At 40.7% G+C, this 115,343-nt stretch carries 110 protein-coding genes (2 of these 110 cut by a window edge); 50 read left to right on the forward strand and 60 right to left on the reverse strand.

Annotated features, from left to right (window positions below; translation table 11 throughout):
* The 3 genes in view from meaB to WAA86_RS11725 are tightly spaced (at most 35 nt apart) and all read left to right on the forward strand, a layout consistent with a single transcriptional unit that may run on beyond the window.
* A protein-coding gene (meaB, locus tag WAA86_RS11715; RefSeq protein ID WP_443217588.1) for a methylmalonyl Co-A mutase-associated GTPase MeaB crosses the window boundary here: on the forward strand, positions 1 to 295 show its 3' portion. The gene continues 794 nt to the left of window position 1, outside the view; 295 of the gene's 1,089 nt are visible here — the last part of the coding sequence; its start codon lies off the left edge, out of view; the stop codon is at positions 293 to 295.
* A 35-nt stretch (positions 296 to 330) separates the two neighbouring features.
* Positions 331 to 1,287 carry a glycosyltransferase family 2 protein gene (locus WAA86_RS11720; protein WP_337301198.1) on the forward strand — a complete coding sequence of 319 codons (957 nt, stop codon included), beginning with the start codon at positions 331 to 333 and terminating at the stop codon, positions 1,285 to 1,287.
* Positions 1,271 to 2,143 (forward strand): lysylphosphatidylglycerol synthase transmembrane domain-containing protein, encoded by an 873-nt coding sequence (locus WAA86_RS11725; RefSeq protein ID WP_337301199.1) that lies wholly within the window; start codon positions 1,271 to 1,273, stop codon positions 2,141 to 2,143. The genes WAA86_RS11720 and WAA86_RS11725 overlap by 17 nt, the downstream gene beginning before the upstream one ends.
* Here WAA86_RS11725 and WAA86_RS11730 read toward each other — a convergent pair.
* From WAA86_RS11730 to WAA86_RS11745, 4 genes are read right to left on the reverse strand one after another with little or no spacing between them, the layout of a single operon-like run.
* Positions 2,140 to 3,798, reverse strand: coding sequence for an ArnT family glycosyltransferase (locus tag WAA86_RS11730; RefSeq protein ID WP_337301200.1), 1,659 nt, complete (start codon positions 3,796 to 3,798; stop codon positions 2,140 to 2,142). The genes WAA86_RS11725 and WAA86_RS11730 overlap by 4 nt on opposite strands.
* Positions 3,788 to 4,363, reverse strand: a complete 576-nt coding sequence (locus WAA86_RS11735; RefSeq protein WP_337301201.1) for a phosphatase PAP2 family protein — start codon at positions 4,361 to 4,363, stop codon at positions 3,788 to 3,790. The genes WAA86_RS11730 and WAA86_RS11735 overlap by 11 nt, the downstream gene beginning before the upstream one ends.
* Before the next feature lie 2 nt (positions 4,364 to 4,365).
* Positions 4,366 to 4,593 (reverse strand): hypothetical protein, encoded by a 228-nt coding sequence (locus WAA86_RS11740; protein ID WP_337301202.1) that lies wholly within the window; start codon positions 4,591 to 4,593, stop codon positions 4,366 to 4,368.
* Positions 4,594 to 4,623: 30 nt separating this feature from the next.
* Positions 4,624 to 5,994 carry an MATE family efflux transporter gene (locus tag WAA86_RS11745; protein ID WP_337301203.1) on the reverse strand — a complete coding sequence of 457 codons (1,371 nt, stop codon included), beginning with the start codon at positions 5,992 to 5,994 and terminating at the stop codon, positions 4,624 to 4,626.
* A gap of 219 nt (positions 5,995 to 6,213) precedes the next feature.
* Between WAA86_RS11745 and WAA86_RS11750 the strand changes: the two genes are divergently transcribed.
* Entirely contained in the window at positions 6,214 to 8,709 is a 2,496-nt protein-coding gene (locus WAA86_RS11750; protein WP_337301204.1) for a cation-translocating P-type ATPase, read from the forward strand.
* 73 nt (positions 8,710 to 8,782) lie between these two features.
* Here the strand turns inward: WAA86_RS11750 and mazG are convergent, their stop codons facing one another.
* Positions 8,783 to 9,556, reverse strand: a complete 774-nt coding sequence (gene mazG / locus WAA86_RS11755) for a nucleoside triphosphate pyrophosphohydrolase (RefSeq protein WP_337301205.1) — start codon at positions 9,554 to 9,556, stop codon at positions 8,783 to 8,785.
* A gap of 121 nt (positions 9,557 to 9,677) precedes the next feature.
* Here mazG and WAA86_RS11760 point away from each other — a divergent pair, with 121 nt between their 5' ends.
* Positions 9,678 to 10,019, forward strand: a complete 342-nt coding sequence (locus WAA86_RS11760) for a hypothetical protein (protein WP_337301206.1) — start codon at positions 9,678 to 9,680, stop codon at positions 10,017 to 10,019.
* Between the two features lie 68 nt (positions 10,020 to 10,087).
* Here WAA86_RS11760 and WAA86_RS11765 read toward each other — a convergent pair whose 3' ends face one another.
* Positions 10,088 to 10,735: an SDR family oxidoreductase gene (locus tag WAA86_RS11765; protein WP_337301207.1), complete on the reverse strand. Its 648-nt coding sequence runs from the start codon at positions 10,733 to 10,735 to the stop codon at positions 10,088 to 10,090.
* A gap of 189 nt (positions 10,736 to 10,924) precedes the next feature.
* Here WAA86_RS11765 and WAA86_RS11770 point away from each other — a divergent pair, with 189 nt between their 5' ends.
* From WAA86_RS11770 to WAA86_RS11785, 4 genes are all read left to right on the forward strand, one after another.
* The gene (locus tag WAA86_RS11770) at positions 10,925 to 11,755 is read left to right on the forward strand and encodes a sulfurtransferase (RefSeq protein WP_337301208.1); all 831 of its coding nucleotides are present in this window, start codon (positions 10,925 to 10,927) and stop codon (positions 11,753 to 11,755) included.
* Between the two features lie 45 nt (positions 11,756 to 11,800).
* Complete coding sequence (locus WAA86_RS11775) at positions 11,801 to 12,673, forward strand: alpha/beta hydrolase (RefSeq protein WP_337301209.1); 873 nt, start codon at positions 11,801 to 11,803, stop codon at positions 12,671 to 12,673.
* A gap of 141 nt (positions 12,674 to 12,814) precedes the next feature.
* Positions 12,815 to 13,459 carry a GDSL-type esterase/lipase family protein gene (locus WAA86_RS11780; protein WP_337301210.1) on the forward strand — a complete coding sequence of 215 codons (645 nt, stop codon included), beginning with the start codon at positions 12,815 to 12,817 and terminating at the stop codon, positions 13,457 to 13,459.
* 25 nt (positions 13,460 to 13,484) lie between these two features.
* Positions 13,485 to 15,101: a family 20 glycosylhydrolase gene (locus tag WAA86_RS11785; RefSeq protein ID WP_337301336.1), complete on the forward strand. Its 1,617-nt coding sequence runs from the start codon at positions 13,485 to 13,487 to the stop codon at positions 15,099 to 15,101.
* Between the two features lie 71 nt (positions 15,102 to 15,172).
* Here the strand turns inward: WAA86_RS11785 and WAA86_RS11790 are convergent, their stop codons facing one another.
* The 5 genes from WAA86_RS11790 to ruvX all read right to left on the reverse strand — a co-directional run bounded on the left by WAA86_RS11790 (position 15,173) and on the right by ruvX (position 20,894).
* A complete protein-coding gene (locus WAA86_RS11790) occupies positions 15,173 to 18,589 on the reverse strand; it encodes an amidohydrolase family protein (protein WP_337301211.1) in 3,417 nt (1,138 codons plus the stop codon).
* Positions 18,590 to 18,708: 119 nt separating this feature from the next.
* The gene (locus tag WAA86_RS11795) at positions 18,709 to 19,137 is read right to left on the reverse strand and encodes a DUF5606 family protein (protein ID WP_337301212.1); all 429 of its coding nucleotides are present in this window, start codon (positions 19,135 to 19,137) and stop codon (positions 18,709 to 18,711) included.
* A 60-nt stretch (positions 19,138 to 19,197) separates the two neighbouring features.
* Positions 19,198 to 19,788: a peptide deformylase gene (gene def / locus WAA86_RS11800; RefSeq protein WP_337301213.1), complete on the reverse strand. Its 591-nt coding sequence runs from the start codon at positions 19,786 to 19,788 to the stop codon at positions 19,198 to 19,200.
* A gap of 6 nt (positions 19,789 to 19,794) precedes the next feature.
* On the reverse strand, positions 19,795 to 20,478 hold the full coding sequence (locus tag WAA86_RS11805; protein WP_337301214.1) for a DUF1919 domain-containing protein: 684 nt from the start codon (positions 20,476 to 20,478) through the stop codon (positions 19,795 to 19,797).
* Complete coding sequence (gene ruvX / locus WAA86_RS11810; RefSeq protein ID WP_337301337.1) at positions 20,478 to 20,894, reverse strand: Holliday junction resolvase RuvX; 417 nt, start codon at positions 20,892 to 20,894, stop codon at positions 20,478 to 20,480. The genes WAA86_RS11805 and ruvX overlap by 1 nt, the downstream gene beginning before the upstream one ends.
* Positions 20,895 to 20,995: 101 nt before the next feature.
* On the opposite strand from ruvX, the gene WAA86_RS11815 reads away from it, so the two are divergent.
* Both WAA86_RS11815 and WAA86_RS11820 read left to right on the forward strand, forming a co-directional pair.
* Positions 20,996 to 21,811, forward strand: coding sequence for a 2,3,4,5-tetrahydropyridine-2,6-dicarboxylate N-succinyltransferase (locus WAA86_RS11815; RefSeq protein WP_337301215.1), 816 nt, complete (start codon positions 20,996 to 20,998; stop codon positions 21,809 to 21,811).
* A gap of 98 nt (positions 21,812 to 21,909) precedes the next feature.
* Positions 21,910 to 22,704, forward strand: a complete 795-nt coding sequence (locus WAA86_RS11820) for a glycosyltransferase family 2 protein (RefSeq protein WP_337301216.1) — start codon at positions 21,910 to 21,912, stop codon at positions 22,702 to 22,704.
* On the opposite strand, the gene WAA86_RS11825 is transcribed toward WAA86_RS11820, so the two are convergent.
* Positions 22,683 to 23,504 carry a glycosyltransferase family 2 protein gene (locus tag WAA86_RS11825; protein WP_337301217.1) on the reverse strand — a complete coding sequence of 274 codons (822 nt, stop codon included), beginning with the start codon at positions 23,502 to 23,504 and terminating at the stop codon, positions 22,683 to 22,685. The genes WAA86_RS11820 and WAA86_RS11825 overlap by 22 nt on opposite strands.
* 117 nt (positions 23,505 to 23,621) lie before the next feature.
* Between WAA86_RS11825 and WAA86_RS11830 the strand changes: the two genes are divergently transcribed.
* The 6 genes from WAA86_RS11830 (at position 23,622) to WAA86_RS11855 (ending at position 29,316) form a co-directional block, all read left to right on the forward strand.
* Entirely contained in the window at positions 23,622 to 24,443 is an 822-nt protein-coding gene (locus WAA86_RS11830) for a glycosyltransferase (protein ID WP_337301218.1), read from the forward strand.
* Between the two features lie 56 nt (positions 24,444 to 24,499).
* A complete protein-coding gene (locus WAA86_RS11835) occupies positions 24,500 to 25,060 on the forward strand; it encodes an L-threonylcarbamoyladenylate synthase (RefSeq protein ID WP_337301338.1) in 561 nt (186 codons plus the stop codon).
* Between the two features lies 1 nt (position 25,061).
* The gene (locus WAA86_RS11840; protein WP_337301219.1) at positions 25,062 to 26,489 is read left to right on the forward strand and encodes a CCA tRNA nucleotidyltransferase; all 1,428 of its coding nucleotides are present in this window, start codon (positions 25,062 to 25,064) and stop codon (positions 26,487 to 26,489) included.
* A 118-nt stretch (positions 26,490 to 26,607) separates the two neighbouring features.
* Positions 26,608 to 27,642 (forward strand): COX15/CtaA family protein, encoded by a 1,035-nt coding sequence (locus WAA86_RS11845; protein ID WP_337301220.1) that lies wholly within the window; start codon positions 26,608 to 26,610, stop codon positions 27,640 to 27,642.
* Positions 27,643 to 27,670: 28 nt separating this feature from the next.
* Positions 27,671 to 28,165, forward strand: a complete 495-nt coding sequence (locus WAA86_RS11850) for an IS1096 element passenger TnpR family protein (RefSeq protein ID WP_337301221.1) — start codon at positions 27,671 to 27,673, stop codon at positions 28,163 to 28,165.
* Between the two features lie 92 nt (positions 28,166 to 28,257).
* Positions 28,258 to 29,316, forward strand: coding sequence for a nucleoid-associated protein (locus tag WAA86_RS11855; RefSeq protein WP_337301222.1), 1,059 nt, complete (start codon positions 28,258 to 28,260; stop codon positions 29,314 to 29,316).
* Between the two features lie 95 nt (positions 29,317 to 29,411).
* On the opposite strand, the gene WAA86_RS11860 is transcribed toward WAA86_RS11855, so the two are convergent.
* Entirely contained in the window at positions 29,412 to 30,491 is a 1,080-nt protein-coding gene (locus WAA86_RS11860) for a hypothetical protein (RefSeq protein ID WP_337301223.1), read from the reverse strand.
* Positions 30,492 to 30,584: 93 nt separating this feature from the next.
* On the opposite strand from WAA86_RS11860, the gene WAA86_RS11865 reads away from it, so the two are divergent.
* The 4 genes from WAA86_RS11865 (at position 30,585) to WAA86_RS11880 (ending at position 36,060) form a co-directional block, all read left to right on the forward strand.
* The gene (locus tag WAA86_RS11865; protein WP_337301224.1) at positions 30,585 to 31,502 is read left to right on the forward strand and encodes an ABC transporter ATP-binding protein; all 918 of its coding nucleotides are present in this window, start codon (positions 30,585 to 30,587) and stop codon (positions 31,500 to 31,502) included.
* 42 nt (positions 31,503 to 31,544) lie between these two features.
* Positions 31,545 to 32,378, forward strand: a complete 834-nt coding sequence (locus WAA86_RS11870) for an ABC transporter permease (protein WP_337301225.1) — start codon at positions 31,545 to 31,547, stop codon at positions 32,376 to 32,378.
* 145 nt (positions 32,379 to 32,523) lie between these two features.
* Positions 32,524 to 34,512 carry an excinuclease ABC subunit UvrB gene (uvrB, locus tag WAA86_RS11875; protein ID WP_337301226.1) on the forward strand — a complete coding sequence of 663 codons (1,989 nt, stop codon included), beginning with the start codon at positions 32,524 to 32,526 and terminating at the stop codon, positions 34,510 to 34,512.
* A 9-nt stretch (positions 34,513 to 34,521) separates the two neighbouring features.
* Complete coding sequence (locus WAA86_RS11880; protein ID WP_337301227.1) at positions 34,522 to 36,060, forward strand: M20/M25/M40 family metallo-hydrolase; 1,539 nt, start codon at positions 34,522 to 34,524, stop codon at positions 36,058 to 36,060.
* Positions 36,061 to 36,123: 63 nt separating this feature from the next.
* Here the strand turns inward: WAA86_RS11880 and WAA86_RS11885 are convergent, their stop codons facing one another.
* On the reverse strand, positions 36,124 to 36,549 hold the full coding sequence (locus WAA86_RS11885; protein WP_337301228.1) for an Hsp20/alpha crystallin family protein: 426 nt from the start codon (positions 36,547 to 36,549) through the stop codon (positions 36,124 to 36,126).
* 126 nt (positions 36,550 to 36,675) lie between these two features.
* On the reverse strand, positions 36,676 to 37,077 hold the full coding sequence (locus tag WAA86_RS11890) for a TerB family tellurite resistance protein (protein ID WP_337301229.1): 402 nt from the start codon (positions 37,075 to 37,077) through the stop codon (positions 36,676 to 36,678).
* A 146-nt stretch (positions 37,078 to 37,223) separates the two neighbouring features.
* Here WAA86_RS11890 and WAA86_RS11895 point away from each other — a divergent pair, with 146 nt between their 5' ends.
* Entirely contained in the window at positions 37,224 to 37,607 is a 384-nt protein-coding gene (locus WAA86_RS11895; RefSeq protein WP_337301230.1) for a DUF1456 family protein, read from the forward strand.
* A 29-nt stretch (positions 37,608 to 37,636) separates the two neighbouring features.
* Here WAA86_RS11895 and WAA86_RS11900 read toward each other — a convergent pair whose 3' ends face one another.
* From WAA86_RS11900 to WAA86_RS11910, 3 genes are all read right to left on the reverse strand, one after another.
* Positions 37,637 to 37,987, reverse strand: coding sequence for a hypothetical protein (locus WAA86_RS11900; RefSeq protein ID WP_337301231.1), 351 nt, complete (start codon positions 37,985 to 37,987; stop codon positions 37,637 to 37,639).
* A gap of 261 nt (positions 37,988 to 38,248) precedes the next feature.
* Positions 38,249 to 39,442 carry an ADP-forming succinate--CoA ligase subunit beta gene (sucC, locus tag WAA86_RS11905; RefSeq protein WP_337301232.1) on the reverse strand — a complete coding sequence of 398 codons (1,194 nt, stop codon included), beginning with the start codon at positions 39,440 to 39,442 and terminating at the stop codon, positions 38,249 to 38,251.
* An 82-nt stretch (positions 39,443 to 39,524) separates the two neighbouring features.
* A complete protein-coding gene (locus WAA86_RS11910; RefSeq protein WP_337301233.1) occupies positions 39,525 to 40,163 on the reverse strand; it encodes an LON peptidase substrate-binding domain-containing protein in 639 nt (212 codons plus the stop codon).
* Positions 40,164 to 40,327: 164 nt separating this feature from the next.
* On the opposite strand from WAA86_RS11910, the gene lysA reads away from it, so the two are divergent.
* Positions 40,328 to 41,569 (forward strand): diaminopimelate decarboxylase, encoded by a 1,242-nt coding sequence (gene lysA / locus WAA86_RS11915; RefSeq protein WP_337301234.1) that lies wholly within the window; start codon positions 40,328 to 40,330, stop codon positions 41,567 to 41,569.
* 62 nt (positions 41,570 to 41,631) lie between these two features.
* Positions 41,632 to 42,165, forward strand: a complete 534-nt coding sequence (locus WAA86_RS11920; RefSeq protein WP_443217589.1) for a thioredoxin family protein — start codon at positions 41,632 to 41,634, stop codon at positions 42,163 to 42,165.
* Positions 42,166 to 42,235: 70 nt separating this feature from the next.
* On the opposite strand, the gene guaB is transcribed toward WAA86_RS11920, so the two are convergent.
* The 8 genes from guaB to WAA86_RS11960 form a co-directional block, all read right to left on the reverse strand.
* A complete protein-coding gene (gene guaB / locus WAA86_RS11925; protein WP_337301235.1) occupies positions 42,236 to 43,708 on the reverse strand; it encodes an IMP dehydrogenase in 1,473 nt (490 codons plus the stop codon).
* Positions 43,709 to 43,759: 51 nt separating this feature from the next.
* The gene (locus tag WAA86_RS11930; protein ID WP_337301236.1) at positions 43,760 to 44,227 is read right to left on the reverse strand and encodes a heme-binding domain-containing protein; all 468 of its coding nucleotides are present in this window, start codon (positions 44,225 to 44,227) and stop codon (positions 43,760 to 43,762) included.
* 9 nt (positions 44,228 to 44,236) lie between these two features.
* Entirely contained in the window at positions 44,237 to 46,708 is a 2,472-nt protein-coding gene (locus tag WAA86_RS11935; RefSeq protein ID WP_337301237.1) for a TonB-dependent receptor, read from the reverse strand.
* The gene (locus WAA86_RS11940; RefSeq protein ID WP_337301238.1) at positions 46,689 to 48,056 is read right to left on the reverse strand and encodes an HTTM domain-containing protein; all 1,368 of its coding nucleotides are present in this window, start codon (positions 48,054 to 48,056) and stop codon (positions 46,689 to 46,691) included. Before WAA86_RS11940 ends, WAA86_RS11935 begins: the two co-directional genes overlap by 20 nt.
* 3 nt (positions 48,057 to 48,059) lie before the next feature.
* On the reverse strand, positions 48,060 to 49,184 hold the full coding sequence (locus WAA86_RS11945) for an imelysin family protein (RefSeq protein WP_337301239.1): 1,125 nt from the start codon (positions 49,182 to 49,184) through the stop codon (positions 48,060 to 48,062).
* Positions 49,185 to 49,269: 85 nt separating this feature from the next.
* On the reverse strand, positions 49,270 to 50,490 hold the full coding sequence (locus WAA86_RS11950) for a DUF4856 domain-containing protein (RefSeq protein WP_337301240.1): 1,221 nt from the start codon (positions 50,488 to 50,490) through the stop codon (positions 49,270 to 49,272).
* A gap of 120 nt (positions 50,491 to 50,610) precedes the next feature.
* Positions 50,611 to 51,477, reverse strand: coding sequence for a hydroxymethylglutaryl-CoA lyase (locus WAA86_RS11955; RefSeq protein ID WP_337301241.1), 867 nt, complete (start codon positions 51,475 to 51,477; stop codon positions 50,611 to 50,613).
* A gap of 31 nt (positions 51,478 to 51,508) precedes the next feature.
* Positions 51,509 to 52,135 carry a LysE family translocator gene (locus WAA86_RS11960; RefSeq protein ID WP_337301242.1) on the reverse strand — a complete coding sequence of 209 codons (627 nt, stop codon included), beginning with the start codon at positions 52,133 to 52,135 and terminating at the stop codon, positions 51,509 to 51,511.
* Positions 52,136 to 52,208: 73 nt separating this feature from the next.
* Here WAA86_RS11960 and WAA86_RS11965 point away from each other — a divergent pair, with 73 nt between their 5' ends.
* The gene (locus WAA86_RS11965) at positions 52,209 to 52,625 is read left to right on the forward strand and encodes a Dabb family protein (RefSeq protein ID WP_337301243.1); all 417 of its coding nucleotides are present in this window, start codon (positions 52,209 to 52,211) and stop codon (positions 52,623 to 52,625) included.
* 19 nt (positions 52,626 to 52,644) lie between these two features.
* On the opposite strand, the gene WAA86_RS11970 is transcribed toward WAA86_RS11965, so the two are convergent.
* The 3 genes from WAA86_RS11970 to WAA86_RS11980 form a co-directional block, all read right to left on the reverse strand.
* Positions 52,645 to 53,679, reverse strand: a complete 1,035-nt coding sequence (locus WAA86_RS11970; RefSeq protein ID WP_337301244.1) for a quinone-dependent dihydroorotate dehydrogenase — start codon at positions 53,677 to 53,679, stop codon at positions 52,645 to 52,647.
* An 89-nt stretch (positions 53,680 to 53,768) separates the two neighbouring features.
* Positions 53,769 to 54,188 (reverse strand): hypothetical protein, encoded by a 420-nt coding sequence (locus WAA86_RS11975; protein WP_337301245.1) that lies wholly within the window; start codon positions 54,186 to 54,188, stop codon positions 53,769 to 53,771.
* Between the two features lie 148 nt (positions 54,189 to 54,336).
* Entirely contained in the window at positions 54,337 to 57,195 is a 2,859-nt protein-coding gene (locus WAA86_RS11980) for a TonB-dependent receptor (RefSeq protein ID WP_337301246.1), read from the reverse strand.
* Between the two features lie 149 nt (positions 57,196 to 57,344).
* Here WAA86_RS11980 and pepT point away from each other — a divergent pair, with 149 nt between their 5' ends.
* Together pepT and WAA86_RS11990 are read left to right on the forward strand one after the other, a co-directional pair.
* Complete coding sequence (gene pepT / locus WAA86_RS11985; protein WP_337301247.1) at positions 57,345 to 58,577, forward strand: peptidase T; 1,233 nt, start codon at positions 57,345 to 57,347, stop codon at positions 58,575 to 58,577.
* A complete protein-coding gene (locus tag WAA86_RS11990; RefSeq protein ID WP_337301248.1) occupies positions 58,574 to 59,170 on the forward strand; it encodes a YdeI/OmpD-associated family protein in 597 nt (198 codons plus the stop codon). Before pepT ends, WAA86_RS11990 begins: the two co-directional genes overlap by 4 nt.
* Positions 59,171 to 59,236: 66 nt before the next feature.
* Here the strand turns inward: WAA86_RS11990 and yajC are convergent, their stop codons facing one another.
* From yajC to nusB, 3 genes are read right to left on the reverse strand one after another with little or no spacing between them, the layout of a single operon-like run.
* A complete protein-coding gene (gene yajC / locus WAA86_RS11995; RefSeq protein WP_337301249.1) occupies positions 59,237 to 59,530 on the reverse strand; it encodes a preprotein translocase subunit YajC in 294 nt (97 codons plus the stop codon).
* An 8-nt stretch (positions 59,531 to 59,538) separates the two neighbouring features.
* Positions 59,539 to 60,018, reverse strand: coding sequence for a DUF1573 domain-containing protein (locus WAA86_RS12000; RefSeq protein WP_337301340.1), 480 nt, complete (start codon positions 60,016 to 60,018; stop codon positions 59,539 to 59,541).
* Positions 60,019 to 60,071: 53 nt separating this feature from the next.
* Positions 60,072 to 61,019, reverse strand: a complete 948-nt coding sequence (gene nusB, locus WAA86_RS12005) for a transcription antitermination factor NusB (protein WP_337301250.1) — start codon at positions 61,017 to 61,019, stop codon at positions 60,072 to 60,074.
* A gap of 179 nt (positions 61,020 to 61,198) precedes the next feature.
* Between nusB and WAA86_RS12010 the strand changes: the two genes are divergently transcribed.
* From WAA86_RS12010 to WAA86_RS12020, 3 genes are all read left to right on the forward strand, one after another.
* Complete coding sequence (locus tag WAA86_RS12010) at positions 61,199 to 62,956, forward strand: ABC transporter ATP-binding protein (RefSeq protein ID WP_337301251.1); 1,758 nt, start codon at positions 61,199 to 61,201, stop codon at positions 62,954 to 62,956.
* A gap of 78 nt (positions 62,957 to 63,034) precedes the next feature.
* Positions 63,035 to 63,406 carry a PUR family DNA/RNA-binding protein gene (locus WAA86_RS12015; protein ID WP_337301252.1) on the forward strand — a complete coding sequence of 124 codons (372 nt, stop codon included), beginning with the start codon at positions 63,035 to 63,037 and terminating at the stop codon, positions 63,404 to 63,406.
* 88 nt (positions 63,407 to 63,494) lie between these two features.
* Positions 63,495 to 66,014, forward strand: a complete 2,520-nt coding sequence (locus tag WAA86_RS12020) for a M14 family metallopeptidase (RefSeq protein WP_337301253.1) — start codon at positions 63,495 to 63,497, stop codon at positions 66,012 to 66,014.
* 65 nt (positions 66,015 to 66,079) lie between these two features.
* On the opposite strand, the gene WAA86_RS12025 is transcribed toward WAA86_RS12020, so the two are convergent.
* Complete coding sequence (locus tag WAA86_RS12025) at positions 66,080 to 66,418, reverse strand: tRNA-binding protein (protein ID WP_337301254.1); 339 nt, start codon at positions 66,416 to 66,418, stop codon at positions 66,080 to 66,082.
* Positions 66,419 to 66,760: 342 nt separating this feature from the next.
* On the opposite strand from WAA86_RS12025, the gene WAA86_RS12030 reads away from it, so the two are divergent.
* Entirely contained in the window at positions 66,761 to 67,318 is a 558-nt protein-coding gene (locus WAA86_RS12030) for a thioredoxin family protein (protein ID WP_337301255.1), read from the forward strand.
* A 32-nt stretch (positions 67,319 to 67,350) separates the two neighbouring features.
* Here the strand turns inward: WAA86_RS12030 and WAA86_RS12035 are convergent, their stop codons facing one another.
* Positions 67,351 to 67,896, reverse strand: coding sequence for a YfiT family bacillithiol transferase (locus tag WAA86_RS12035; protein WP_337301256.1), 546 nt, complete (start codon positions 67,894 to 67,896; stop codon positions 67,351 to 67,353).
* A gap of 149 nt (positions 67,897 to 68,045) precedes the next feature.
* On the opposite strand from WAA86_RS12035, the gene WAA86_RS12040 reads away from it, so the two are divergent.
* The 4 genes from WAA86_RS12040 (at position 68,046) to WAA86_RS12055 (ending at position 71,279) form a co-directional block, all read left to right on the forward strand.
* Positions 68,046 to 68,684: a peroxiredoxin gene (locus tag WAA86_RS12040; protein ID WP_337301257.1), complete on the forward strand. Its 639-nt coding sequence runs from the start codon at positions 68,046 to 68,048 to the stop codon at positions 68,682 to 68,684.
* Positions 68,685 to 69,588: 904 nt separating this feature from the next.
* Positions 69,589 to 70,554, forward strand: coding sequence for a tRNA-dihydrouridine synthase family protein (locus WAA86_RS12045; protein ID WP_337301258.1), 966 nt, complete (start codon positions 69,589 to 69,591; stop codon positions 70,552 to 70,554).
* 96 nt (positions 70,555 to 70,650) lie between these two features.
* Positions 70,651 to 70,905, forward strand: coding sequence for a VF530 family protein (locus tag WAA86_RS12050; protein ID WP_337301259.1), 255 nt, complete (start codon positions 70,651 to 70,653; stop codon positions 70,903 to 70,905).
* Positions 70,906 to 71,087: 182 nt separating this feature from the next.
* Entirely contained in the window at positions 71,088 to 71,279 is a 192-nt protein-coding gene (locus WAA86_RS12055) for a cold-shock protein (protein WP_337301260.1), read from the forward strand.
* A gap of 666 nt (positions 71,280 to 71,945) precedes the next feature.
* Here the strand turns inward: WAA86_RS12055 and WAA86_RS12060 are convergent.
* From WAA86_RS12060 to WAA86_RS12070, 3 genes are all read right to left on the reverse strand, one after another.
* Entirely contained in the window at positions 71,946 to 72,878 is a 933-nt protein-coding gene (locus tag WAA86_RS12060) for a peptidylprolyl isomerase (protein ID WP_337301261.1), read from the reverse strand.
* Positions 72,879 to 73,025: 147 nt separating this feature from the next.
* Positions 73,026 to 74,405, reverse strand: coding sequence for a M28 family peptidase (locus tag WAA86_RS12065; protein ID WP_337301262.1), 1,380 nt, complete (start codon positions 74,403 to 74,405; stop codon positions 73,026 to 73,028).
* A complete protein-coding gene (locus WAA86_RS12070; protein ID WP_337301263.1) occupies positions 74,402 to 75,286 on the reverse strand; it encodes a PPK2 family polyphosphate kinase in 885 nt (294 codons plus the stop codon). The genes WAA86_RS12065 and WAA86_RS12070 overlap by 4 nt, the downstream gene beginning before the upstream one ends.
* Before the next feature lie 199 nt (positions 75,287 to 75,485).
* Between WAA86_RS12070 and WAA86_RS12075 the strand changes: the two genes are divergently transcribed.
* Positions 75,486 to 76,184, forward strand: a complete 699-nt coding sequence (locus WAA86_RS12075) for a hypothetical protein (RefSeq protein WP_337301264.1) — start codon at positions 75,486 to 75,488, stop codon at positions 76,182 to 76,184.
* Between the two features lie 43 nt (positions 76,185 to 76,227).
* On the opposite strand, the gene WAA86_RS12080 is transcribed toward WAA86_RS12075, so the two are convergent.
* The 9 genes from WAA86_RS12080 to WAA86_RS12120 all read right to left on the reverse strand — a co-directional run bounded on the left by WAA86_RS12080 (position 76,228) and on the right by WAA86_RS12120 (position 84,951).
* Positions 76,228 to 77,391 (reverse strand): sigma-54-dependent transcriptional regulator, encoded by a 1,164-nt coding sequence (locus WAA86_RS12080; protein ID WP_337301265.1) that lies wholly within the window; start codon positions 77,389 to 77,391, stop codon positions 76,228 to 76,230.
* A gap of 137 nt (positions 77,392 to 77,528) precedes the next feature.
* Positions 77,529 to 78,371 carry a mechanosensitive ion channel family protein gene (locus WAA86_RS12085; protein WP_337301266.1) on the reverse strand — a complete coding sequence of 281 codons (843 nt, stop codon included), beginning with the start codon at positions 78,369 to 78,371 and terminating at the stop codon, positions 77,529 to 77,531.
* Between the two features lies 1 nt (position 78,372).
* Entirely contained in the window at positions 78,373 to 79,707 is a 1,335-nt protein-coding gene (locus WAA86_RS12090; RefSeq protein WP_337301267.1) for an ABC transporter permease, read from the reverse strand.
* Positions 79,700 to 80,635 carry an ABC transporter ATP-binding protein gene (locus tag WAA86_RS12095; protein WP_337301268.1) on the reverse strand — a complete coding sequence of 312 codons (936 nt, stop codon included), beginning with the start codon at positions 80,633 to 80,635 and terminating at the stop codon, positions 79,700 to 79,702. The genes WAA86_RS12090 and WAA86_RS12095 overlap by 8 nt, the downstream gene beginning before the upstream one ends.
* A gap of 193 nt (positions 80,636 to 80,828) precedes the next feature.
* Complete coding sequence (gene dnaJ, locus WAA86_RS12100; protein WP_337301269.1) at positions 80,829 to 81,953, reverse strand: molecular chaperone DnaJ; 1,125 nt, start codon at positions 81,951 to 81,953, stop codon at positions 80,829 to 80,831.
* Positions 81,954 to 81,962: 9 nt separating this feature from the next.
* Positions 81,963 to 82,535 (reverse strand): nucleotide exchange factor GrpE, encoded by a 573-nt coding sequence (locus WAA86_RS12105; RefSeq protein ID WP_337301270.1) that lies wholly within the window; start codon positions 82,533 to 82,535, stop codon positions 81,963 to 81,965.
* A gap of 150 nt (positions 82,536 to 82,685) precedes the next feature.
* Complete coding sequence (locus tag WAA86_RS12110; protein ID WP_337301271.1) at positions 82,686 to 83,648, reverse strand: TIGR01777 family oxidoreductase; 963 nt, start codon at positions 83,646 to 83,648, stop codon at positions 82,686 to 82,688.
* A 114-nt stretch (positions 83,649 to 83,762) separates the two neighbouring features.
* Entirely contained in the window at positions 83,763 to 84,446 is a 684-nt protein-coding gene (gene mnmD / locus WAA86_RS12115; RefSeq protein ID WP_337301272.1) for a tRNA (5-methylaminomethyl-2-thiouridine)(34)-methyltransferase MnmD, read from the reverse strand.
* Position 84,447: 1 nt separating this feature from the next.
* Complete coding sequence (locus WAA86_RS12120) at positions 84,448 to 84,951, reverse strand: DUF4920 domain-containing protein (protein ID WP_337301273.1); 504 nt, start codon at positions 84,949 to 84,951, stop codon at positions 84,448 to 84,450.
* Positions 84,952 to 85,057: 106 nt separating this feature from the next.
* Between WAA86_RS12120 and WAA86_RS12125 the strand changes: the two genes are divergently transcribed.
* Positions 85,058 to 86,122, forward strand: a complete 1,065-nt coding sequence (locus tag WAA86_RS12125; protein ID WP_337301274.1) for a branched-chain amino acid aminotransferase — start codon at positions 85,058 to 85,060, stop codon at positions 86,120 to 86,122.
* Positions 86,123 to 86,170: 48 nt separating this feature from the next.
* Here WAA86_RS12125 and WAA86_RS12130 read toward each other — a convergent pair whose 3' ends face one another.
* Entirely contained in the window at positions 86,171 to 86,560 is a 390-nt protein-coding gene (locus tag WAA86_RS12130; RefSeq protein ID WP_337301275.1) for a nucleoside triphosphate pyrophosphohydrolase family protein, read from the reverse strand.
* Between the two features lie 543 nt (positions 86,561 to 87,103).
* Here WAA86_RS12130 and crcB point away from each other — a divergent pair.
* The 4 genes from crcB (at position 87,104) to WAA86_RS12150 (ending at position 90,553) form a co-directional block, all read left to right on the forward strand.
* On the forward strand, positions 87,104 to 87,475 hold the full coding sequence (crcB, locus tag WAA86_RS12135; RefSeq protein ID WP_337301276.1) for a fluoride efflux transporter CrcB: 372 nt from the start codon (positions 87,104 to 87,106) through the stop codon (positions 87,473 to 87,475).
* A 289-nt stretch (positions 87,476 to 87,764) separates the two neighbouring features.
* Complete coding sequence (locus tag WAA86_RS12140; protein WP_337301277.1) at positions 87,765 to 88,103, forward strand: P-II family nitrogen regulator; 339 nt, start codon at positions 87,765 to 87,767, stop codon at positions 88,101 to 88,103.
* A gap of 31 nt (positions 88,104 to 88,134) precedes the next feature.
* Complete coding sequence (locus WAA86_RS12145; RefSeq protein ID WP_337301278.1) at positions 88,135 to 89,379, forward strand: ammonium transporter; 1,245 nt, start codon at positions 88,135 to 88,137, stop codon at positions 89,377 to 89,379.
* 127 nt (positions 89,380 to 89,506) lie between these two features.
* Positions 89,507 to 90,553, forward strand: coding sequence for a porin (locus WAA86_RS12150; protein ID WP_337301279.1), 1,047 nt, complete (start codon positions 89,507 to 89,509; stop codon positions 90,551 to 90,553).
* A gap of 64 nt (positions 90,554 to 90,617) precedes the next feature.
* On the opposite strand, the gene WAA86_RS12155 is transcribed toward WAA86_RS12150, so the two are convergent.
* Positions 90,618 to 91,265 carry a DUF1684 domain-containing protein gene (locus WAA86_RS12155; protein ID WP_337301280.1) on the reverse strand — a complete coding sequence of 216 codons (648 nt, stop codon included), beginning with the start codon at positions 91,263 to 91,265 and terminating at the stop codon, positions 90,618 to 90,620.
* Between the two features lie 190 nt (positions 91,266 to 91,455).
* Between WAA86_RS12155 and WAA86_RS12160 the strand changes: the two genes are divergently transcribed.
* A complete protein-coding gene (locus WAA86_RS12160) occupies positions 91,456 to 92,676 on the forward strand; it encodes an MDR family MFS transporter (RefSeq protein ID WP_337301281.1) in 1,221 nt (406 codons plus the stop codon).
* On the forward strand, positions 92,660 to 93,403 hold the full coding sequence (locus WAA86_RS12165; protein WP_443217590.1) for a DJ-1/PfpI family protein: 744 nt from the start codon (positions 92,660 to 92,662) through the stop codon (positions 93,401 to 93,403). The genes WAA86_RS12160 and WAA86_RS12165 overlap by 17 nt, the downstream gene beginning before the upstream one ends.
* On the opposite strand, the gene WAA86_RS12170 is transcribed toward WAA86_RS12165, so the two are convergent.
* Entirely contained in the window at positions 93,390 to 94,802 is a 1,413-nt protein-coding gene (locus tag WAA86_RS12170) for an alpha/beta hydrolase (protein ID WP_337301282.1), read from the reverse strand. The two genes, WAA86_RS12165 and WAA86_RS12170, sit on opposite strands and share 14 nt — an antisense overlap.
* 138 nt (positions 94,803 to 94,940) lie before the next feature.
* Positions 94,941 to 95,396 (reverse strand): Lrp/AsnC family transcriptional regulator, encoded by a 456-nt coding sequence (locus tag WAA86_RS12175; RefSeq protein ID WP_337301283.1) that lies wholly within the window; start codon positions 95,394 to 95,396, stop codon positions 94,941 to 94,943.
* A gap of 119 nt (positions 95,397 to 95,515) precedes the next feature.
* Here WAA86_RS12175 and WAA86_RS12180 point away from each other — a divergent pair, with 119 nt between their 5' ends.
* Positions 95,516 to 95,953 (forward strand): hypothetical protein, encoded by a 438-nt coding sequence (locus WAA86_RS12180; RefSeq protein WP_337301284.1) that lies wholly within the window; start codon positions 95,516 to 95,518, stop codon positions 95,951 to 95,953.
* Positions 95,954 to 96,014: 61 nt separating this feature from the next.
* Here WAA86_RS12180 and WAA86_RS12185 read toward each other — a convergent pair whose 3' ends face one another.
* On the reverse strand, positions 96,015 to 99,449 hold the full coding sequence (locus WAA86_RS12185) for a methylmalonyl-CoA mutase family protein (protein ID WP_337301285.1): 3,435 nt from the start codon (positions 99,447 to 99,449) through the stop codon (positions 96,015 to 96,017).
* A 143-nt stretch (positions 99,450 to 99,592) separates the two neighbouring features.
* Here WAA86_RS12185 and purU point away from each other — a divergent pair, with 143 nt between their 5' ends.
* The 5 genes from purU (at position 99,593) to WAA86_RS12210 (ending at position 108,138) form a co-directional block, all read left to right on the forward strand.
* Positions 99,593 to 100,444, forward strand: a complete 852-nt coding sequence (gene purU / locus WAA86_RS12190; protein WP_337301286.1) for a formyltetrahydrofolate deformylase — start codon at positions 99,593 to 99,595, stop codon at positions 100,442 to 100,444.
* A gap of 75 nt (positions 100,445 to 100,519) precedes the next feature.
* Positions 100,520 to 101,227 carry a DUF4197 domain-containing protein gene (locus WAA86_RS12195; protein WP_337301287.1) on the forward strand — a complete coding sequence of 236 codons (708 nt, stop codon included), beginning with the start codon at positions 100,520 to 100,522 and terminating at the stop codon, positions 101,225 to 101,227.
* Positions 101,228 to 101,648: 421 nt separating this feature from the next.
* On the forward strand, positions 101,649 to 103,160 hold the full coding sequence (locus tag WAA86_RS12200) for a helix-turn-helix domain-containing protein (RefSeq protein WP_337301288.1): 1,512 nt from the start codon (positions 101,649 to 101,651) through the stop codon (positions 103,158 to 103,160).
* A 328-nt stretch (positions 103,161 to 103,488) separates the two neighbouring features.
* On the forward strand, positions 103,489 to 106,698 hold the full coding sequence (locus WAA86_RS12205; protein ID WP_337301289.1) for a SusC/RagA family TonB-linked outer membrane protein: 3,210 nt from the start codon (positions 103,489 to 103,491) through the stop codon (positions 106,696 to 106,698).
* Between the two features lie 12 nt (positions 106,699 to 106,710).
* Complete coding sequence (locus tag WAA86_RS12210; protein ID WP_337301290.1) at positions 106,711 to 108,138, forward strand: SusD/RagB family nutrient-binding outer membrane lipoprotein; 1,428 nt, start codon at positions 106,711 to 106,713, stop codon at positions 108,136 to 108,138.
* A gap of 88 nt (positions 108,139 to 108,226) precedes the next feature.
* Here the strand turns inward: WAA86_RS12210 and WAA86_RS12215 are convergent, their stop codons facing one another.
* Positions 108,227 to 109,006 carry an alpha/beta fold hydrolase gene (locus WAA86_RS12215; RefSeq protein WP_337301291.1) on the reverse strand — a complete coding sequence of 260 codons (780 nt, stop codon included), beginning with the start codon at positions 109,004 to 109,006 and terminating at the stop codon, positions 108,227 to 108,229.
* Between the two features lie 232 nt (positions 109,007 to 109,238).
* Between WAA86_RS12215 and WAA86_RS12220 the strand changes: the two genes are divergently transcribed.
* A complete protein-coding gene (locus tag WAA86_RS12220; RefSeq protein ID WP_337301292.1) occupies positions 109,239 to 109,433 on the forward strand; it encodes a hypothetical protein in 195 nt (64 codons plus the stop codon).
* Positions 109,434 to 109,439: 6 nt separating this feature from the next.
* On the opposite strand, the gene pyrF is transcribed toward WAA86_RS12220, so the two are convergent.
* The 8 genes from pyrF to WAA86_RS12260 all read right to left on the reverse strand — a co-directional run.
* Entirely contained in the window at positions 109,440 to 110,261 is an 822-nt protein-coding gene (gene pyrF / locus WAA86_RS12225) for an orotidine-5'-phosphate decarboxylase (protein WP_337301293.1), read from the reverse strand.
* 54 nt (positions 110,262 to 110,315) lie between these two features.
* On the reverse strand, positions 110,316 to 111,392 hold the full coding sequence (prfA, locus tag WAA86_RS12230; protein ID WP_337301294.1) for a peptide chain release factor 1: 1,077 nt from the start codon (positions 111,390 to 111,392) through the stop codon (positions 110,316 to 110,318).
* Positions 111,393 to 111,545: 153 nt separating this feature from the next.
* Positions 111,546 to 112,829, reverse strand: coding sequence for a DUF3570 domain-containing protein (locus WAA86_RS12235; protein WP_337301295.1), 1,284 nt, complete (start codon positions 112,827 to 112,829; stop codon positions 111,546 to 111,548).
* A 6-nt stretch (positions 112,830 to 112,835) separates the two neighbouring features.
* Entirely contained in the window at positions 112,836 to 113,045 is a 210-nt protein-coding gene (locus WAA86_RS12240; protein ID WP_337301296.1) for a DUF4266 domain-containing protein, read from the reverse strand.
* A 36-nt stretch (positions 113,046 to 113,081) separates the two neighbouring features.
* Positions 113,082 to 114,077: an FAD:protein FMN transferase gene (locus WAA86_RS12245; RefSeq protein ID WP_443217591.1), complete on the reverse strand. Its 996-nt coding sequence runs from the start codon at positions 114,075 to 114,077 to the stop codon at positions 113,082 to 113,084.
* A complete protein-coding gene (locus WAA86_RS12250) occupies positions 114,074 to 114,508 on the reverse strand; it encodes a thioredoxin family protein (protein ID WP_337301297.1) in 435 nt (144 codons plus the stop codon). The genes WAA86_RS12245 and WAA86_RS12250 overlap by 4 nt, the downstream gene beginning before the upstream one ends.
* A 28-nt stretch (positions 114,509 to 114,536) precedes the next feature.
* A complete protein-coding gene (locus WAA86_RS12255) occupies positions 114,537 to 114,974 on the reverse strand; it encodes a QcrA and Rieske domain-containing protein (protein ID WP_337301298.1) in 438 nt (145 codons plus the stop codon).
* A 51-nt stretch (positions 114,975 to 115,025) separates the two neighbouring features.
* On the reverse strand, positions 115,026 to 115,343 hold the 3' portion of the coding sequence (locus tag WAA86_RS12260) for an AIR synthase related protein (RefSeq protein WP_337301343.1). Its footprint extends 861 nt past the window's final position; only the last 318 of its 1,179 coding nucleotides appear in the window; its start codon lies off the right edge, out of view; the stop codon is at positions 115,026 to 115,028.

Here is a 115,343-nt window from a genome sequence, read left to right on the forward strand (position 1 = left end):
CAAAGTACTCACCTGCTCCGCATTGAAAAACACAGGGATTCAAAAAATATGGGAGCTGGTAGATGGCTATTTGAATGATAATAAACAACAAGGTGGTTTTCTACAAAAAAGAAGGGAGCAAAATAAATATTGGCTGATGCAAACTGTGGAGGACCAGCTCAAACAAAGGTTCTACCAGAATAAAGCCGTAAAAATCCTTTTGGACCGTTTGCTACTTGAAGTAATGGATAGTAAAATTTCCCCTTTTAAAGCCGCAGAAAAGCTATTGGCGCTTCACCAAAAAGAACTTAAATAAAAAGCCTAAATTTGCCCCAGAAATAATACCTGTCCATGAATATTATTACAGATTCCCTATTGTCCATTGTAGTTCCCTTATATAATGAGGAAGACAATGCCGCATTGCTAACCAAGAAAATTCACGAAAGTCTGGAAGGATACCATTATCAGATCATATATATCGATGATTTTTCTACAGATCGTACAAGGAAGGTTGTCAAAGATCTTAAGGATGAAAAAGTACACCTCATAGAACTTAAAAAAAATTATGGGCAAAGCTTGGCTTTGGCTGCGGGGATAGATTATGCCCAAGGGGAATATATCATTACCATGGATGGTGATCTCCAGAACGACCCCAGCGATATTCCCCAAATGTTGGCTTACGCCGTTAGCGGTGAATATGACGTGGTAACCGGGATACGCCAAAAGAGGAAGGACTCCTTGGTAAAAAAAATACCCTCTAAGATTGCCAATTTCATGGTTAGGAGGGTCACCAAGCTGGATATCAAGGACAACGGTTGCGCCTTAAAGGTTTTTACCCGGGACATTGCCAAAGATCTGAACCTCTATGGTGAAATGCACAGGTTTATCACCTTGTTGGCTCATTTGGAAGGTGCCCAGATCAAGCAGGTGCCCGTAAAACACCACGCAAGACATGCCGGAGTTTCCAAATATGGTCTAGAGCGTGTATTTAAGGTGGTGGCCGATATGATGCTCCTATTGTTCATACGCAAATACTTCCAGAGACCTATACACCTTTTTGGTATTTTCGGGGTACTCTTGATCATTTTAGGTTTTTTCATCAACATCTACCTACTTATAGTAAAATTGATGGGGGAAGATATCGGGACACGACCTTTATTGATTTTTGGAATGATGTTCATCCTGGCCGGCATACAATTATTTACCATTGGGATTGTCATGGAACTTCTGATACGTACCTATTACGAATCACAAAGCAAGAGGCCTTACCGAATTAAAAAAGTATTCGTAGGTGATCAAGCAGCGTAAACACCTTATAACCGCATTAAAAATTTGTATTAGTGCGGTACTGATTTACTTTATATTTTCCAAAATAAGTTTTGGGGAAGTGGTACAGACCATGAAGCGTACCCAGCCCCTATACCTATTAATGGCGGTATTGGCGTTTATCCTATCGAAAGTAATTTCTTCCTATAGGCTAAATTTATATTTTCATGAACTACAAATATTTCTTACCCAAAAAAGCAATTTGAAGCTATACCTTTTGGGCATGTTCTACAACCTATTCCTTCCCGGTGGTATTGGAGGGGATGCCTATAAGGGATATCTGATCAAGAAAAAATTTGAGGTTGAAACAAAAAAAGTGGTTTCCGTTCTGGTATTGGATAGATTGAGCGGAATGCTGTTATTATTTATATATGCCTGTGCCTTGGCCCTATTTTTAAACCAAGAGGACATCCCATATCTTGGTATTGTGGCCGTCATTGGATCAATATTGAGCGTGGTTGTATTCTGGTTGCTGAACAAAAGGTTCTTCCCGTTTGTGCTGCCTGTATTTTGGCGGTCCTTCGGTTACTCTTCATTGGTACAACTGTTTCAATTGATCAGCGCCTTCTTAATATTGAAAGCCCTCCATTTGGAAAATGATACCATATCCTACCTGTTCATTTTTCTTATTTCCTCCATCGTTTCTGTCCTACCATTAACCATTGGTGGAATTGGCAGTAGAGAGGTAACCTTTTTCTATGGTGCCGCATGGTTGGCATTGGATCAAAATGCATCGATTGGTATCAGTATGGTTTTCTTTTTGATAACTGCATTTATATCCCTGATGGGCATATTATATCATTTTAAAAAACCGGAATTGGAGACCTATAAGGCCTAGTTGATATGTACAAGGTACATTTTGTCCACTATATTTTTTCGTTTCGCAGGATCCATAAATTTAGCCTGCAACCTGGTGATCCTAAATTGGTCCACTACATGTCTTTTATCCCATGTTAAACCTTCCTCTTGTAGTTTTAGAAGTTCATCATTGGTAACATAGACCCATATATCCGATTTCTCCTTTAGCTCCTGGACACTGACGACAGCAACTGGTTTTTTGTTGTAAAAATCGAGCGCCCAAGTATACATTGTTGATACCTTGTAGATATCATCAACAGGGATGTTTTCTTCTGCCACGATCTTGGCCATATTGGATCCTCCCTGATATTTCAATAAAGACGGATAAAAATGAAGATTGAGTGTGGCATTCAATAAAAGCGATGTACAAACACCAATTGTAAAGATCCTTAGGGTATAGTTCTCTTTTTTCAAGCATATGAAGATTATAACCATCAACAATGCCCCCAACAGTACCAAGGATAAGGTAGTCTGCAATTTAAAAACGAAGAAGCACAACAACAGAACGGCTATATATACCATGGCCAGAATGAAATACTGCACCCCTAAAAATATCTTCTTGGTACTCATATTGCCCTTTTCGAACATCTTGAAAAGATAGGAGGCTGTCAAAATAGAAAACAGCGGCATGGTAATATTCAAATAATGCGGAAGTTTAAATTGGGCAAAACTGATGATGATGAAGATAAGGGTAATCCCTCCAACAGTTAAAAATTCGGTATCGGCATCATACCTGAATTTTTGTTGGAACAAGTTTTTCAGACGGGTCCAATAAGCGGCTATTCCAAGTATGGTCCAGGGTAAGAACACCCATAGAAATGTATGGAAGAAAAAGAAGTAATCACTACTGTTTTTACCAACTCCTTCCCCACTCAAACGCTCAAAACTTTGTTCCCAGAAAATAAAGAAAATTCCACTGCGATGGTCCTTCCCTCGAATTACCTTCTCCGGATGTAGATCGAATTGGTGATAGTACGCATACAACATGGGGGTAATGGTAATTGCAAAAATCCCTAAGGCCACCAACACGCGCCAATTGATCAATGAAAGCCATTTTCTTGTGTAGGCCAGATGGCACAATATAGGAAAACCAATGACCAGGATGGCAATCTGCCCTTTGGTGGAAAAAGCAATACCCGCTCCAAAAGCACCCAATATAATGGATTGTATCTTTCGATGTTCAATGTAGGCAACAAGGTGCCAAATGGCAAAAATGGTAAATCCTGTTAGAACGGCATCTGTGCGGACATCAATGGCGGAAAGCATAATGGTCTGTGCCGTCATAAACATCAAGGCAGCTAATTTTCCCGTAGCCCTGTTATACAACAACCTCCCTAGACCATAGCAACTATAGGCACCAAAAAGGGTGGAAAGGATACCTGGAATACGGTAGGCCCATTCATTGATGCCAAATATTTTAAAGGATAAAGCCGCTAGCCAATAATGCATATGGGGCTTATCCAAATATTCTTCAGGTCCTTTAAAAAGACTCAGAAAATCGTTCTCTTGGACCATGCGCATGGCCATTACGGCAAACTGTGCGGAATCGTTTTCCAAAAGCGTGACGAACATTCCGGCCACATAGACCAAAACAACAAGAATCAATAAAAACCAATATCGTGAATTAGAAATCATAGAAGAATTTCTGGAGAGCAAATATATATAACTTTGTAAATAACCAGCTTAAAAACAAGCCTATTCCCATTCCTGTCAGGATATCCAAAGGAAAATGGACCCCAACATAAATCCTGCTATAAGCCACCAAAGAAGCCCATAAAAGCAGGAACCATCCAATATATCGAAATTTAAAAGCCAATAACTTGGTAAAGAAAAAGGCCAGGGCGAATGAATTTGCCGCGTGCGCGGAGAAATAACCAAATTTACCGCCACAATTGCTTTTGACCAAACGCAACATCCCTTCCAGATCAGTATCGTGGCATGGCCTTAAGCGCTGAACTCCATACTTAAAAAAGTTCGCCAATTGGTCTGTTACCGTAATCAGCAAGGCCACAGTTACCAAGATCACCAGGGTTTTTTTTGCCCCAAAGTTTCTATAGGACGCAACAAGTAAAAAAAGATATAGGGGTATGGAACTGAATTTATCGGTCATGAACAACCAAAATCCGTCCCAAGTAGTGCTTCCCAGGTTATTGAGAAACAGAAAAAGATCCTTATCGAGCTGTACCAGTTGGTCCATCATAATTAATCCACGTATCTGGATATTTCCCTATCATAAAACGCGGTAGCCGCTTCAATCAATGTTTCCGCTTCGGATTCCAGATCCTCTTCATCCTCTTTGGTGAAATCTTCCAACCACTCTACCTCATCATCTTCCAAATTGATAATGAATCTGGGATACTCCGTATGGATTACAAATATGGCTGTTGGGTAGTCTGTATTGTCACCCAGTAAAAATTTAGGAAATTCCATAATCTTCTTTAGTTTACTTTTTTATATTTTTTATGTATTGACCATTAACTTTTTGGTCTGATAATTAAATCGAATATACAACATAATTGCAGAGGCAGTTAAGCCTGCCAGTAGTCCGATCCAAATCCCTGTACTTCTCAAGGGGGTATAAAGCCCGAGGTAAAAGCTTACTGGGAAACCAATTAACCAATAGGCTATAAACGTAATAAAAGTGGGGATCTTTACATCTTGCAACCCCCTAAGCGCTCCCAGAACCACAACTTGTAGTCCGTCTGAAATCTGAAAAAATGCAGCGACCAATAAAAGCTCTGCGGCCATAATGATCACCTCGGTATTATCCGCACTATTGGCAAGGTCGTTGACATCCAAATAAATGGTTGGCAACCAATCTTTGAACAAAAGGAAGAGTGCGGCAAATACTATTTCCAACAAAAATGTCAAAAAGAAAATGGAGACGGCTATACGTCTTAGATCTTGAAAATTCTTTAGCCCCTTTTGGTTCCCGACACGAATCATGGCCGCGACTCCCAATCCCATGCCCACCATAAATGTCATACTCGATAAATTCAACGCTATCTGATTGGCAGCCTGTGAATTTTTACCCAAGACCCCGCTCAGCCAGATAGCAGCCGTAAAAATGGCCACTTCAAAAAACATCTGTAGGGCCGAAGGAAATCCAAGGTCCATAATTTTTTTCATGACCGTTTTTTCCAGGTTGCGGAAATCGAACCCAGTAACATAATCATGGAATTTCTTCTTACTCTTTAGCAGGGCCCAAATAAAAATGACCATGACGATCCTAGAAATCAAGGTCCCCAAAGCGGCACCTACTATACCCATTTTCGGAAAACCCAAAGAACCGAAGATCAACAAATAGTTCAGTATGATGTTGACAATATTGGCGATCACCGTGGCATACATGGGATATTTGGTCTGGGAAAGACCCTCTGAAAATTGCTTGAACGCTTGAAAAATAATCAATGGCACCAAAGAAAATGCCACTAAATCCAAATAAGGCATCGCCAATTCAACAACCTCTGGCGGTTGTTTCATTAAATACATCAACGGTTTGGACAACATGATCAACCCAAATAGGGACAGCCCCAGAACAGTACAAAGCAAAAGTCCGTGTTTTAAGGCACTTTTGCCATCCTCTTTGTTTCCTGCACCATCGGCCTCGGCAACAAGCGGAGTAATAGCCGTGGAAAATCCTATACCAAGTGACATGGCAATGAACACAAAGCTATTTCCCAAAGAAACGGCCGCCAGTTCAGCGGTACCCAACTGGCCCACCATAATATTATCCGCAAAGGCCACAAACGTATGGCCGAGCATTCCTAATATAACAGGAAAGGACAATTGCAAATTATAGCGGAATTCTTTGGTGTACTGCTTGAACAAGGTCTCAATTTTTGAAGTGCAAATATAGAAGTTACCATGGTTTTATATGTAAGATTTCAAGTATATAATTCGGTTTCACAGCGTCCAAGGCCACCTCTCCAGCGATACAATTGGATTTCTTCCCAAAAACGTCCAGGTCCCGTTTCTATAAATATTACCATTTGCTCTATTTTGATTATTTTAGGGATAACTAACGGCAAAAGCGCTAACCATACCTAAATGTCCATTGAAAATTTTGAGATCAAAGGTTTGACCGATGAACAAGTACTTCAATCAAGAGCTTCGTATGGACAAAACAAATTGATCTTCAAAAAAGAAAATAAAATCCTCCAGGCTATAAAAAGTCTTGGCCAGGAGCCCATGGTAATCCTGTTGCTCGTCGCTTCTGTTATTTATTTTGTGAGTGGGGATTATGGTGATGGAATTTTCTTGGGCATAGCCATTGTGATGGTAGCTTCCATTTCCCTCTATCAAGATTCCAGAAGCCGCCAAGCGCTCAACAAACTCAAAGATTTTACCCAACCCCATTCCAAAGTTTATAGAAACGGGGAGGTGTTGGAGATCAGGAGCGAAGAACTTGTTATAGGCGACTGTTTAATTGTTGAGGAAGGGAGCACTATCCCAGCGGACGGAACCATCATACATTCCAACGACTTTTCTGTCAATGAATCCATCCTCACAGGAGAATCCCTATCCGTTTACAAGGACGTGGACAAGGAGGATAATTCAATTTTCTTGGGTACGACTGTTGCCAGCGGTTTGGCCATTGCCACTATCACTGCCATTGGGAACAATACAGCTCTTGGAAAAATAGGCAAAAGCCTTGAAGATATTCAAGTAGAAAAGACGCCCCTAGAGCATCAAATAGTCAATTTTGTCAAAAAAATGGTGTTTTGGGGAGCCTTGGTCTTTTTGATTGTCTGGGGCATAAACTACTCCAAATCCTTTGATCTACTGGATAGTCTACTAAAGGCACTGACCCTGGCCATGAGTATTTTGCCCGAGGAGATCCCCGTGGCCTTTACGACGTTTATGGCCCTTGGGGCTTGGCGTTTGATGAAATTGGGGGTTGTGGTAAAACAAATGAAGACGGTAGAAACCCTAGGGAGCGCCACAGTTATCTGCACCGATAAGACTGGCACCATTACGCAAAACAAAATGAGTATCGCACGGGTCTTTGTTCTTGATTCCGGAAAATTTTCAGATCCTGGACAAGGATTGTCCGCACAGGAAAAGGAATTGATAAGAATGGCAATGTGGGCCAGTGAACCCATCCCTTTTGATGCCATGGAGCTGGCACTACATGATTCCTATAGCCAACACTATTCAACGGATGAAAGACCGGATTACAAGATGATCCACGAATATCCATTGGGCGGAAAGCCCCCGATGATGACCCATCTTTTTGAAAATGATCAGGGAAGTCGCATCATTGCCGCCAAAGGAGCTCCAGAATCATTCATGGAAATATCCGATCTGACCGAGGCACAGAAAAAAGACATTGGCAATGCCATTGAAGCATTGGCCAAAAATGGGTACCGCATACTGGGAGTTGGGGCATCAGCATTTAAAGGGGATGATTTCCCCAAAAAACAACAGCAATTTACCTTCTCCTTTAAAGGTCTGGTGGCCTTTTATGATCCTCCAAAAGAAAATATAGCTTCTGTGTTCGAACATTTTCACGAGGCCGGGATTACGGTAAAGATTGTAACGGGTGATAATGCGGAGACCACCGAGGCCATTGCCAAACAGGTCCACTTTAGGGGATATGAAAAAAGCATCTCCGGGGATGAATTAATGAGTTTAAAGGATAATGAGTTACAGGAGTGTGTAAGAAAAACACAGATATTTACCCGCATGTTTCCCGATGCCAAAATGCGTATCATCAATGCATTGAAAGCAAATAATGAAGTGGTGGTCATGACCGGGGACGGTGTCAACGATGGTCCTGCACTCAAGGCCGCACACATTGGGGTGGCCATGGGCAAAAAAGGGACCGAAATAGCGAAACAGGCGGCCTCCCTAATTTTGGTAGATGATGACCTGGCCAAGATGGTAGATGCCATAGCCATGGGAAGAAAAATTTATACAAACCTAAAAAAGGCCATTCAATATGTGATTTCCATTCACATCCCCATCATCTTGACCGTTTTTATCCCCTTGGCCCTTGGGTGGATGTATCCCAATATTTTTACCCCTGTACATGTGATCCTGCTGGAGTTGATCATGGGCCCTACCTGTTCCATTATCTATGAGAATGAACCCATGGAAAAAAACACCATGATTCAAAAACCTCGTCCTTTTTCAAATACTTTTTTCAGTTGGAGAGAACTGACCACAAGTATCATACAAGGTTTGGCCATAACGGCAGGAACGTTAACGGCATACCAATTGGCCGTCTCCAACGGATTCAATGAAGATACAACCAGAGCCATGGTCTTCACGACCTTGATTGCTGCCAACATTTTCCTAACCTTGGTCAATAGATCCTTTTATTATTCCGCTCTGACCACCCTGAAATACAAGAACAATTTAGTGGGTATCATCATTGGAATAACAATTGTCCTAACCGCCTTATTGCTCTATATGGAACCCTTTACGACATTTTTTCAATTTGAAAGCCTCTCCCATATGCAATTGTGGACCAGTATTGGATTGGGATTTGCCTCAGTGATCTGGTATGAGCTTGTCAAGGGCATCAAAAGGGGCCGGTAGTTTCGTTAATGCTTTGTTGAAGGTGAACCATTGGGTTGACTCCCTGTTTTCAAGTTGAATTATGTAATAGGGATTACAATTGTTTTGCTTCCTCCCAAAATACATCCATTTCTGTCAGGGTCATATCTTTTAAGGCCTTGCCCTGCTCTTTGGCCTTCCCTTCCAAGTATTGAAACCTTTTGATGAATTTTTTATTGGTCCGTTCCAGGGCATTTTCTGGATTGATGTTCAGGAATCTGGCGTAATTTACCATGGAAAAGAGCACATCGCCAAATTCGGCCTCCATGGCGTCTGTATTTCCAGTCCTTACCTCTTCTTGAAATTCTTCCAATTCTTCTTGGACCTTTTCCCAAACTTGTTCCGGTTTTTCCCAATCGAAGCCAACCCCAGCAACTTTGTCCTGAATGCGGTTGGATTTCACCAATGCCGGAAGACTGTTGGGCACGCCCTCCAAAACACTTTTTTTACCTTCCTTTAGCTTGATGTTCTCCCAATTCTGCTTCACTTCTTCCTCATTGGCAACTTCAACATCCCCATAAATATGGGGGTGCCTGGTAATGAGCTTTTCACAAATATCATTTGCCACATCGGCCATATCAAAGGCATTGGACTCACTTCCTATTTTTGCGTAAAAAACAATATGCAATAGGACGTCCCCCAATTCCTTTTTTACTTCCTCCAGGTCATTGTCCAATATGGCATCGCCTAGTTCATAAGTTTCCTCAATGGTCAGGTGCCTCAAGGTCTGCATGGTCTGCTTTTGGTCCCATGGACATTTTGCCCTTAGTTCATCCATGATGGTCAATAATCTATCGAAGGCCTTTAATTGGGTTGCTCTAGAATTCATGCAAAAAAGTTTTCGTAAAAATACGAATCTACCCCAGAAGCCCACGTACGATTTAATTGTTATTTTAGAGAATAAATCATATCAATTCCATTAACTTTCTTTGAAACAAAAGTCAAAACCGATGAAAGAGGCACATAAACTTTTGGCCATAAAAATAGTACACACCCTGATCTGGCTCTTTTTTGTCGTCATTATATTTTATGTTCTTTATTCGGGGGTGACCGGTAAGGTCAATACGCTTACCTGGGTATCCATTGGTCTGGTGTTCGCGGAGGGAATTGTATTGCTCCTTTTCAAGATGTACTGTCCGTTGACCGTTTTGGCGAGAAATTACTCGGATTCTGAAAAGGATAATTTTGATATTTTTCTTCCAAACTGGCTGGCCAAATACAACAAACTTATTTTCACCACACTTTTTATAATTGGTCTGATATTGGTATTGGTTCGCGAATTCCTTTCGTAGGATGGCAAAAAAAATCCCCCCAAGAACTACCTTAAGAGGGATTTTCCAACTAACTCAAATTTAAATACCTATTTGGCCTCTGCGACCGATACTTTTTTTACGGCCTCCCCTATCAGGGTGTCTCCTTCCAATATTTCGAAAGTTGCCGCATTGGCGGTGGTATCGTGAAGTACCCTTACCAAAGTCTGGGCAACATCCTGCCTACTGATGTCTCCATCTTTATGCTCCAAACTTTTGGCCAGGTCTATCTTTCCGACCGCTTTATCATTTTTTAGTGCCCCTGGGCGAACAATGGTATAATTGAGACCGCTGTGCCTGAGATGCTCATCTGCGTTCTGTTTGGCTTTCAGATAGTCCTGCAACTTATCAGCCTTCTCGGGTTGGTCTGCCCCAATGGAACTCAACATTACAAATTTTTTGATATGTGCCATTTTTGCCACGTCAATGAGTCTTTTTGCTCCTTCTTGGTCAACTTCCACTACTTTTTTTCCTCCGGAACCCGCGGCGAATATCACCTTATCTATATCGTCCATGGTATGGACCAAATCCTTTTCCAAATCTCCCAATATGGTTTTTACCCCCATGGACTCAAATTGTTCCATCTGGTCTTTCTTACGTACCATGGCAATTGGTCTGAAATATTGTGATTCTTTCAAAAGGTTTACTATTATCTTTCCTGTGGTACCATTGGCACCTGCTATTAATACGTTTTCCATATCTTAAAGTTAAAGGATAAGGCGTTAGAACCCAAATTTACAATCCTGTTTAACTCCCTATTAACCCATTCACACACATTTTTAACATTAATTCCAAAAGATGCACCCGTGGATCAAAAGACATTGTTAATAAACCTCCCAAAGCCATTTAGGTTGGGAAAATTCTTATTTTAGTACAAAAAAAACACTATGCTACCATCTTTGGTCTCCACAGCTTGGTTAAAAAACCATCTAAACGATCCAAAACTAATTATTTTGGATGCCAGCATGTCAGAAAACAAGTCGGGCCCAAATTCTGATATAGGCAACGTTCGTATTCCCAAGGCCAGGTTTTTTGATCTAAAAAATTCATTTTCGGACAAGAACAACAGTTTGCCCAATATGTTGCCCGATGAAGCCTCCTTTACTGTTGCGTGCCAAAATTTGGGAATTGATGCGGATAGCCAAATCGTTGTTTATGACAATTTGGGGATCTATTCCAGCCCAAGGGTTTGGTGGATGTTCAAAACCATGGGACATGATAACGTCGCCGTTCTTGATGGGGGTCTTCCCAAATGGATCAAAGAAGATCTGCCCTTAGAACCAGACCAGGATTCGAATTATACTAAAGGTTCTTTTATGGCCAAATTCAGACCACAAAGAGTGAAAAATGCAACCGATATTTTAAGGAATATTGATAAAAAAGAGGCCTTGATCATCGATGCACGTTCCTCCGGACGTTTTCGTGGGACGGAACCAGAACCCAGAGCAGATCTAAAAGGAGGGCATGTCCCAGGGTCATTGAACTTACCCTTTACAGCTGTTCTCAAAGATGGACAATTTCTTCCCAAAGAAGCATTAAGACCCTTATTTGAACCATTCAATATTGGGGAACATCCCTTGGTGTTCACCTGTGGTTCGGGACTAACGGCCTGTATTGTTCTTTTGGCAAGTGAGCTGGTCCAAAAAAATCCAACGGCAGTTTATGACGGCTCTTGGACAGAATGGGGCCAACTGGAAAATGTTCCCATTGCAACCTAAGGTCGGACAATCCTTTCTTTTTCCGAATTAAAACATTCAATTCTTATGAAATACTTTTATCTATTCCTAGGCATCCTAATTCCTACAATGACACTATCTCAGGAAATTGTTAATCTTCCTTCCGATAATAGCCTGGATATACATTGGAAAAAAGCAGAAAAAAGCTATTTCTCGGAAATATGGCAGACCCAAGTGGTAACCAATGTCTCCAAACCCACCATGGAAATATTTAGGCCAGATCCAACTATTGCGAACGGCACTGCTGTTATTATTGCCCCGGGTGGAGGAATGTATGCCCTTAGCATCAATAGTGAAGGAAATGACGTTGCCCGTTGGCTAAACCAAAAAGGCATTACGGCGTTTGTCCTGAAATATAGACTGGTGCCGACTGGGGAGGATGGGGTGGCCGATTTGGACAAGGATGGTGAACAAGTCAATGACAAGGCCTCCAGAGTTCTGAAAATAGCCACCGAGGACGGGCTCCATGCCGTGAGATACGTCAGGGAAAATGCCACAAAGTTGGGGGTAGATCCTGATAAAATTGGATTTATGGGATTTTCCGCAGGGGGTGCGGTAACGATGTCCGTCACCTATATTGCATCGGATGAAAACAGACCAAATTTCATTGTCCCTGTTTATGCTTGGATGGACATTGTCCCCTCCAACGACGTTCCTGTTAACAGTCCCCCTATGCTGGTTATCTGCTCCACGGATGATCCTTTGGGCCTTGCTCCTGCCAGTGTTGACCTCTATACTTCCTGGACAAAAAAAAGTATTGATGCAGAATTGCACATGTACTCCAAAGGGGGACACGGATTTGGGATGAAAACCCAAGGGTTGCCCTCTGATTCTTGGATTGAACGTTTCTTGGATTGGTCCATTGCGCAGAAACTGACCAAACCCCTCTTAAACCACTGATTACTAGATGTATGATTTTAAAAAACATTTTGACAAATAGTCGAAATATTTGATACTTTTACCCCGAAAATGTAACTGATTTGCAAAATATTTTTATTTTAAAAACGTTGCATTAAGTATCCAACCAATACCATTTTTGCTTTGAAATTTATATTGATTTTTTCGTTCTTCTTTCTATTTTTTGGACAGGCGCAACAAAGCGGACCATTTCAGGATGAGGTCATTTCCATTCAAAAAAAGTATGACAGATTTTGGGATTCATCAAAACCCACCATTGTTTTTACGGGCAGTTCCAGTATCCGAATGTGGAACAATATTCAGGAAGCTTTTCCTGAATACCAAGTCATCAACTCGGGCTTTGGAGGATCCACCTCTTCCGATCTATTGCGTTATTCCAATGAATTGATCTTGCAGTACAGACCCCAAAAGGTATTTATTTACGAAGGTGACAATGATATTGCGGCCAAAGTACAAACGGAAGACATCCTGAACAACACCTTGGCGATCATAAACCGAATCAAGGCAAGAGATTCAAAAACAGAAATTGTGCTGATCTCTGCCAAACCAAGTATTGCCAGATGGAGTCAAAGAACCCAATTTAAAAAACTGAATCGCGGCTTTGAACGTTTGTCCAAAAGGGATGACACTATAAGTTATGCCAATGTTTGGGACCCTATGTTGCAAAACAATAGGGTAAGGCGCGATATCTTTTTGAGGGACGGACTTCATATGAACTCCAAGGGATATGAGCTTTGGCTTTCCGTTATTAAAAAACATGTCAAATAATCCTAAATCCACAGTAGTCCTTTCCATGACCAAATCGCACCTGATCAGATCCTTCGCACTATTTGTAACTATCATCAGCATGGTAGCTTGCCAAGAAACGAAAGTAAAAAAACAGATTCAATTTCCATATACAGACCTGGCCACTGAAAATCTAATTCCCAAGCCCTACAAAATTATTGCCACCAACAGTGCATTCGGACTTGATGAACATACCGCTATCCATACCTCACAAAATACGTATGGATTCCCCGAAATAGGTCATTTTCTTTCCCAAAAAATAAATGAAAAAATCAGTCTTACCCTGCCCGTTAATGAATCGGCCTCTGCATCCGTAGAACGCATTATTTACATCAACCAATCGGATAGTTTGGATTTAAAGACCAAAGAATCCTATCAATTATACATCTCCAAAGATTCTGTGATCATAAATTCAAAAACTGCTGAAGGAGCCTTCAGGGGAATTCAGACCCTAAGACAGCTTATCCCCGAAACCAGCAATGATACCCTCACCGATCATAAAATGTGGTTGATACCTACCGGGAAAATTTGGGATCATCCTAATTTTGGCTATAGGGGGGCCATGCTGGACGTGGCACGGCATTTTTTTGAAGTCCAGGACGTGAAAAAGTATTTGGACCTATTGGCCTATTACAAAATGAATGTCCTGCACCTGCACCTCTCGGATGATCAGGGATGGCGGATTGAAATAAAATCATGGCCTGACCTTACCGCTGTGGGCGGCAAAACCGAAGTGGGTGGTGGCGAAGGCGGTTTCTTTACCCAAGAGGATTACAAAGAAATTGTCAGATACGCCTCAGAACGACATATTACCATTATTCCTGAGATCGACATGCCTGGGCACACCAATGCCGCATCGGTCTCCTATCCTTTTTTGAACGGCAATGGAAAGGTGGTAAAACCCTATACCGGCACCAGGGTGGGCTTTAGTACTTTTGATACCAAGAAAGATACGGTCTATGCTTTTTTGGATGATGTCATACGGGAGATAAGCGAAATGACACCAGGGCCTTATTTCCATATTGGAGGGGATGAAAGTCATGTCACCAAGAAAAAGGATTATATCCATTTTGTGGACAATGTGGAAAAAATAGTCCATAAATATGGAAAAAAGATGATCGGATGGGATGAAATTGTACAGGCCGATATAGATTCTACAACCATTGCACAACATTGGAGCAATCCATCCAATGCAATAACTGCCTTGGAAAAGGGTAATAAAATAATCATGTCCCCTGCCAAAAAAGCATATTTGGACATGAAATACGATTCACTTTCGAAATTTGGACTGGATTGGGCCGGACATATCCCAGTGGATTCTGCCTACCAATGGAGTCCCGAAAAATACATTAAAGGAGTGCAAGCCAAAGATATATTGGGGGTTGAAGCCCCATTATGGTCGGAAACCATTGGCACTATGGAAGAGTTGGAATATCTGGCCTTTCCCAGAATAATAGGATACGCTGAATTGGGTTGGAGCACTGAAGGGAATAGGGATTGGGAAAATTTTAAGGTCCGACTGGCCAACCAAGTTCCCTATCTGGAAAGTATGGAGGTGAAGTATTATCCTTCACCAATAATAGATTGGAAAAGAAAAATAAAAACCATTCCCACTGAAAAATAAAGAACCCATTACATTCACATAAAAAAAGCCCTCAGTCATGAGGGCTTTTTTACGCGACAGACTTATATCTTCTATTTTTCCATTCCTGGAATTCCTATAGGTTTTTTCGTTTGCCAATCAAATTTATCAGCCTTTTTGGCTTTGGGCCAAACTTCGTCCAAATTATTGGCATCATATACTTTTCCGTTTTTGATGACCTGTTGCAGGGTATTGGTATTTCTTAAATCCTCCAAGGGGTTCTGGGTCAGTATCAAAATATCCGCCAATTTGCCCGGTTCAAGGGTTCCCAAATCGCCATCCAACCCCAGGGACTTAGCCCCAAGGATAGTGGCTACCCTAAGAGCATCGTGGTTAGACATTCCACCACTTGCCACGGACCACAATTCCCAATGGAATCCGAGACCCTGCAATTGACCATGACTGCCAATACCTGCCAAGCCTCCTGCCTTCACCAGATCTTTCATGAATTCCGCATGTTTTTTAAATACATGCTCTTCCTCCATAAACCATCCCGGTCTTCTTCTTGATTTATTGGCCAACTCCTCGTAAGGCGTAAAATATTGCAATTTTTGATCGCCCCATACATCTTCCGTTGCGTAAAAATAATTTTCTGCCCATGGCCCTCCATAAGAAACCAGTAGTGTTGGTGTTACCGCCATTTTTGCATCTGCTATGGTCTTCACCACATCTTGGTAAATAGGATAGATCGGCAAGGAGTGTTCATGTCCAGGATAACCATCCAAAAGTTGGGTCATGTTCAGTTTAAAATCCAATCCGCCTTCCGTGGTGGGCATAAGCTGAAGCTCTTTGGCCGCCATGATAATCCACTGCCGTTGCTGTCTATTGCCTACCAGGTACATCTTGATACTTTTGGTATTGTAATATTCGCTATACTGTTTTAAAACATCCTTGGCATGATCCAAACTTTCGATCTGGTATGACCAATAGCCTACCCCAGGTCCTGTACTATACACCCGTGGTCCATGAAGCATCCCGGCATCTACCATATCCGAGTAGGTAAGCACATCCGTTGTAGCCGTCTGCGGATCTCTCGTAGTGGTTACGCCATAGGCGAGATTGGCAGAATACATCCAGACCTGGCTCTTGTGAACGTTCCAATTGGGCCACATATGGGCATGGGTATCCACAAATCCTGGAGTTAGCGTTTTTCCAGACATATCTAGAACCTCGGTACCGGTAGGAGAAATAAAACTTCCAGATGGACCAATCTGTTTAATGCGGTTGTTTACAACCAGAATATCCCCATTTTCGATAACCTCATCACCATTCATGGTAATGATGCGCCCCCCTTTCAATAATAAGTTCCCTGTTGGGATGTCCTTTTTATAAACCACCTTTATTTTAAATTCCTCGGCCTTGAATTTTGGATCCTTTTTGGCATCTTCCCCATTGGGTTTACCCTCCTTAATGGAGTCGGTCTTTTTACCAAGATCCTTTAATTCCTTCTCCTTCTTTTTAATGTCCGCTATACTGTCATTGAATTTCTTTCCGGCCTCCAGATCATATTTGAAATGGCTAGCCCCTAAGGACCAATGCACCATTTTACTGTTGGAGGACCAAACGGGAAACTCCCCTCCCATGATGGTAAGTTTCATGACCGGAAAAGCTGCCTCTTGTGGCTTAGCTACCGATACGGAGGGCGTTTTACCATATCTGGGGATGATCACGGAATAAATATCATTATTGATTTTGGCCAAAGCAGTTGAGCCGTCCGGGGATATCAGAATAAGACTGGCCTTCGATCCTTTTTCCTCAGCCCTCCAACCCTCTTCAGAAGAAGGCATCAGCGATGGAAGGTAATGGTCGATGTCGTGATCCTTTCCAAAAACATCAGAAGAACCATAGGTTTCAATGCCTTTTAGCTCCAGGTGCGATTTTTCGTCCGAACCGTCCCAACGAATTGACACCAAACCTTTTTTGCTATCGAAAAGATAGATACGATCATCCACTTTGGTAAAATGTGGGTAGCTTCGGTCTTTTGATTTATCGATATAAGTAATGCTCCCTCCTTCCGAAGCGATCCAAACCAAATCTTCTTGGGCACTATCAGAAAAAGTATCGATGGCATTATCATAGTTTTGTGCCGAACCACTATGGAAAACAATTCTATTTGCACCATAAGACCATGAAGGATTGGTATAGATTCCGGGTTCTTTGGTCAATTGCTCAACTTTGATACGCCCTGTAACATTGGCTTTATAGAGATGGCCACCTCCGGCTTTCCATGTCGTGAACACCAGATATTTTCCATCCGGCGACCATGAGGGATGGGCTTCCGTAAAATTATGGTTGGTAATCCTTTTGGGTGTACCATTGGGCAAATCCATCACATAAAGCCTATTCAGGGCAGTAAAAGCCAACTGCTTGCCATCTGGTGATGGTTTGGCATCCCTAATTTGGGTGACCATGGCCTCTTTGGCATCCTCTATGGGATATTTAAAGTCCAATCTCGGACCAAGATCCAATTGTACATCTACCTCAAAGGGTATTTCATTGGCTGTATTGTTTTCCAAAGAAATAGAAAAGATCTTCCCCCCATAAGAAACTATCAGGTTTCGATTATCAGGTGTAAAGGACATAGCCGGCAACACCCCTAAAGGTGCAATGGATTCCTGCTCATCGCGTTGTACGGGATAGGCCAGCCATTTTTCTGCTCCAGTTTTTAAATTTCTGAGTATCAATCCGGTTTCTTCCTCAAATCTAGTCCCATAAACCATCCATTCCCCATCATTGGACAAAGTAGGGGTAAATGCGGACCCATAGCGCGACGTTATGGTCGCCATATCCCCATCGACCATATCATAAGTGCCAATTTGATATTGTGGCAATTGTGCATTGTAGTTCCACGCACCTTTTCGTTGGGAAAAGTAGATCAATTTCCCATCGGCAGCTATGGCCGGGTCAATGGTCTTTAGATCTTTAGGCTCGCTGAACAATGTATTTCCTTTTCCTCCATCCTTGTGGAAAATATGAAGCTTGGGGGTTCTTCTTCCCTTGGATCCAATGATAAACTGTCCGTCAGAAGTCCATTCGGCAGCAAAAAAATTCTCTTTTTTCTCTTTGCTGAGCTGTTTATCCTTTTTGGTGTCAATTTCCAAGGTCCAAAGATTGTCGGATCCGCTCTTGTCCGAAATGAAAACCAACGATTTTCCATCCGGACTAAACCTAGGATGAACATCATAGGCCAATCCTTTTGTCAATGCAGTGGCCTTCCCTCCTGTTATGGGCATCATATAAATATCTCCCATAAGATCAAATACAATTGATTTGCCATCTGGACTGACATCCAAAGATATCCATGTTCCCTTGTCGGTGGTAAAGGATATGGTACGTTCCGGCTCCAAGGGGAGTTCCTTTGTCGCTTTTTTTATCGAATCGTTATCTGATTTTGTTTGTTGCGCATTCCCAAGAAAGACGCCTAAAAATAGTAGTAATGATGTGAAATGCCAATTGCTCCGGAATGCCATTGAATAAAGGTTTTTTAAAATTAGTCGCCTAAATATAGGGAATAATTCCGTGTGCAAACACCATAAAAAAAGCCTTCGTAACCGAAGGCTTTTATGTTGTTATTACGATTCGACAAGGTTTATTCCTTTTCTTCGGTCTTTACTTCATCTTCCTTTTTTGCAGCAAAATCGGTTATCCCCTGTTCCTGCAATATATTGTACCATTGTACTACTTTTTTAATGTCGCTCATGTACACGCGATCCTCGTCATAATTTGGTAATATTTCAAAGAAATATTCCTCCAATTTCAACTTGTCGTCCTTGTGTCCTACCGAGGTCTTTCCACCATTTTCCTTTTTTTGAATATTTTGGAATACCTCCCTCAATGGCACTTCCTCCTCAAGGGTATAAATGGCAATTTCAGAAAGTACACTGACATTATTCTTAAATCCTACGGTTATTTTCTTGCCATCCAATAAGGATTCGGCAACAAAACCCGAACGGGTTTGTGTCAACAATTTATAAAGTCCTGGTTTTCCTCCTATGGATAAAATTTTATCTAAACTCATTTCCTACTTTTAAATTTGTGGGGGCAAATATTACACTTTTACTCTGATAAATAAATTACTTTAACGTGCTTTTTTCAATTCTGGAAAACGCATTCTGTAATCTACATTGATTTTTCCTTTGGATATATTGGCCAATCTACCCTTTAACAGGCGCTTTTTTAAGGACGACAACTTATCGGTGAACAAAACACCTTCAATGTGATCATATTCGTGCTGGATCACACGGGCCAACATCCCATCGAAAGTTTCCTTGTGGTGCTCGAAATTTTCATCCAGGTAACTAATGGTCACTGTATCCTTTCTGACCACATCTTCCCTAACATCCGGAATACTCAAACACCCTTCGTTAAAGGCCCACTCCTTGCCAGTTTCCTCTAAGATCTCAGCGTTTATGAAAACACGCTTAAAATTCTTTAATTGGTTTTGTTCCGCTTCGGTCAAATCTTCATCATCAGCAAAAGGGGTTGCATCTACCATGAACATTCTAATGGGCAGTCCTATTTGGGGAGCTGCCAAACCTACCCCATGCGCATGATACATGGTTTCCCACATATTGTCTATCAAAGAGGATAGATTAGGGTAATCTTTGTCAATATCAGTCCCGACTTTTCTCAAAACGGGATCGCCATAGGCTACAATTGGTAAAATCATCTATTATTAATCTTTAAATCTTGTTCTATAAATTTTTCCGGTATTCAACCAGGCCACCAAATCCAAATAAAGGAAGGTTAACTTAAAAAGCTTTTTCCCGTTTGGGGCATTGGTACTGCCGTTATTTTTATCCTTGTACAAAGTAATATGTCGGTCCTCATCCCTTTGCAAAATTTCCTTTCCATCAAAAGAGAGCTTATTTTTAAAGGGCAACTTATAAAATTCCCTTAAATCTTCTGTTGTAAGACCCCGCCAGCTGCATATGGAGAAAAAATAATTGTCCATGTCCTTATTTTCGAACATGCGGTCCCTTCTTCTGACCCATTTTTCCCTTGCCTCCTTTTCGTCCTCATAATGTTTGAAATGAATTTCAACATCATCCAGAACACCGATGGGATAATTTGTAGGATACTCCGAATATTTGGATTTTTCTACAAACCCAAGTTCCAAGTTCATGTAGTGATCAAAGTCCTTGAGAATTTTGATATAACATGGGGTATAAATAAACAACCCTACAAAAGGCGTATTATATGGCAATTTTAACCATTGATAAACTTGGCCTCCCCAACAATTTCGACTCACAATTACAAAATTCTTGTTTTTCAGCCTGGCTATATCCCTAGAACTGTAAAAATTCTCAAAATACTGCTGAGCCTTCCTTTTGAGCCATATTTCCAAACCCACCATCATCAAAAAGAAGCTTTTTGGAGGTATGCCTGTAAGATTATTGTTGCGCTTATCTCATCTACCAACGCCTTATTTCTTCTTTGTTTTTTCTTCAAGCCACTGTCTATCATGGTTTGAAATGCCATTTTGGAGGTAAATCTCTCGTCATGGCGCTCAATGGGTATCTCCGGAAAGGCTTCGGCCAATTTGATCAAGAATGGTTTGATCAGGGCTTCAGATTCCGAAGGGGTATTGTCCATTTGTTTCGGCTCCCCAACAACAAATTTTTCTACCTTCTCCTGTTGCACATAATTTTTGAGGAAATCCAGTAAGCCTTTGGTTTCCACCGTCTCCAGTCCGGACGCGATAAGCTGTAGCTCATCCGTGACCGCAATCCCAGTCCTCACCTTTCCAAAATCCAATGCAACAATCCTCGCCACCTCTATTTTTTTGGCAAAAATAAGCATAAAATGTTATAACTATAAATTTGGAAGGTTTATTAGCACCTAGGGTTTATATTTGCTATAAAACTGATTATATAATGACCGAATTAAGACAGATCATAGAAAAAGCTTGGGATGACCGAGAATTATTGAAAGAGGAAAATATCCAAGCAGCCATTCGCAAGATCATTGATTTGATCGATAATGGTGAACTCCGTTGTGCAGAGCCAACAGCAGATGGATGGCAGATCAACGAATGGGTAAAAAAAGCGGTAGTACTATACTTTCCTATCCAAAAGATGGAAACTTTGGAGGCCGGTATTTTCGAGTATCACGATAAAATGCCCCTCAAAAAAGGATATGCTGCAAAAGGTATCCGTGTGGTGCCCAATGCTGTTGCCCGCCATGGAGCTTACATTTCGGCCGGTACCATATTAATGCCCAGTTACGTCAATATCGGAGCCTATGTTGATGAGGGTACCATGGTGGATACTTGGGCCACGGTAGGAAGCTGTGCCCAGATCGGCAAGAACGTGCATTTGAGTGGTGGTGTCGGTATTGGTGGTGTTTTGGAGCCATTGCAAGCTGCTCCCGTGATCATAGAGGACAATGCTTTTATTGGATCGCGATGCATTGTAGTAGAAGGGGTACGTGTAGGTACCGAAGCTGTACTTGGTGCCAATGTGGTATTAACGGCATCTACCAAAATTATAGACGTTACAGGGGATACTCCGGTTGAACGCAAAGGTTTTGTTCCTGCAAGATCTGTTGTAATCCCCGGAAGCTATACCAAAAAATTTCCTGCAGGGGAATATCAAGTGCCTTGTGCCCTGATTATAGGCCAGAGAAAGGAAAGCACCAATAAGAAAACTTCTCTGAACGACGCCCTTAGGGAATATAACGTGGCCGTGTAGAAAATTGTAGGAATTTTATGGCGACATATAATTTTTCCTTCTTTTTTTTGTTATACTTTTGTGAGCGACTTTAAAGAGCACTTACGTTATCGACTTTTATGAGTAGTCCCAAGGAAAAAATCACGGCGTTAATTATAACTTACAATGAGATTGGATACATTGAAAAATGTATCCAATCCATTGAATTTGCTGATGAAATCATCGTTGTGGATTCTTTTAGTACCGATGGCACCTACGAGTATCTGAACAGTCATCCAAGAGTAAAGGTGATCCAAAATCCCTTTGAAAACTTTACGGCTCAAAAGGCATTTGCCCTGAAACAGGCCACCCATGATTGGGTATTGTTTTTGGATGCCGATGAAGTGGTGACCCCAAATTTACAAACAGAAATAACAACTACCGTAAACAGCACCAATGAGCATGTTGCCTATTGGTTCTACAGAAAGTTTATGTTCGAGAACAGGCCATTGCACTTTAGCGGATGGCAGACCGACAAAAACTATAGGTTGTTCCGAAAGAGCAAAACCCAGTTTTCGGACAAAAAAATTGTACATGAAACCTTGGACGTTGACGGTTCCTCGGGAATCTTAAAAGAGCAATTGATCCATTATTGCTACAAGAACTACGACGACTACAAAAGTAAAATGTTGAATTATGGCCGTTTAAAAGCCAAAGAAGCGTTTTACAAAGAAAAAAAGTTCAATTACTTCCTGTTGATCCTTAAACCCGCTTGGAAATTCTTTAACCATTACATTTTGCGTTTGGGTATTTTGGACGGAAAAAAAGGAATTATCATCTGCTACCTGAATGCACTTGGAGATTATGAACGCTACAAAGAGCTGAAGGAGCTGGAAAAAAAAAATGAACTAGCTTACTTCCTAATGATGCCATAAGGCGTCCAGTGACTTTTGGTCCTTTTAACCTCTTTGCGGATAGCCACGTTTTTAGCAATCGACTCTGGAGTTTTATACCCTCTTTTATGATCCAGATGAACGCAAACAGCACTATATCGCAACTGTTTGGACCGAATACCCAGATTGAACAAACGCTCCCCTAGCTCACGGTCCTGTCCCCCATATTGCATCCTTTCATCAAAACCATTGACTTCCAAGATGTCCTCCTTCCAACCAGAGGAATTATGGCCGTTCCAACTCGCATTGGTCGGAGTAAGTTTATTGAACAGTTTTGAAATGAATCCTTTTGCAGTAAGTTTATTGTTCTTAAAAGTTTTGGCAATGCCTTTGGATTTTAACCAGTGTATATTGAAACAGTTCTGTTTTTCGATATCTTCCTTACTGATCATTTTGGAGATGTTCATGGGCAACATATAGTAGCCTCCAGAAATAAAATAACCTTTTGACTTGTTGATATAATGTACTTCCACAAAATCTTCCCGTGGAATGCAATCCCCATCGGTCATGATAATATATTCAGAATTACAGGCAACCACCGCTTTGTTCAGGATCCTCGATTTTTGAAAACCCTCATCTTCCTGCCATACATGCACAATCGGATAAAAAACCTCTTCCTGCATCTGCCCAATCAATTCCTTGGTTTTAGGACCCGATCCATCATCGGCAATCACCACTTCAAAGTCCTTAAATGTCTGACAATTAAATCCCCACAATACCTTCTTGAGCCAATCCTCAGAATTATAGGTGCTTACAATTATAGAAATCTTGGGAGCCGTCATGGTTTATTCAATTAGAGGGTAAAAATATAAAACTCTTATTGTATATCTTTGAATTTCCATCAATAATCATGATATCCCTATAACAAACCTAAGGGGCTACGCTTATAAATTGGACTTATGAAGGTTAAAGAAATTCCCGTTTCCATTTATCACACCCTAAGACTATTATCCAAAATGGAGGGTGACCTGAAAAATAACGATAGGAAGGAAGTTCCGGTAATCGTCTCCTTGACCTCTATTCCCTCACGTCTACAAACACTTCACATTGTCATCAGGAGCCTTTTGGACCAAGAGGTGGTCCCAAAAAAAATATTACTGTGGCTGAATGATAGCCTTAAAGACGACATACCCCAAAAGCTATCTAAATTATTGTCCGACCGATTTGAAATAAGATTTTCAGAACTGACCTGTTCCCACAGAAAATTGATTCATAGCTTGGAACTATACGGCAATGAGATTATTGTGACCTGTGACGATGACCTTATATATCGAAGAAATTGGCTAAAACTACTCTACCAGGAACATTTGGAATATCCGAAGCAGGTAATCGCCAATCAAACAAGATACATCAGAACAAGTTCCGAAGGGGAAATCCTTCCCTACAAACAATGGACATACCCAAATCAAGGAACACGCAATCCCAAGGCCGTTATTCCTATCGGGGCAGGGGGCGTATTGTACCCTCCCAAAGCATTATACTCAGAAGCCACCAACAAGGACCTTTTTTTACAATTGACCCCAAAGGCAGATGATCTTTGGTTCAAAGCCATGTCCACATTACAAGGAACACTTTCAAGAGAGGCCAGTAAGAAGGCAGATTACCCCATTCCAATTTTAGGGTCCCAAAAGGAATCCTTAAAAAGTACCAATATTGACAAGGATAAAAATAGGACTCAGTGGTTGGCGGTTTCAGAACATTTCAAGATCACTTTAGACTGACCGCCCTATAGCATAAACAGCAAAAACATATTAACTTTGGACTTTTAAATGAAATGATGACTGAAGAAATTAAGACCTGTTTGGATGTGCTACAAAATGGAGGTATCATCTTGTATCCTACCGATACCGTTTGGGGCATTGGTTGTGATGCTACCAACGCGGAGGCGGTATCAAAAATATATGAATTAAAAAGAAGGGCCAGTACCAAGACTATGATCTGCTTGGTTGCCAATGACTTTATGCTGGAACAACATGTTCAAAAGGTCCCGGATGTAGCCTATGACATCATAGATATGGCCACCAAGCCAACAACCATTGTTTATGACCATCCCAAAGGGGTGGCCAACAATCTCGTTGCAGAAGACAATACTCTGGCGATTCGTGTGGCATCAGACAAGTTTTGTCAACACCTGATCCAAAGGCTGAAAAAGCCAATGGTCTCGACCTCTGCCAATATTGCGGGGGAACCGACCCCTGCAAGTTTCAAAGAAATAAGCCCTGAGATTTTAAAAGGTGTCGACTATGTAGTAAATTTGGACCGCGATAAAGAGAAAAGCACTCCCTCATCCATAATAAAACTCGGCAATGATGGAACTGTTAAAGTGATCCGAGAATAAAATGACGCATCAGAACCACAAAAAAGCCTTACAAGATCCCATATTTAACGTTATAGCCCAAGCTGCCCATGAAATGGACATAAAATGTTATGTCATTGGCGGGTTTGTCAGGGACTACCTTCTTGAAAGGGGCACCCCAAAAGATATCGATATTGTTGCTGTTGGCAGTGGTATAGACCTTGCAAAAAAGGTGGCTGAAAAACTATCCGGCAAACCAGAAATTTCCGTTTTCAAGAACTTTGGAACGGCAATGATCAAAAACAAAGGGATCGAATTGGAGTTTGTGGGCGCCAGGAAAGAAAGTTACCATCGTGATAGCAGAAAACCTGTGGTTGAAGACGGGACACTTGAAGATGATCAAAAAAGACGGGATTTTACGATAAACGCACTGGCTATTTCTCTCAATGAAGAGAGTTATGGCACCTTATTGGATCCTTTCGAAGGCATTTTGGACTTGGACAGAAAATTGATCCGCACCCCACTGGATCCGGACATTACCTATTCCGACGACCCCCTTCGTATGATGAGGGCCATAAGATTTGCCTCTCAACTAAACTTTACCATCTTTCCAGAATCCTTACATGCCATCTCGGAAAACAAGGACCGCATTCAGATTATCTCCAAAGAACGTATTGTTGATGAACTCAATAAAATTCTATCGAGCACCACTCCATCCCTAGGTCTTGGGCTTTTGTACAAAACAGGTCTGTTGGAATATATCTTACCGGAACTTACGGCGCTTCAGGGAATTGAAGAAATTGAGGGACAAAAACATAAAGATAATTTTTGGCACACTTTGGAGGTGGTGGACAATATTTCCAAAAACACGGACAATCTCTGGTTGCGCTGGGCGGCATTGTTGCACGATATAGGCAAGGCACCAACGAAAAAGTTTGATAAAAAAATAGGCTGGACCTTCCACGGTCATGAATTTGTTGGTTCCAAAATGACCTATAAATTGTTTAAGAGGCTACGTTTGCCCCTGAACGATAAAATGAAGTTTGTCCAAAAGATGGTCCTAATGAGTTCCAGGCCCATTGTGCTTTCTGAGGATTATGTCACCGATTCTGCTGTAAGACGACTTATTTTTGATGCGGGTGACCATGTGGATGATCTCATGACGCTCTGTGAGGCAGATATCACCACAAAAAATCCAAAAAAACAAAAACAGTACAAGAACAACTTTAAAATTGTACGTGAAAAAATAGTAGAGGTAGAAGAGCGTGACCATGTAAGGAATTTTCAGCCACCGGTGAGTGGAGAGGAGATCATGGAAACCTTTGGCCTTAAACCTTCCAAGGAAATAGGTATTATAAAAGATGCTATCAAAGAAGCCATACTAGAAGGAGAGATCCCTAACGAGTATGAGGCTGCAAAACTTTATATGATCGAAAAAGGCAAGAGTATGGGACTGTCCAAAGTGTCATAAGTTCATCCCAATTCGAAAGAAGCCACATCTGTAATCTGAAATTTTTGTTTAATAATAACATTAATATTTTAAACAATACCAAAAACTATAGTAATTTTGTATTTCAATTAGTGTTACCATGCAGCATTCCTTCAGAAAAATAGCAAAAACAGCCCTAATATTGGTTTATCTGGTTATTGTGGCCGGGACAGTGGTCCGTATGACGGGAAGTGGAATGGGTTGCCCAGATTGGCCCAAGTGTTTTGGATACTATATACCTCCAACGGATAGTGCCGATTTACAGTTTCAACCCAATAAGGTTTTCAAAAAAGGTCAAGTAATTATAGTTGACGAATCCCTGAAAGTTGCCAAGGCCGATTTTGAGACTGGTGGGACGTACAAGGAAGAAAACTGGGAGGCTTATACCAAACATGATTATGCCATCTTTAATCCACTGCACACTTGGATTGAATTTATCAACCGACTTTTTGGCGCCTTGGCCGGATTGGCAACCTTGGTTTTGGCCGTGCTGTCTTTCAGCTATTGGAAAAAGAATAAACTAATACCTAATTTGTCCTGGTTGGTCGTTTTTGGAATGGGCTTTCAGGCCTGGCTCGGGGCTACCGTGGTGTATTCGGTTCTGCTCCCCTCCAAGATAACCATGCATATGGTCATGGCACTGGTGATCGTAGCAGCCCTCCTCTACATCATACACATCTCAGAGCACAAGATAAAGGACAATAAACCAGATAAGTCATTGACCACTCTATTGGCATTGGCCTTGGGTGTTACCATGGTGCAGATCATTATGGGTACACAGGTAAGACAGTTTGTGGACGAACAGATAGATGTACATGGAGAATATGCCAAGAGTTTATGGCTTCAGGACCCTACCCTGATATTCTACGTGCACAGATCTTTTTCCATCTTGGTAATTTTACTGAATGTTTTGATTGTCTATCGCATCTCAAAATTGCGACTGGGATATCCCAAAATGGTCTGGGTCATTGCCCTAATTTTTTTGGAAGTCCTATCGGGAATATTAATGGTATACATCGATTTCCCCTTTGGTAGCCAACCTGTTCACTTGATGTTAGCTGCACTTTTATTCGGGGCACAATTCTATTTGGTTTTGGAAGCCGTAAAAGCAGGTAAAACCCTCAAAACTTTGTAACTTTGCATCCTCTTAAAAGTAGTTGACAATGATTTATAAAATACGAGTAATTCTTGATGCGGAAGACGATGTCTTTAGGGATATTGAAATTGAAGGAAATAGATCACTGGAAGAATTTCACAACACCATTACACAATCGTTTGGGTTTTTAGGCAACGAAATGGCCTCCTTTTATACCTGCGATGACGAGTGGAACCAAGAAGAAGAAATTGCACTGTCAGATATGGGAGATGGCGGTTCTGATGTGCGTTACATGCAGGAAACACAAATTGAAGACCTGCTAACAGAAAACACTCCGAAACTCATTTATGTTTATGACTTTTTGAGCATGTGGACCTTCTTTGTAGAATTGGCAGATATCGTAGAAAAGGAAGATGGTAGGGCCTATCCCAACATTTTGTTCAGTTTTGGTGAATTGCCAGATTCCCCACCGGAGAAAAATTTTGAATCGGACCCGATGTTCGATTTTGATGACACCTTGGATAATTACGAGGACTTGGATTTTGATGAAAACTGGAACTGATTTTCAATACCATTCCAAACACATTCAAGAACTTAAAAACTTAACCCATACAATTCCTTGACCAAAGGAACTAATCGCTTTATAGACCACTTATGATCAATTTATACAGTACCCAAATTGAGAGTATCTCCCTACACCGGGTTGGAAACAAAAACAAGGGAGAGGGAGTTTTTCTTTCCTCCGAACCGTTTGCATTAAACGATGAGACCACCGGTCTGCTAAAGGAATACTTCTTTAAGCCATTCAGGGAAAAAGAAGAAAACTATTTCAAGTTCGACAATGAGGTAGATGTGGAATTCAATGAGATTTACAAAATTGTTTCCGATGTCTTCGATGACCCCAGCAGTGCGCATGCCAATTCCAAAAAAATCGCTAATTACCTTTTTGAGCAATCGAACCATCCGCACATCAAAAGTGGGGAAGTGTACATTGCCTACCTCACCGATCTACTGTTGGACAACAAAAAAGTGAATGCCGTTGGTGTCTTTAAAAGTGAGTTGAAACATGACTTTCTCCAATTTGAGGAGAAGGGCAACAATCTCGACATTCTGGTACAACAAGGAATCAACATCAATAAGCTGGACAAAGGATGTCTTATATTCAACACCGAAAAGGAAGATGGCTATAAAATTTTGTCCGTGGACAGCAACAGGTATGACACCAAATATTGGTTGGAGAATTTCTTGGGTGCAGAACCATTGTCCGATGACAATTTCAAGACTAAAAATTATTTAAAGTTCTGTCAGAACTTTGCCAAGGATGTGGTATTGCCAGCGGAGGACAAACAGCAAGAAGTCCTGTTCATGAACAGGGCCGTGAACCACTTCGCCAAAAATGACGCCTTTGAGGAAACCAATTTCCTCAACGAGGTCATGGACAACCCAGAACTCATTCCCGAGTTCAAACATTACAAAGTTGAAAAAGGCCCCAAATACAGTATCGAGGATGTATCCAATTTTGATATAGCCAACAAGGCCGTTTCCGACGCCAGAAAGAAGATTAAAAATGTGATCAATCTGGATACGAACATCCAGATCAAGTTGGATTTTATCAACCCGGAATCTGCGGAGAAATTTGTGGAAAAGGGTTGGGACGAAGAGCGTCAGATGTACTACTATCTGGTCTATTTCAATAAGGAGCAAAAGAGCTAGGCCATTCCATCTGGCATGGTTTTTTCCATATATAAAAAAGGGTGCATACTTCTATGCACCCTTTTTTTATTGATCTTTCGTCGAGTATCCACTATTTACACCTGGATCTTGTTTTCCAGGATTTGTTTCATACTGACATCCTCATAATTCCGCTTGACATAATCCAGGGCATTGCCAAGCACCTGGCCCATGGTTCGACATCTTTTTAATTTGGGATCATAGGTAAGTTCAAATATTTGCTCGCGCAACAATTTCACGTTCTCAATATTTGAAATTTTATCCCCTTTGCAGATGGTTACCAATTTCTTGATCCGCTTACCTGAACTCAAGATCCTTTTCGCAACAATGGATCTTTCTTCTATTTTATACTGGTCTATGGAGTGGTTCTGCAATTTCTTGCGGACCATTTCTACCATCACCAAGTTCTCCTTGAAAAACTGTGGCCTGTAAACCTTCAGTTTTCCCTCAAAACATTGTTGGTCAAAATCTATTGCCCTGATCCTATAGACTACGTGGTCAAAATCATGGGTAGGAACGATCACATAATTGTAGGAGCGCATATCCCCCAACAGCCTGATCATACATCTTTCATTGAATTTCACAAACTCCTTGGCCAATTGGGCCTTTTCTGACTCCGTACATTTGGGCAACATTTCCTTTATAAAAACATCACCGGGTATTCCCGAAATATGTTCTTCTATCAAGGTATCCTTATAGACCAAAAAATTGAGGTTATAAGGAGAAAGCATATGCTCCAGTTCCAGGCCATACACCCGGGAAGCGTCCGTTTTCTTCACATAGAAATACGTAAAATTGTCATTGAGGATATTCCTGATCTTGATCCTAAAAGGTTTGGAATTCCCAAATGTGCAGTAATCCACTGCATCCACATTGAGATATTGGATGATATTCTCACTACCATCAGAATGCAAAATGGAATATACTTTTTTTAGGCTTAGATCTATTTCTTGGCGTTCAAATTCCGAATAGTAGACCCTGATCCACATGGTATCCTCCTCATTGGCATCATAGACCACCACCGATCCGTTAAAACGCAATAGATCTTCGTAAAAAATAGGAATCTCTATTTTTCGGCTATAGTGATGCAAATAAGCATCTAGCTTGGCATTTACAGGAAAAGCTGGCTTCTTCTTGGACATTAATCTTTCCGACATACGCTACTTCAAATTTTTATGGGACGTTTAATTGTAACAAATTAATGATTTCTTCGTCAAGTTACTATAAACATAGCAAAAACCAGTCCTATTTTGGAAACCATCCTATCCGTAAACCATCTGACAAAAAAATTTGGCCATCTTACCGCCGTAAAAAATCTTTCATTTTCCATAGAAAAAGGAAATGTTTACGGCATCCTCGGACCCAACGGCAGTGGCAAATCAACTACCCTTGGCATTGTCCTGAATGTTGTCAACAAAACCGCTGGTTCCTTTGATTGGTTCAACGGGAGTGTCTCTACCCACGATGCCCTTAAAAGGGTAGGTGCCATTATAGAGCGACCCAACTTCTATCCGTATATGACGGCCGTTCAGAATCTTAAACTGGTCTGCAAAATCAAAAATGTGGGCACAGAGAAAATTGAGGAGAAATTGGAACTTGTAGGTCTGTTGGACAGGAAAAACAGTAAGTTCCGCACCTATTCTTTGGGAATGAAGCAACGTTTGGCCATAGCCTCTGCCCTTCTGAACGATCCGGAAATATTGATACTGGATGAACCTACCAATGGCTTGGATCCGCAGGGGATACACCAAATTCGGGTAATCATCAAAGAAATTGCAGCCCAGGGCACTACCATCTTATTGGCCTCCCATCTATTGGATGAAGTTGAAAAAGTATGTAGTCATGTAGTCATTTTAAGAAAGGGAGAAAAGTTATATGCAGGACCTGTTGATGGTATGTTGGGAAGTCACGGTTATTTTGAATTGAAATCAAAAGATTTAAAAACCTTGGTGGAGCATCTAAAACAGGATTCCCATTTCAGGTCCATAAAAGAGGAAAATGGCCTCATCACGGCATTTCTTTCTGAAGATTTGGATGCCGAAGAGCTCAATAGGGAACTTATCAAAAATGGGATTACGCTTTCCCATCTGGTAAAACGCAAAGAGAGTTTGGAGGAACAATTTTTGACCCTGACAAAAACCTCACCTGAATTAATTAATGCCAACTAAAGGGATATCCCAACCAACCTGAACCATAGAACCAACGCCATTATGAAACGATTGTTAGAAATAGAATTTATAAAATTATGGAACAATAGGGCCAGTAAGTTTTTGATCATATCTTACTTTATTCTCCTTACCTCCATAGCATTGATAGCTGCAGTTAAATTTGATATAGGTCCCGTGAAATTTCATTTGGCAGATCAAGGCATTTTTAATTTCCCATATATCTGGCACTTTAACACCTATATCACCGCCATCTTTAAACTGTTCCTGGCCATAGTCATCGTCTCCATGATGGCCAATGAGTACAGTAACAAAACGATAAAGCAAAACCTGATAGACGGCCTGTCCAAAAAAGAGTTTGTACTATCAAAATTTCTTACGGTCATCACTTTTGCCCTGGTATCCACAGTTTTCGTCTTTGCGGTGTCCTTGATTTTGGGACTGATCTATTCTGATTACAATGAGGTTGCTATCATTTTTTCCCAATTGGAATATTTGCTGGCCTTTTTCGTAAAATTGGTTGGTTTCTTTTCATTCTGTCTCTTTTTGGGCATTTTGGTAAAGCGGTCGGCCTTCGCCCTTGGATTTTTGATCCTCTGGGCCATATTTGAAAATCTGGGTATCCGTTTTCTGGTTTGGGGTACTCTTGGCAAGGAGGCCTCGGAAAAAGCCATGAATTTTCTTCCCCTGGAATCCATGTCCAATTTATTGAAGGAACCCTTTTCAAGATTGGGGGCGGTGCAATCTGTGGCAAACCAGATCGGTGAAAAATTCAATATGGACTATGCCGTGCACTGGTATGAAATACTTTTGGTCCTTTTATGGACCGCCATTTTTGTTTACGGGTCTTATGCCCTGTTGAAAAAAAGGGATTTATAAATATTGGGTACTAGGAAAAGTCACTCCCTTACCTCGGATCATTTTCCTATTTACGCTGGTTTAAAAACCGTTTGAGATACAAACGTTACGTTAAAATTAGTTGCTTTGAATCGCATTAACCACCCTTCTTTCGTAATTTTACAAGATGAAATTCAAAGTAGTATCGGAATTTAAACCTACGGGCGACCAACCTAAAGCCATCAAGGAACTGGTAGAAGGCATTGAATCCAATGAGCAGTACCAGACCCTATTAGGTGTTACCGGATCTGGAAAGACCTTTACCGTTGCCAATGTTGTGGAATCGGTTCAGAGACCAACCTTGGTCTTGGCGCATAACAAAACTTTGGCGGCACAGCTATATTCGGAGTTCAAGCAGTTCTTTCCGGAAAATGCCGTAGAGTATTTTGTTTCCTACTACGATTACTACCAACCGGAGGCTTACATCCCTACCTCGGGAACCTACATTGAAAAAGACCTCTCCATCAACGAAGACATAGAAAAATTGCGATTGAGTACCACCTCATCCCTCCTATCGGGAAGAAGGGATGTATTGGTAGTGGCCTCTGTCTCTTGTCTGTATGGTATAGGAAACCCTGTGGAATTTCAAAAAAATGTAATCTCCATCCACAAAGACCAGGTCATTTCACGAACAAAATTTCTACACCAACTAGTGCAGAGTCTTTATTCCAGAACCACGGCCGATTTCAGGAATGGCAATTTTAGGGTCAAGGGCGATGTCGTTGATGTCTTCCCCAGTTATGCGGACCATGCCTTTAGGATCCACTTTTTTGGTGATGAAATCGAAGAAATTGAAGCCTTTGATCCTTTCAAGAACAAGGTGGTGGAAATTTATGAAAGTCTGAACATCTACCCGGCAAACATGTTTGTTACCTCCCCGGATATTTTACAGAATGCCATTCATCAGATCCAAGACGATCTGGTCAAGCAGATCGCCTATTTCCAGGAAATAGGCAAACCACTTGAAGCCAAACGCTTGGAAGAGCGCACCAATTTTGACCTGGAGATGATCAGGGAATTGGGGTACTGCTCTGGCATAGAAAACTATTCCAGATACTTGGACGGCAGACAGCCCGGCACCCGTCCTTTCTGCCTCCTCGACTACTTTCCGGACGACTATTTGATGATTATTGATGAAAGTCACGTCACCATACCCCAGGTACACGCTATGTACGGCGGTGACCGGTCAAGAAAGGTCAATTTGGTGGATTATGGGTTTAGATTGCCGGCGGCCATGGACAATAGGCCCTTAAAATTTGAAGAATTTGAAGCCCTGCAGAACCAGACCATATACGTAAGTGCCACCCCCGCAGATTATGAATTGAAATTGAGCCAGGGCGTATATGTGGAACAGGTCATTCGCCCAACGGGACTTTTGGATCCTGTCATAGAAATACGCCCAAGCCAAAACCAAATAGATGATCTTGTAGAGGAGATACAACTGAGGGTGGAAAGGGACGAAAGGACCTTGGTGACCACCTTGACCAAACGTATGGCGGAGGAACTTGCCAAATATTTGACCAGGATCAATGTAAGATGTCGCTATATCCATAGTGATGTGGATACCTTGGAGCGGGTAGAAATTATGCAGGATCTCCGAAAGGGCATCTTCGACGTCCTTATTGGGGTGAATCTTTTGAGGGAAGGACTGGATTTACCAGAGGTTTCCTTGGTAGCCATTCTGGATGCGGACAAGGAGGGATTCCTGCGCAGTGCAAGATCACTGACACAAACTGTGGGTAGGGCGGCTAGAAATCTAAACGGTATTGCCATTATGTATGCCGATAAGATTACGGAGAGCATGCAAAAGACCATTGACGAGACCAATTACAGAAGAGAAAAACAAATTGCCTACAATACAGAACACAATTTGGTTCCTATGGCCCTGAACAAAAGCCTGGACAATGCACTGACCAAAAACTCGGTGTCAGCCTACCATTTTGAGAAAGAAGAAATGCGGGCTGCCGAACCCGATTTAAAATACATTACCAGCGAACAAAAAGATCAGATTATCCGGGACAAAAGAAAGGCCATGGAGAAAGCCGCCAAGGAGCTTGATTTTATGCAGGCGGCCAAGTTGAGGGACGAGATAAAAATGCTTCAGGAACAGGAATAATAACATACCATGGAAAAAGTAAGAAACCCATCCACCATCATCTTATTGGCGCTTTTCTTATTTAATTTTTTTGGACAATCCCAGACACTCTCCAAGCAGGAGATAATCGATTTATCAAAACAGAAACTCCCTGAAGCCGTAACCCAATTAAAAACGTTTTTGGAAATTCCCAATGACGGCCATGATCCCCAACAGATACAAGCCAACCTAAAACAATGTCAGGCCTTGTTTGCGGAGTTGGACTTTGAATCCCAAATTATCAAAACAAATGGAGCGCCTTTGTTGTTCGCACAGAAAGTATTTCATCAAAATGCGAAAACGGTCCTTTTTTACCTCCAGATAGATGGACAACCGGTGGATACGACCAAATGGGATCAAAAAAATCCTTTTCTTCCAGTACTCAAAAATCCTGTTGGCAAAGATCAATGGGAATCCATCCCTTTTGATAATATTCAGCATAACTTTAACCCGGAATGGCGAATTTTTGCCAGATCCTCTTCCGATTCCAAAGGTCCGGCCATGTGTTTGATCAGCGCCCTACAGATTTTACAAGATCAGAAGAAGAAGCCAGCTTACAATATTAAGGTCATCATGGATTTCCAAGAAGAGCTGGGCTCCCCACACTTGCCTACCGCTGTGGAACTGAACAAGGACCTGTTGAAAGCAGAAATGGTCCTGATCATGGATGGAACAAGGCATTTATCCAATTTACCCACCCTTACCTACGGTGCCAGGGGCATCGCAACCGCAACCTTCAAAGTTTTTGGTCCAAAAGTAGCGCTGCACAGTGGTCAATATGGCAATTTTGCCCCCAACCCGGTGTTCAATACAGCCCGTCTGCTTGGCAAACTAAAAGACGATCAGGGGAGAGTAACCCTACCGGGATTCTACGATGGCATCAATTTATCAGCCACGGAAAAAAATATTTTGAACAGCCTTCCAGAGAACCTGGACAGTATCAAGTTAGAATTGGGCATTGCAGCCCATGACGCGATTGGTGACACCTACCAAGAAACACTACAATATCCTTCCCTCAATATCAGAGGCATGGAGGCCGCTTATGTGGGCAAAGAAGTACGCACCATTATTCCCAATGAAGTCATTGTAGAAATTGATATGCGATTGGTCCCGGAATCCAACGGGGAGCGGTTGATGAAATCCTTGCGACAATTTATCATCAACGAGGGTTTCCACTTGGTTGACAGTATTCCTTCGGATATAGAAAGAAACCAATACCCCAAATTGGCTTCCTTCACCTATAAGCTGGGTTCAAAAGCCTTTAGAACCGATTTTGACTCCAATGTTGGTCTGATGCTCAATAGGGCCATGAACCGCATATTTGGAAATAACATGGTCAATATGCGCACTACCGGAGGTTCACAACCTATAGGGGCTTTTATTGAGACCTTGGGGATACCGGCCGTTTCTATAAGAATTCCCAATCCGGATAACAATATCCATGGTCCCAATGAAAATTTTAGATTGGGCAATTTTTTGGAAGGTATACAAAGTTGTTTGTCAATATTGGACCAACCTATTCCAAACTAAAAAGGGCACCATGTCATAACATGGTGCCCTTAGAAACAAATCAACTAAACAAACCTTTACTCGTTAGGCAATCTCGATCATTCTTTTTGGTTTTGGCAAGGCCTCCTCTTTTTTCGGAAGAACGAATTTTAAAATTCCATCCTCGTAAGATGCATTGATATTATCGGAATCAATGGTATCCGGCAATGTAAACGCTCTCTTAAATGAAGAATAGGAAAATTCCCTTCTGGTATATTGCTCTTCAGAGATATTTTCTTCTTGCTTGATTTCGGAAGAGATTGTAAGGACATCGTGGTCCATTTCTATGTTGAAATCCTCTTTTTTTCTTCCAGGAACTGCCAATTCCAATTCAAAATTGGTTTCATTTTCTTTGATGTTAACTGCAGGTACTGCACTGTTATAGTTATCCAATCCTCCAAACCAATCTGGCTTGAAAATTTCATTCATCAAAGAAGGAAACAATGGGTGATTTCTTTTTACTGTACTCATGACTATCAATATTTTAATTAGACTTTTATTGTTTTTTATAGTCTAATGGCAAATTATATACCAATGCATTTTAAGTGACATTATGTCGCTTAAGTGCAAAAATAAAGCGACATTATGTCGCTTTGTTCAGTTGTAATGTATTTTAAATATATTGATGAGTATTTCCGGTGGTATTATTTTGTCAGGATATTTGTGCATGATGGTCAATACCTGTTCAATGGCGGTTGGCGGTAAACCCATCCCCAGTCCTATATTGTGCAACAGGGCTACTTCCAATGCAGTATCGGTCCTGTCTACATTCATCAACAAGACCAATCTATGGAACTGAAGTATACGCTCGGCCTCGGATTTTAAGAAAATGGGTGCCGAGGATTTATCAAAAAGGGAATCAAAGGTCAGTTTATCAACACCCAATTGATTCGCTACGTTCAACAAAAAGTTGTATTCCTCTGTTTTTACGGAGTTGTCCACTCTGGCAAATGCTATCATTTCCGAGAGAATGCTTAGTTTTTCCTCAAAAGTGCTCATACATTTCTCTTTTAGAACTAGTTTACTGGATGCCAACACTTTATATAACTAAAAAAAGGACATATTTCGTATACTGCAAGTCGAAAATATTATTGGATACAGACCACATAACATATTTGTAGTACCTTGCAGGAAATTCATTTTTTATGACGAATAACGACATCTTTAAGAAACTGAGAGTGGCCCTGATGCTGCGTGATGATGAGATCGTAGAAATCTTGAAGTTGGTAGATTTCAATATATCCAAAAGTGAAATAGGCGCCTTTTTCAGGAAAGAGGATCACCCAAAATATGTGGAATGCGGGGATCAGATTTTGCGTAATTTTTTAAATGGCCTCGTGATCCATCTACGAGGAACCAAGGAAAATCCAAAAATACCCAAAGAAATTATTTATAGAACCAAAGAAACGGCGACCAAGACTTCCAAACCAGCCCAATCGACAACAAAGCCGTCCTATAAATCAAGACCAAAGAAAGAGAACATACCAGATATCAGTTATGTGAAATATAAGAACAAAAAAAAATCCTGAAAGGTTTCAGGATTTTTTTTCAGCTAATCCTATTGACAAACCCTTACTTGGACGGTAAAGATTTTGCCTTCCTCAAAACCAGATTGACTAACTTTCTGGTAGTTCAATTTACTTTTCACAAAGCTTTCCATAGGCCCTTCTTCTGTCATAACGGATAAAACCACAATTTCACTTTGCCTGTTCAATGTAAAACGCACTTCTGCAAGTAGATCCTTCCCATTATAAACAAAAGAATTATCCATTAACATCTCCCCTATTTGCAGGGTCAAATTATTTTCTGGATCCACGATCGACCTTTCTGTCAATTCAAGATCATTTGCTAAAACATTTCCGACGGTCAATAGCATTGCAGCTATCAAAATTGATTTGATTTTTTTCATGATTGTTTGATTTATGATTGATGATGTTACATTAGAAAGACTATCCTAAATCGAAAATGTTACGCGAAACAGCCTCTTTTTTTAATTAAAATTCTGATTTTAAGGATTTTGAAGACATGTCCGGCTATTCCAACTCCAACGGTAAGCCCTATCACAAATCATATGGAAACAAGTAAAAAGCACTACTACGTCGTTACATTAAAACAAAAAAAAAGCCATACTTTTCAGCATGGCTCTTTTAAGTCTGGACTATTTAATTTCTTAAGCAAGAACAGCTTTCACTTTATCTGCCGCCTCTTGGAACTGAACCGCTGAATGAACGGCCAATCCGGAATTGTCTATAATTTCTTTTGCCAATTCGGCATTGGTTCCCTGCAAACGAACAATGATCGGCACCTTTATGGCATCTCCCATATTCTTGTAAGCATCAACAACACCTTGGGCAACTCTATCACACCTTACAATACCACCAAAGATATTGATAAGGATCGCTTTTACATTATCGTCCTTTAAGATGATACGAAAAGCTTCCTCTACACGTTTGGCATCCGCAGTACCACCTACATCCAAAAAGTTGGCAGGTTCTCCACCAGCCATCTTGATCAGGTCCATGGTAGCCATTGCCAATCCGGCACCATTTACCATACACCCAACATTTCCGTCAAGGTCAACGTAGTTAAGACCTACGGCTCTTGCTTCCACCTCGATAGGATTCTCCTCCCTTAAATCGCGCATTTCAGCATATTGCTTTCTTCTATACAATGCATTGTCATCGATGGATACTTTGGCATCTACCGCCATGATCTTGTCATCTGATGTTTTGAGCACTGGGTTTATTTCGAACATATTGGAATCACTTTCCACATAGGCTTTGTACAAAGAAGTAACGAATTTCGTCATCTCTTTAAAAGCCGTTCCCGAAAGCCCAAGATTGAAAGCTATCTTTCTGGCCTGAAAAGGCATTAAACCAACAGAAGGTTCAATTTCTTCCGTAAAAATCAAATGCGGTGTTTTTTCAGCAACCTCTTCAATATCCATACCTCCCTCGGTAGAATACATGATCATATTCTTTCCAGTCCCCCTGTTCAAGAGAACAGAAACGTAAAATTCGGAAGTCTCACTTGGACCTGGATAGTAGACATCCTCGGCAACCAATACTTGGTGAACTTTTTTACCTTCTGCAGAGGTTTGTGGTGTAATAAGGTTCATCCCTATTATTTTTCCTGCGATCTCTTCTACTTCCCTCAAGTTTTTGGCAAGTTTCACACCACCACCTTTACCACGTCCACCCGCATGGACCTGTGCTTTGATCACATGCCATCCTGTTCCTGTTTCCTCGGTAAGTTGTTTTGCGGCCTCAACGGCTTCTGCTGCATTATGTGCCACGATTCCTCTTTGGATACGTACACCAAAACTTGCTAATATTTCTTTTCCTTGATATTCGTGAAGATTCATATGTAAATGGTATCTTTTTGTTCGGTAGCAAAAATAGGAAACCCTAGGTAATTACCCTAATGAAAAAAGAAACATCGGCATATTATATTTTAAAATCCTTGAAATCCAACGGATCAAAATTTTTGAAATGACCGTTCATCTCAATAACATCTTTCATATGGTTAACCTGTTTCAAAACTTCTGTGGTAGCAATAAGGTGAGATCTTATATAAATCAATCGTTCACTTTCATGCACCATTTTCAACAAATGGTACTCTTGATGCAACGTGAGACCGATCTTGTGGATGAGTTTGTCCAAGGTAAGAGCTCCTTTATAAATATGGTCAAAAGGAATATTCATTAGACCATAGAGCATTTTGGTGTATTCTATAACGGAATCCCTTTGTGATTGGAGTCCATCTTCTATATAATCCAAGAAGGTCACTATCCCCCCGGCATAAAGTCGACCTTCCATCTCATTGTCAAATGTCATTACCTTAAATACCCTTTGGGCACTGCAAACCACATCCATTTCCCCATTGGGATAGGTGTGTACAATTTCCACCAATTTCATTTCCGTTCCATAGGCTACGGTGTTATCTATATAAACCGGAATACCAAAGGTAATCGCCTCCGCCAAACAATCTTGGATCAACTGTTTATACCGCTCTTCAAAAATATGAAGGGCCACTCTTTCACCGGGAAAGAATACGGATTGAAGCGGAAACATTGGAAGTTTCATGATCTTTTTTTATTAAAAATAGAAGATGTAAGCATGGAAGGCAAAAAAACCAGCTATTTTATATTGTTGTATTTATAACAATTTGTTGTATTATTCAAATAAGTTGTCGCATTTCTTGTTCACATCCCCGAAGTAGGTTAGCTTTGCACAAAATATTTTAGGCCATGAAGCACTCCGATTTATTAGATATTGCCAAAACATATGGAGATCCGGTATATGTATATGATTCAGAAAAAATCATATCCCAGTTCAACAGATTGACAAATGCCTTTAAGGGGGTAAAACATCTGCAGTTGAACTATGCCGCAAAGGCTTTGTCCAACATTTCCATACTCAGACTGATGAACAGTTTGGGCAGTGGATTGGATACCGTTTCCATACAAGAGGTAAAACTCGGGTTGTTGGCCGGTTTCAAACCGGAATCCATCATATACACTCCCAATGGCGTGTCTTTGGAAGAAATAGAAGAGGTTTCGGCCTTGGGCGTCAGGATCAATATTGACAACCTATCCATCCTGGAACAGTTTGGGAGCAAACACCCAAATATTCCTGTATGTATCCGTATCAACCCGCACGTAATGGCGGGCGGCAACTCAAACATTTCCGTAGGACATATAGACAGTAAATTTGGGATCAGTATACATCAAATTCCCCATCTGCTCAGAATTGTTGATCTTACAAAAATGAACATCAATGGGATCCATATGCATACCGGAAGCGATATCTTGGATATTGACGTATTCTTATATGCTTCTGAAATTCTTTTTGATACCGCCAAAAATTTCAAAAATCTGGACTTTATCGATTTTGGAAGTGGATTTAAAGTACCTTACAAGGAGGGCGATATTGAAACCAACATAGAAGAACTAGGACAAAAATTGACCGAAAAGTTTAATGATTTCTGCAAGGAATACGGCAAGGAATTGACCTTGGCGTTTGAACCGGGTAAATTTTTGGTCAGTGAGGCTGGCTATTTCTTGGCAAAGGTAAACGTGGTAAAACAGACCACGTCTACGGTCTTTGCGAGTGTTGATTCAGGATTTAACCACTTGATAAGACCTATGTTATATGGTGCAACACATAGCATTCTGAACATTTCAAATCCAGAAGGTAGGGAACGCTACTATTCTGTGGTAGGTTACATTTGCGAAACCGATACTTTTGCGAGCAACCGAAGGATCAAGGAAATATCGGAAGGTGATATACTGTGTTTTAAAAATGCCGGAGCCTATTGCTTTACCATGGCGAGCAACTATAATTCCAGATTTAGGCCTGCCGAGGTATTATGGCATCAAGGAAAAGCCATTCTAATCAGGGAACGCGAGACTTTTGAGGACCTGATCAGGAACCAGATAGACACCAAAGACCTCTTTGCTGTTAAAAAGGAAAAGGCCACTGTAAAATAAACATTCGTTATTTTCGTTATTTTTGGTATACTTATTGGACTAATCCCGTAAAAAATACTTGGATGGACTTAAATAAAATATTCAATACCAAACTCCTGTTGTTCATATGCATAGGATTTTTTTCCTTGACAATGACCGCTCAGGAAGTAAAATGGATGTCATGGGATGAGGCCGTAAAAAAGTCGCAAACCGATAAGAAGCCAAAGAAAGTCTTTATCGATGTCTATACTGATTGGTGTGGATGGTGCAAAAAAATGGATAAGGATACCTTTCAGAATCCAGAAGTGGCCGCCTACATGACCAAGAACTTTTATATGGTAAAAATGGACGGGGAAGGCAAAGAACCTATTGATTTCAAAGGCAAGACCTATAAGTTTGTGGCACAGGGACGAACTGGCTACCACGAATTTGCTGCAGCTTTGATGCAGGGCAAATTGAGCTATCCCACCACCATCTTTTTGGACGAACAGCTGAACATGTTATCACCGGTTCCTGGATATCAAAAACCGGAACCATTTTTAAATATTGCCCAATATTTCGGGGATAATATCTACAAAGAGAAAGATTGGAAAACCTATACAGGACAGAGCAAATAAATTAGAAACCATTTATAAAAAGAAAGCCCAAAACATTGTTTTGGGCTTTCTTTTTATTTTAGATCCTGAACTACCTACTATAGTTTGGAGACTCTTTGGTTATGGTAACATCATGTGGATGGCTTTCATTGATACCACTGGCCGTAATTTTAACGAACCTTCCATTTTCTTTCAAGGATTCAATATCCTTGGCACCACAATAGCCCATTCCTGCACGTAGACCTCCAACGAACTGATGGATACTTTCGAACAAGTCCCCTTTATAAGGAACACGTCCTACAATTCCTTCCGGCACCAATTTTTTGATATCATCCTCAACGTCTTGGAAATACCTATCTTTACTCCCTTGCTTCATGGCTTCCACAGAACCCATTCCCCTGTAGGATTTAAATTTTCTCCCTTCGTAAATGATGGTTTCACCCGGAGATTCCTTGGTACCCGCCAACAGGGATCCCAACATAACACAGTCGGCCCCAGCGGCAATCGCCTTGGGAATATCACCTGTATATCTTATCCCACCATCAGCTATCACCGGAACACCACTGCCCTTGATGGCAGCTGCAACTTCCAAAACAGCTGAAAACTGTGGAAAACCTACTCCGGCCACAACCCTTGTGGTACAGATAGATCCTGGTCCAATACCTACTTTGACGGCATCAGCACCAGCTTCAACCAAATATTTTGCAGCTTCCCCTGTTGCGATATTACCAACAATAACATCCAGGTCTGGAAATTTCTTTTTTACTTCTTTCAAAACCCTTACCACCCCTTGGGTATGTCCGTGGGCAGTATCGATAATAACAGCATCAACACCTGCATTGACCAAGGCTTCTGCCCTTTCAACAGCATCCGCAGTTACCCCAAGTGCAGCGGCAACCCTTAGTCTACCGTATTGATCCTTGTTTGCAATAGGTTTTTGTGTAAGTTTAGTGATATCTCTGAACGTAATCAACCCGACCAATTTATTGTCGTTGTTGACAACAGGCAACTTTTCAATCTTATGTTGTTGTAGGATATCCTCGGCCTGTGCCAAGCTGGTGCCTTCGGCCACTGTAACCAAGTTTTCAGAGGTCATCACCTCAGCAATTGGCCTATCATTATTTTTCTCAAAACGCAGGTCCCTATTTGTAACGATTCCCAAAAGTTTACCTTCACCATCAATAATGGGAATTCCACCAATGCTGTATTCCTTCATGCTAGCCTTGGCATCACGTACAACAGAGTTCAGGGGCAAAGTCACCGGATCGATGATCATGCCGCTTTCGGCACGTTTTACCTTTCTGACCTTCATGGCCTGCTTCTCAATACTCATATTTTTATGAAGCACACCAATTCCTCCTTCTTGGGCCATGGCAATGGCCATTTTGGATTCTGTTACCGTATCCATGGCAGCAGAAACAATGGGTACATTTATGGTAATGTTCCTAGTAAATTTTGTTTGAATGTTCACTTCCCTGGGAAGAACTTCAGAATATGCCGGGACGAGCAGTACATCGTCATAGGTTAAACCTTCACCAACAATCTTATCAAGATGAGCTTGCATAGCAATTATTTATATAATTGCGTGCAAATGTAGTGATTTTTATTGGTTATATTACTGAATACCATCTCCGACCACATAATTTTCGCGTGCCTTTTTGACCCAATTTATCAATTCTTGTTTTTCTTTGTCGGTCATCTTACCATGGATGAGCGAATACCCCTTTTCGGGCATTTCACCTTCCTCCACCTCTTCGATCAACTCTTCCAACTTATGATCCTTTTTTTTCACGGTATAAGCATCCCAGTCCGAAACATTGAAGTGTTCGGCACCTTCCTCCACATGATCGGCAATAACAAATGAAATTGGGGCTATTTCCGCATACCAAGGATACTCCGTTTTATTGCTGTGGCAATCATAACAATTGTTTTCCAATACGGCCTTCATTTCCGGACTTGGTTTTGTCTCGGCCTCAAAGGACGCTACATCCCTGTATTCGGCATTATTTTTCTCGGGACGATAAAATTGGATAAGAACCAAAGCTACCAAAAGTACGATCAGAATTTTTTTAAGAATTTTCATAGGATTTAATTAAAGGGTTAGTTGTAACGTTATATATGCAGTTCTTGGCTCCGCCGGAAGTATTCCGGGTCCGGGATAACCTGTTGCCCTTCGTGTAAAATACGAGTTGTTCAGGACATTGTTGACACCAGCTTCCAAGCGTAATTTTTTTAATGTATAGGACAAAGAAGCATCAAAGATATCATAGGCAGGAATAGCTCCTTCAATACCCCTTTGATTGTCATTGACATCTTGTGGTGCATTGGTAGCATCGGTAAACTGTTTGGACAAATACGTATATTGAAAACTTCCAAGCAGGTCGCCATATCCAAAACGCAGACCTGTTTTTAGGTTTACCTTGGGAATAAATTCCACCTGATTTCCCTCCACATTATTTTCCTCGGATGAGATATATTCAGATTCCGTCAGCGCAAGGTTTACAAAGTAGTTCAGTTTCATCTTTGTTATACTGGGCATAAAAGTCTCCTTTAGGCTCCAATCAGCAAACCCTTCAAAACCGTACATCAAAGCTGTCCCGATATTCCCTCTAAAACGGACAATACGACCGGTCTCCACCTCTTCACCCTGCGAATTGGTACGTGTTTCACTTTTCAGAACCTCGCCCAACCTATTGTCATAAAGTAGGGTAAAAGCTCCCAAATCATAGGATAATTTATCCTTTAATCGCCCACGAAATCCAAGGTCCGCCGTAAAACCCTTCTCGTCATCAATGTTTTCATCTACTTGAAAGGAAGGGTTTACCACACGAATATCGCTGAAGGTTACAGAACGATAATTCTGGGAAATATTGCCATAAAACTCCCCTGAAGGGTTCAATTTATAAGATGCTCCCAATCCAAGCAATAGAAAGGTCCTATCAAAAGTACGGTTATCTTCAATCTCCTCGTTCAACAAAGGATTCCCCGCCAAATCCAGCACAATATTCCTATAACTTCCTACACTTTCGGTTTTAATATGTTCCAATCGAAATCCAGGTGTTAAATTAAATCTGTCACTGATATTGAACACATTTTCACCAAAAAAGGCCAGATTAAAATTTGGAAAATCAAATGCGGACTGTCTTTCATAATTGGGATACGTATCGTCAGCAAAGTTAAAATCAGCATTGGAGGCATTGGTACCAGGTCCTTGCCTTTGGTCATTGTTCGTTTTATAGATTTTTCCCCCGAGCAACAAGGCAGATTCCTGCTCTCCCAAGTTGTAACGGCTCAATACCCTTAGTTCTGCGCCCCAATTTTTAAAATTGTCCACCAATAATTCTCTAGGTTCCGAGGGATCATCGGGTTGTGAAACGCGATTGGTTCTAAAGCCCAGGGCTTTCCTTGATGCATTCAAACCAAAAACATTTAAGCTCATATTCGTGTAATCCGAAAAATCGTGATCCAATCGAAGTGAAAATAATTTCCAATCCACATCGAACCAATTTCTGGTTCTGTTGCTAAAAGTAGGATCCTCCAAAAATTGTGAATCTGTCAAACCACCTGGCTGTTGGGCCAAATAGTTCAGGAATGTGGTCTCCAGGGTTACTTTTGTCCGGTCATTGAATTGATATCCGAGATGGGCAAAATAATTACGGCTCCCATAACTACTATTGGGTCTAAAACCATTACCCTCCTTATAATTGAAATACGTGTAATAGCTAAACTTGCCCAAAGTACCACTAAGACTGTTAAAGCTAGTTCTTAGGTCATAAGAACCTACTGTCTGCCTGCTTACCCAAGCTATTTTCTTGTCGGGTTCGGGTGTTTTGAACTTAAAATTGACCAAACCGCCGAACTGTGTCCCATATTGTAGGGAAGCAGCTCCACGCACCACTTGAATTTCTTGTAGTGCTTCTGCAGGTGGGGTGTAATAACTTTCCGGATATCCCAAGACATCCGCACTGATATCATACCCATTTTGACGGGTATTAAAATTAGCCGTACGATTGGGGTCCAATCCCCTGCCCCCAATATTTAATTGCAGGCCGGCATCCCCATTATCATAGATGTTGAGGCCAACAACCTGCCCATATACCTGCCGGGCATTATTGGCCGCCAAATTCCCCACTAAGCCGTCCAAGAGAACAACCTCGGTTTTTTTTCCAGCGTAGATAGCCGTGCCCTCTACTTTTTTCAATTGCTTGAGTGCAAATATTTTTTCCCGTTGTTGGGTAACAACAACCTCAGATAATTCCTCGGACAAAGGTTCCAATAAAATATCCATAGCCGTATTTGCTGCGATCTGGATTTTTTCCTCCCTCACCTTATATCCATAGGCAAATACAATAAGTTGATAGGAACCTGGGGCAATATTATCAATGCTATAATTTCCATCAGAATTGGCCCTTGCAAATTTTTCCAATTCCTTAAGATACACCTCGGCATCTGGAACCTTGTTGTTCTCGGTATTCTTTACAGTCCCCCTCAATTCAAACTGGGCATGAGACCATTGAAAAAAGAAAAGCAAGCATATGGCAATATTAAAATCCTTTAATCTCATCTTTAAAATTTATTATCCACGTTTTGTGCTGAAATGATTCTTGGTGCTGTGTCAGGTCTACCGTTGGATCTATATATGTACTGCTCAATCTACCGTTGAGCGCAACCTGGCAATCGACATAAATGGCTATATCCTTAAATCCGTCTTTGGAGAAATGGTCTTCCAAAAAGTGGGCATACTCCAAAATAAAATCAGGTTGAAACGACATTTGCTTTTCTTGAAACGCAGTCAGGAAATCTGAATTATCCACATAAAACCATTTCCCCGACTGACCATCCACCACTTTAAAATTTGCATAACCTGATTTTTCCATGAGCATAACGCGCCATGAAAACCGAAATCCTTCCTCCGTCCAAAATAGCTCCCCGGGATAAGCCAAATATCGAAACGGAAGGAGCAATTGTATAGCAAAGAAACAAACCAGAACAATTTTCAAAGCTCTTGCTTTTAATTTGTTCGCCGGCTCATATACCCGTTGGGTATTAAAGTTATTGATATTCACATGCAACAGCTTGCTTAGATATCCCAATATCTTTTGATGCAAGCTTGCATCAAAAAATATGAGGGCCGAAACAATCATGATATAGGGAAACATTCCAATGGGAAAAAGGACCCTGGTCAGGATATGGAAAATAACCACAAAAATGAAAGCAACAGTTCTTGTCCGTTTAAAAAACAGCAAAAAAGGAATAGCCAAATCGTATATAGCCCCACCGTAACTGAAAGCATAATGAACCCATTCAAAGTGCATGAAATCACCCAAAACAGGAATATCGAACTTTGAGGGCAACCATATCTTAAGGGGCATGGCATGGACCAGCCAATCCGAATTTAACTTGGCCAAACCGGCATAAAAGTAGACGATGGCCAATAAAGCCTTTATGGAATTGATACTCCATGCCGGCACATACTCAAACGCCTTGTCTGGGTTCTTAAAGGCATCAATGGCATAATAAGCATTGGCCGGAAGAAAGATCATTAAGAAGGACAAAATGCTTATAAAATAATAGTGATTCAAATAAGTGGTTTTGTCCATCAATTCTATATAAGTAAAACTTATAAAAAACATGATAATAGCCATTCTATATTTATAACCCAGTGCCACAAACACTGCGGACAAGGCACAAATAACAAAAAGGAGGTAGGTATACTGCCCAAAAGGTTTAACCCATTCAAAACCGTAGTAGGAAAAGAAAAGCTTGGGTTCTATATATAATTTTTTAATCCAACCGTAACTCCAAAAACGGATGATACTCAACAACATCATTATGCCAAAGAAAATGCGAAAGACCGCCAAAGGGGCGGCCTCCACAGGCTTGACTAAATATTGTTGTATACGATCTTTCATGTATTAATCACCATCAGCGTCTACAAAATCAACACTAATACTCATGGCAGAAACCATATCCACTTTTAATAACGGGACAGCTCTTTGAACCTCATCATAAGCACTCAACATGGCCGTTGGCGGATTGTTATTTTCGATTTCAGCCCTGAATGAGGAAAGTGCACTTACTGACGCTCTAGCTGTATTAAACTGAGCGTTTATGGCAGCTTTCAAATCTACGCCATTCTTAACAATATTCAAGGAATCCAGATAACTAGCCAAACTTTCTCCGGAGGCAGATGCCCTAAAGTGCTTGCCGTTGAAAAAATCCTGAATCGCGGAAAGACCTTCCAAAAACAGTTCTTTGGAAATATCACCCTTATAATAGGCCTCTAAATTTTTAGGGAGGGTACTTCCAGAAAAGACACCCAGTGGTATGCCCATTTTTCCGGCCCTAAGAAACTTTTCATAATAAAAAATATAATCGTTCACATAGCGGTCTACGGAAGCGGTGGCCGATGCCCCATCATTAGCAACAAAAACATCCCTATAGCCATTTTTCCACCCATTGGATACCGTAGTTGTCAAATTGGTCATATCAGACAATACAGATTCGGTATATGCTATAAGGCCATTCTGATCTGGAGCAGCAAACCTAGCCACAATATCCATGTCCGTTTCACCTAAACCATTGATCAAATAATCCAAGGCTGGAAATCCTTTGGCATCACGGTTTGAAGATAGTGATAGGTCATAAGTGCCGGATACTACATAATCATCTATTTTTTGGGTATTTGTGGGATAGATATTTACATTTAAACGTAGTCCTACATTTTCTGCAGGCCCTATTTCAAACATGGAAACACGCTGCCACATTTTATAAGTATCCAACCAAGCAGCCCTGAAGGCTTTCAGGTTAGCCGTAGACCGGTCCGCTTTGAACACCAGGAAAGCATTGTTAAGTTCGGACATTTCCACATCAAAAGCCTCATAAGAAGGAATGATTATGTTATCTGCCCAATTCTCCAACATGGCACCCCTATCAAAGTTGACCGGAGTGGGATTGGGATTTTGAATATCATCTGTACCATCTGAAGAACATGCCCAAAAAAGGACCATGCTCATAGTAAACAGTATCATTTTTTTCATAGCTTATTTTTATTTATTCTAATTAAGCAAAAGTACAAAAAGCAACCTTTTATATTTTAATAAAAGGTTGCTTTTTTTATGTTCATTATTCGGCCGCCTGCTCTAAGGTAAATTCAAATTGCCCTGCAATGGCAACAGAAATTTCATCCAAAGTAGATATTTGTACATCCCACAAACCATTAGGACCATCATCCATAAGATCCGAAAGGAATGCATCAACTTCTGCTTTGGAGAAATATGGAGCGTTACTATTTGGCTTTCTAGTGAACTGTAAGCTATATATGAATCCATAAGCTTCAGAAAGATCATGAAATGCAGTTCCGTACGCAGGCACCTCTTGAGTCAACGAAGGCTTGGCCTGTTGTAAGTAATAAACGGCTCTAATTCCTATAATTTCCGATATTTTTGTCTTGATGATGTCTGCCTGGGCATCACGAACTTCGTAATTATTGGCCACAATTGCGGCTCTTCCCAATTTAAAAGCTTGGAAAATATCATCGGCGATTCCAGCGAAATCATTGTCTCCTTCTACTCTTCCTATATACTTGTTCAGGAAACTATCTGCTCCTAAATCTATGTTTGGATTGGCAGGATCGGCGTTCAGTCCGAAAACATAACCATATGCCTCATCCCACTTATGCTCCATTGAAGTGTACGACTTGCCTTCCTCAACAATGCCCATATCGTTGTTAGCTCTATTACTTCCTTCATCTAACACTCCTGGGCTCAAATAATTGTTCAATGTCTGATCCACGACCAAAGCTCCAATCAGTCCTTTTACGACCATTTGATCGTATTCAAGACCCAATGCATTAACATAACGGGTAGCTGAACCATCTGCGATCTGACCTGCAACCCCTGCAGAAGCCGGAGTGTTCCAGTTTGGAAACACCTCATTTACTTGATTTTCGATCCAATTTTCGAAATCAAGACGTATTAACGATTGGTCTGTAGCGTTCACAGAAAAATAATCAAAAGAAGCAGCTGTCTTACTTCTTAAATTTTTATTGGAAGCATTAAGAGAAGGAGAGGAAAAATTATTTTGTCCTTCTTCATGTGCAAACATATTTAATAACCCGGTGGCGGTTTGCCCAGTATTCTTTAAACCTTTCTCAAGCTCACCTCCCATTTTCAACCTTGTAGACTGTCCATTGAAGTCGACTGAATTTTCACCATTTCTTTCAAAACTATAAGTAGTTGGATTATTGATTTTGGAACCTTCCTCAATGATGTCGGTATCATCAGTGCTACAGGCACCCAATAGGCCCAAAACGGCAAAAGACAAAGGGATAAAATAATTTTTCATTATGACTGTTCTTATTTAGATTTGATTAAAATAATTTTCGAGGACAAATATAGTACCCACTTTACTATCTGCAAAGTTTATTTATACTAAATCTAAATAAAAAATATAATTATTTAAATATCAATGATATAAGGAAAATAATTCTGTTGCCTTATTGTAAGTTGCTTCAAAAGTCATCCAATTTACATTGGTATCTGCCTTTTCTTTGGTGAAGTAAGACAGCATTTTTTCCGTAGGCATATTACCGGTCAATTCGTCCTTGGCCATAGGACAACCCCCAAAACCTTGGATGGCCCCATCGAACCTTCGGCATCCAGCCTTGTAAGCTGCATCCACCTTTTCATGCCATCTGGAAGGCGTTGTGTGCAGATGCGCCCCAAATTCAATTTCCGGATATTTGGATATTAAATTTGAAAACAAATAATCGATAACTTCAGGTGTGGAAGATCCCACGGTATCTGAAAGGGATAATATCTTAACGCCCATCGATGCCAATTTTTCCGTCCACTCCCCCACTATTTCCACATCCCAAGGATCTCCATAGGGATTACCAAAACCCATAGAAATATAGGTAACGACTTCTTTGTTGGCTGCATTTGCCAAGTCTAGAATTTCCTGTAGGGCTGTTACCGATTCAGCTATGGTCTTGTGGGTATTCCGCATTTGAAAATTCTCGGAAATAGAAAATGGATAACCCAAGTAATCAATGGCAGCATGCTGACAGGCATCTTCCGCCCCTCTTACATTGGCCACGATGGCCAAGAGCTTACTCTGGGACCTTGATAGATCCAATCCTGCCAAAACATCCGCGGTATCCGCCATCTGAGGTATAGCCTTTGGAGATACAAAACTGCCAAAATCTATGGTATCAAAGCCACAACGTAAAAGGGATTGTATGTACTTAATTTTGCTTTCTGTAGGGATAAACGATTTTATTCCCTGCATGGCATCTCTTGGGCATTCTATGATTTTGACCTTTTCGGACATGAATTCTATTTATACGATTTCAAAATTACTACTATTTATCCGAAAATAAGATATAAAGTCCAATCCCTATAAATACAACAATCTGCATCCATTTTAAAAATTGACCTACTCCCGAATGTCTTGTTATATAATTTGATATTGCTCCCGACAATAATGCTATCAGCCCAAAAATGACAAAGGACACCAACATAAACAAAAGTCCCAATACGTAAAACTGGACTACCGTACTTAATTCTTTGCTAAACAAAAATCCAGGAAAAAAAGCCAAGAAAAATATAGTTACTTTCGGATTTAGGACATTCATGATAAACCCTTTCCTATATAGCTGCCAAAGTCCTTTTTTCGCAACGGGAGAATCACCCAATTGTATCTCTGGAGCACTCCCATATACTTTGTACGCCAAGAAAAACAAATACAAAGCCCCCATCAACTTTATGGTAAAAAATATGGTGTCACTTTCTTTGATAATGGCCGAAATACCGAAGGCCAACAAGGAGGTATGTATGAGACACCCGGATATTAAACCCGCAACGGTGGCCAATCCGTATTTTTTTCCATGAGCGATACTCTGCATCAACACATAAATATTGTCAGGGCCAGGAGCCACTGCAAGGGCAGCAGTTGCCATTATAAAGGCAGATAGAACATCGTAATTCAATAGACAGTATTAAAAAATCGAAAATACAAATTAAGGATTATTGTTCCCCTATTTTTTATATCTTGATCAAAAAATGAAAATTATATTTTCAATCACTATTGCGATAATAATAGGCATAATCCTGAGCTTTACCTCTCCAGATATAAACACCACTCCCTTGGAATACAACCATCAAAAATCACAGGATCGTGTATTGAGACATGTAGTGCTCTTCAAGTTTAAAGAAGGTACATCCCCAATGGAAGTTGCCACCATAGAAGCTGCTTTTAACACGCTTCCCAGCAAAATAAAAGCCATACATACTTTTGAATGGGGATTGAACAATAGTCCAGAAGGACTCAACAAGGGGTTTACCCATTGTTATTTCTTAACATTTAAAACCGAAGAAGATCGCGATGTTTATTTACCTCATCCAGAACATAAAGCATTTGGAGCCCTACTCACGCCGCATTTGGAAGATGTCCTTGTAGTGGATTACTGGGCGCAGTAGGTGTATGGTGTCAAAAGACTTACGCCTTCAATATGGCTTTGTTGATTTTCTTGGCCAAGCCAGGGCCTTCATACACAAAACCGGTCCATACTTGGACAAGATCTGCCCCTGCAGCCAATTTTTCCAACGCATCCTCTGCAGAATGAATACCCCCCACACCAATAATAGGAAAGGCCTTATTACTTTTTTCCGCTAGAAACCGAATAACCTCCGTACTTCGCTTTGTCAATGGCTTGCCACTTAACCCCCCCATTTCCTCGGCAAGTGTCAGATGAGATTTTAAGTTTTCCCTTCCTATGGTGGTATTTGTAGCAATAATGCCATCTATATGGGTATCCGCAACAATCTGAATAATATCAAGCAATTGACTATCTGTAAGATCAGGGGCTATTTTCAGGAGAATGGGTCTTTCATTTACATCCTTCTTCAATGCCAGCTTGGTATTCTCTTTTTTCAGTTCCTTCAACAGGGCGGTCAAAGGCTCCTTATCCTGCAATTCCCTTAGTCCAGGTGTATTGGGAGAACTCACGTTCACGACAAAGTAATCCACATAATCAAAAAGGGCATCAAAACAAATCAAGTAATCCTTAACAGCGTCCTTATTGGGTGTTACTTTGTTCTTTCCAATATTACCTCCTATAAGAACATTATGGTCCTTCTTCAATTGTTCCACAGCCTCAAAAACACCAAGGTTGTTAAAACCCATTCTGTTGATGATTGCCTTATCGTCCTTGAGACGGAAAAGCCTTTTCTTTGGATTCCCCTCCTGTGGCTTTGGGGTAAGCGTCCCTATTTCAACAAACCCAAATCCAAAATTTGCCAATTCGTTGTAAAGCACAGCGTTCTTGTCGAATCCAGCTGCCAATCCTACCGGATTTTTGAATTTCAAACCAAATACTTCCCGTTCCAGTTTTGGATCCTCCAAAACGTACAACGACCTGAACAATCCTGAGAAACCGATTTTCGAAAGAACCTTGATCATGGTAAACGAAAAGTGATGTACCATTTCTGGATCAAAGAGAAAAAATAGGGGTCTTAGAATGAGTTTGTACATGGTTTGTTTGAAAATTTCAACAAAAATACAAACTCATACCATGTTGACAGTGGTATCCCTACGAATTTTTTAACACAACATTGAAAATATTATTCCGGGACAGTTCCTGCTTTCAACGGGGTACGCGCCACTTCATGGCACAATTCCAAATATCGCTGATATTGTTTCTGATTGAAAAGGCCCAAAAGCTTTTGATCATACGATAAAGAAATTTGTACTATTCTATTTTCCAGCACCTTAAATTTCACGGCCAATTCCGTTAATTCTTCCGGGGTACTTTGTGGATGGGTATCTAAAAGTTGTCTGCTCTGCAGTTCTATAGGGGATATCTCCTCTTCAAGTTTTGCTCCCAGTTCCTTCATTTTTACAACCTGTTCTGCATTCAATTGAAAAACCTGGATAATGGTCTCATCATCTTTCCCTCCAATCCCTAGGGTACAGTCTTGGGACCATCCCTGTGAGCATAGCAATAAAAACACTATGAACAACTTTACTTGAATTAACCTCATGTCCCTTTTAATGTTTAATGGATTTGGTTTGCTAAGATATAAACAGAATTTAACAGTTTTCAGATCCAGTACAAATAAATAATCCGCATATGAAACAAAAAAGGACCACTTATTAAGGTGGCCCTTGAAAAAATACCTATTGAAAAGTTTATCTGAGTGTAAAGTTTAAACGGGCAAATAAGAAACGTCCACCAATTCCAAATTGTTGGGCCCTTCGTGACCAATCGAATCTACCTGAACTTCTGTTGCCAAAAGATTCCTCTGCCCGATCGGGATAGATATCAAAAAGGTTATTGGCCCCCAAAGTAAAAGTTAAGGCATTGGTCGCCTTATATCCTACAGATAAATCTGTCACTACTTTAGTGCCAAATACCTGTTGGTTGGCGATGGTGGTTGTCGCCTCAGTTACTTCTCCAAAATATACATTTCGTAAAAAGATGATGAATTTATCAGAAGTAAGGCTATTGGACAGGTTAATTTTAGTCCTTGGAACAGCTTCTTCTAAATATACCCGACTATCCTCAGGAAAATAAGTGTCTATCAAACCGGCATTCCGAAGTACTTGTGAAGCATTGATATCCCCTACCTTCTTGGTTTTGGACAAGGTACCTGCCAAATCGGATTTTAATCGCCAAGTAGCTCCTAAATCTGTCCTATGGGTAATCACTATATCCAATCCCTTGGATTCCGTATCAATGGCATTGGCGAAGAAGGAGGCAGCTGTAGCATTGGCCTGTCTTAGTAAGTTATCCAGCTCTGTTCCAGTACCGGGGCCCTTGAACTGACCTGTGTATACCACGCGATCATTGATCATAACAAAATATCCATCTACGGTCACCGATAAATTGGCATCTGGAATATTAGCGGTAAGCCCCAGGCTAACACTACTGGAGGTCTCTTGCTTCAGTTGAGGAATCCCCAATAAATCCGCAGCCCTACTATCATTGGCGAATGTACCCACCTCCTGTGGGTTCCCAAAATTATCGAAGATGGTAGACGTTGAATTAAAATTGATCTGATGCAGGGAGGGAGCCCTAAAACCGGTATTCACCGCTCCCCGAATGTTGAAATTATCGGTCACCTTATAGCGTGTTGCCAATTTGAAATTTAGTGTAGATCCAAAATCACTGTAATTTTCGAATCGAGTAGCGAAACTGGCCAAAAATGCTTCAGAAAAATCGGCCTCCACATCAAAATACCCCGCTACACTACTTCGTCCCCTTGACAGTTCATTACTGGGGGCAAAGCCAGGAAAAACCTGTGAACCACCTGGCCTACTGGCACCAAAGAAATCTTGGGAAGGTTGTTGTGAAGCTAGTTTAATGACCTGTCCATTAGCGGTATATTGCGCATATGAAGGTTCTTCCCCAGCTACAATCTCATAATTCTCTACCCTATATTCCGCTCCAAAAGCTACGTTAAGTCCGGACATCACGTCGTCAAAAAACTGGGTAATATCCAAATTGGTCGTATTCTGCGCAAAGGAAAATCCACCTGCATCAAAGGTGGTAGGCGATGCATTTTGCAATGAGGCATTGTAGGTATTCCCAATCGTATATAGGAAAGCATTTTTTCCGTAAGTATTGCTAAAATCCACATTCCAATCCCCTACAACCCCTTTAATCCCAAGAGAAATGGACCTATCCTTGATATTGGAATTGATCTCGGGCAAGAAACCATTGATATAGGCAGGAGTATAGGTTCTACTCTGATTCGGCAATCTGTAAAATCCTGCAGAATTACCTGTTCTGGAACTTATCCCTGCAAAGGAGTAGAGCTCGGTACCACTATCATCCAAAGGCAACGAAAAATTGACAAACAGTCGTCCGCCTCTTAAAGCCGACTGGCCGACCCTCATATTAAAATCACTTCGTTGTTGTCCCCTAGCCGTAAGTTCTGCATCTGTATTATCCGCAGATAATAAAGTCCTCAGCTCATCTTTAGTGCTTGCTCCATTTCTATTGATTCCCGCTTGATCGGTATATTGTATCACATCATTCACATCATCGTCCAACAAATTAGCAATATTATAACCGTCGTTATTGGCCACTCTTTCAACGGTGTTATAAAGATTGTAGATAGAACCTTCCCATTCTTTCATACGGCTGTAATCCTCACGCACATCAAAATCACCAGAGAAAGTTATAAAGCCACCATTTTCGCCAAGAGGAAGACCATAACTACCTGCTATATTCGTGGTCTCCCCATCAACACCCCCTGTTTGGTCGTTGGCATTTTTGGAAAAGTTGGCACCCGTTGTAACCGTAGTGGTCAATTCATTCACAGATTTGTTCAATACAATATTGATGACCCCCGCAATGGCGTCAGATCCGTATTGGGCAGCGGCACCATCACGCAATACTTCTATTCTCTGTATTGCCGCGGCAGGAATGGCATTTAAATCCGTTCCTACGCTTCCCCTACCAAAAGTTCCATTTACATTTACCAAGGAAGAGGTATGTCGCCTTTTCCCATTGATCAAGACCAATACTTGATCCGGCCCCAAACCTCTTAAAGAAGCAGGGTCAATATGATCGGTTCCATCGGAGATTGTTTGTGTATTGGAGGTAAACGAAGGAGCCACATAATTCAATATCTGATTTAGGTTTACTTGTGGAGCCACATTATTGAGCTCTTTCATGTCTATAACATCTACAGGCACAGTGCTTTCCGTTGCTGTCCTGTTTGGATTACGAGATCCAACTATAATCACCTCTGTAAGTGCTACTCCGGAAAGCAAAGTTACCCTCATAGCTGCACTGGTGGCCGGCATTTCCTTTTTTTGAAAACCAATATAAGAAAACACCAGTATATCACCGACTTCGGCATTAATGGAGAATTTTCCATCAAAATCGGTGGTTGTACCAGTTGTGGTACCCTTCTTAACAACAGAAGCACCGGGTAATGGTGCACCTTCATCATCGTAAACGGTTCCTGTTATCTGGGCACTAGCGAAGCTGAGTATGCCCAAAAACAGCACCATGAAAATTGAGTAATTTTTCTTCATAATAGTGTAGTTTGAGTTAATATTCCATGTAAAAGGTAAGCAATTTATCGCAATCAACTCATAATCAGATAAATAATATTACCCTCGAAGCAAAATTTTGTAGTTCTACAATCTTCAATCAAAATTGTATTTTTGGACAAAAACCAAACATGCAGCACATCATAAACAGATTTATCAAATATGTGACCATCGACACCCAGAGCGATTCAAATTCCAATACGACCCCCAGCACTTCCAAGCAATGGAACTTGGCCAATAAGCTGGTGGAAGAACTAAAGTCCATCGGGATGGATGATGTTGCTATTGATGAAAATGCCTACATCATGGCTACCCTGCCGAGCAACACCGACAAACAGGTCCCGACCATAGGGTTTATATCCCATTTCGATACTTCTCCCGACTTTAGTGGTACCGATGTAAAACCTCAGATCGTAGAGAATTACGATGGAGAGGATATTGTCCTGAACAAGGAGAAAGGAATCATTTTATCGCCCTCCTATTTCGATGATCTTTTATTGTACAAAAATCAAACCCTTATTACCACAGATGGCACTACCCTTTTGGGGGCTGACGATAAGGCCGGGGTAACCGAGATTGTTACCGCGATGGAATATCTTATCAACCATCCGGAAATAGAACATGGAAAAATCAGGATAGGATTCACCCCGGACGAGGAAATAGGGCGTGGAGCCCATAAGTTCGATGTTGCCAAATTTGGAGCCGATTGGGCCTATACCATGGATGGGAGCCAAATAGGTGAGCTGGAATATGAAAATTTCAATGCTGCCGAAGCGAAAATAACCATCCATGGAAAAAGTGTCCATCCGGGTTATGCGAAAGGAAAAATGGTGAATGCCATATTAATCGCACAAGAATTTTTGAGCCACTTGCCAACAAACGAAGTCCCACAGAAAACTACCGGCAGGGAGGGTTTTTTTCATGTGCACACCATACAGGGAGAAATTGAGTTGGCAAACATAGAATTGATCATCAGGGACCATGATCTAAAGCATTTTGAAAAGCGCAAAAGCGATTTGCAGGCAATAGTGGACAAACTAAACAACCAATATGACAGTTGCCTATCCTTGGAGATAAAGGACCAATATTTCAATATGAAAGAAAAGGTAGCGCCCGTATTTCACATTGTGGAACTGGCCAAGGAAGCCATGCATGCCGTAGGAGTAACCCCTATAATAAAACCAATACGAGGGGGTACGGATGGTTCCCAATTAAGTTATATGGGACTTCCCTGTCCCAATATTTTTGCAGGAGGACATAACTTTCACGGCAAATACGAATACGTACCTGTGGAAAGTATGCAAAAAGCAGTGGAGGTCATTGTAAAAATCTGTGAATTGAATTGCAGTAAAAACCAAATATGATGGACAAAGCAGAAAAAATAGAAGCCTTTTATCTTAAGGAACAACCATTTAAGGATGGAATAGACCTCTTGCGCAGGCTGGCAAAAAAGACTGAATTGGAAGAAACTTTAAAATGGGGAGCCCCGGTCTATACGATCAAGAATAAAAATGTTTTGGGCATCATGGCCTTTAAAGAACATTTCGGACTCTGGTTTTTTAACGGGGTGTTTCTAAAAGATCCCAAAGGGGTCTTGGAAAATGCCCAAGAAGGCAAAACCAAGGCGATGAGACATTGGAAGTTTAAAAACATCGAAGAGGTTAATGAGAAGGATGTCCTGGAATATATGCAAGAAGCCATTGCCAATCAGAAAAAAGGCATGGTCCTACAGAAGGAAAAGAGCTCAAATCTGGCCATACCGGTGCTATTGAAAGAAGCGTTGGAAAGCAATCGTGAAGCAAAGATTCAATTCCAATCACTTACCCCTTACAAGCAAAAGGAATACTACGAGTATATATCCAGTGCAAAACAAGAAAAAACCAAACTCACACGATTGGAGAAAAGTCTGGACTTAATTTTAAAGGGAATAGGATTGAACGATTCGTACAGGAAATAAATCCCTAAAACAAAAAACACCGAAGGAAAACCTTCGGTGTTTTATAATTTCAGTTGAAAATGATACTTATTTCTTTTCCGGTTCAGGAGCATTCAATTTTTTGCTCATTTCCATTGAAATGGCGGATCGGTCAAATTTTAGTTTACCTGCCATGGTTTCCAATACACATGAAAAATCATTGTCGTTCAATTCCATGATCTTACCGTACATACCACTTTTGGTAATTACCTTATCTCCTTTTTTCAATTGTTCCGCAAATTTCTTCTCGTCTTTTTGACGTTTCATCTGTGGGCGTATCATAAAAAAATAAGCCACTACAAAAATCAATACAAGAGGAAGAAAAGGATATTGTTCTAACATTTTTTAGATTATTTCTTTAATGGAATAGCAGCTGTTTGAGCTCCTTTTGGGTTAACAAAGGCCTGAATTCTAAGAATCTCGGTTCCTTTGGCAGTATTTGCAGTAACTGTAACGGTCTTGGTCACTTGGTTTTGGCCGGAACCGTTGAATTTTACCAACAACTGACCCGTTTCTCCAGGAGCAATTGGCGTATTTTTTGGAAATTCTGGAACGGTGCATCCACAAGTACTTTTTGCATCGGTGATAATCAAAGGTGCATCCCCTGTATTGGTAAAGGAAAATATGGTCTCCTGTGGTGTGTTTGCCTCTATGGTACCAAAATCATGTTCTGTTTTATCAAAACTCATGACAGGTAGGCTTTTTGCCGCTGTATCTCTCTCTGCTGCAACTTCAACGTTTTCAGCATTAATTTTAGTGGATGCTTTTTCTTTACAAGAAAATAAAGCCAGCGCAGAAACTAAGCTTAAGGTAATGACTGTTCTTTTCATTTTTACTTTGCTATAATTGTTATTTAATATTTTCAAAATTAAGGATTATTCTTTTATAACAAACCTCTGCCTACTTTTTTAAGTTTTCCATCGGCTTTGTATTCCTTGACTAGGTTATCCAATATGCCATTGATGAATATACTGCTCTTCGGCGTAGAGTATTCCTTGGCTATTTCCAAGTACTCATTGATAGTCACCCTTTCAGGAATGGATGGAAAGTTCAATAGTTCGCAAATCGCCATTTTCAAAAGAATGGCATCAACATCTGCAATCCTGTCCTTATCCCAATTAGGAGTCTTCCCTTCAATTTCCTTGACCAGAACCTCATTGTTCAGCAAGGTCTTCACCAACAACTTTTTTGCAAAATCAAGATCGTCCTCATCTTGCACCAATTGTGGCAAAAAGTATGTATTGGGCTTATCGGCAGTAACTTTCTTCAGTTGTTTGAGAATAAAGGTATTGACAATGGGAATATCGTCTACCCAAGTAAGCCTGTCATCTTCAAAATGATCATATATTTTCTCATTGGGAGCTATGACATTCCTGAAGAGGTCTATGATCAATTCCTTGTCCTCCTGGTACGAGCTTGTAGGTATGGACATATACTTTTGGTAAGATTCGCTCGCTACGATTTCACGATAGATGATTCTAACGTACTCTTCGTTCAAATACCAATTGTTGAGTTTCCTGCGTTCCAGTTCGTCCTTTAGGGGTCCGTTATTGGCCAACTGTAGCAATAGTTCATTGTTCACAAACTTTTCCTTATTGGGAAAAACATCGGTAGCATTGGCCAAATATTTTTTGGAAGACAGCTTCACCTGGTCTTTGGCCATTTGCTGAACCTCTATCAAAAGTCCCAGGGACAATAGATACAGTGAATACATGTTCTCGATACTTACCTTTAAAAACTTTTCCTGTTTTTCCAATGAATCGCTGTGCGATTGTGTCAAGGCGTAAATACCTTGCATCACTTTAACCCTGATATGCCTTCTTGTAAGCATTTTTAAAGAACTTTAGCTAAGATTAATTAAACTTTTACGGCGCAAAAATAGTATTATATTTCCATTCCCACCTAGATGAACCTGCTTTATCTTATCAGTTTTATAACATTTGGTTTTGTGGCAAACACCTATCTTTGCAAACTATTACCAAAACACGGCCTACAACAGGGGCATACTTCATGAAAGAACTTAAATATATCAACAAATATTTTAAAAAATACTGGGGCAAATTAGTCCTTGGGATCATCATCACCATCATTGCCCGTATTTTTTCTTTGGTTATGCCGCCTTATGTGAACAAATCCATAAAGGTCATGGAGGACTACCTCACAGGTGACCGCAGTAATTTGGAGGTGGTAAAAGGTGAATTGTTGCAATTTATCCTAATCATCATTGGAGCCGCACTCCTTTCGGGCTTTTTCACCTTTTTAATGAGGCAGACCATAATCAATATATCGAGATATATTGAATACGATCTAAAGAATGAGGTGTACGACCACTATCAGTATTTGAATTTAAGCTTCTATAAAAAAAATAGAACGGGCGATTTAATGAACCGTATCAGTGAGGATGTTACCCAGGTAAGGATGTACGCCGGGCCGGCTATTATGTACGGCATACAGACCTTGACACTGTTTGCCTGTTTGTTGCCCATTATGTTCATCAAAGCACCGACCATTGCCTTTTATACCTTATTGCCATTGCCAATTTTATCTGTTCTTATCTACAAGATCAGTAAGATCATTCACAAAAGAAGCACCATAGTTCAACAATTTTTATCCAGCTTATCTACCTTCACACAAGAATCCTTCTCTGGAATCACCGTAATCAAAGCGTACGGCTTGGAGCCCCAGATCAATGAAGAACTACATAGCTTGGCCCATGAGGGCAAGGAGAAGAGCATGGACCTGGCCAAGGTAAATGCATGGTTTTTTCCATTAATGATCTTATTAATAGGTATCAGTAATATATTTGTGATATACATCGGTGGTAAACAGTACATCAATGGAGAAATAGAGTCTATTGGAATCATAGCGGAATTCATCATCTACGTTAATATGCTCACTTGGCCCGTCGCCGTGGTTGGCTGGTTGACATCCATAGTTCAGAGTGCCGAAGCCTCTCAAGAGCGTATCAATGAATTTCTAAAGGTACAGCCAGACATTAGGAATGAAATTGAGGAAGACACCCCTATCCAGGGTAAAATAACCTTTAATGACGTAACATACACCTATGAGGACACCCATATTACGGCCCTGAAAAACATATCCTTTACCATTAATAATGGGGAGACGGTAGCCTTTATTGGAAAGACTGGATCTGGTAAATCGACCATTCTGGATCTCATAGCCCGTTTGAACGATGTGAGTTCTGGAGAGATATTGATTGACGATGTCCCCATAAAGAAATTGAACTTGAACAGTCTCCGTAGGTCTATTGGTGCGGTTCCCCAAGACGCCTTCCTTTTTTCGGACTCCATTAAAAACAACATCAAATTTGGCAAAGAGGATGCCACGGATGAGGAAATCATAGAAGTGGCCAAAAAATCTGTGGTGCACAAAAACATTATGGGCTTTACCAAAACCTATGACACCATTCTGGGTGAGCGGGGCATTACGCTCAGCGGGGGGCAAAAACAAAGGGTATCCATTGCCCGTGCACTCCTGAAAGATCCACAGATTTATCTGTTCGACGACTGTCTCTCCGCGGTTGATACCGAAACGGAAGAAGAAATCCTGAACAACCTTAAAAAGGCGTCCCGTAATAGAACCACCTTGATCGTTAGCCATAGAGTATCTTCGGCCAAGAACGCAGATAAAATCATTGTCCTGGAAGATGGCAAGATCCTCCAAGAGGGTACACACGATGATTTGGTAAATAATGCAGGTTATTACAAAGACCTATACCACAACCAGCTATCGGAGAAAGAAAACTAGAAAAATGTTGTTAGTGTTGCTTTTTTTTTCCATTTTTGATGGACTAACAAGTTATTGCGTAACTAGACACTACAAGAAATGAGCGAAAAAGATTTAATGGATCAAGAAGAGATATATTCCAAAGTTTTAAGAGCAGGCAGAAGAACTTATTTTTTCGATGTTAGAAGTACAAAGGCGGGAGATTATTATTTGACTGTTACGGAGAGTAAGAAATTTACACATGACGATGGATCGTTCCATTATAAGAAACACAAAATTTATTTATACAAGGAAGATTTTACCGCATTTAAAGAAATCTTGGATGAAATGATGGCCTACATCGTGGATGAAAAAGGTCTTGAGGTAATTTCTGAAAGACATCAAAAAGATTTCAAAAAAGAAGAACAGGATACAGACAATATACAAACACCACTGGATAATTTCACCGATGTGGATTTTGACGACATTTAACCACTTTTTTTCTTAAATAAAACTTAACGGTCCTTTTTTCTAAGGACCGTTTTTTATTTTTAGCAAAAGACTAATCCAAAACCAGAAAATGAAAAAATTATTACTATTTCTTTTCGTGGCCACCATGCAAATTTCTACGGCCCAAGAATCCTTAGACCTCAACTACTACCTACCCCAGAACATCACGTACGATCCCAGTATTCCCAAACCAGCCGACGTCATAGGTCATGAAGTTGGGGAATGGCATGTGACGCATGATAAACTTATGTTTTACATGCAGACTTTGGCCAAGGCCAGTGATCGGATAACCATTGAAAATAGAGGGGAGACCTATGAAGGTAGGCCTATATTGTTACTGACCGTTACCTCCCCTAAAAATCATGCCAACTTAGAACAGATCAGACAAGCGCATCTAGCATTGACCGACAACAACGGAAACAATGCTTCTTTGGAGAATATGCCCATAGTGGTGTACCAAGGTTTCTCCATCCATGGGAATGAGCCTAGTGGGGCCAATGCAGGACTAGCCTATGCCTATTATTTGGCAGCTGCTCAAGGACCTGAAATTGAAGCTTTATTGGATCAGGAAATCATATTGATGGATCCTTCCTTCAATCCTGACGGACTTCAACGTTTTGCCTATTGGGCAAACACGAATAAAAGTAAAAATCTAAATCCCGATGGCAATGAAAGGGAATATCATGAAGTATGGCCAGGGGGCCGTACGAACCATTATTGGTTTGATATGAACAGGGATTGGCTTCCTGTACAACTTCCTGAAAGTCGCGCAAGAATCGAATCATTTCACAAATGGATGCCCAATATCCTTACGGACCACCATGAGATGGGAACCAACTCCTCTTTCTTTTTTCAGCCCGGTGAGCCTACAAGGGTGCATCCATTGACACCAAAAATTAATCAGGAGCTCACTGCGGAGATAGGATCTTATCATGCAAAGGCATTGGACAAGATAGGTTCCTTTTATTATTCTGAAGAGAATTACGATGACTATTATTACGGTAAGGGCTCTACTTACCCCGACGTTCAAGGTAGTATCGGTATATTATTTGAACAGGGTAGTTCCAGGGGACATATCCAAGAAAGTGACAATGGCCTATTGACCTTTCCCTTTACTATTAGAAATCAGTTTACCACAGCCCTTTCTACCATTGAGGCTGCTAAAAACATGCGAACCAAAATACTTTCATACCAACGGGATTTCTACAAGGACACTAGGGCCAATGCCGCCAAAAGCAAAACCAAGGCCATTGTTTTTGGCGATGCCAAGGACGCTAATAAAACTTGGCATTTGGCAGAAATCCTCAACAGACAGAAAATAAAATTCCACGAACTTTCCAAGGACGCTACCATTAATGGGGTTGCTTACAAAAAAGGAAGTAGCTATGTGGTACCCATGGATCAAAAGAACAATAGGTTGATACAGGCCATGTTCGAAAAACGCACAACATTTACAGATAGCTTGTTCTATGATATTTCTGGCTGGACATTTCCAATGGCCTTTAACGTAGATTATTCGGAAATGGGCTCTCTCTCCAATGCCGGACAGGAAATCACCGATTTTAAACCATTGACAGGGGGAGTTGATGCCATGAGCAATTATGCCTATCTTTTTGAATGGAATGAATACTATACTCCAAAAGCTCTCAATAGGATCTTAAACAAGGACATTAGAGCGAAGGTAGCCAAATCACCTTTTACTTTGGAAGGTAGGCAATATGATTATGGCACCATCATGGTACCTGTACAAAACCAAGAAATGGACCCTAAGGCCCTATATGCCTTTTTGGACGAGGTTGCCAAAGAGAGTAGGATAAATATAACCAGTGTTGGCACTGGACTTACCAAGGGTATTGATTTAGGAAGTAATGATTTCGACCTTATCAAGAAGCAGGAGGTGGCTATTTTGGTCGGAAACGGAATTTCATCCTACGATGCGGGAGAAATCTGGCATTTGTTCGATCAGCGCTATGATATGAAAATCACTAAAATTGATACCGAATATTTTACAAGAGCGGATTTGAGCAGGTATACTGCTATCATTGTACCCAGTACACGTGGTAGTTTGGACAAAAAAATTGCAGAGCAGATAAAAGATTGGGTATCCAGTGGAGGAACCGTCATTGGATATAAAAATGCTGCTGAGTGGTTCAACAAAAATGAACTGACCAAATTCACTTTTAAGAAAGATACTTTGCTCGCCAAAAACATATCTTTTGAACAAAGAGAAAAATTCTTTGGGGCCCAAGAGACCGGTGGCGCCATATTCCAAACTAGATTGGATCGCTCCCACCCGATCAATTTCGGTTACAAGAACAACACCTTACCCATGTTCAGGGATACCAATGTATATATAGAACCATCAAAGGACAGCTATAACAATCCTATTCAATACACAAACGATCCTTTGCTGAGCGGATATGTTTCGGAAGAAAATTTGAAACTTCTTAAAAACAGTGTTCCTTTTCAAGTAAATAGAATGGGAAGAGGAAGGGTCATCGTTTTCACCGATAATACGAATTTTAGAGCCTTTTGGTATGGCACCAATAAATTATTGATGAATGCTATTTTCTTTGGACAAAGCATGTAATCCAAAACGCTAAATATTACGAGGCATCCACCAGAGCAATATACGCTCGGTGGATGCCTTTTTTATTAGGATATTCTTAATCCGTTGGGGACTCCCATACCTGGTTGCAACAAGATCACATCTTCACCCTCCACAGCCCCCAATATCAAACACTCACTCATAAAATTCGCAATCTGCTTTTTGGGAAAATTGACCACGGCCACAATCTGACGCCCCAAAAGGTCGTCTTTTTTATACCTTTTGGTAATTTGTGCGGATGTTTTTTTTATGCCCAGTTCCTTTCCAAAATCGATATGTAATTGGTAGGCCGGTTTTCTGGCTTCTGGAAAATCATGTACTTCCAAAATGGTTCCGACCCGCATATCCACCTTTGTAAATTCAGGCCAGGTTAGTGATTCACTCATCTTTTTGTTTTTATTTTATACTTCATACATGGGACTATCATATTGAATTCAGTGGTATTGGTCATATTCCTGATCACAGACAACATATGCCATCAAGCAGATAAATTCTTCTAAAAAATCTACTGGTTTCACAACCGAAATAGCTCTTGGTTAAATGATAAAAAATCCGTCTAAGGCATACATGCATTGAAAACTTCAATTACCCATGTTGTAATAAACAGCAAGGTTAAACCAAAGACATGGATCCCATATGGTTTCCCTTAAAAATATATCTTAATTGTTTAAAACACCTTTTTCCCGTAAATTTATAACATCAACAATTAACAGAATTAAAAGATACTTATGTCCAATACTCCCAGTAATATGTTGCCGTTGGGCACAATGGCCCCCAACTTTTTACTCCCGGATACCGTTTCCCAAGATAAGTTGAACCTTTCTGATCTGCAAGGTGAGGAGGGAACACTGATTTTGTTTATTTGCAATCATTGCCCCTTTGTGATTCATGTAATTGAAGAAGTATCACGGATAGCCAAGGAATACCAACGAAAAGGTATAAAAACCATTGCCATATCCAGCAATGACATCGTTAACTATCCACAAGATGCTCCAGCGCATATGTCCAAGTTTGCGGATAAATTTGATTTTTCCTTTCCCTATCTCTTTGACGAGACCCAAGAGGTTGCAAAGGCCTACCAAGCAGCATGCACCCCAGATTTCTTCTTGTTCGACAATACATTGAAGTTGGTCTACAGGGGACAGTTGGATGGTTCCCGTCCTGGCAATGGAATCCCGGTAACCGGAAAAGACCTGAAACATGCCATGGACCAGTTATTGAAAGGTGCACAAATTCCCGCCGAGCAAAAACCGAGTATGGGCTGTAATATCAAGTGGAAAAAGTAATTTTTCCACTGTTACGCTAAAAGTCCTATAGGTTACAGCCAGCCCTCCCTTGACAATAGGTTTTCAATATGGGCGATATGGTGGCTGCCATGCCAAGCATATTTCCCTATATTCTGAGCTACAGTTACAGGAACATTTCCATCTGGATGCAAATAAACACGCTCTAGATCCAAATCGGACAAACCTTTGAGCATGTAAACCAATTTTCCATGGAGGGCTTTTATATAATCCAATGATAGGGCGATGGGTCCTATTTGTGCGTCAAAAAGCATGGACCAATCCTTTTCTTCATATGCTTTGATCAATGGCCGGTCTTCAGTAAGGGCCCATTTAAACCTCGTATAACTGTGATGATGGCTATCGGCAATGTGGTGCACCACTTGTCTCACCGTCCAACCATCCGGTCGATAGGGCTTTTCCAATTGCTCCTCTGTAAGATTTACGACCAATCTCTCCAATCGTATTGGTAAGTGTTCCAATACTGAAATCCATTCATCAATCTGTTCGCGAGTGATTTTCTCCGGGAGCGCCATTTGCCCTATCGGGTAGCGCAGTTGTTCTATATCCATATTTTCCATATTCTAAAAATAAGAAACCGAGTGTAAAATTTGGCATCACCGAACATAATTATGGACTTTAAATTTTAATACTAATTTAACCCCAAATTTAATTCCGACATTCATTAATCTACTAAATTTATAGGATAATTAATTTTAAAATGATTACTATGGCAACTATAAGATTAGGAGATATTGCACCCGATTTTACGGCAGACAGTACACAGGGAATGATAAATTTGTATGATTATTTGGGAGACGGATGGGGTATCCTATTCTCACATCCGGCCGACTTCACACCAGTTTGTACTACGGAACTGGGAACGGCTGCCAAATTTAAGGACGAATTTGACAAAAGAAATGTAAAGATGCTGGCATTGAGTGTGGATGGTACTACCTCACATGCCGAATGGATCAAAGATATCAATGAAGTGCAAAACACCACGGTAAATTTTCCCATCATAGGAGATGAAGATAAAAAAGTATCCCATCTTTATGACATGATCCATCCCAATGCCGATGATAATTTAACTGTAAGATCGGTATATATCATAGGCCCGGATAAAAAGGTGAAATTGATGATCACCTACCCTGCATCCACAGGGCGTAATTTTCACGAATTATTACGGGTGATAGATTCTCTGCAATTAACGGCTTATCACAAGGTGGCCACCCCAGCCAATTGGGAACATGGCGATGATGTAGTGGTAAGTCCGTCTATAGCCACAGCGGATGCCGTTAACATATTTCCAAAAGGTGTCGTAGAAGTGAAACCGTATTTAAGGATGACACCTCAACCCAATATTTAAAAAATGGCATGACCTATTCGTCAAGTTTTTATTGAGAATAGCAAAGTATAAAATTACGAATGCACCTCCCGATCCTTTTCATTGGGAGGTTTTTTTATGGGCTGGCTAAAACCACATTATTGTAGTTTCACCCTTGGCGCCTAAAATTACAAACAAGTCCTTATCATGTGCTTGTATTATGATAGTGCACAAATTCACATATGCTCTTGTTAACTAAGTTACTTGTAATACGGGAAAATCTGCCCCAATTCTAAAATCCACAAAAAGAATTGGCATTATTTAGATCGCGATGATTTTGGCGGCCACTCCTTTATTCTCCTTTACTCCAAATCGTACTTAATCCCAAACCAATGACACAGGTTTAAAAGTTAAGTCTGGTGAAATTGGGGTTCATGGCCCTATCAAATTAAAAGGTCTCCACAAGAATATTCTGGACCTACAAGTATCTGGAGGTGACACTGAAGTTGTACTTGCCGTATTTGAACCAATATCGAATTCCCCAGGAAAAGGAACACCCGTGCCTGTGCACCATTTACAAAATGAAATGCTGTATGTTTTGGAAGATACCTATAGATTCAAAGTTGGGAAGAAGAATTTGAATTGGACTGAGGCGATAGCATTTCCCTCCCTGTGAAAGTGCCTCTTGCTTGGACATAAACTTCTAAAAAAGGATGTCTGTGCTTTTCCAACCAGCAGGAAGGATGGAAGCGTTTTTGTAACCCTTGTGAATCTGGACCATGAGCCACGTAAAGCTGAAATGAATGAAATTTTTACGGCTTACCAAATGATAATTGTAACCCCTCCTTGACAGATAGGGCGAGACTTTGGATAATCCTGAGATGGGACTCTGAAGATCTGGAAGGTTGTAGCAAAAAATAAATATATTTGCAGCTTGTATCCAATTATGAGCTGCACACTTCTTTCGTCCCCTTTGCAAGGATTTACCGACTTCAAATTTCGAAATGCCTTTAACCAATATTTTGGGGGCATTGATACTTTTTACGCACCCTATATCCGTCTGGATGGAAAATTAATTATCAAATCATCCTACCAACGAGACCTACAACCGGAAAACAATTCTTCTTTGGAGGTTATTCCTCAGGTGATGACCAACGATGCCGATGAGTTTCTGTTTGTAGTTAAGTACGTCCAGGAATTAGGTTACAAGGAATTGAATTGGAACCTTGGATGTCCTTATCCCATGGTGACCAAAAGAGGTATGGGATCGGGTTTGATCAGTGATGTTGAAAAGATAAATGCCATACTTGATAGGGTCCATACCGAAACAGATATTCTGGTTTCCATGAAAATGCGGATGGGTTATGAAAATAGCGAAGAAATTTTGGAGGTTCTTCCAATGTTGGACACCTATCCCCTTAAGAACATTGCCATTCATGCGCGTATTGGAAAGCAGCTTTATAAGGGTGGGGTCGACTTGGAAGCATTTCAACGTTGCCTGGACCATAGTTCGCATAAAATCTATTACAACGGTGATATCACCTCGGTATCGGTATTTAGGGAGATGCAGGAAAAATTTCCAGCAATAGACCATTGGATGATTGGTCGCGGGTTAATTGCAGATCCATTTCTACCCATGATGATAAAAAATGACACCATCATTTATCCCGATGATAGGATAACTATTTTTAGCGATTTTCACGACACCATTTTTACCGCTTATGACCAAGCATTGTCCGGACCAACACCTATCCGCATGAAGATGTTGGGCTTTTGGGAATATTTCAGCAATTCCTTTTCCAATCCCCAAAAGGTGTACAAGAAAATAAAAAAAGCAAAAGATATTGCGGCTTATAGAGCTGCCGTGAAGGAAATTTTACACACAGAGCGCTCCGAACTAAAGATTCGATAAGAAAAAATAGGTAATCCTCCTGTTTAGAATACTACGAACCCTGAGTAGGATTAAAAATATATGCCTTAAATTAAAGACCAATAATTGCTGTACACTATGGAACAACAAATGAAGGAAACCAATAAAAACGGAGATCAAGCAAACAATCCGCTTCATGGTATTAAGTTAGTTGATATCTTGGAGCATTTGGTGGCTGAATATGGCTGGTTTGATCTGGGAAAGAGGATAAACATAAAGTGTTTCAACAACGACCCCTCTATTAAATCCAGTTTAAAATTCTTGAGAAAGACCCCATGGGCAAGGGAAAAAGTAGAAAATCTCTATCTGTATTCCAAAAAGAACAAAACATAAGGAAATAGCGAAATTACAAGATAACCCAAGGTTACATAGGGGATTGAGCGGGGTTTTTGAAGAATATTTTCGACTTTCAACCCTTCATGTCACAAAAAAAACAATATAAACTCCTCAAAAACAACCAACTTAAAATATTTAATCCTACATTTGCACTTAATATAATTTTTTAATTTTTAGTAATGAATAAAGGAACAGTAAAATTTTTCAACGACTCTAAAGGATTTGGATTTATCGTTGAAGAAGGAACAAACAAAGATCACTTTGTACACATTTCAGGATTGATTGATGAGATTCGCGAAGGAGATGAAGTAGAATTCGAATTGGAACAAGGTAAAAAAGGATTGAACGCAGTAAATGTAAAAGTAATTTAATACTTACTCTTTAACTTTTTATTGAAGGACAGAAGCCTGTTAATTTAAATTGACAGGCTTTTTTATGCTCTGATACCACCTCATATCCCAATTGAAAAATACACCATGCCTTTTTTCTAATTGTAGGGCTTAAAAATAAACACCACTTCCAGTGATTACTTTCTAAACACTTAAACACCTGATTTAAAATTATTTAAAAACAAAGGGGCAGCCTTTCATCAAAAAAATAGTAAAAATTCTATATTCAAGTACGCAACCTATTTATATTTGGGCCATCTAAGAGAATAATAACCTCCCCCAAATAAAAAACAGCCAGATGAGTACATTTTTCGGTATCCTATCATTATTGCTTGCGATCAACGCCTTATTGTTGGTTATAAGCGTCAACAATGCCAAATCTAAAAAATAAAAAGTAGGGTTTTTCTACTTTTGGGTGTTACTATAAAAACCGGCCTTACCAAGACCATCAATTTTTATCGTAATGACTACCTTCTTTGGCATTTTATCACTACTTCTGGCAATTAACATTTTACTATTGGTAATTAGCGTTAATCGGTCCTCCAGGAAAACATAAAAGGGATACCAAATTTGGCACCCCTTTCATTCATTGATCAAGTCTGTATTTTAATATCCCATACAACAAAAGGATATTGAAAATAATCAGCCCTATTTTACTTTCATAAGCTCCACATCAAATACCAAGGTGGCATCACCAGGTATCACACCTCCAGCGCCTGCACTGCCATACGCCAAATTGGAAGGAATAACAAAACGGGCTTTATCACCAACTTTTAACAAGCTAATACCTTCATCCCAACCTGGAATTACCTGTCCGATCCCCAGTTTAAAATCGATGGGTTGGTTTCTCTTGTAAGAAGAATCAAATACAGTACCGTTTACCAATGCCCCTTCGTAGTGCACTGAAACAGTCTGACCCTTTTCTGCCTTGGCTCCGCTCCCCTTTTGGATGATCTTATAACGAAGTCCACTTGGAGTTTCCTCAAAGCCGGCAGCTACTTTGTCCAATTCGGCGGTGCGTTTAGCCTTTTCTTCAGCCAACCTTTTTTCCCTAGAACCTTCAAAAGTTCGGAAAGCCTCAACAGCATTCCATGCCTCTGCTTTTTCTCCTACACGTACTATTTCCAAAGTTTTGATTTTATCTCCCTGAGAAATAGCATCTACGATATCCTGTCCCTCTACTACATGGCCAAATACCGTATGCTTATTGTCCAACCACGGGGTTGCCACATGGGTAATAAAAAATTGTGTTCCATTGGTTCCAGGGCCTGCGTTTGCCATGGATAGTACCCCAGGACCATCGTGCTTTAGGTCTTTATGGAATTCATCATCAAATTTGTAACCACCATCACCGGTACCTGTCCCCAGAGGACAGCCACCCTGAATCATAAAATCTGGAATAACCCTATGAAAGGAGATTCCATCATAATAAGGCGTGCCTTGTGGTTTTACACTATTGTCCATGTTACCTTCTGCCAAGGCCACAAAATTACCCACCGTACCCGGTGTTTTGTCATGTGTCAATTTCACTAAAATCTCTCCTTTTGAGGTGTTGAATTTAGCATATATTCCGTCTTGCATTTTGCTCGTTTTTTATGAACGGCAAAGGTACGGATTTATTTTTCTTCTTAAAATATGTGCCATTATCTTTAAAACTGTGAGCATAAAAAAGGGAACTGTTTTCACAGTTCCCCATGTTTCGAGCCAGAAATAACTTCAGTCCCATATTTAGTTGGGTAGAATCCCATACTTGTCGAACAAGTAGACCAAACTTGCCATAGTAGCTGCTCCAAGTTCCAATTCCCTTTTGTTTACATGTTCAAAAGTATCATTCTGCGCGTGGTGGTGGTCAAAATAGCGCTGGGAGTCGGGTACCAGTCCCGCCAGTACCACCTGTTTGTTTTTTAACGGGCCAATGTCCGCTCCACTGTGCCCCTTTTCGAACAAATGGACCAGATATGGCTCAAACAAAGTTTTCCATGACAATAACCGTTCAAAATTGGCATCCGAACTATCAAAAGAAAAACCGCGAGGCGTAAATCCTCCCGCATCACTCTCCAGTGCAAAGATGTGGTTCTCCTTTTTACTCGTGGCCACTTCGGCATACTTATTACCTCCACGGAGTCCGTTTTCCTCGTTCATGAACAGTACGGCCCTAATGGTACGTTCTGGCTTATAGCCATTGACTTTCATTAGTCGAAGCACTTCCATACTCTGCACCACACCGGCCCCATCGTCATGGGATCCATCTCCTAGGTCCCAAGAGTCCAGGTGTCCACTTACAACAATGATCTCATCGGGATGGACACTGCCTTTAATTTCACCAATAACGTTGAAGGACTCTACATCCTCATATTGTTTGCAGCTCTGTCGAAAGAAGAATTTTACCTTTGGGTTAAGTTTCAAAGTAGTACTGAGCAATTCGGCACCATTGGTACTGATGGCTGCTGCAGGGATCCTACTTTCCACGGGCAGATCACCATAACTCATGGATCCTGTATGAGGAAAATCGTCCAATCGAAGGTTCATGGATCTGACAATGACACCTACCGCCCCTAATTTTGCCGCTTCTTCAGCTCCTGAGTAACGTTGATCGACACAACCAGAATATGCTTCAAATGTCTTGATCAGGGTAGGATCCATAGGTCGGTTAAAAAAAACTATCTTACCGGCAATCTTTGACCTGCCCAATTTCTTGAGCTGTTCAATTCCCTCTACCTCTATTATATCGGCCTTGATTCCGACACCAGGTGTAGCTACGGAGCCGCCCAATGCGCAGATGGGAACGTTGTTTGTCATACCCGGTTGATTTTCTATATAGGCAAATTCAGGGGCACCCCTGACCCATTTGGGAACCATGACCGGCTGTAGCCAAACTTTGTCCAACCCAAGGGAATCCATCTGTTTTTTGGTATATTCTACCGCCTGTTGTGCCTGAACGGATCCAGATAATCTTCCCCCAATCTGATTGGACAAATAATTGAGCCAATCATAGGACCTGCCATCTGTCAATGCGGCATTATAGATTGCCTTAATCTGTTTTTCATCATTTGTTTGGGAAAACCCAATAGTTACTGTCAAAAACAACAATAGCCCAAGTATTCTCATGCTTTCTCTTTTTCTAGTTGAGATTTATAGGCTTCTAAATTAGCCTTTATTTCCTCGTCGAGTTCGGGTTCCTTGATATCTTTGTATTTTTTTAACTCTTCCAATATTATGGATGCAACGATTAAACGTGCCCCTGCCTTTACATCGGCCGGGATGACGTACCAAGGTGCTTTTGGCCCTGAGGTCTTATTGATCGCATCCTCATAGCAATCTTGATAGGCATCCCATAATTTACGCTCCTTTAGGTCCCCTGGAGAGAATTTCCAGTTTTTTTGCTTCAGTTCAAGCCTTCTCAGCAAACGCTGCCGTTGTTCTTCCTTGGAAAGGTGTAGGAAAAACTTGAATATGATGGTTCCATTTTCAGCGATATGCCTTTCAAAATTATTAATCTGTTCAAAGCGTTTTTCCCAGAAATGCGCATCTATATCCGCAACCTCATGAATTCCCGGAATGTTCTCCCCCAAAATATATTCGGGATGTACCCGGGTAACCAGAACATTTTCATAATGCGTGCGGTTAAAAACCCCAAATTTGCCTTTGGCCGGCAGGGCAATGTAATGGCGCCATAGGTAATCGTGCTTCAGCTCCAATTCAGTAGGGACCTTAAAACTGTGCACTACCACCCCTCTGGCATTCACATCTTTGAAAACTTCACGTATGAGGCTATCTTTGCCCGCGGTGTCCATGCCTTGTAGACAGATCAGTACGGCATATTTTCCATGGGCATAGAGCACATCTTGAAGTTTGCTCAATTCCTGTCGGATTTCTTCCAGCTCACTTTTCAATTTCTTCTCGGAGGCCCTTAGATCTTCAGACGTATCCAAAGTTGCCAAGGTAATTGGACCTGTTACCTTATAACTTTCGGTATTAACTTTCTTCATGCCATGAATATAATTATAATTTGGCCTTTCCTCATATCACTGAACAACAATTTTGGTCAGTTTTTGGTCCGAAAATTGCACCATTTGCCCCGAACATATAGTAAAACGGCACTTTATCGATTAAATAATTGTGTATAGGCAAGCCTAACTAACTTTAAACCTGTAAGATACCCAAATCCTTACACCTAAAACCTACGTTATGAAAACACAATACTTTTTGCTCAGTGCAATGGCTTTGTGCATTTTATCTTCCTTTAACATCAACAAAGCCTGTGACTATGCCAGTTCCAATATTGGTTATATAAAAACTCAGACCGAAATGGCAATCAAGGCAGAGAATATCAACAAATCCAGATATTATGCCTATAAAGCTTTGAGTGCTATAGATAAATCCAAGAAACAATTGGAAAATTGTGATTGTGAATATGCCTCAAACGCTATTGATGAGACCGCTGAAAATTTAAAAAATGCGACTCGTGCCACCACCATGGCAAGCACCAGAATTCTTTTGGAAAAAGCGATACACAATGCAAATGGCGGTTTGGACGCAATTAGTGAACACGAGCTGCACAAGAGCAAATACGCCAGTGATGTCTTGGCCATAAATACAAAGGAAACCGAGAGGGAAAAAACGGCAATGCGCCTTCCAGAGCAGCCTATTTTACATGACAAGATCGACAAATCCCTACAAAGTTATGAAAAGTCCCTTTCCAATGTGGTAAATTCCTTGGATTGCAATGAGGCCTATGCCTATGCCATAAATGTCTATCAAAACTGTGAAAAGCAATTGTTGCGTACCGATATAACTGAGGCCAAAATGTACTATAATTTAAAAACAAAGTCGATCACTGAAAAGGCCCTTATAAAGTTGGAGGCTTGCAGAAAAAATTCAAAGTAATCGTTTCAACAATAAAAAAGTCCTTCTGAGAAGGACTTTTTTATTATTTACTGCCAAAGAGCTTAACGTCTTCTTCCGTGACTTCCTTGCCCCCAAGTATAATCAATCGTTCCACAACGTTCCGCAATTCGCGTATGTTGCCTGTCCAATCGTATTTTTGAAGTATATCAACTGCCTTATCTGAAAATACTTTTGTGACTGTCCCCTGCTCCTCTGCAATTTTTTCGGCAAAATAGGAGATCAACAAAGGAATATCTTCCCTTCGGTCGTTCAAGGCGGGAACTTGGATGAGGATAACGGCAAGCCTGTGATAAAGATCTTCCCTAAAGTTGCCTTCATTAATTTCCTTTTTTAGGTCTTTGTTCGTTGCTGCAATCACCCGCACATCTACCTTAATATCCTTATCGGACCCTACCCTTGAGATCTTGCTTTCCTGAAGGGCACGCAAAACCTTTGCCTGTGCCGATAGGCTCATATCCCCTATCTCGTCCAAGAAAATGGTACCATTGTTGGCAGCTTCAAATTTTCCTGCCCTATCCTTTACCGCTGAAGTAAAAGCTCCCTTAACATGACCAAAAAGTTCGCTTTCAATGAGTTCAGAAGGAATGGCTGCGCAATTCACTTCAATAAACGGCGCACCACTGCGCTGACTCTTTTCGTGGATCCAATGCGCCACCAATTCTTTGCCCGTTCCGTTGGCACCGGTGATCAGTACCCTGGCATCTGTGGGAGCAACCTTTTCGATCATGTCCTTGATCATTCCCAAGGCCTTGCTTTCACCGATCATTTGATAGTGCTTACTGACCTTTTTCTTTAGGATCTTATTTTCAATCACCAATTCCTTCTTGTCCAGGGCATTTCTCACTGTGGTGAGCAATCTGTTCAAATCGGGTGGTTTGGAGATATAATCGAATGCCCCCATTCTCATGGTATTCACAGCCGTATCCAAATCTCCATGTCCGGAGATCATTATAAAGGGAATTTCAGGTCGTAATTTTCTGGCAGCCTCCAATACTTCGACACCATCCATTTTTGGCATTTTAATATCACACAAAACAAGGTCATAATCTTCCTTTTTTATGCTTTCCAAGCCTTTTAGACCATCCTCTGCCTCTTCAACAATGTAGGCATCATTCTCCTCGCTCAATATTTTCACTAGAACCCTCCTAATGGCCGATTCATCTTCAATTACCAATATTTTTGACATCTATTCTAACTTATTAACTACTAACGTTTATTGTACTACTTTGGTATGACGTTTAAGAGACCATTTTTCATGCCAAATTGACTTCCCTATAACTTCCTACCAGCAATCTCTGAAAATTGCATATCTCATTTCACCCTCTATTGAAAGATATGGACATCTCTTTGCGGGAAAGGTATGCTTATATTGTGCTCCCTGAATTTATCGTTGATCTTAAACCTTATTTCACTCTTCAACCTAGGATCACTGAAACTGTCGTTGATAAAAAAATTGATGGAAAACAGAAGGGCAGAATCCCCAAAATCTTCAAACAAAACAAAGGATTTTGGACTTTTCAAAACCCCTTTCTGTGAAGCCGCCACTTCTTCCAGTAATTTGGTCACCAATCGCACATCGGAACCATAGGCTACTCCTACTTTTACACTTTCCCTAGTAGTGCGGTGATTTTGGGTGTAGTTATAAATACTATCTGTTAAAAATATATGGTTGGGAATAACAATGACCTTATCATCACGGGTTATGGCCCTAGTTGTCCTTAGCCTAATCTCAAAAACCCTTCCTATCTTATCCTCCACCTCAATGATATCCCCCACATGTAATGATTGGTCCAAAATGATCAGAATACCGGAAATTATGTCTTGGAACAAATATTGAAGGGCAAAACCCAGACCTACAAAAAGCGCTGCAGAAGCTGTCAAAAGGACTGTTAAATTAACACCTGAAGCGTGCAACACCGTTAAGACAACAAAAATATACAGGAGGTATTTAAAGAACCCGAAGATGCTCACGAACTTGTTCTTGTCCTCCTCGGGTAATTTGGAGGTCACCACCTTGTGTACCAATTTTAACAAAAAGGTTACCAATATAAGGACTACGACGACCGTTAAAATGGTACCCACATTAATATCTATCGAATCACTCTGGAAAACCTCAATGGACAAAAAATCCTTGAACTCTGACCAAACTACCTTAATCTTATCCATTTTAATACTTCAACCATTTAAAAAGTTCTTTATAGCTTGGCTTTTTCCCGTACATTAAAATACCTACGCGGTAGATCTTTGCAGCCAACCATACTATACCCACAAAAGTAACGATCAATAGTGCTATGGATGTAATCAACTGCCATACCGGCACCCCCCCTTCTCCCAGTCCGCCCGGCAACCTCATCAGCATTACAATGGGCGAGGTTAGCGGAAATAAGGAAAAAGCAACTGCAATGGGTCCATGGGGGTTATTGAATACCGAGAAAAATCCGACATAGATGCCCAACATGAGGGGCAATATGATTGGAAAAATAAACTGTTGCGTATCGGTCTCATTGTCCACGGCCGCTCCAATTGCGGCATAAATGGAGCTGTAGATCAAATAGCCAAGAACAAAATAGACCAGAAAAAAGCTGATGAGCATGGCCCATGGTATCTGAAATAGCTCATTGGCGTACAACTGTAATGTTTCATTGGCACTGTTAGGGGTGATCCCCCCAACTGCCTCTGCCCCCATTGGACTCCCATTGCCAAGGGCTGCGGGTTCTAAGCCAAAAATAAGTATGACTATAGAAAGTAGCAATGCTCCCGAAACTATCCAAATGGCGAATTGGGTAATGCCCGCCAGTGATGTTCCAATAATTTTTCCCAGCATCAATTGAAATGGTTTTACCGAGGAAATAATTACCTCGATAATTCTACTGGTTTTTTCCTCTATGACACTTCGCATTACAAAACCGCCATATATGATAATGAACATCATGATCAGATATCCAAATCCACCACCGATGATGGCCTTGATTTCATTGATGCCTTTTAAGTTCTGTTCGCCACTAAAAGTAGTGGCATTAATTTCATAGGGCTTGTCCATAGCCTCAAAATCCTGTACAGAAACTCCTAAATCCTGAATTCTGCCAAGCCTTAGTCGGTCTTGAAAAGTATCTTCCAAGATTTCCAGAATGGATGTACTTGGCGAATCCTTGCTATAAAAAACAGCATTTTGGGCCACCGTTTCCAAGTTGCCATTGTCAGGTATATGCAGCAGGCCATAATAGCCCAAACTCGCAGTTGAATCTTTGGCCGATTCTAGACTAATATCCTTAAAATTAACATAGGAAAGATGCTCCGTGGATAAGAAATCGCTGGAAAAATAATCACTTTCGTTCAAGATGGTTATAACGCGCTCCTCACTGTCGTTCACCTTGGTCAAATAGGCAATGAGCACCACCATTCCAACCATTAGAATGGGACTCAAGAAAGTCATAATGACAAAGGATTTATTCCGGACCTTGGCCAAGTATTCCCTCTTAATAATGAGTAGCAGTTTATTCATGGGTGTTTTTACTTTGGATGGTTTGAATAAATATTTCGTTGGCCGATGGAATGGTCTCCACAAAATGATTAATATTTGCCTTGGAAGATAAATGGGCCAACAGGTGCCCGGTATGATTGTTTGGCAATTGTATGGTGAAATCCAATTGATTTTCTTCCCTTAGAAAAATAGGGGCGGATATGGTAAATTTTTGCTGCAGCTCATTCAACAGGCTTTCTCCATCCAGCACTTCCAGCCCAACCTTGAACACATTGTTTTTATAGGCCTTCTTGATTTCGGACAGTTTTCCGTCCAGTATTTTTTCCGACTTATGGATAAGGGCAATATATTCACATAGCTCTTCCACTGATTCCATTCTATGGGTAGAAAAAATGATGCTCGTTCCATTTTCCTTTAACTGCAGGATTTCATCCTTAATGATATTGGCATTTATGGGATCAAAACCACTAAAGGGCTCATCAAAGATCAATAACTTGGGTTGGTGCAGTACGGTCACGATGAACTGGATCTTCTGTGCCATTCCCTTGGAAAGTTCTTGCACCTTTTTACCCCACCAGTCCCCTATTTCCAATCTGTCGAACCAATATTTTAAACGTTCTTTTGCCTCGGCCTTTGTTAAACCCTTCAATTGGGCCAAATACAAAGCCTGCTCCCCTACTTTCATACTTTTGTAAAGCCCTCTTTCTTCCGGAAGATACCCGATCATGGAAATATGCTGGGGTTGTAGTGGTTTTCCATCAAAAAATACCCGGCCGCTATCGGGATAGGTAATTTGATTAATTATTCTGATCAACGTCGTTTTTCCAGCGCCATTTGGCCCAAGGAGACCGTAAATACTATTCTTGGGGATTTCAAGAGAAACATTGGTAAGCGCTGCATGGTCACCAAACTGTTTGGAGACACTTTCAGCTACTAAAATAGAGTTCATGTACGCAATTTTTCCAAAGATAATTAATTGCTTTAAAAGGATATTTGAGATTAGGATGTTTATTTAAAAACAAAACCCACCCTTATCAGAGACAAGGATGGGAAAAAAATTGCTATGAAAAAGAAAATTAATATTGGTTTCCCAATATTAGATCAAATATACGTTTTTTATTTAAAATGAAAACTATAAATACTTAAGAGAACATATCCTTAACTTTTTCAAAAAACGATTTATCGGATTTCTCTGGGTTAGGCATAAAATTTTCATGATTTTGCATGCGCTCAAAAAATTCGCGTTGCTCCTTGTTGGCTTCCTTTGGTGTCCACACATTCACATGTACCAAAAGGTCTCCGGCACCGTATCCGTTAAGGCTCGTAATACCTTTTCCTCTCAATCTTAAGATCTTACCGGACTGTATCCCAGCCTCTAATTTGATTCTCACCTTGCCCGTCACGGAGTCTATTTCTTTGGAAGTTCCCAAAACAGCTTCCGAAAAGCTTATGTACAGATCATAATGAAGGTTATCGCCTTCTCTTTTCAAGGTATTGTGTTCCTCTGTTTCAATGGCGACCAATAAATCTCCTGGAACACCATTGCCAGGGGCATCGTTACCTTTTCCGGAAACCTTCAGTTGCATCCCTTCCTCAACACCACCAGGTATCTTTATGGAAACGGTTTCTTCCTTAACGATCATTCCATGGGCATCGGCCTCATTGGGCTTTTTATCTATGGTCTGACCGCTACCACCACAAACGTTACAAGTTGCGGCAGTCTGCATTCTTCCCAAAATGGTATTGGTGATCTTTGTCACCTGTCCCCTTCCGCCACAGGTAGCACATGTTGTATAGGTAACGCCTTCGGCTTGGACCTTTCTTCGGACCTTGACCGTCTTTTCAACGCCATTGGCAACTTCTTCCAGGGTAAGTTTTACCCTGATTCTCAAATTGCTTCCCTTTACCCTGCGCTGCTGGCCTCCGCCACCAAAGCCGCTAAAGCCTCCGAAGCCTCCACCGCCAAATGCGCTGCCAAAGATATCGCCGAACTGACTGAATATGTCATCCATATTCATGCCGCCACCACCACCGAAACCACCGCCTTCAAATGCAGCATGTCCATATTGGTCGTATCTCGCCTTTTTATTAGGGTCACTGAGAACCTCATATGCCTCAGCTGCTGTTTTGAACATTTCTTCGGCTTTGGCATCCCCAGGATTTTTATCCGGGTGATATTCAATGGCTTTTTTGCGGTATGCCTTTTTAATTTCGGCCGTGCTCGCGTTCTTGCCAATTCCTAAAATGTCGTAATAATCTTGCTTCATACTTTAAATTTAGTTCCCAACAACTACTTTTGGATGACGAATAATTTTATCCCCAAGGGTAAAACCTTTTTCTATCACATCTATAATTTTACCTTTCAATTTTTTGTCCGGTGCTGGTATCTGTGTAATGGCTTCGTGAACCTCAGCATCGAAATGGTCTCCTTGTTTCACCTCGATGACCTGTAATCCTTTCGCCTTCAAAACTTCGTTGAGCTTATTGTTGATCAGCTCAACACCTTTGTACATCTCCTTATCATCTGATTTGGCCAGTTCTTTCATAGCGCGTTCAAAATCGTCCATAACGGGCAATAAGGAAACGATCACTTCCTGTCCCGCTGTTTTGAAGAGCTCCATGCGTTCCTTGGAGGTACGTCTTTTGTAATTTTCAAATTCTGCAAAAAGACGTAAAAATTTATCCTTTTCCTTTGCCAAATCTTGCTGCAATTGTTCTTCTGCCGTCAATTCGACACTTCCTTCATTATTTTCCTCAACAACGCTCCCTTCATTCTCTTGCATCTCGTCATTGGTATGTGCATCAGAAACCATTTCTTCCATTTCTTCTGCTTTATTTTTCTTGCTCATTTGTGTATCTTTAATATCGTAGTAAAATCAGATGGCAAAAGTACTGCCAATTCTTTAAAAATGTCAAAATGTCATTAAACTTTATAAAAAAACACCCACTTTAGGCGGATGTTCTATTGGCATGGTACTTTACGTAAATTCGTGGGCCTATCACCTTAAAAACTCAGTTTGGGAAACAGTATCTTCCTGCTTTACCTTATCTGTCACGGAATAGATGCCCTCCAGGGCTTTACAAATATTTTGATAGTGAAAAACAAATCCTTCCTCTTCTATTTTTTTACTGCTGACACGTTGGCTCGCAAATAATATATAGGACATTTCCCCTAATATCAGTTTCATTGCGAATTTTGGGATGTTTGGCAAAATCAACGGCTTGTTCAATTGCTTGGCGATCTCTTTGACCAATTTATTGTTGCAGATTGGGTTTGGTGCTACCCCATTATAAACCCCCTGTAATTTATTGTTGGCCACAAATAGGAACATTCTGGCCAGATCTTTAATTTGTATCCATGATTGCCATTGGTCGCCCGAACCAAAAGCTGCTCCAACATAATTATTGATAGGTTTTGCCATTTCAGGTAGCGCCCCTCCTTCTGCGGAAAGTACAAGTCCTATCCTAATTTTGGCAACACTAAAATTAAATTTCTTAAAAGTATCGGCTTCGCTTTCCCATGCCTCAACTACTTCACCCAAAAAACTATCATCAACTGCTTGTTCGTTCTCGGCATAATAATTGGAAAGGGAGCTGGGATAGATCCCTATGGCCGAGGCAGTTACAAAAGACTCTATGTTTGAAGGATCGGCCTGTTCCAACCCATTTCTCAAGGTTCTCAAACTGTCTATTCTACTGTTTAGAATAGCCTTTTTGTTGCTATTGGTCCAACGTTTGGATATGGAAACACCGGCCAGGTTAATGATGGAGGTAACCCCATCGAAGCAAGCGAGGTCTATTTCACCTCTGGAAGGATTCCAGTAATAACCGGTATAATTTGGTTTGGAAACAATTTTGTTTTTGCTCGTAGAAAGATAATTAACGTCAATATTTTTCTTCTGGCACAACTCAACAATCGCTGACCCCACCAAACCTGTCGCACCCGTTATCAATACTTTCATGCTAATTTTTGAGGTAAAGATATAGGTTTTAGGCAGGGAGGTCAAACCCTTTAATTAAGGTTTAACAGTATTGGCCAACAATAACTTAAGGAAAGTATAAAATTATGTTATTATTTAACCTTTCCCCTGTTCCGATGCAGTTTTTGTGGCACGCAGCATCTCTCTCTTCCCTGGAGGACCTGGCAAACGTTCTACTTTGAAACCTACGGATAACATCGCCCTACGAACACTCCCCTTTGCCGCATAGGTAACCAATACGCCATTTAGGCTGAGCGCATCGTACATTTTTTGAAAAAGAACCTCGGTCCAAAGTTCTGGCTGCACCCTAGCGCCGAACGCATCAAAATAAACAAGGTCATAGCTGTTGCTATCCTCAATTTCCATGAAATCTTTTTGTTGTTTTTGAAGGCTAAATTTTTCTGTCAATGAAATAGGCCTTTCCCAAGGGGAATTGTGCATCTGTTCGAATTCCGCTGTCAGGGATTCAGCACCGAGTTCCTTGATATAATCCAATTGTGCTACCTCTTCCTTGGTCACCGGAAAAGCTTCCACTCCGGTATAAGCCACTTCCAAGTTTAGCTTCTGGGCCTCCTTCAATGTTATCAATGCATTGAGACCTGTTCCAAAACCAATCTCAAGGATGGAAATTTTCCTATGGTCAAAAAGCGAAAGTCCATGCTTTATAAAAACATGGTATGCCTCCTGGACGGCACCGTGCTTGGAGTGGTACTGCTCATCCCAGTCCTCTATCTGTATGGTCTTGGAACCATCGGAAGTAGTTATGATCTTTCTTTTCATGTTATTGTTTTACCAATACCCCATCAGCTTCAAAGCTATAGGTTTTTTTGGGTTCGGTAATCAAGGCCAATTGTGCCTCCGAATCACCCGCATCCTTGGCAAAATGTTTTTGGTCCTCAATGGATTGCTCCTCTATGAACGCCTTCCCGTTGACAACAACTTCCTTACCCATAATATCTTTGGGCATGAAGAAACCATAATCCTTAAACCGCACCATAGCTTCCTCTCCATCTTCCAATTTCAATTTCATCCAACATCCTTTTGACTGACACACCTCGACAACAGTAGCCGTAAATTTGGCGGTAAGCGTGTCCGATACTGCCAAATTTTTATAATCCCCCCACATTTCTGTATGGGAAATGGCACCAACAGACTGAATTTCATCACCATAGGTACTATATTTTACCGTCTCTACAGTGGTTGTGGATTCTGCCGGAGTGGAATTTTTCTCTTTACAAGAGACAATCACTAGCATAAAAACAAGCAAAATGTTAAAACGTTTCATATCTGATAAATTTTTGTTCCAGATTACAAATCTGGTCTTTTTTAAACAAAAAAAGAAGTGCAACTAGTGATAATTCATTAATTTTATTGCCATAAATTTATATTGAATGGATGCGAGTGTAAAGAATGTTATCGTTGAGAAAGCGAAAACATCAAAAATTGACCAAGTGGATTTCGACAATCTGTCCTTTGGAAGTATTGTTACAGATCACATGATGGTATGCGATTACAAGGATGGTGCCTGGGAAACCCCAAAGGTTGTTCCCTATCAGCCCATTACATTGGATCCGTCCTCTAAAATATTCCACTACGGACAATCTGTTTTTGAAGGAATGAAGGCTTATAAGGATTCAGACAATAATGTTTGGCTATTCCGACCCTTGGAAAATCAGAAACGAATCAATATTTCATCTAAAAGATTGGCTATTCCAGAATTTCCGGAGGAGTATTTCATGGAAGGCCTGAAGGCGCTTTTGAAAGTGGACCAGCAATGGATTCCACAGAGCGAAGGAAGCTCCTTATACATTAGACCATTTGTATTCGCTACTGGCAAAGGATTCCACGCCTCTCCTGCCAACGAATACAAATTCATTATTGCCTGCGCCCCATCTGGACCATACTTTTCTGGAAAGGTGAAGGTATTGATAGAGGAAACCTATTCCAGGTCAGCAAATGGCGGTGTTGGTTTTGCAAAAGCTGGTGGTAATTATGCCGGTCAGTTTTACCCTACCCAATTGGCCGTTGCCAAAGGTTACAACCAAGTGATCTGGACCGATGATAACACCCACGAATACATCGAGGAAGCGGGAGCAATGAATATATTTATCAGGATCAACAACACCCTGATCACCAGTCCGACCAGCGACAGGATATTGGATGGTATTACCAGAAAAAGCTTGATTGAACTTGCAAAGGACGAGGGAATTGATGTTGAGGTACGCAAAATCACGGTAAAAGAAGTAGTTGAAGCCTCAAAAAACGGGTCCTTGATGGAAATGTTCGGTGCAGGAACCGCTGCGGTAATATCACCTATCTCAGCCTTCGGATACCAGGAAAAGGATTATGAACTTCCAGAATTGGAAAATAGTTATGCTTCTTTATTGAAGAAACGCATCACTGATATACAATACAACAGAGCCGAAGATAAGTTTGGCTGGAGGTATAAATTGTAAGAATACTTAAAATCAAAATAAAAAAAGCACCTTGACCAGGTGCTTTTTTTATTTCTTTTCCAAGATCTCCTTGATATTCGGCTTAAAGTAATTGGGTCCTTTCAACACCTTGCCATCTTCCCTGTAAATAGGTTTGCCATTCTCGCCCAATTTACTCATATTGCTCCGTTGTATCTCCTCAAAAACCTCCTCTATCTTATACTGCATACCGTGCTCCAAGATAGTTCCGCACAATATATACAACATATCCCCCAGAGCATCGGCAACCTCTACCAGATCATTATTGTTGGCGGCCTCCAAATATTCCTTGTTCTCTTCATCCATTAAATTGAACCTCAGCAAGTTTTTATTGACCCCCAAATCAGCTTTCGCGGTCTCGGAAATACCCAGTCCAAACGAACTATGGAATTGCTCAACTGCTCGTAGTTTACGTTTCATTGTTGTTGTATTTTAAGTTAGCTTTGCGTAAAAATAAAAAATATGTTCAGTAAGGGACAATTAATTTTTGCTGCCGTTTTTGTGATTGTGTTTATTGCAGTCATGATTTTTTCATACAAACAAGACAAGCAACTACACCTAAAAAATTATAAGGGGGTCAAGTGGATTGGCATAACCTTTATTACCTTTATAATAATTCTGTTTATAATTAAGTATTTGCTTAAAAATTAACACATTAACTGCTCACACCACAAAAACGACCACTTACACAACATAAAGTCCAAATACAACGTATAATATAAGAAAAGACGTACTTTTGCGTTATACTGCTAAACTAATTGGACAAATGGTAACATTTTTTAACATTCTCATTACATTGGTGGTAATCAATGCCATTCTTTTAATTTTTAGCGTGAACCGTACCAATAAGAAAAGTTCGAAAGTTTCTGAACAATCTTTAGAAGGTTCAACCTCAAAAATCTATCCTATAGATTTAAGTTCTTCCAACTACAAAAAAGCCATTTAGTTTTATACTTTTAGGGTATGAAACAAATGTTACTTGTTTTTTTAGGTGGAGGATTGGGAAGCATGCTGCGCTTTCTGATCTCCAAATCCTACAATCCCCTTTATACCAATTTTTACTTAGGAACTTTTTTGGCCAACAGCCTTGGATGCCTCATTATAGGGTTTCTATTGGGGCTTTCCGCCAAACAAAATTATCTTACACAAAACCAGACCCTGTTGTTGGCAACCGGTCTATGTGGAGGCTTTACCACCTTTTCTTCTTTTGCCCATGAAAACTTCACCTTCCTCAAGGCCGGTGAAATACTCAACTTCTCCCTATATACGCTCTCTAGCATGATCGTTGGGATCATCGCTGTAGCCATTGGCCTTTGGATCTCCAAATTGGTATAAGTGATAAGTCACTAGACCAAGACCACTACAATATATTAATATTACCATTTCAAGCTATTCGTTGATTATTTCGCAACATTTTGTCGAAAAACTTCTTCATACATCAACTATTACCATAAATCTCCCTAAAACAATAATCATAAATTCATTTTTTTAATTAATAAAAATCATACCCATAATTTTTTAGGGGGTAAATTATTATAAACATAAAAATTATGAATACACCCCTAACTTTTGAGGGGTGTTAATTTTTTTAACATACTTTTGGACCATAATTAACAAATCAATTATGAAAAAAGTAGAGGCAATTATCAGAAAGTCAAAATTTGACGAAGTAAAAAAAGCACTTCATCAAATTGAGGTTAACTTTTTCAGCTACTGGGATGTAACAGGAGTTGGAAATGAAAAACAAGGCCATGTTTATCGCGGTATTTCATACAGTACTTCGGATATCCAAAGAAGATATCTAGTCATTGTAGTTTCCGACGACTTCTTGGACAAAACCGTTAGCACCATTTTAGAGACAGCCAGTACCGGTAATGTAGGAGATGGAAAAATATTTATTTCCGAAGTTCTGGATGCTTATCGCATTAGAACAAAAGAAAACGGACACGCAGGTATCAACTAACTCAAGTAGAATTATTTAAACAAAACAAAAAATGGAAGCAGGATTATTTACAGCCAATAATGTTTGGATGATGATTTGTACAGCACTTGTATTCTTCATGCACCTAGGATTCTCCCTTTTGGAAATCGGGTTGACCAGACAAAAAAATACAATCAACATATTATTTAAAAACGTTTTTATTATCTGCGTGGGACTTCTCCTATACTACATAGGCGGATTTAACCTCATGTACCCTGGGGATTTTAATGGATATATCGGATTTGCAGGGTTTGGATTGGACCCAGGAGAAGCGGGAATGACCGTGGAGTACGCCAGTGGCGGCTACACGTATTGGACAGACTTTCTTTTTCAGGCGATGTTTGCAGCAACAGCAGCGACCATTGTTTCTGGAGCAGTGGCGGAGCGTATAAAATTGGGACCATTCATGATCTTCACTATAATATACGTAGGATTGGTATATCCAATCGTGGGATCTTGGCAATGGGGAGGTGGATTCCTATCCACCCTGGGCGGTGATGACGCAGGTTTTCATGATTTTGCCGGTTCTACCTTAGTTCACTCCGTAGGTGGATGGGCCGCAATAATCGCTGTATACCTATTGGGCCCACGAATCGGGAAATTTGGAGAAGACGGCAAACCAAATGCGATCCCTGGACACAACATACCTTTTGCAGCAGCTGGAGTTTTGATCCTATGGTTGGGATGGTTTGGGTTCAACGGCGGATCCGTACTTTCCGCTGACCCTGCCGGCACTTCCTTGGTACTTGTCACTACCAGTTTGGCAGCAGCTGCGGGCGGTGTGGGAGCATTTATCTTTTCTACCATCCTATACAAAAATTATGACCTTACCATGTTCCTTAATGGTATCCTTGGTGGATTGGTAGGCATTACTGCCGGAGCGGACCTAATGTCTCCCTTGGAAGCCATTATAATTGGTCTTATAGCCGGTGTGATCATTGTACTTGGTGTAGCCCTTATAGACAAAATTAAATTGGATGATCCAGTGGGTGCTATCGCAGTACACTTGATCTGCGGTATCTGGGGTACCTTGGCCGTAGGTATTTTTGGAGCCAAGGCTGGTGGCGATCAGTTTTTATATCAACTGGCCGGGGTTGGTGCAGCAGCAGTATTTTGCTCACTGACAGCATTCATCATCTTGTACACCCTTAAGAAAACAATAGGAATCCGTGTGTCCAAAGAAGAAGAAATAGAAGGCTTGGACCTACACGAACACGGAATGGATGCCTATCCCGATTTCAGACTGAACCAACACTAATAAAGTACACACATATAAAAACGGAGCGTTTTGCAGAACGCTCCGTTACATAACCCTTTCACATATAAAACTTCAAGAACAACAATCAATCATTCCTTTTTAATAAGGACAATTAAACCATTGAATTATGAAAACGATTATCCATACAAATTACGTAAAAAAATTACTTTTTTTCGCTATAGCTTTATTGACCACTGGACTTTTTGCCCAGGAAGAGGAAGCAGAAACCAAACCTAAGTTTTCCTTGAGCGGATCTGTTGATGCCTATTACAGGGCCAACCTAAGTGCCCCAAATGATGAGGATGCCATAGCGCCTGGATCATCCTTTGCCAATCTTCCAGGATTTGCATTGGGCATGGCAAATGTAATTGCCAGCTATGAAGGGGAAGATGTTGGTTTTGTTGCCGACCTGGTTTTTGGCCCACGTGGAACCGATGCCATATTTGCATCCCCCATGTATTCCGCTACCGGAAATATCGTGAACCAGCTATATGTTTACTGGAATGTGAGCGATAAGGTAACATTGACCTTTGGTAACTTCAATACCTTTTTGGGGTACGAGGTAATTTCGCCCGTAGCAAACTTTAACTATAGCACCTCCTACCTTTTCTCATATGGTCCATTTTCCCATACAGGCCTAAAGGCAGATTTTGATTTGGGCAACGATTGGTCGGCCATGGTTGCGGTTATGAACCCAACAGACCTTACAGAGTTCAATCCTACCGGAAACTATGCCTATGGAGCCCAATTGGGTTACAGCGGACAATATCTTAATTTCATTACCGATGACGGGGCTTATGAAATCGACTTTACTGGAGGTTTTGATGTTTCGGATGAGTTTTTCTTGGGAATCAATGCAGCGTATTTTGACAATGATGGCGTAGGATTCGCTGGCGCAGCATTATACCCACAGTATGCAACCTCAGACACCTTTACCATTGGTTTGAGAGGGGAATATTTCACGGAGACCGGTGACTTTGGAGCTATTGGAACAGGGGTCGAGGATTCCAGCGTATTTGCAGTTACCCTGACCGGAAGCGCCACTATTGGCAACCTCATGATCAAACCAGAATTGCGTTTGGACAGTGCTTCTGATGATGCCTTCATTGACAATGACCTTACTCCGACCAAGAGCCTATCCTCATTTGTCCTGGCAGCAGTATATTCTTTCTAAATTATAAGTAGCTTAGTTTATATTTCTTAAAGAATCCTAGCAGTATTTGCTAGGATTCTTTTTTTTAATCTGCCTTTGGTTCAAATGCCCTTAGTCCGGCCTTGACCTCAATGGGCAAAGTATTGATTTTCGGGACAATGGGGCAAGAATATTTTTTATTGTAAACGCAATAGGGATTATAGGCCCTATTAAAGTCGATGATCATACTACCCCCTTCGGGAATGCTCAGGTCGATATAGCGTCCGCCGGAATAGGTTTCCTCTCCATTGGTCTCATCCAAAAAGGGGAGAAACAGATAATCCTTATAATTCTCCTCCAACATCAGCTCTTGGTTCTGATAAACCTCCAATTCATATTTCTTACCCTTCAATACAAAGTGTGCCACACCATAGGTGACCTCTTGGGATACCCTATCCGTAGTTGTGGGCATCATAAATGGTACCGCCTCGGGAGTTCTTACAAATTTAGCGACAACCCTAAAACTCGTATCGGGTTGAAAAAAGGACAATCCCTCAAAATTCTTACGGTAGCGATCGGGAAGTGGCGACGTCTCTGGGTCTCTAAATTCTTGGTTCATTTTATGCTGAAATTCCAATATTTCGCCTACTGTCTTGGTTGTATCTGCGGCTGTTGCCCCCTTGGTTTCTGAATGGTATTTCTTGTCTTGGCATCCCAGGGCAAGTAAGAGCAAAAGCAAATAAAAAGTTCTCATGGCAATGAATTAAAGTCGTTGGAAATACAAAAATACAACATACCATATTTTTATCTAGTTTTGTTACTCCAAAGTAGGCAATGAAAAATTGATAGTTCGGAACAGCACATTTTCAAAACCAGAAATATCAATTGAAAAACCGAGAGTCTGACCGTTGCGTCGGGCTTTTTTTATGTCGGGCAACATACCCATGAAAAATATCTACCTCAGTTACACTGATTCCTTTAAGGGATTGTCCAAAGAAGTTTGGTGGTTGGCCCTGATCACGTTGATCAACAGGGCCGGAACCATGGTGATTCCTTTCCTATCCCTTTATCTGACCCAAAATTTAGGTTTTGCCCTAGATCATGTTGGGACCATTATGACCTGTTTTGGCCTTGGGTCATTGATCGGCGCGTGGATCGGGGGAAAGCTCACGGATATTATTGGATACTACAAGGTCATGCTGATCAGTCTAAGTTTATCTGGGGTGCTCTTTGTCGGATTGCAATTCTTGGAGGATTTTTATGCCATCTGCGGGGGTATCTTTATCTTGATGATCGTAGCGGATGCCTTTAGGCCAGCGGCTTTTGTAGCCTTAATTGCCTATAGCAAACCTGAGAACAAGACCAGATCGGTCACCTTGATACGGTTGGCTATAAACCTCGGCTTTTCTACAGGGCCCGCTTTGGGCGGTATCATCATAACCTCCATAGGGTACGCAGGTCTGTTTTGGGTAGATGGCATTACCTGCATTTCTGCCGGACTATTATTGTTTTACATATTGAATCCAAAGAAAGCCAGGGTCATGGACAACCAAAAAAACCTGAACCCGACTTCTGCCTACAAAGATTCCGCTTACTGGATTTTTATAGCTGCGATGGTCATGTTCGGTTTCTCCTTTGTGCAATATTTTTCTACCATCCCTATTTACTACAATAAGGCGTATGAATTGAGTGAACTGCAGATAGGTCTTATCCTGGCCATGAACGGTTTCCTTATTTTTGCCTTTGAAATGCCGCTCATCAAATACATGGAACGCAAACCATGGTCCAAAATCACCAACATGATCGTTGGGTTTCTACTGGTGTCCTTAAGTTTTTTGGTATTAAATCTCTTTTCATGGATAGGCATTCTCATTATTGGCATGTTACTTATGACCTTGGGGGAAATGATCGCCTTTCCCTTTTCCAATGCCTATGCCATGGAACGCTCAAAAAGGGGTAACCAAGGGGAATATATGGCTCTTTACAGTATTGCCTTCTCCTTTTCCCATGTTTTTGCCCATAATTATGGTATGCGCTCCATTGCCAATTACGGTTTTTCTATAACATGGTACGCCATAGTCATGATCTGTGTCTTTGGCATTATATTACTTTTACTATTGAACAGATACACCCAAACACATCAAAAAAATGAAAAACTCATTTAAAGTCTATGCGCTTATCATCTGTACCCTTTTCCTAGGATGCGGCCAACAAGAAGAAGCCCAAAATAGCATGCCAACAGCCGAAAGACAATTACCCAAAATAATTCCCCATAGATACAACGTAGCCTTTTTGGTGATGGATGGCACCTTCAATACGGAATTTACGGCACCCTTTGATATCTTTCAACATACCCAATACAGGGAACGAATCAAGTCGATGAACGTTTTTACGGTTGCCAATACCTTACAACCTGTCACGACCTTTGAAGGCTTGCGTATTTTGCCAGACTTTGATTACACCAAAGACAAATTGCCCCAAATAGATATCTTGGTAGTGCCGAGTGCGGAGCACCATTTGGATTCGGATCTAAAGGACACGACCATGATCAACTTTATAAAAAAGGTGGACCGGAACGCCCTATTCGTGACTTCCCATTGTGATGGTGCTTTTGTCTTGGCACAGGCAGGTATTTTGGACCATGTAACCTCTACAACTTTTCCAAGTGACATTGCGACATACCGCACTAAATTTCCACATTTAAAAGTAAAGGATAGCGTCCTTTTTGTTCACGATGGCAAATACATCACTTCGGCTGGAGGAGCCAAAAGTTTTGAAGCCGCCCTTTATTTATGTGAATATCTATATGGCAAGGAAATTGCCCAATCATTGGCCAAAGGATTGGTTATTGATTGGGACCTCAACAAAATTCCACACCTTATTGTTCCTTGATCTCATAACGGGCGTCGTCTAGATATTTGGTCACCAAATCATTGAATTCCGGGGTTATTCTCAGTAAGGCCGTGTGCTCTAGACTGTATAACGCTGTCTTGTCGGTAAACCCATTTTTCAGCAATTCTTCCGCATAAAAAAGAGCAGTGCCATAATCTTCCATTTTAGAACTGTAGGACACTACTTTCAGATAAGCATCGTATGACTTAGGGTTCGTAATGGTTTTTAGCATCAAAACAAATAGAAGGGCATCCTCATCTACCTTGGCTTCATTTGCCAATATATGCTCCATATCATCCACCAATGCATTTACAAATCCGTACAAACGCTTCCCCATTTGACGCTCTGCCTCATTTTGGCTTGACTCATATTTTTTCAATTCCTCCATTTGGTAATTCCACCATCCCAAATTATTAAAATTATAGGTCAGCACATCCTCCTCCAAATAGTAGTTGTAATCCTCCTTGATCAAGGATTCTTTAAAAAACATATTGCTTTCGTTTCGACTTTGCGATCTAAAAAGCTTGTCCCTTTTTAAAGATTTCAATTTCTCCTTGAGATCGTCTCCTCTTTTGTGCACCCTGAACACGGACTGTGTTTCTTCTATCAATTTCTCTGCTTCCAACAATTTTTTGGATGCCATCAATTCTTCTATTTCCCTAAGGCTTTCGTCATAAATCTTTTGCACAAATGGCTCATCCAAGGCAATATTTCCTTTGGCCATAGCGGAGAGGGTGAAAATTTGCATGGCTTTTTGTAACTGGAGAAGTTCCTTTGACTTATCCCCATTGTTCAGCAAGAGCAATTGATTGGGAAATTTTAGCTTATTGAGCAATATTTCATCAGACAACATCATAGGGTAATTGTAATCCTCCTTACTGACAATGCCAATATAGTGAAACAAGTTTTTCGAACTCAAGACCTCTACATTCCCCAAAGTTCCACCAAAGGAAACTACACCTTCAATATTTGGAACAAATACAGGTATTACACTTGCAAGTCTTCCTCCACCGGATATTCCACCCGTATAAATTCTCTTGGCATGTATTGAAAAAAGCTGAAACGTCCTATTGAACATGCGATTCGAAATCAAGATATTCTTGGATATGGGCAAGGAATCATGGACATTGTTGGAGGCAGCCAAAATATACCCTTCTTGTTCTGCGGCTTCCTGAAAGAATCTTACCAACTGCCTACCCCTCCCCTCCTCATCGAAAAGAAATATGACGGGCCAATTTTTGGCATTGTCAAAATTCTTCGGCATATACAGGGCAAATGATTCTTGAATAGAATCATTGATGAATACCGAATCTGTAACTACTCCTTTTTTAAAGGTCAAATCTTGAGCAGCAACACTAAAGGTACTACTGATAAGCAAAAGGAAAATTATTTTTCTCATACCAATGGGTGCATCAAAAATCTAGCCAATTTGATTGCGAAATAAAGTTAATAAATTCCGTAAGGTCCATAGATTATATTCAGCAATAATTATTTAGACTACAAAATAGTATTTTGATAGCCACGAACATACACATCACTACATATTTCTTCGCTTTTTAATAGGTGCGTCCGAAACAACATCCGATAGGATAATATGTGTTCTGGTCTCTCCGTACTGAATCAATTTGTCTATAAAATGCTCCAAATGAAATTGATCTTTCAAAACCACCTCCATAATGATATTTTCATTTCCGGTAATCCGGTAACAGTTCAACACCTCCTCGAAAGTTCCTACGGTATCCAAAAATGGCCTTAGTTTACCCATAAAAGCACGCAATGTAATAATGGCCCGCAATTGATATCCGGTTTGGGTATGCGACACTACGGCCTTATACCCCTCCAAGATACCCATGTCCTCCATTTTTTTTACACGCTCCGCAACAGCGGGTGGAGTCAGTCCCACTTTACGGCCAATATTTGCAAAGGATTCCCTTGCATTGTCCTGTAAACATTTCAGGATTCCCCAATTTAAATCATCAATCTTTACATTCAAATCTTTAAATTTAAAATAATTTATTTTCAATAGCTAAATTACATTATTACTTTTAAATCCAAAGATAATTTTGCTGATTACTACGTAATTTTATAATATAATCCTTATGGAAGTAAAAAATGTCCTATAAAAATTTACGCACGGTGCCTGTATATAGAAAGGCTTTGGAACTCTGCATGATGAGCAGGGAAATAGCTGCGTATGTTTCATATAACAAAGACCTGTTGTTATTGTACCAATCAAATAGCTTACGGGACATTATTGCAGATTCCCTGATAACCGATTCTATCCTTATCCCACAGAAAATTGCACAGGCGGAATGTACCGAATCCTATGATGTCCGAATAAAGAGCATTGCCCTGATCAATATAATGATTAGAAATATCCTTTCTTATTGCAATGGACTCGAAAAAGACGGTGTAAAGGAGAAAGAGTATATCAATTTATTGAGGGGAGAAATAAAACATTTCAGAAGGCTCTATAAAAAATGGAAGCGTTCTTTAAAAGGTGACCAAGGGGACACCAATTGGGGCCTGAATGAGTCCTTTGGATTTTAATTGGAAACCGATATTTTTCTATAAAAAAAAAGCCTCGATTTACATCGAGGCTTTTTTATTGCTACATATTTCTTCTGTATTGTCCTCCGACTTCAAAAAGAGCTTTTGTTATTTGGCCCAAGGAACATACTTTGGTGACCTCCATCAGCTTTTCAAAGATATTCTCATTATTGACTGCCCTATCCTGTAACTCCATCAACTCCTTTTCCACAATGGCATCATTTCGTTTGTGCAAGTTTTGGAGGGTTGCGATCTGCGCCTCTTTTTCTTCCTCAGTGGCCCTGATTACCTCTGCAGGTAGAATGGTAGGGGATCCTTTGGAACTCAAAAAGGTATTAACACCAATAATTGGGAACTCCCCAGTGTGTTTAAGGGTCTCATAATAAAGGCTTTCTTCCTGAATCTTGGAACGCTGATACATGGTTTCCATGGCGCCTAAAACCCCTCCCCTTTCTGTAATTCTATCGAACTCCAAAAGCACAGCTTCCTCCACTAAATCGGTCAATTCCTCAATAATGAACGAGCCCTGCAACGGATTCTCATTTTTCGCCAAGCCCAATTCCTTGTTAATGATCAACTGTATGGCCATGGCCCTTCTTACCGACTCCTCGGTTGGCGTGGTAATTGCTTCATCATACGCATTGGTGTGCAAGGAGTTGCAGTTATCATAGATCGCATACAATGCCTGCAAGGTGGTACGGATATCGTTAAAATCTATTTCCTGTGCATGCAAGCTCCTACCAGAGGTCTGAATGTGATATTTCAACATTTGGGCCCTAGGATCAGCTCCATATTTATGCTTTAAGGCCTTTGCCCAGATTTTTCTTGCTACCCTACCGATTACGGCATATTCGGGATCAATACCGTTGGAGAAGAAGAACGAAAGGTTAGGTCCAAATTTATTGATATCCATCCCTCTACTCAGGTAGTATTCCACATAAGTAAACCCATTGGACAGGGTAAAAGCCAATTGCGTGATCGGGTTTGCACCTGCCTCTGCGATGTGATATCCAGAGATGGAAACAGAATAGAAATTGCGGATCTCCTTCTGAATGAAATATTCTTGGACATCACCCATAAGTCGCAATGCAAATTCGGTTGAGAAAATACAGGTGTTCTGTGCCTGGTCCTCTTTCAAGATATCGGCCTGCACCGTTCCCCTAACTTGGTTCAGCGTGGTCTTTTTGATGTTGTCATAAATGTCTTTAGGCAAAACCTGATCCCCAGTGACCCCTAAAAGCATAAGTCCCAACCCGTCATTACCTTTGGGAAGTTCTCCAATATACTTAGGTCTTTCAACCCCCTTATCTTTGTAGATAGCATTGATTTTTGCCTCTACCTCCTTTTCTAGGCCATTCTCCTTGATGTACTTTTCACAATTCTGATCAATAGCGGCATTCATAAAAAATCCCAACAACATGGGAGCCGGGCCATTGATGGTCATACTCACAGAGGTCATTATCCCACTGAGATCAAAACCGGAATACAATTTTTTTGCATCGTCCAAACAGCATATGGAAACACCCGCATTTCCAATTTTGCCATAGATATCGGGCCTGTGATCAGGATCGTTCCCATAAAGGGTTACCGAATCGAATGCCGTGGACAAACGTTTGGCCGGCATACCAAAACTCACGTAGTGAAAACGCCTATTGGTACGTTCAGGACCTCCTTCACCAGCAAACATCCTCGTTGGATCCTCTTCTGTCCTTTTAAAAGGATAGAGTCCGGCTGTATACGGAAATTCCCCTGGAACATTTTCTTGCAAGGTCCAACGCAACAGATCTCCCCATGCCTTGTACTTTGGAAGCACTATCTTGGGAATGTCTACCTGGGACAATGATTTGGTATGGGTTTCTATCTTGATCTCTTTATCCCTTACCTTAAAGCTATAGACTGGGTCCTTGTATTTCTGGACTTTGGATTCCCAATTGATGATACTATCCCAATGATATGGATCCAGGTCCATCTTAACCCGATCAAACTCTTTTAAGAGCAATGCCATAAGCTGCCCATTTTCTGGGTGCTCTAAATTTAACTGTTCGTCATCTACACCAATTTTGGTCAGACCAAGAGCTCCATCTGCAAGACCTTCAAGGGTTTTATATATGCCGTATAATTGTTGCGCTACTTTTGATTGCGCATTGACCATCTCATCATAAGCCCTGTTATTCTCCGCTATTTCAGATAGGTACCTGGTTCTTGATGGAGGGATAACAAAAATCTTTTCGGTAATCTCATGGGTTGCCACAAAAGAGGAATTTAGGTCGGCATCCACTTTTTCCACCAGCTTGGCGGTTATGGCCCCATAAAGCCTGTTCATGCCAGGATCATTGAATTGGGATGCAATAGTCCCAAAAATAGGAAGATCCTCTTGGGGAGTGTCCCAGAGGTCATTGTTCCGCATATATTGCTTTTTCACATCCCTAAGGGCATCCAAGGAACCTCTTTTATCAAATTTATTGATAGCCACAAGGTCTGCAAAATCGAGCATATCAATTTTCTCCAATTGTGTGGCTGCCCCAAATTCTGGGGTCATCACATAAAGTGACACATCACTGTGCTCTATTATTTCGGTATCTGACTGCCCGATTCCGGAAGTCTCCAAGATGATCAGGTCAAATCCCGCGGCCTTCAATACTTGAACGGCCTCTTCCACATATTTGGACAACGCCAAATTGGATTGTCTTGTCGCCAATGAACGCATATAGACCCGGTCATCACTGATCGCATTCATCCTGATCCTATCCCCCAATAATGCCCCGCCAGTCTTTCTTTTGGATGGATCCACGGAAACAATACCAATGGTCTTTTCGGGAAAATCCAATAAAAATCTTCTAACCAATTCATCAACCAAGCTCGACTTTCCTGATCCTCCAGTTCCGGTAATTCCCAATACGGGCACCTTATTTTTTTTATGATCTACGGCAGAAAATTGAGATTTAAACTGATCATTTCTATTCTCCGCCAAACTAATCAAACGGGCCAAAGTATTCACATCCTTTTCTTCCAATGAGGCAACCAAAGATTTCCCTTTTGGAAGCAACAAAGAAGGAACAGGAAAATCACTTTGTGCTACCAGATCATTGATCATTCCTTGTAGGCCCATAGTTCTACCGTCATCAGGGGAATAGATACGGGTAATTCCGTAATCCATCAATTCTTTGATCTCTTCGGGAAGGATGACTCCACCTCCTCCTCCAAATATTTTTATATGCGATGCCCCACGTTCCTTGAGTAGATCATACATGTACTTGAAATATTCATTATGCCCTCCCTGATAGGACGTCATCGCTATAGCATTAACATCTTCCTGTATGGCACAATCTACGACTTCGGTAACGCTTCGGTCATGTCCCAAATGGATGACTTCCACTCCTGTGGATTGTATTATTCTACGCATTATATTGATGGCGGCATCGTGACCGTCAAAAAGAGATGCTGCTGTTACGATTCGCACTTTATTTTTTGGAGTGTAAGGCTTTATTTGTTCCATATGTAATTTAGAGACATTTTTAGATGCGCAATTTACGAAAAGTGCAAAGTATATAAAGTATAAATCGGAATATTATAAAAATACCAATGAGATTGAGTCTTCAATTCTGAATACCTTAATTTTACCCCTTAAAATGAACCATTTTGAAAACCACTATTCTAATCAATTGCCCAGATCAGGCCGGAATAATAAGCTCAGTAACAGGTTTTATTCATAATAAAGGGGGCAACATAATTTATATAGACCAACATGTGGACAAGCAGGCCGACGTTTTTTTTATGCGGCTGGAAAGTGAATTTGATGAAAACACCATTTCATTTGAACATTTCAAGTCCCAATTTGAGAAGCAAATAGCGGGTCCCTTCGATATGGATTTTAAAATTCACCTTAGTGGTATAAAACCCAAAATGGCCTTATTTATATCCAAGTACAACCACTGCCTTTATGATCTGTTGAGCAGATTTAATTCTGGTGAATTGGAGGTGGATATCCCCTTTATTTTGAGCAACCACAAAGATCTTCAGAATATTTCGGAACAGTTCCAGATTCCCTTTTACCATATTCCTGTAACCAGGGACAATAAAGAGGAAGCCGAGAACAAACATTTGGAGCTCTTGGAGCAACATGGAATCGATTTTATTGTGCTGGCGAGGTATATGCAGATCATCCCTCCCAAAACCATTGACCAATATCCAAATAAGATCATTAACATCCACCATTCCTTTTTACCAGCATTTGCAGGTGCAAAACCATACCACGCTGCTTTTGCAAGAGGAGTCAAAATCATTGGGGCTACCAGTCATTATGTAACGGAAGAATTGGATGCTGGCCCAATTATTGAACAGGATGTGGTTACCGTGACGCATGCACATACCATTAAGGATTTTATAGCCAAAGGTCAGGATTTGGAAAAAATAGTATTATCCAGGGCTGTAAAGTTGCACATCCAAAGAAAAACAATGGTGTACAATAACAAGACCGTTATTTTTTCCTAATTAAAACATCTTTGGCGACTTTATTGTAAGCCAAATGACATGTTATAAAATAAATTACATTACTAAAATATGGATATGATCAAAAAAATATTACTGATTACAGTGATTTTCCAACTCGTAGCCTGTGCGGAACTGCAGCAAGTTGTTGATCAGTTTCCCCAGGGAACCTACGGCATAGGCAATGAGGAAATAGCCAACGGACTAAGGGAAGCATTGGACAAGGGCATTGAAAGACAGGTCAGCAAGCTCACCAAGGAAGATGGCTATTACAGGAACGAATTGGTCAAAATATTGCTACCGGAAGAACTGCAAAAAGTAGACAGAACCCTTAGGGATGTTGGACTGGGCAGTCTTGCCGATGAAGGATTAAAAGTATTGAACAGGGCGGCAGAGGAAGCTGTAGGCGAAGCCACACCTATATTTATCAATGCCGTGAAAGGAATCACCTTTACGGACGCAAAAAATATTCTTTTGGGCAATGATGATGCTGCCACCCTATATCTAAAAAATACAACCCAAACAGAACTGTACAACAAATTCAATCCGATAATAAAAAATTCATTTCAACGGGTGGGTGCAGATAAAATTTGGAGCAATATCATCACGCGCTATAACAATCTTCCCCTAACCAACAATGTCAATCCCGACCTCACTGATTATGTCACCCAAGAGGCCCTATCAGGTGTATATACCATGATCGCTGTGGAGGAAAAGGAAATAAGGACCAATGTCTCCTCAAGGACTACGGCACTACTTCGCAAAATTTTTGCCTTACAGGACTGATAATGAGTTATTTTAATTGGAAATCTGACAATATTTTAAAAAAAAATTCGTTACTTTAAAGTATAGCTAACATAACGTAATGGTAATACTTATGTCAGCTCTATTTTCAAGTAAAATGCAATATTTGCATTGATTTATTTGAGTTAGTAATTTTTGAGTTAGTTAGTTTAAAACCGGTGGGAGCACCGGTTTTTTTATTCTGTACCTCCATAGCTACAAGGCCAATTACCAACCGGGAATTCCCAACAACCATTTTATACCAAAAATGCACACCCGCCCTTTGTGCCCGACCTAGGATCATCAAAATAATTACAATGGCACACTTTACTTTTGGTTGAAAATAGTGTCTAATCAATTTTAATGCAACATTGGTACTTCTTGTTAACAAATACCACTACTTTTGCCCGCTGAAATTGAATCTATGCTGTCGAGATTATTCATTATCCTTTCCTTCTCCTTTTTTCAACCTTTACTTGGACAATTTGAGGATGTCAAAACTGTTCAATGTGATATCAATGAATTGAGTAGATTGGCAACACAGAATATTTCTTCCCTAAGTGCAAATGAAGTATTTCAACTGGGTGTTTGCGAGTACAAATTCGAAAATTATGCAAAGGCAGAGGATTATTTCAAAAATGCCGAAGTAAAAGGTTTCAGCAATAGAGAACTTTTGATCACCTATTCCCAGCTTAATGAAATAGCCCTCAATAGCGCAATGAACAAAAGCAATGGTAATTCTACCAATAACAAGGGCGCCAAAGATGGAAATGCTAAAAAAAATGCTATGGTTACCAGTGCAACTTCCAACCAAACCATAGTAATCCACAATAATTCCCTTCAACATGAATTATTAAACTACCTTTTTATTATCATCTCGGCCATAGGAACCCTTATAGGATTGAGGTTAATATCGAAATATCAGAAAACAGATAGACATAATATTTTTTTAGGTCTATTCATTATAGGACTATCCTTAATGCTTTTTGAATTGGCTTTATATTGGTGGACCAATCTAAATTATCAACCCAAAATTTCATTTTTCCGGGTCCAATTTTTTATTTGGCTGCCTTCATTGTATGTATACCTGAAGCACAAATTAGATCCAACATCGTCCTTTTCCCCAAAACAAATAGTCACACACTACGGCATTTTCATCATTGCCTTTATATCCCTATTGTTTCTTGGAAACCTGAATCCTTCGGGCAATTCAATTACCACAAGCACCATCGCAATCTTTTTGAACAGCTTGTATCTCAAATCGGCCCATACCACCCTATATTTTATAATGCTGATCGGACTTTTTAACAAATACAAAGGCACAGTGAGCACTCCCAATAAAAATTGGATGGTATTGCTGTTGTCATTCATAGCCGTTATTTTGATATTGCTCTATATCAGGACTACTAGTGAGCAGATCAGTGATTTTGACTTTCTAACAAAATCCTTTGCCGCCATTCTATTATCGATCTTTATTTGTTGTTCAGGATTAATGCTCTATATAAGTCCACAAATCATTACCAATCCGGAACTGGCGGACAACAAAAGTGATGACCACAATCCAAAGTACAAGAATTCGGGACTTACAGAGGACATGCTTGCCACACTAAAGAGTGATTTATACGAGTTGTTGAAGCACAAGAAGCCACATCTGGACAATAATATTACCTTGGAAAAGTTGGCCCAGGAATTAAATACGGATCGCTATAGCTTATCGCAGGTCATCAATCAGGAGTTTGGCAAAAACTTTTACGAATTCATCAACGATTATAGGGTAGAAGAAACTATAAGCATTATAAACAATAGCACAGAAATCAAAACGGTCAATGATTTGATTTATGAGTCGGGCTTTAACAACAGGGTCTCTTTTTACAAGGCTTTTAAGAAGAGAAAAAACATGACTCCCATGGAATACATTAAATCCAAACACCCCTAAACGTTAAAAAAAAGCCACTACCCAACACTTTTCCTTAATATTTTAACTTTCATCGGTCATTCTTACATGCTGTTGAATATCAACCTGCTACAGAAACTGTAAGCGTTAACCTGCATCGGATTTAATTCATCTAGGTCGGGAACAATAAGATTAACAACCCTCTTCTGTTAATTTGCGCGCAGGTTAAAAGGCTAGCTACAATCATTGCTTCCATACCAGATGCTTTGCATTCATTTTTTATTTGAATTAGCTACTTATAAGAAATAAGCTAGCTTTTTTAACCTTACTAAAAACCTTTTTAATTAACTCAAATTTAATCTTTATGAAAATGAAGTATTTTCTATTTTTTAAGATTTTTCTACTGTCGCTCTTTGTGACCGCGCAGGAGAAAACTATTACGGGTACGGTTTCTGACCAGAATAATATTCCCTTGCCCGGTGCCAGTGTTGTGGTCAAAGGAACCTCAACCGGTACACAAACCGATTTTGATGGAAATTATGCCATACAAGCAAAATCCGGAGATGTTTTAGTATTCTCCTACATCGGACAAAAATCCGATGAAAGAACAGTTGGAGCTTCCAACGTTATCAATGTTTCCCTATTAGAGGACGCTCAGGCCCTGGACGAGGTGGTAGTTACTGCACTTGGTATCAGTAGAGAGAAAAAATCGCTGGGATACGCCACACAAGAGATAGGTGGAGATCAGGTAAGTACTGCTAAAGATCAAAACTTTGTAAACTCACTTTCTGGTAAAGTAGCGGGTGTTGATATTAAGAAAAGTTCAACCTTAGGTGGTTCTACCAACGTAATTATTAGGGGTTATTCTTCTATTACAGGGAACAATCAAGCCCTATTTGTAGTTGATGGTGTACCAATTAGCAACAGTACATTCAACACAGGCACACAGGCCACTGGAGGTGATGGTTATGACTACGGTAATGCCGCCAGTGATATTAACCCTGAGGACATTGAAACAATCAACGTTCTTAAAGGATCGGCTGCAACTGCACTTTACGGATCCAGAGCTGCAAATGGAGCTATCATCATCACCACAAAAAAAGGAACTTCCAAAAAAGGATTGGGTGTTTCCATCAATTCTGGAGTAACCTTTGGTAATTATGATGCTGATACTTTCGCAAAATATCAAGACGAATATGGTCAAGGTTACGGACCATACTACGGCGCTGGCTACATAGATTCGGCGGATGTCAATGGTGATGGTACCGATGACCTAACACCTCCAACAGGTGAAGATGGATCTTTTGGACTTCGATTTGATCCCAATCTATTGGTTTACCAATGGGACTCTTACTATCCACAATTGGATACTTACCTACAACAAAGTCCTTGGATTGCGGCTAAAAACGGTCCAGCCTCTATCTTTCAGACCAGTGTGACCAACAGTCAGAACGTTGCAGTAAGTCACGGTGGCGAAGACGGTAGCATGAGGATGAGCTATACAAGATTGGATCAGACCGGTATCATGCCGAACAGTGAGATCAAACGTCATACTGTAGATTTATCTGGTATCATGAATTTATCCGACAAATTGACCGTTACCGGTAAAGCTACGTACACTAAAAGTGGAGGCCTTGGTAGATATGGTACAGGTTATGATGCTGAAAACTTAATGACCAACTTCAGACAATGGTGGGCTGTTAATGCTGACTTGGAAGACCAAAGACAAGCCTATTTCGCAACGCGTCAGAATATTTCCTGGAACCCTAGCGGCCCTAACAGTTTAGGACCAAAATACTGGGACAACCCTTACTTTACACGTTATGAGAACTTCAACAATGACGAGCGCAGCAGATTGTTCGGATTTGGAAGTCTTTCTTATAAAGCTACTGATTGGTTAGAAGTTTTTGGTAGAGCTACAGTCGACACCTATTCTGAGATCAGAGAAGAGAGAAATCAAGTTGGAGGAATTGACACTCCAGAATATTCTAGAAGAAATATTAATTTTTCTGAATACAACTATGACTTGTTATTGAACTTCAACAAACAAATAACTGAAAAAGTTGGTGTATCCGGTGTTGTTGGTTCCAATTACAGACAAACCGTTAGCAATTCTGTTACCGCTGCCACAAATGGCGGATTGAAATTACCAGGTATTTTCGCACTTTCCAACTCCATCAACCCTATCGTATTTGGTGCGGGATCTGAATTTGATGCAGATGTTAGAGTAGTTGGTGTATTTGCAAACGCAAGCTTTGACTATGACAGCACAGTATACTTGGAAGGATCTTTAAGACAGGACACCTTCTCTACACTTCCTGATGGAAACAACTCTTTTTATTATCCATCCATATCTACCAGTTTTATCTTTTCCAATTTGTTTGATAGCAATGTCATCTCCTTTGGTAAGCTTAGGGCAGGTTATGCAGAGGTCGGTAACGGTGCTGAGCCCTATAACCTAAGAAACACTTACAACCCAATTGCTGGTTTTGGTGGTGCAAATCTATATTCCAATCCAAGTACTTCCAATAACCCCAACTTAAGGGAAGAAAGAACTGAAAGTAAAGAGATTGGTCTTGAAATGAACTTCTGGAGAAAAAGATTGGGCTTTGAACTATCTTTATACGAGCAGGTAACAAGTGATGGTATTATCCCAGTTGAGATTACGCCAGCTTCTGGATTTACCAACACGGTTGTTAACTCTGCACAGGTTTCCAACAAAGGTCTTGAACTTCAATTATATGGTTCTGCCATAAAATCTTCTGATTTTGAATGGAGAACTACCTTGAACTTCTCTACCTACAAGAGTGAGGTATTGGATCTATTTGAAGATTCTGAAAATATCTTGATCAACAGTTTCTTCGGTGTTTCCTTGAACGCTGCCAAAGGAGAAGCTTACGGTACACTAAGAGGTACAGATTATGTTTACCTAGATGGCGAGAAAGTAGTTGGCACCAATGGTAAGTATCTAAAAACAGCCTCCAACCAAGAAGTCCTTGGAGATATCAATCCAGATTGGAAAGCTGGTCTATCCAACTCTTTCACTTACAAAAATGTAAACCTTAGCTTCTTGATCGATGTTCAGGAAGGTGGAAGCGTATTTACGGGTGACCTTTACTTCGGTATGGCTACTGGTCTTTATCCTGAAACTGCAGGTCTTAATGATCTTGGAAACCCATTAAGAGACCCTGTTACAGGAGATAACACCTCTGGTGGCATCATACTTCCAGGAGTTCAAGCTGACGGCACTCCTAACACGGTTAGAGGTGATTTCACCACATATCAAAACCCATTGGGTAGGTATGGAAACGCACCAGATGCACAATTCGTTTACGATGCATCTTACGTAAAGCTTAGAGAAGTAACTTTAGGATATTCTTTACCTGCAAAAATCTTGAGCAAGCTACCATTCAACGCCGTAACCTTTACAGCTGTTGGTAGAAACTTATGGATCATTGATAAAGATTTACCATACGCTGATCCAGAGCAAAGTTTTGGAGCTGGTAACGTACAAGGTTTCCAAATTGGTGCCTACCCTTCAGTTAGGGAGTATGGATTCAACGTTAAATTAGACTTTTAAATTAGAAAAAATATGAGAAAATTAGTATTTATACTGCTTGCCGGTATTAGTATCTCAAGTTGTACCGAGGATATTACAGATTACAACAATGACCCTAAACTTCCAACAGTAGTTCCTGCAGCTACGTTGGTTGCTAACGCTGAAAAGAACTTGGCGGATAGGATAACCACCATCAGTGGATCCAATGTATTCAGACTATGGGCCCAAAGTTGGTCACAGGCTACTTATGTGGATGAATCCAACTATGATATCATAGGTAGGGACCCTTCTTCTGCTTATTGGACTGTTTATTACAACAATGTGATCAACGATTTGAAATCTGCAGTGACTATTATTGAAGCTGACGAGATTTTAGACGCTCAAACGAAAGCCAATCAATTGGCTATCATTGAGGTGATCAATGTTTATACCTACCAACATTTGGTAGATTTGAATGGAGATGTTCCTTATTCCGAAGCAGCGGATATCACAAATTTATTCCCTGTTTACGATGATGCAGAAACGATCTACTTGGATCTTTTGTCTAGAATTTCCGCCGCTCAAGCAGCATTAGCTGGTGGAGGAGAGTCATTTGGATCGAATGATATTTTCTACGGTGGAGATGTAGTGGCCTGGAGAAAGTTGGCCAATTCTGTAAAGTTGAGAATTGGAATGAGGCTTGCAGATGTTAATCCTTCTGTTGCAGCTACGGCCGTTAGTGAAGCTTTCAATGCAGGTGTTTTTGAATCAAATGATGATAACACCGTTATTCGATATGAATCTGCACCAACCGACAACAACAACCCACTTTACAACTTGTTCGAAACGAATAACCGTAGGGAAGACTACATTGCGAACAAAACATCTGTGGATATGTTGACCATGTTGAACGATCCTAGGATTGATGATTACTTTGCAGATAACGAGACTCCTTATATTGGTGGCCCTGCAGGTGCTAACAATGCCTATGCAAATTTCACCCATATCAACTTTGATATCGTTGGTGACCCAACATATCCTGGAACGATCATGGACTATGCCGAAGTTGCTTTCTTCTTGGCTGAAGCTGTGGAAAGGGGCTTTATTGCTGGTAGCGCACAAGCATTTTACAATGCAGGAATAGAGGCTTCTATCCTGTACTACGGAGGTACCAGCGCAGAGGTTACTTCTTACTTGGCTCAGACTAGTGTTAACTACCTAACAGCTACAGGTGATTACAAGCGCAAAATAGGAACTCAAAAATGGATAGCCTTATTCAATAGAGGATTTGAAGCTTGGACTGAATACAGAAGATTGGATTGGCCTACCTTGGCTTTAAGTGACCAGTCACAGTTGCCAGTTCCAAAGAGAATGATCTATCCTGTAACTGAAGTATCTGTCAACGGTGCCAATTACAATGCAGCCTCATCTGCTATTGGTGGAGATGACTTGTACACCCCATTATTCTGGGATGTGAACTAATTCACTTTAGTTCGTGACAATAAAAAAGGTCGACCACTTGGTCGACCTTTTTCTTTTTAAATTATAAGTTTAGAGTAGCCAAAGCCAATTACTTACTTGAAAGGTACCCTATCACGGTATCATTAAAAAATTTAGGCTGTTCTATATTCACCACGTGACCACAATTCTGCACAACGATAAGCTCAGAAGTTTTATGGGAATCTACAATTTTACGGATGGTGGGCAAGAACAGATAATCTTCCTCTCCCATTACATACAATGTGGGAATCCCGATTTCCATACTCCTAAAAAAGCGCAGTAAGGGATTGATCTCAGCCGTGAGTTTGAACCAACGTATAAATTCTTTTTGATATAGTTTTTTGGCTTCCCTTACAAAGAGCGACCTTGATTCCCTATGGTTTTTATTGGGCATGATCACAAAAGCAAAAAACTTGTATAACCATATATAGGGAACTACGGATTTCAGAACAACTCCGGTACGCATCAAGACTTGGGACCGGAAATTTAATTTCATGATAGCCCCTCCCATGATCATACTCTCCACTCTATCCGGATATTTCTCGGCCAAATTTCTGATCAAAATGGTACCCAAGGAGATGCCTACAAAATGGGATATTTTAATGCTCTCATGATCTACGACCTCAATGATATCCTTGGTTATTGAATCGAAAGTATACTTGTCATTGAACGCATCCTTCAGATGGGGTTTTGAGTCACCATGCCCCCTAAGGTCCAGAAGGAGTATATTAAAATGCTCCTTGAATTCCCTCACCTGTTTGTGCCAAATGGAAGAACTGCCACCTGCCCCATGGACAAAGGTGACCCACTTTAGTGAAGTTGGGTGTTTATACGTGCTATAGTTTAACAAACGATTTTTTTTTATAAAAGTAAATTAAAATCTTTTATCTACTGCCCAATACCGCATTTTAGGGACAATATGTTCCAAAGTACCGTTCCTTGTATAAACAACTCGCCATTTTCCATTATGTATCCCCAAAAAAAAGGGCATTTGGACAACCTGCCTGATTATTAGATATATAACAATTTATTAACAGACAAATTTCTCAATTTGCACCTATCTTTGAAAGAAAAAATAAACCATGGAAAATCAATACTGCAAGGTAGGTACTTCCACTCCCATAAGCAAGAGCAGCAATGCCATCAGCTTTCTGGAATATCAGTATGCCCTCTTTATGGAAAAGGCTTCACAGATCAAAAATTCAGACGCCAAACTAGGTGAATTTTTTGAGCTTAAGGCTTCAAAAATCAGTAAAATGCTCGAAGGGCTGTTGTAGGTATATTTAAAGTTCCTTTTTCAATTCTACTGCCATCTGCTCCTGTAGCGCTTCGGCCTTGATTCTCGCCGCCTCTGCAAAATCAGTATTAGAGGAGGCATAAATAATACCTCTTGACGAATTTACCAAAAGACCAACATCTTTGGTCATACCATATTTGCACACTTCACTAAGGCTACCGCCTTGGGCGCCCACACCTGGCACCAACAAAAAGCTATCGGGAATTATTTTTCTGATATCCGTTAAAAATGTAGCCTTGGTGGCACCAACCACATACATTAGGTTACCAGAATTTTTATAGGATTTGGAGGTGGACAGCACTTTTTTGTACAATTCCATACCATCTACCATTTGCGTCTGAAAATCAAAGGCCCCCTCATTTGAGGTCAGTGCCAATAAAATGGTATGCTTATCCTCAAATTCCAAAAAGGGTTCCACGGAATCCTTTCCCATATAAGGTGCAATGGTCACCGAATCGAATCCCAAGTCTTCAAAAAATGCTTTGGCATACATGGAAGAAGTATTTCCAATGTCCCCGCGTTTGGCATCTGCTATGGTAAACTGTTCCGGATAGTGCGTATTGAGATACTGTATGGTCTTCTCCAAGGATTTCCAGCCTTTTAAGCCATGAGCTTCATAAAAAGCAATATTTGGCTTATAGGCCACACAAAGATGGTGCGTGGCATCGATGATCGCCTTGTTGAATGAAAATATGGGGTCTTCTTCCGAAAGTAAATGTTTTGGGATCTTATGAATATCTACATCCAATCCTATACAAAGGAAAGATTGTTTAAGGCGTATTTGGTCTACTAACTCTTTATTGGTCATGGCAATGATGGTACTATAAAAAAAAACCAACTGTTCCCAGTTGGCTTCTATACTTTAAAAAATTTCAGAGGCTTCTTTTAGTTTCTCGGTATTTTCTACCAAGCTCAACTCATCAATGATGCGCTGAATATCTCCGTTCACAATATTGGACAAATCATAAAGGGTAAGTCCAATTCTGTGATCGGTTACCCTTCCCTGTGGGTAGTTATAGGTCCTAATTTTTGCGGAACGGTCACCACTGCTCACTTGGGAGTTTCTTTTGGCGGCATCCTCTTCCTGCTTTTTGGCAAGTTCCATATCATATAGACGGGAACGCAATACCCTGAAGGCTTTTTCTTTGTTCTTATGCTGCGATTTCTGATCTTGACATTGCGCTACCAAACCTGTGGGAAGGTGGGTTAATCGCACTGCAGAATATGTGGTGTTCACCGACTGGCCTCCAGGTCCCGAAGAACAGAAGAAATCGATACGGACCTCCTTGGGATCTATCTGTACATCAAACTCCTCCGCCTCAGGTAATACCATGACCGTTGCGGCACTGGTATGCACCCTTCCCTGAGTCTCTGTTTGTGGAACTCTTTGTACACGGTGCACCCCAGCTTCAAATTTCAGGGTTCCGTATACATCTTCCCCGTTCACTTCAAACTGGATCTCCTTATAACCTCCGCTGGTACCTTCGCTCAAATCGATGACATTGGTGCTCCAGCCTCTAGATTCACAATATTTGGTATACATCCTGAAAAGGTCTCCCGCAAAAATACTGGCTTCATCCCCACCGGTTCCGGCACGGATTTCCATGACCACATTTTTGGCATCCTCAGGATCCTTGGGAATCAGCATGAATTTTATATCCTCCTCCAGCTTTGGAATACCACTTTTGGCTTCCTCATACTGCATTTTAGCCATATCCACCATCTCTGGATCACTGCCATCGGCCAATATTTCTTCGGCTTCCTTCAAATTATTGGTCAGGGCAATATATTCCTCCCTTTTATCCATTAAGGCTTTCAGGTCTTTATACTCCTTGTTCAACTGCACATAACGCTTCTGATCCGAAATAATATCGGGTTGGATGATCAGGTCGGAGACCTCATCGAAACGCTGTTTAACGTAATTTAATTTATCTAACATATTCAAACTTCCCTTGGACTGCGAATTTACAATTTTTTTGGTGGCAAAACCATTCTAATCATCACGGCATAAAAATATGTTTCCACAGTTTGGCATGAATCATAAGAAAATGAAAATCAGAAGATTGCGTCAAGGTTTTTCGTTTGCCCCAAGCTAATCAGCTACGAAGGATGCCCCAAAAGTGACTATAAAAGAGCTCAAACCATCACTCCTATCATACTGATTCAGGCGGAGATCTAGCGTCTTTAGACCATAGTTGAATACTTTTGTTGAAGTAAAAATATCCTTATATCGGATCCCCATCCCATATTGATGCGCATCAAAAGCAGAAAGATCATAGTCCGAGGTATAAAATTGGAAAGTTGACAATGCCACCTCCTTTTCGAAGAAATAATCCGCAGCTGTTTGGGTATAAAAGCGATACATGGGATAAATTGTAAAGGCATTCCCAATTTTAACAGGCAATTCCAAGCTTGCGGTGTGTGAGGCAATCCCCCAATCATCGCTATAAAATCTGTAATAGGATCGAACTACGAACAGATCATTGACATAAACATTTAGGCGCCCTCCCAGTGGGACTTTCACCCTAGTATCTGGTAAACGTTCTACGTCATCGGCCAATTGAAATTCGTCAATATAGAAGTCGTCCCTATCCCCAAAGTATACCCGCTGAAATGGCGTGCTCAGCAATCCGTTTTGGGAAACGAGATCCATAAACAAGGATCCCTGTACCCTTTTGCCCAATATTTGGGAGAAATTGAGGGATAGGGAATAGGAATTTCTATTCTCATTTGCAAAGGCCTCGAAAACCGGGGAGTACGTCCCATTCCCCATAATCCGGTCGTCAAAAAAACCCCCTCTGAGTTCAATGGGATATTGGGGGTTCCAAGTATCCAGAAAAACCTGAGCGCTCGCGCTTACTTCAGTATTTTTTTCATTGAACAAGCGGGTATAACTCCCGCCAAAACCCACGGAAAAATAATCGTACTCAGAAGAGACATACCCCTTCACCCCCCATATGGTATTCCTATCATCGGAACTATGTTGATATGACGGAGTCAAATGGGTCAACACATCGCTTCGGGAGGCACCAGAAGAAGCTATATATGAACTTACAGGACGGTTCGGATCCCCATCCAATGGATTAACATCACTGGAGGACGCAGAGGTATAGGCAGAAATTCCCACATCCACGGTAAGAACATCATCCTCATTCAGCGGCATTCTTACAATTAAACTCGACGTAACATCTGTTAATTCCTCGGTACCATCACCACCGGAAACTGCAGCATGTATCCCATCCTGATTGTAATGACTGAAGAGCAGATCTATTTCCGTTGCTTCCAAGACACGCTTTTTATATGCGGTTGAAAGGGTATCTTGGGCAGATACGATAAATGTGATAAGGCAGAAAACACCAAGGAAAATTCTTCTCATAACCAATTAATTACAGCCGCAGCCGCCACCTGTTTTTCCGCCATTGCCACCGGATGCCGCTTCTCGATAAATTTGAAAATTAACCTCAAACTGCTCCATACCTTTAATGGCCAACTGCATTTCTTCATCATTCAAATACACCTTATCATATTCCTTTACCGCTACACAGGAGGTCAATGATATGGCAGAAAAAAGAATCAATAGAAATCTTGTCATTGGATTTTGTTGTAAAATGATATAGGGTTCCTAAATCTAGTTATTATTATCGAAGATAATACCCTTGCTCTTATGAATTTTATTGTCACTATCCACAATTATGGCTTCGGTGCCCCTTAATTGTGCCACCAGCGCCAATCCCGTGTCCACCCCCATGATATACACGGCAGTGGCGAGCGCATCGCTCAGTTCTGCTGTTTTTGTGAAAATGGAAACACTATTGATTCCAGTAGAGGGATACCCTGTACGAGGGTCTATGATATGGGAATATTTGACCCCACCAAAGGTTACAAATTTTTCATAGTTGCCAGAAGTTGCCACGGAGGATTCCACTATGGGCAACCAGGAAAAAATCTTATCCTTGCTCAACGGGTTGGCTATACCGATCAACCATTTTTCACCACTTACCTTGGTACCCCAAGTAGTGAGGTCACCTGCAGCATTGATAATACCGGCCCTTACCTGTTTGGACACCAAAAGTTCCTTGGCCTTATCGGCCGCATACCCCTTTCCTATGGCACCAAAGCCAATTTTCATCCCTTGGTCTTTCAGCAGTACCGTACTTGCCTCGGCATCCAAAATAATCTTATTAAAACCTACTTTGGAAACGGAATTCTTGATTTCAGCTTCTGTTGGGGGAAATTTCATGGAGCCATCAAATTTCCAGATCTGATCCATAGAGGCAAAAGTAATATCAAAAGCCCCATCTGTAATTTCGGAAACCTGCTTGCATCGTTCGATCAGCTTGAAAAGTTCCCTACTGACTTTTACGGGTTTAATACCGGCATTTCGGTTGATCTTTGCGGTTTCGGAACCCTCATCCCATGAAGAAATCAACCGCTCAATCCGTTGGATCTCGGCGGCGGCCTCTTCTATGTTGATATATCCTATTTCCTCATTGGGTGCAACCACGGTGATCTCAAACCTGCTCCCCATCAATTTCATTACCTTTTGAACCGTAACAAATTGCTGTTCCTGAGCATTTAAATTCACGGTCAACATCAAGAACAACAAAGGGAGCATTCTTTTCACTTTCCAAAAGAATTTAGAAGGGTGATGTATGCTTTTGGTGTGGTTTTCTGATATCCGGTCTCACCAAGGATCTTGCCGCTTTTATCGAGCACCAGTATTAATGGAAAATATCCTTTTGGATTATAGCGTTCGGCTAGTTCTTTATTTTCCCTAACCAGCTGTTCCTTTAATCTATTCTCTTTTTTACGTGGAAAATCTGCCCGATAAAGGATATAGTTTTGCTTGGCGTACGATTTAAATTCATTGGATTGCCATATTTCCCTATCCAATTTAATACAGGGCGCACACCAATCCGAGCCAGAAAAAACCAAAATAATGGGTTTATTTTCCTGCTTGGCTATGGCCATGGCATCTTTAAAATCATCATTCCAATCCTGGGCACAAAGCGCCATGGGTAGACAAAGCAGCCAAATACATAATAATTTCCGCATCAGTGTGGGGTTTTACGCTTATCTGCTTTTATTCAAATACGCGAAGGATATCGCCATTGAGTTCTGTTCTGAAAATTTTCAACGGTCTACTGGTAATATTGTTCAAAGGCGTCCCGGCCTGATCAAATCTTGCTCCATGAGTAGAACAATTGAAAATACCCCCGTTATCATTTACAAAGCGTACATTTTCTGTGCCTTGATGGCTACAAACCTGACTGGCAGCGACGTAGGCCCCCTCCAGATTTCTGACGACCACCACTAAATTTTTCAGAATAAATCCCCCATTGGTCTTAAGGTTATTGGCCTCTGAAGAGTTCAAATCAATAGTGAAGTCGACCCCTTTTGGCACAGGGGTTTCGTTTATAGTTTCCTCTTCACCTCCCGATGAACACCCATGCAAACAAGGGAATGCCAGGGCAAAAGCAGCTCCCGCTCCAAGGCTCATTAAAAATTTTTTTCTTTCCATAGCTAGTTATCTTTTAATAAGACAACGTTTAAAAGGAAGGATTCGTATATCTTAATATTGGAAGATTCCGTATTCGCTTTTTATGGTCAATTTTTTGACAGGACTTTCTTCCACCCGACCCACTATTTTGGCATCCACCCCAAAGCTTTTTGCTATGGCGATCACATCTTGGGCAATGGCTTCATTAAGATAGAATTCCAAGCGATGGCCACAATTGAAAACCTGGTACATTTCTTTCCAATCGGTCTTGGATTGTTCCTGGATCAATTTGAACAAGGGCGGTACCGGGAAAAGATTGTCTTTTACAATATGAAGCTCGTCTATGAAGTGTAATATCTTGGTCTGCGCGCCACCACTGCAGTGCACCAT

This window comes from Sediminicola sp. 1XM1-17 (assembly GCF_037203765.1).
Taxonomy (GTDB): domain Bacteria; phylum Bacteroidota; class Bacteroidia; order Flavobacteriales; family Flavobacteriaceae; genus Sediminicola.

What these genes read in the sequence shown, in the direction of transcription:
- WAA86_RS11720 (WP_337301198.1), top strand. Translation starts at nt 331, where the DNA reads ATGAATATTATTACAGATTCCCTATTGTCCATTGTAGTTCCCTTATAT.
- WAA86_RS11730 (WP_337301200.1), bottom strand. Translation starts at nt 3,798, where the DNA reads ATGATTTCTAATTCACGATATTGGTTTTTATTGATTCTTGTTGTTTTG.
- WAA86_RS11735 (WP_337301201.1), bottom strand. Translation starts at nt 4,363, where the DNA reads ATGATGGACCAACTGGTACAGCTCGATAAGGATCTTTTTCTGTTTCTC.
- WAA86_RS11740 (WP_337301202.1), bottom strand. Translation starts at nt 4,593, where the DNA reads ATGGAATTTCCTAAATTTTTACTGGGTGACAATACAGACTACCCAACA.
- WAA86_RS11750 (WP_337301204.1), top strand. Translation starts at nt 6,214, where the DNA reads ATGTCCATTGAAAATTTTGAGATCAAAGGTTTGACCGATGAACAAGTA.
- mazG (WP_337301205.1), bottom strand. Translation starts at nt 9,556, where the DNA reads ATGAATTCTAGAGCAACCCAATTAAAGGCCTTCGATAGATTATTGACC.
- WAA86_RS11760 (WP_337301206.1), top strand. Translation starts at nt 9,678, where the DNA reads ATGAAAGAGGCACATAAACTTTTGGCCATAAAAATAGTACACACCCTG.
- WAA86_RS11765 (WP_337301207.1), bottom strand. Translation starts at nt 10,735, where the DNA reads ATGGAAAACGTATTAATAGCAGGTGCCAATGGTACCACAGGAAAGATA.
- WAA86_RS11770 (WP_337301208.1), top strand. Translation starts at nt 10,925, where the DNA reads ATGCTACCATCTTTGGTCTCCACAGCTTGGTTAAAAAACCATCTAAAC.
- WAA86_RS11775 (WP_337301209.1), top strand. Translation starts at nt 11,801, where the DNA reads ATGAAATACTTTTATCTATTCCTAGGCATCCTAATTCCTACAATGACA.
- WAA86_RS11785 (WP_337301336.1), top strand. Translation starts at nt 13,485, where the DNA reads ATGACCAAATCGCACCTGATCAGATCCTTCGCACTATTTGTAACTATC.
- WAA86_RS11790 (WP_337301211.1), bottom strand. Translation starts at nt 18,589, where the DNA reads ATGGCATTCCGGAGCAATTGGCATTTCACATCATTACTACTATTTTTA.
- WAA86_RS11795 (WP_337301212.1), bottom strand. Translation starts at nt 19,137, where the DNA reads ATGAGTTTAGATAAAATTTTATCCATAGGAGGAAAACCAGGACTTTAT.
- def (WP_337301213.1), bottom strand. Translation starts at nt 19,788, where the DNA reads ATGATTTTACCAATTGTAGCCTATGGCGATCCCGTTTTGAGAAAAGTC.
- WAA86_RS11805 (WP_337301214.1), bottom strand. Translation starts at nt 20,478, where the DNA reads ATGATGGTGGGTTTGGAAATATGGCTCAAAAGGAAGGCTCAGCAGTAT.
- WAA86_RS11815 (WP_337301215.1), top strand. Translation starts at nt 20,996, where the DNA reads ATGACCGAATTAAGACAGATCATAGAAAAAGCTTGGGATGACCGAGAA.
- WAA86_RS11820 (WP_337301216.1), top strand. Translation starts at nt 21,910, where the DNA reads ATGAGTAGTCCCAAGGAAAAAATCACGGCGTTAATTATAACTTACAAT.
- WAA86_RS11825 (WP_337301217.1), bottom strand. Translation starts at nt 23,504, where the DNA reads ATGACGGCTCCCAAGATTTCTATAATTGTAAGCACCTATAATTCTGAG.
- WAA86_RS11830 (WP_337301218.1), top strand. Translation starts at nt 23,622, where the DNA reads ATGAAGGTTAAAGAAATTCCCGTTTCCATTTATCACACCCTAAGACTA.
- WAA86_RS11835 (WP_337301338.1), top strand. Translation starts at nt 24,500, where the DNA reads ATGACTGAAGAAATTAAGACCTGTTTGGATGTGCTACAAAATGGAGGT.
- WAA86_RS11840 (WP_337301219.1), top strand. Translation starts at nt 25,062, where the DNA reads ATGACGCATCAGAACCACAAAAAAGCCTTACAAGATCCCATATTTAAC.
- WAA86_RS11845 (WP_337301220.1), top strand. Translation starts at nt 26,608, where the DNA reads ATGCAGCATTCCTTCAGAAAAATAGCAAAAACAGCCCTAATATTGGTT.
- WAA86_RS11850 (WP_337301221.1), top strand. Translation starts at nt 27,671, where the DNA reads ATGATTTATAAAATACGAGTAATTCTTGATGCGGAAGACGATGTCTTT.
- WAA86_RS11855 (WP_337301222.1), top strand. Translation starts at nt 28,258, where the DNA reads ATGATCAATTTATACAGTACCCAAATTGAGAGTATCTCCCTACACCGG.
- WAA86_RS11860 (WP_337301223.1), bottom strand. Translation starts at nt 30,491, where the DNA reads ATGTCGGAAAGATTAATGTCCAAGAAGAAGCCAGCTTTTCCTGTAAAT.
- WAA86_RS11870 (WP_337301225.1), top strand. Translation starts at nt 31,545, where the DNA reads ATGAAACGATTGTTAGAAATAGAATTTATAAAATTATGGAACAATAGG.
- uvrB (WP_337301226.1), top strand. Translation starts at nt 32,524, where the DNA reads ATGAAATTCAAAGTAGTATCGGAATTTAAACCTACGGGCGACCAACCT.
- WAA86_RS11880 (WP_337301227.1), top strand. Translation starts at nt 34,522, where the DNA reads ATGGAAAAAGTAAGAAACCCATCCACCATCATCTTATTGGCGCTTTTC.
- WAA86_RS11885 (WP_337301228.1), bottom strand. Translation starts at nt 36,549, where the DNA reads ATGAGTACAGTAAAAAGAAATCACCCATTGTTTCCTTCTTTGATGAAT.
- WAA86_RS11890 (WP_337301229.1), bottom strand. Translation starts at nt 37,077, where the DNA reads ATGAGCACTTTTGAGGAAAAACTAAGCATTCTCTCGGAAATGATAGCA.
- WAA86_RS11895 (WP_337301230.1), top strand. Translation starts at nt 37,224, where the DNA reads ATGACGAATAACGACATCTTTAAGAAACTGAGAGTGGCCCTGATGCTG.
- WAA86_RS11900 (WP_337301231.1), bottom strand. Translation starts at nt 37,987, where the DNA reads ATGAAAAAAATCAAATCAATTTTGATAGCTGCAATGCTATTGACCGTC.
- sucC (WP_337301232.1), bottom strand. Translation starts at nt 39,442, where the DNA reads ATGAATCTTCACGAATATCAAGGAAAAGAAATATTAGCAAGTTTTGGT.
- WAA86_RS11910 (WP_337301233.1), bottom strand. Translation starts at nt 40,163, where the DNA reads ATGAAACTTCCAATGTTTCCGCTTCAATCCGTATTCTTTCCCGGTGAA.
- lysA (WP_337301234.1), top strand. Translation starts at nt 40,328, where the DNA reads ATGAAGCACTCCGATTTATTAGATATTGCCAAAACATATGGAGATCCG.
- WAA86_RS11920 (WP_443217589.1), top strand. Translation starts at nt 41,632, where the DNA reads ATGGACTTAAATAAAATATTCAATACCAAACTCCTGTTGTTCATATGC.
- guaB (WP_337301235.1), bottom strand. Translation starts at nt 43,708, where the DNA reads ATGCAAGCTCATCTTGATAAGATTGTTGGTGAAGGTTTAACCTATGAC.
- WAA86_RS11930 (WP_337301236.1), bottom strand. Translation starts at nt 44,227, where the DNA reads ATGAAAATTCTTAAAAAAATTCTGATCGTACTTTTGGTAGCTTTGGTT.
- WAA86_RS11935 (WP_337301237.1), bottom strand. Translation starts at nt 46,708, where the DNA reads ATGAGATTAAAGGATTTTAATATTGCCATATGCTTGCTTTTCTTTTTT.
- WAA86_RS11940 (WP_337301238.1), bottom strand. Translation starts at nt 48,056, where the DNA reads ATGAAAGATCGTATACAACAATATTTAGTCAAGCCTGTGGAGGCCGCC.
- WAA86_RS11945 (WP_337301239.1), bottom strand. Translation starts at nt 49,184, where the DNA reads ATGAAAAAAATGATACTGTTTACTATGAGCATGGTCCTTTTTTGGGCA.
- WAA86_RS11950 (WP_337301240.1), bottom strand. Translation starts at nt 50,490, where the DNA reads ATGAAAAATTATTTTATCCCTTTGTCTTTTGCCGTTTTGGGCCTATTG.
- WAA86_RS11955 (WP_337301241.1), bottom strand. Translation starts at nt 51,477, where the DNA reads ATGTCCGAAAAGGTCAAAATCATAGAATGCCCAAGAGATGCCATGCAG.
- WAA86_RS11965 (WP_337301243.1), top strand. Translation starts at nt 52,209, where the DNA reads ATGAAAATTATATTTTCAATCACTATTGCGATAATAATAGGCATAATC.
- WAA86_RS11970 (WP_337301244.1), bottom strand. Translation starts at nt 53,679, where the DNA reads ATGTACAAACTCATTCTAAGACCCCTATTTTTTCTCTTTGATCCAGAA.
- WAA86_RS11975 (WP_337301245.1), bottom strand. Translation starts at nt 54,188, where the DNA reads ATGAGGTTAATTCAAGTAAAGTTGTTCATAGTGTTTTTATTGCTATGC.
- WAA86_RS11980 (WP_337301246.1), bottom strand. Translation starts at nt 57,195, where the DNA reads ATGAAGAAAAATTACTCAATTTTCATGGTGCTGTTTTTGGGCATACTC.
- pepT (WP_337301247.1), top strand. Translation starts at nt 57,345, where the DNA reads ATGCAGCACATCATAAACAGATTTATCAAATATGTGACCATCGACACC.
- WAA86_RS11990 (WP_337301248.1), top strand. Translation starts at nt 58,574, where the DNA reads ATGATGGACAAAGCAGAAAAAATAGAAGCCTTTTATCTTAAGGAACAA.
- yajC (WP_337301249.1), bottom strand. Translation starts at nt 59,530, where the DNA reads ATGTTAGAACAATATCCTTTTCTTCCTCTTGTATTGATTTTTGTAGTG.
- WAA86_RS12000 (WP_337301340.1), bottom strand. Translation starts at nt 60,018, where the DNA reads ATGAAAAGAACAGTCATTACCTTAAGCTTAGTTTCTGCGCTGGCTTTA.
- nusB (WP_337301250.1), bottom strand. Translation starts at nt 61,019, where the DNA reads ATGCTTACAAGAAGGCATATCAGGGTTAAAGTGATGCAAGGTATTTAC.
- WAA86_RS12010 (WP_337301251.1), top strand. Translation starts at nt 61,199, where the DNA reads ATGAAAGAACTTAAATATATCAACAAATATTTTAAAAAATACTGGGGC.
- WAA86_RS12015 (WP_337301252.1), top strand. Translation starts at nt 63,035, where the DNA reads ATGAGCGAAAAAGATTTAATGGATCAAGAAGAGATATATTCCAAAGTT.
- WAA86_RS12020 (WP_337301253.1), top strand. Translation starts at nt 63,495, where the DNA reads ATGAAAAAATTATTACTATTTCTTTTCGTGGCCACCATGCAAATTTCT.
- WAA86_RS12025 (WP_337301254.1), bottom strand. Translation starts at nt 66,418, where the DNA reads ATGAGTGAATCACTAACCTGGCCTGAATTTACAAAGGTGGATATGCGG.
- WAA86_RS12030 (WP_337301255.1), top strand. Translation starts at nt 66,761, where the DNA reads ATGTCCAATACTCCCAGTAATATGTTGCCGTTGGGCACAATGGCCCCC.
- WAA86_RS12035 (WP_337301256.1), bottom strand. Translation starts at nt 67,896, where the DNA reads ATGGAAAATATGGATATAGAACAACTGCGCTACCCGATAGGGCAAATG.
- WAA86_RS12040 (WP_337301257.1), top strand. Translation starts at nt 68,046, where the DNA reads ATGGCAACTATAAGATTAGGAGATATTGCACCCGATTTTACGGCAGAC.
- WAA86_RS12045 (WP_337301258.1), top strand. Translation starts at nt 69,589, where the DNA reads ATGAGCTGCACACTTCTTTCGTCCCCTTTGCAAGGATTTACCGACTTC.
- WAA86_RS12050 (WP_337301259.1), top strand. Translation starts at nt 70,651, where the DNA reads ATGGAACAACAAATGAAGGAAACCAATAAAAACGGAGATCAAGCAAAC.
- WAA86_RS12055 (WP_337301260.1), top strand. Translation starts at nt 71,088, where the DNA reads ATGAATAAAGGAACAGTAAAATTTTTCAACGACTCTAAAGGATTTGGA.
- WAA86_RS12060 (WP_337301261.1), bottom strand. Translation starts at nt 72,878, where the DNA reads ATGCAAGACGGAATATATGCTAAATTCAACACCTCAAAAGGAGAGATT.
- WAA86_RS12065 (WP_337301262.1), bottom strand. Translation starts at nt 74,405, where the DNA reads ATGAGAATACTTGGGCTATTGTTGTTTTTGACAGTAACTATTGGGTTT.
- WAA86_RS12070 (WP_337301263.1), bottom strand. Translation starts at nt 75,286, where the DNA reads ATGAAGAAAGTTAATACCGAAAGTTATAAGGTAACAGGTCCAATTACC.
- WAA86_RS12075 (WP_337301264.1), top strand. Translation starts at nt 75,486, where the DNA reads ATGAAAACACAATACTTTTTGCTCAGTGCAATGGCTTTGTGCATTTTA.
- WAA86_RS12080 (WP_337301265.1), bottom strand. Translation starts at nt 77,391, where the DNA reads ATGTCAAAAATATTGGTAATTGAAGATGAATCGGCCATTAGGAGGGTT.
- WAA86_RS12085 (WP_337301266.1), bottom strand. Translation starts at nt 78,371, where the DNA reads ATGGATAAGATTAAGGTAGTTTGGTCAGAGTTCAAGGATTTTTTGTCC.
- WAA86_RS12090 (WP_337301267.1), bottom strand. Translation starts at nt 79,707, where the DNA reads ATGAATAAACTGCTACTCATTATTAAGAGGGAATACTTGGCCAAGGTC.
- WAA86_RS12095 (WP_337301268.1), bottom strand. Translation starts at nt 80,635, where the DNA reads ATGAACTCTATTTTAGTAGCTGAAAGTGTCTCCAAACAGTTTGGTGAC.
- dnaJ (WP_337301269.1), bottom strand. Translation starts at nt 81,953, where the DNA reads ATGAAGCAAGATTATTACGACATTTTAGGAATTGGCAAGAACGCGAGC.
- WAA86_RS12105 (WP_337301270.1), bottom strand. Translation starts at nt 82,535, where the DNA reads ATGAGCAAGAAAAATAAAGCAGAAGAAATGGAAGAAATGGTTTCTGAT.
- WAA86_RS12110 (WP_337301271.1), bottom strand. Translation starts at nt 83,648, where the DNA reads ATGAAAGTATTGATAACGGGTGCGACAGGTTTGGTGGGGTCAGCGATT.
- mnmD (WP_337301272.1), bottom strand. Translation starts at nt 84,446, where the DNA reads ATGAAAAGAAAGATCATAACTACTTCCGATGGTTCCAAGACCATACAG.
- WAA86_RS12120 (WP_337301273.1), bottom strand. Translation starts at nt 84,951, where the DNA reads ATGAAACGTTTTAACATTTTGCTTGTTTTTATGCTAGTGATTGTCTCT.
- WAA86_RS12125 (WP_337301274.1), top strand. Translation starts at nt 85,058, where the DNA reads ATGGATGCGAGTGTAAAGAATGTTATCGTTGAGAAAGCGAAAACATCA.
- WAA86_RS12130 (WP_337301275.1), bottom strand. Translation starts at nt 86,560, where the DNA reads ATGAAACGTAAACTACGAGCAGTTGAGCAATTCCATAGTTCGTTTGGA.
- crcB (WP_337301276.1), top strand. Translation starts at nt 87,104, where the DNA reads ATGAAACAAATGTTACTTGTTTTTTTAGGTGGAGGATTGGGAAGCATG.
- WAA86_RS12140 (WP_337301277.1), top strand. Translation starts at nt 87,765, where the DNA reads ATGAAAAAAGTAGAGGCAATTATCAGAAAGTCAAAATTTGACGAAGTA.
- WAA86_RS12145 (WP_337301278.1), top strand. Translation starts at nt 88,135, where the DNA reads ATGGAAGCAGGATTATTTACAGCCAATAATGTTTGGATGATGATTTGT.
- WAA86_RS12150 (WP_337301279.1), top strand. Translation starts at nt 89,507, where the DNA reads ATGAAAACGATTATCCATACAAATTACGTAAAAAAATTACTTTTTTTC.
- WAA86_RS12155 (WP_337301280.1), bottom strand. Translation starts at nt 91,265, where the DNA reads ATGAGAACTTTTTATTTGCTTTTGCTCTTACTTGCCCTGGGATGCCAA.
- WAA86_RS12160 (WP_337301281.1), top strand. Translation starts at nt 91,456, where the DNA reads ATGAAAAATATCTACCTCAGTTACACTGATTCCTTTAAGGGATTGTCC.
- WAA86_RS12165 (WP_443217590.1), top strand. Translation starts at nt 92,660, where the DNA reads ATGAAAAACTCATTTAAAGTCTATGCGCTTATCATCTGTACCCTTTTC.
- WAA86_RS12170 (WP_337301282.1), bottom strand. Translation starts at nt 94,802, where the DNA reads ATGAGAAAAATAATTTTCCTTTTGCTTATCAGTAGTACCTTTAGTGTT.
- WAA86_RS12180 (WP_337301284.1), top strand. Translation starts at nt 95,516, where the DNA reads ATGTCCTATAAAAATTTACGCACGGTGCCTGTATATAGAAAGGCTTTG.
- WAA86_RS12185 (WP_337301285.1), bottom strand. Translation starts at nt 99,449, where the DNA reads ATGGAACAAATAAAGCCTTACACTCCAAAAAATAAAGTGCGAATCGTA.
- WAA86_RS12195 (WP_337301287.1), top strand. Translation starts at nt 100,520, where the DNA reads ATGATCAAAAAAATATTACTGATTACAGTGATTTTCCAACTCGTAGCC.
- WAA86_RS12200 (WP_337301288.1), top strand. Translation starts at nt 101,649, where the DNA reads ATGCTGTCGAGATTATTCATTATCCTTTCCTTCTCCTTTTTTCAACCT.
- WAA86_RS12205 (WP_337301289.1), top strand. Translation starts at nt 103,489, where the DNA reads ATGAAGTATTTTCTATTTTTTAAGATTTTTCTACTGTCGCTCTTTGTG.
- WAA86_RS12210 (WP_337301290.1), top strand. Translation starts at nt 106,711, where the DNA reads ATGAGAAAATTAGTATTTATACTGCTTGCCGGTATTAGTATCTCAAGT.
- WAA86_RS12220 (WP_337301292.1), top strand. Translation starts at nt 109,239, where the DNA reads ATGGAAAATCAATACTGCAAGGTAGGTACTTCCACTCCCATAAGCAAG.
- pyrF (WP_337301293.1), bottom strand. Translation starts at nt 110,261, where the DNA reads ATGACCAATAAAGAGTTAGTAGACCAAATACGCCTTAAACAATCTTTC.
- prfA (WP_337301294.1), bottom strand. Translation starts at nt 111,392, where the DNA reads ATGTTAGATAAATTAAATTACGTTAAACAGCGTTTCGATGAGGTCTCC.
- WAA86_RS12235 (WP_337301295.1), bottom strand. Translation starts at nt 112,829, where the DNA reads ATGAGAAGAATTTTCCTTGGTGTTTTCTGCCTTATCACATTTATCGTA.
- WAA86_RS12240 (WP_337301296.1), bottom strand. Translation starts at nt 113,045, where the DNA reads ATGACAAGATTTCTATTGATTCTTTTTTCTGCCATATCATTGACCTCC.
- WAA86_RS12250 (WP_337301297.1), bottom strand. Translation starts at nt 114,508, where the DNA reads ATGCGGAAATTATTATGTATTTGGCTGCTTTGTCTACCCATGGCGCTT.
- WAA86_RS12255 (WP_337301298.1), bottom strand. Translation starts at nt 114,974, where the DNA reads ATGGAAAGAAAAAAATTTTTAATGAGCCTTGGAGCGGGAGCTGCTTTT.